This is a genomic window from Gordonia crocea (genome assembly GCF_009932435.1).
In the GTDB taxonomy this organism is placed as follows: Bacteria; Actinomycetota; Actinomycetes; order Mycobacteriales; family Mycobacteriaceae; genus Gordonia; species Gordonia crocea.
The window spans coordinates 1-113,764 of record NZ_BJOU01000001.1 but is presented as its reverse complement, the minus strand read 5'-3'; the positions used below and the strand labels follow the sequence as shown (position 1 = coordinate 113,764).

Annotated in this window: 106 protein-coding genes and 1 pseudogene (1 of these 107 cut by a window edge); 62 read left to right on the top strand and 45 right to left on the bottom strand. The window is 67.8% G+C overall.

Annotated features, from left to right (window positions below; translation table 11 throughout):
* Window positions 1–1,206, top strand: partial view of an acyl-CoA dehydrogenase family protein gene (locus nbrcactino_RS00525; protein ID WP_161925589.1) — the 3' portion only. Its footprint begins 6 nt before the window's first position; only the last 1,206 of its 1,212 coding nucleotides appear in the window; its start codon lies off the left edge, out of view; the stop codon is at window positions 1,204–1,206.
* 3 nt (window positions 1,207–1,209) lie between these two features.
* Window positions 1,210–2,226 carry a phosphotransferase family protein gene (locus nbrcactino_RS00520; protein WP_161925588.1) on the top strand — a complete coding sequence of 339 codons (1,017 nt, stop codon included), beginning with the start codon at window positions 1,210–1,212 and terminating at the stop codon, window positions 2,224–2,226.
* A gap of 13 nt (window positions 2,227–2,239) precedes the next feature.
* On the opposite strand, the gene nbrcactino_RS00515 is transcribed toward nbrcactino_RS00520, so the two are convergent.
* Entirely contained in the window at window positions 2,240–3,178 is a 939-nt protein-coding gene (locus nbrcactino_RS00515; protein ID WP_161925587.1) for a homocysteine S-methyltransferase family protein, read from the bottom strand.
* Window positions 3,179–3,263: 85 nt separating this feature from the next.
* Between nbrcactino_RS00515 and nbrcactino_RS00510 the strand changes: the two genes are divergently transcribed.
* The gene (locus nbrcactino_RS00510) at window positions 3,264–3,872 is read left to right on the top strand and encodes a TetR/AcrR family transcriptional regulator (protein ID WP_228460593.1); all 609 of its coding nucleotides are present in this window, start codon (window positions 3,264–3,266) and stop codon (window positions 3,870–3,872) included.
* Window positions 3,873–3,893: 21 nt separating this feature from the next.
* On the opposite strand, the gene nbrcactino_RS00505 is transcribed toward nbrcactino_RS00510, so the two are convergent.
* Window positions 3,894–4,568 (bottom strand): histidine phosphatase family protein, encoded by a 675-nt coding sequence (locus nbrcactino_RS00505; RefSeq protein WP_161925585.1) that lies wholly within the window; start codon window positions 4,566–4,568, stop codon window positions 3,894–3,896.
* A 294-nt stretch (window positions 4,569–4,862) separates the two neighbouring features.
* On the opposite strand from nbrcactino_RS00505, the gene nbrcactino_RS00500 reads away from it, so the two are divergent.
* Window positions 4,863–6,152: an ROK family transcriptional regulator gene (locus nbrcactino_RS00500; protein WP_161925584.1), complete on the top strand. Its 1,290-nt coding sequence runs from the start codon at window positions 4,863–4,865 to the stop codon at window positions 6,150–6,152.
* 7 nt (window positions 6,153–6,159) lie between these two features.
* Here the strand turns inward: nbrcactino_RS00500 and nbrcactino_RS00495 are convergent, their stop codons facing one another.
* From nbrcactino_RS00495 to nbrcactino_RS00480, 4 genes are all read right to left on the bottom strand, one after another.
* Complete coding sequence (locus nbrcactino_RS00495) at window positions 6,160–6,975, bottom strand: ABC transporter permease (protein ID WP_161925583.1); 816 nt, start codon at window positions 6,973–6,975, stop codon at window positions 6,160–6,162.
* Window positions 6,972–7,952: an ATP-binding cassette domain-containing protein gene (locus nbrcactino_RS00490; protein WP_161925582.1), complete on the bottom strand. Its 981-nt coding sequence runs from the start codon at window positions 7,950–7,952 to the stop codon at window positions 6,972–6,974. Before nbrcactino_RS00490 ends, nbrcactino_RS00495 begins: the two co-directional genes overlap by 4 nt.
* Before the next feature lie 116 nt (window positions 7,953–8,068).
* Window positions 8,069–9,007, bottom strand: a complete 939-nt coding sequence (locus nbrcactino_RS00485) for an adenylate/guanylate cyclase domain-containing protein (RefSeq protein WP_161925581.1) — start codon at window positions 9,005–9,007, stop codon at window positions 8,069–8,071.
* Entirely contained in the window at window positions 9,004–10,176 is a 1,173-nt protein-coding gene (locus nbrcactino_RS00480; RefSeq protein WP_228460592.1) for a TetR/AcrR family transcriptional regulator, read from the bottom strand. The genes nbrcactino_RS00485 and nbrcactino_RS00480 overlap by 4 nt, the downstream gene beginning before the upstream one ends.
* 146 nt (window positions 10,177–10,322) lie before the next feature.
* Here nbrcactino_RS00480 and nbrcactino_RS00475 point away from each other — a divergent pair, with 146 nt between their 5' ends.
* Window positions 10,323–11,534, top strand: coding sequence for an acetyl-CoA C-acetyltransferase (locus nbrcactino_RS00475; RefSeq protein ID WP_161925579.1), 1,212 nt, complete (start codon window positions 10,323–10,325; stop codon window positions 11,532–11,534).
* Between the two features lie 25 nt (window positions 11,535–11,559).
* Window positions 11,560–13,764, top strand: a complete 2,205-nt coding sequence (locus nbrcactino_RS00470; protein WP_161925578.1) for a 3-hydroxyacyl-CoA dehydrogenase NAD-binding domain-containing protein — start codon at window positions 11,560–11,562, stop codon at window positions 13,762–13,764.
* A gap of 105 nt (window positions 13,765–13,869) precedes the next feature.
* Here the strand turns inward: nbrcactino_RS00470 and nbrcactino_RS00465 are convergent, their stop codons facing one another.
* Both nbrcactino_RS00465 and nbrcactino_RS00460 read right to left on the bottom strand, forming a co-directional pair.
* Window positions 13,870–14,388, bottom strand: a complete 519-nt coding sequence (locus tag nbrcactino_RS00465; protein ID WP_161925577.1) for a hypothetical protein — start codon at window positions 14,386–14,388, stop codon at window positions 13,870–13,872.
* A gap of 626 nt (window positions 14,389–15,014) precedes the next feature.
* Window positions 15,015–15,359 carry a hypothetical protein gene (locus nbrcactino_RS00460; RefSeq protein WP_161925576.1) on the bottom strand — a complete coding sequence of 115 codons (345 nt, stop codon included), beginning with the start codon at window positions 15,357–15,359 and terminating at the stop codon, window positions 15,015–15,017.
* Window positions 15,360–15,730: 371 nt separating this feature from the next.
* Between nbrcactino_RS00460 and nbrcactino_RS00455 the strand changes: the two genes are divergently transcribed.
* Window positions 15,731–16,537, top strand: coding sequence for a polysaccharide deacetylase family protein (locus nbrcactino_RS00455; protein ID WP_161925575.1), 807 nt, complete (start codon window positions 15,731–15,733; stop codon window positions 16,535–16,537).
* On the opposite strand, the gene nbrcactino_RS00450 is transcribed toward nbrcactino_RS00455, so the two are convergent.
* Window positions 16,506–17,687 carry a polysaccharide biosynthesis protein gene (locus nbrcactino_RS00450; RefSeq protein ID WP_228460591.1) on the bottom strand — a complete coding sequence of 394 codons (1,182 nt, stop codon included), beginning with the start codon at window positions 17,685–17,687 and terminating at the stop codon, window positions 16,506–16,508. The genes nbrcactino_RS00455 and nbrcactino_RS00450 overlap by 32 nt on opposite strands.
* A 111-nt stretch (window positions 17,688–17,798) precedes the next feature.
* Here nbrcactino_RS00450 and nbrcactino_RS00445 point away from each other — a divergent pair, with 111 nt between their 5' ends.
* Together nbrcactino_RS00445 and nbrcactino_RS00440 are read left to right on the top strand one after the other, a co-directional pair.
* Entirely contained in the window at window positions 17,799–18,719 is a 921-nt protein-coding gene (locus nbrcactino_RS00445) for an HpcH/HpaI aldolase/citrate lyase family protein (protein WP_161925573.1), read from the top strand.
* Window positions 18,716–20,452: an MmpA family trehalose lipid delivery protein gene (locus nbrcactino_RS00440; protein ID WP_186343276.1), complete on the top strand. Its 1,737-nt coding sequence runs from the start codon at window positions 18,716–18,718 to the stop codon at window positions 20,450–20,452. Before nbrcactino_RS00445 ends, nbrcactino_RS00440 begins: the two co-directional genes overlap by 4 nt.
* Here nbrcactino_RS00440 and nbrcactino_RS00435 read toward each other — a convergent pair.
* Window positions 20,386–21,519 (bottom strand): glycosyltransferase family 4 protein, encoded by a 1,134-nt coding sequence (locus nbrcactino_RS00435; protein ID WP_161925572.1) that lies wholly within the window; start codon window positions 21,517–21,519, stop codon window positions 20,386–20,388. The genes nbrcactino_RS00440 and nbrcactino_RS00435 overlap by 67 nt on opposite strands.
* Window positions 21,520–21,577: 58 nt before the next feature.
* Here nbrcactino_RS00435 and nbrcactino_RS00430 point away from each other — a divergent pair, with 58 nt between their 5' ends.
* Window positions 21,578–22,306: a class I SAM-dependent methyltransferase gene (locus nbrcactino_RS00430; RefSeq protein ID WP_161925571.1), complete on the top strand. Its 729-nt coding sequence runs from the start codon at window positions 21,578–21,580 to the stop codon at window positions 22,304–22,306.
* A gap of 157 nt (window positions 22,307–22,463) precedes the next feature.
* Window positions 22,464–24,089 (top strand): acyl-CoA synthetase, encoded by a 1,626-nt coding sequence (locus nbrcactino_RS00425; protein ID WP_161925570.1) that lies wholly within the window; start codon window positions 22,464–22,466, stop codon window positions 24,087–24,089.
* A 71-nt stretch (window positions 24,090–24,160) separates the two neighbouring features.
* Here nbrcactino_RS00425 and nbrcactino_RS00420 read toward each other — a convergent pair whose 3' ends face one another.
* Window positions 24,161–24,316 (bottom strand): hypothetical protein, encoded by a 156-nt coding sequence (locus tag nbrcactino_RS00420; protein ID WP_161925569.1) that lies wholly within the window; start codon window positions 24,314–24,316, stop codon window positions 24,161–24,163.
* Window positions 24,317–24,513: 197 nt separating this feature from the next.
* On the opposite strand from nbrcactino_RS00420, the gene nbrcactino_RS00415 reads away from it, so the two are divergent.
* From nbrcactino_RS00415 to nbrcactino_RS00375, 10 genes are all read left to right on the top strand, one after another.
* On the top strand, window positions 24,514–27,921 hold the full coding sequence (locus tag nbrcactino_RS00415; RefSeq protein ID WP_161925568.1) for a DEAD/DEAH box helicase: 3,408 nt from the start codon (window positions 24,514–24,516) through the stop codon (window positions 27,919–27,921).
* Between the two features lie 123 nt (window positions 27,922–28,044).
* A complete protein-coding gene (locus nbrcactino_RS00410; RefSeq protein ID WP_161925567.1) occupies window positions 28,045–28,713 on the top strand; it encodes a DcrB/PsbP domain-containing protein in 669 nt (222 codons plus the stop codon).
* 4 nt (window positions 28,714–28,717) lie between these two features.
* On the top strand, window positions 28,718–29,110 hold the full coding sequence (locus nbrcactino_RS00405; RefSeq protein ID WP_161925566.1) for a PPOX class F420-dependent oxidoreductase: 393 nt from the start codon (window positions 28,718–28,720) through the stop codon (window positions 29,108–29,110).
* Between the two features lie 117 nt (window positions 29,111–29,227).
* Window positions 29,228–29,440: a hypothetical protein gene (locus tag nbrcactino_RS00400; RefSeq protein WP_161925565.1), complete on the top strand. Its 213-nt coding sequence runs from the start codon at window positions 29,228–29,230 to the stop codon at window positions 29,438–29,440.
* 276 nt (window positions 29,441–29,716) lie between these two features.
* Complete coding sequence (locus tag nbrcactino_RS18065; RefSeq protein WP_228460590.1) at window positions 29,717–30,055, top strand: TetR/AcrR family transcriptional regulator; 339 nt, start codon at window positions 29,717–29,719, stop codon at window positions 30,053–30,055.
* Entirely contained in the window at window positions 30,052–30,339 is a 288-nt protein-coding gene (locus nbrcactino_RS18060; protein WP_228460589.1) for a hypothetical protein, read from the top strand. The genes nbrcactino_RS18065 and nbrcactino_RS18060 overlap by 4 nt, the downstream gene beginning before the upstream one ends.
* 72 nt (window positions 30,340–30,411) lie before the next feature.
* Window positions 30,412–33,441, top strand: coding sequence for an MMPL/RND family transporter (locus nbrcactino_RS00390; protein WP_228460588.1), 3,030 nt, complete (start codon window positions 30,412–30,414; stop codon window positions 33,439–33,441).
* Between the two features lie 23 nt (window positions 33,442–33,464).
* On the top strand, window positions 33,465–33,911 hold the full coding sequence (locus nbrcactino_RS00385; RefSeq protein ID WP_228460587.1) for a nuclear transport factor 2 family protein: 447 nt from the start codon (window positions 33,465–33,467) through the stop codon (window positions 33,909–33,911).
* 94 nt (window positions 33,912–34,005) lie between these two features.
* Window positions 34,006–34,326, top strand: a complete 321-nt coding sequence (locus tag nbrcactino_RS00380) for a putative quinol monooxygenase (protein WP_161925564.1) — start codon at window positions 34,006–34,008, stop codon at window positions 34,324–34,326.
* Window positions 34,327–34,339: 13 nt separating this feature from the next.
* Window positions 34,340–35,011 carry a hypothetical protein gene (locus nbrcactino_RS00375; protein WP_228460586.1) on the top strand — a complete coding sequence of 224 codons (672 nt, stop codon included), beginning with the start codon at window positions 34,340–34,342 and terminating at the stop codon, window positions 35,009–35,011.
* Window positions 35,012–35,020: 9 nt separating this feature from the next.
* Here the strand turns inward: nbrcactino_RS00375 and nbrcactino_RS00370 are convergent, their stop codons facing one another.
* Window positions 35,021–36,292 (bottom strand): competence/damage-inducible protein A, encoded by a 1,272-nt coding sequence (locus tag nbrcactino_RS00370; RefSeq protein ID WP_161925563.1) that lies wholly within the window; start codon window positions 36,290–36,292, stop codon window positions 35,021–35,023.
* 53 nt (window positions 36,293–36,345) lie between these two features.
* Here nbrcactino_RS00370 and nbrcactino_RS00365 point away from each other — a divergent pair, with 53 nt between their 5' ends.
* Window positions 36,346–36,900 (top strand): dihydrofolate reductase family protein, encoded by a 555-nt coding sequence (locus tag nbrcactino_RS00365; RefSeq protein WP_161925562.1) that lies wholly within the window; start codon window positions 36,346–36,348, stop codon window positions 36,898–36,900.
* Window positions 36,901–37,106: 206 nt separating this feature from the next.
* Here nbrcactino_RS00365 and nbrcactino_RS00360 read toward each other — a convergent pair whose 3' ends face one another.
* The 6 genes from nbrcactino_RS00360 to nbrcactino_RS00335 form a co-directional block, all read right to left on the bottom strand.
* Window positions 37,107–37,484, bottom strand: coding sequence for a hypothetical protein (locus tag nbrcactino_RS00360; RefSeq protein WP_161925561.1), 378 nt, complete (start codon window positions 37,482–37,484; stop codon window positions 37,107–37,109).
* A gap of 85 nt (window positions 37,485–37,569) precedes the next feature.
* Complete coding sequence (locus nbrcactino_RS00355; RefSeq protein WP_161925560.1) at window positions 37,570–37,815, bottom strand: hypothetical protein; 246 nt, start codon at window positions 37,813–37,815, stop codon at window positions 37,570–37,572.
* A 50-nt stretch (window positions 37,816–37,865) separates the two neighbouring features.
* Window positions 37,866–38,726, bottom strand: a complete 861-nt coding sequence (locus nbrcactino_RS00350; RefSeq protein ID WP_161925559.1) for a hypothetical protein — start codon at window positions 38,724–38,726, stop codon at window positions 37,866–37,868.
* A 4-nt stretch (window positions 38,727–38,730) separates the two neighbouring features.
* A complete protein-coding gene (locus tag nbrcactino_RS00345) occupies window positions 38,731–41,244 on the bottom strand; it encodes a hypothetical protein (protein ID WP_161925558.1) in 2,514 nt (837 codons plus the stop codon).
* Window positions 41,245–41,669: 425 nt separating this feature from the next.
* Window positions 41,670–42,170 (bottom strand): DUF1942 domain-containing protein, encoded by a 501-nt coding sequence (locus tag nbrcactino_RS00340; protein ID WP_161925557.1) that lies wholly within the window; start codon window positions 42,168–42,170, stop codon window positions 41,670–41,672.
* A gap of 26 nt (window positions 42,171–42,196) precedes the next feature.
* Window positions 42,197–43,648: an ADP-ribosylglycohydrolase family protein gene (locus tag nbrcactino_RS00335; protein WP_161925556.1), complete on the bottom strand. Its 1,452-nt coding sequence runs from the start codon at window positions 43,646–43,648 to the stop codon at window positions 42,197–42,199.
* A gap of 150 nt (window positions 43,649–43,798) precedes the next feature.
* On the opposite strand from nbrcactino_RS00335, the gene nbrcactino_RS00330 reads away from it, so the two are divergent.
* Both nbrcactino_RS00330 and nbrcactino_RS00325 read left to right on the top strand, forming a co-directional pair.
* A complete protein-coding gene (locus nbrcactino_RS00330; RefSeq protein ID WP_161927502.1) occupies window positions 43,799–43,945 on the top strand; it encodes an antitoxin VbhA family protein in 147 nt (48 codons plus the stop codon).
* A 7-nt stretch (window positions 43,946–43,952) separates the two neighbouring features.
* Window positions 43,953–44,587, top strand: a pseudogene (locus nbrcactino_RS00325) (Fic/DOC family protein).
* 13 nt (window positions 44,588–44,600) lie between these two features.
* Here the strand turns inward: nbrcactino_RS00325 and nbrcactino_RS00320 are convergent.
* Window positions 44,601–45,101, bottom strand: coding sequence for a T3SS (YopN, CesT) and YbjN peptide-binding chaperone 1 (locus nbrcactino_RS00320; protein ID WP_161925555.1), 501 nt, complete (start codon window positions 45,099–45,101; stop codon window positions 44,601–44,603).
* 170 nt (window positions 45,102–45,271) lie between these two features.
* On the opposite strand from nbrcactino_RS00320, the gene nbrcactino_RS00315 reads away from it, so the two are divergent.
* The 5 genes from nbrcactino_RS00315 to nbrcactino_RS00295 all read left to right on the top strand — a co-directional run bounded on the left by nbrcactino_RS00315 (window position 45,272) and on the right by nbrcactino_RS00295 (window position 50,885).
* Window positions 45,272–45,880: an NrtR DNA-binding winged helix domain-containing protein gene (locus tag nbrcactino_RS00315; RefSeq protein WP_228460585.1), complete on the top strand. Its 609-nt coding sequence runs from the start codon at window positions 45,272–45,274 to the stop codon at window positions 45,878–45,880.
* Between the two features lie 2 nt (window positions 45,881–45,882).
* The gene (locus tag nbrcactino_RS00310; protein ID WP_161925553.1) at window positions 45,883–46,932 is read left to right on the top strand and encodes a PD-(D/E)XK nuclease family protein; all 1,050 of its coding nucleotides are present in this window, start codon (window positions 45,883–45,885) and stop codon (window positions 46,930–46,932) included.
* 161 nt (window positions 46,933–47,093) lie between these two features.
* Window positions 47,094–48,704, top strand: a complete 1,611-nt coding sequence (locus nbrcactino_RS00305; protein WP_161925552.1) for a GIY-YIG nuclease family protein — start codon at window positions 47,094–47,096, stop codon at window positions 48,702–48,704.
* A 501-nt stretch (window positions 48,705–49,205) separates the two neighbouring features.
* Entirely contained in the window at window positions 49,206–49,616 is a 411-nt protein-coding gene (locus tag nbrcactino_RS17970) for a hypothetical protein (protein WP_186343275.1), read from the top strand.
* Between the two features lie 450 nt (window positions 49,617–50,066).
* The gene (locus nbrcactino_RS00295; protein WP_006896694.1) at window positions 50,067–50,885 is read left to right on the top strand and encodes a hypothetical protein; all 819 of its coding nucleotides are present in this window, start codon (window positions 50,067–50,069) and stop codon (window positions 50,883–50,885) included.
* A 274-nt stretch (window positions 50,886–51,159) separates the two neighbouring features.
* Here the strand turns inward: nbrcactino_RS00295 and dnaB are convergent, their stop codons facing one another.
* Window positions 51,160–53,337, bottom strand: a complete 2,178-nt coding sequence (gene dnaB, locus nbrcactino_RS00290; RefSeq protein WP_186343274.1) for a replicative DNA helicase — start codon at window positions 53,335–53,337, stop codon at window positions 51,160–51,162.
* Between the two features lie 600 nt (window positions 53,338–53,937).
* Between dnaB and nbrcactino_RS00285 the strand changes: the two genes are divergently transcribed.
* Window positions 53,938–54,489 (top strand): hypothetical protein, encoded by a 552-nt coding sequence (locus nbrcactino_RS00285; protein ID WP_161925550.1) that lies wholly within the window; start codon window positions 53,938–53,940, stop codon window positions 54,487–54,489.
* A 61-nt stretch (window positions 54,490–54,550) separates the two neighbouring features.
* Here nbrcactino_RS00285 and nbrcactino_RS00280 read toward each other — a convergent pair whose 3' ends face one another.
* From nbrcactino_RS00280 to rpsF, 5 genes are all read right to left on the bottom strand, one after another.
* Window positions 54,551–54,976, bottom strand: coding sequence for a hypothetical protein (locus tag nbrcactino_RS00280; RefSeq protein WP_161925549.1), 426 nt, complete (start codon window positions 54,974–54,976; stop codon window positions 54,551–54,553).
* 128 nt (window positions 54,977–55,104) lie between these two features.
* Window positions 55,105–55,557: a 50S ribosomal protein L9 gene (gene rplI / locus nbrcactino_RS00275; protein WP_161925548.1), complete on the bottom strand. Its 453-nt coding sequence runs from the start codon at window positions 55,555–55,557 to the stop codon at window positions 55,105–55,107.
* Window positions 55,558–55,577: 20 nt separating this feature from the next.
* Complete coding sequence (gene rpsR / locus nbrcactino_RS00270; protein WP_161925547.1) at window positions 55,578–55,832, bottom strand: 30S ribosomal protein S18; 255 nt, start codon at window positions 55,830–55,832, stop codon at window positions 55,578–55,580.
* Window positions 55,833–55,851: 19 nt separating this feature from the next.
* A complete protein-coding gene (locus tag nbrcactino_RS00265; protein ID WP_161925546.1) occupies window positions 55,852–56,349 on the bottom strand; it encodes a single-stranded DNA-binding protein in 498 nt (165 codons plus the stop codon).
* Window positions 56,350–56,479: 130 nt separating this feature from the next.
* Window positions 56,480–56,761, bottom strand: a complete 282-nt coding sequence (gene rpsF / locus nbrcactino_RS00260; RefSeq protein WP_161925545.1) for a 30S ribosomal protein S6 — start codon at window positions 56,759–56,761, stop codon at window positions 56,480–56,482.
* Between the two features lie 144 nt (window positions 56,762–56,905).
* Here rpsF and nbrcactino_RS00255 point away from each other — a divergent pair, with 144 nt between their 5' ends.
* Genes nbrcactino_RS00255 through nbrcactino_RS00245 form a run of 3 tightly spaced genes read left to right on the top strand, consistent with a single transcriptional unit; the run spans window position 56,906 to window position 59,367 of the window.
* Window positions 56,906–58,375 (top strand): glycosyltransferase family protein, encoded by a 1,470-nt coding sequence (locus nbrcactino_RS00255; RefSeq protein WP_161925544.1) that lies wholly within the window; start codon window positions 56,906–56,908, stop codon window positions 58,373–58,375.
* Window positions 58,376–58,384: 9 nt separating this feature from the next.
* Window positions 58,385–58,792, top strand: coding sequence for a DUF1304 domain-containing protein (locus tag nbrcactino_RS00250; RefSeq protein ID WP_161925543.1), 408 nt, complete (start codon window positions 58,385–58,387; stop codon window positions 58,790–58,792).
* A complete protein-coding gene (locus nbrcactino_RS00245) occupies window positions 58,789–59,367 on the top strand; it encodes a GNAT family N-acetyltransferase (RefSeq protein WP_161925542.1) in 579 nt (192 codons plus the stop codon). The genes nbrcactino_RS00250 and nbrcactino_RS00245 overlap by 4 nt, the downstream gene beginning before the upstream one ends.
* Before the next feature lie 80 nt (window positions 59,368–59,447).
* On the opposite strand, the gene nbrcactino_RS00240 is transcribed toward nbrcactino_RS00245, so the two are convergent.
* From nbrcactino_RS00240 to nbrcactino_RS00225, 4 genes are all read right to left on the bottom strand, one after another.
* Window positions 59,448–60,260: a hypothetical protein gene (locus tag nbrcactino_RS00240; protein WP_228460584.1), complete on the bottom strand. Its 813-nt coding sequence runs from the start codon at window positions 60,258–60,260 to the stop codon at window positions 59,448–59,450.
* A gap of 48 nt (window positions 60,261–60,308) precedes the next feature.
* Window positions 60,309–61,820: a glycosyltransferase family 87 protein gene (locus nbrcactino_RS00235; RefSeq protein WP_161925540.1), complete on the bottom strand. Its 1,512-nt coding sequence runs from the start codon at window positions 61,818–61,820 to the stop codon at window positions 60,309–60,311.
* A gap of 18 nt (window positions 61,821–61,838) precedes the next feature.
* On the bottom strand, window positions 61,839–64,079 hold the full coding sequence (locus nbrcactino_RS00230) for a transglycosylase domain-containing protein (protein ID WP_161925539.1): 2,241 nt from the start codon (window positions 64,077–64,079) through the stop codon (window positions 61,839–61,841).
* 68 nt (window positions 64,080–64,147) lie between these two features.
* Window positions 64,148–64,579, bottom strand: coding sequence for a DUF5318 family protein (locus nbrcactino_RS00225; RefSeq protein WP_161925538.1), 432 nt, complete (start codon window positions 64,577–64,579; stop codon window positions 64,148–64,150).
* Between the two features lie 184 nt (window positions 64,580–64,763).
* On the opposite strand from nbrcactino_RS00225, the gene nbrcactino_RS00220 reads away from it, so the two are divergent.
* The 11 genes from nbrcactino_RS00220 to nbrcactino_RS00170 all read left to right on the top strand — a co-directional run bounded on the left by nbrcactino_RS00220 (window position 64,764) and on the right by nbrcactino_RS00170 (window position 79,821).
* Window positions 64,764–65,363 carry a PadR family transcriptional regulator gene (locus nbrcactino_RS00220; RefSeq protein ID WP_161925537.1) on the top strand — a complete coding sequence of 200 codons (600 nt, stop codon included), beginning with the start codon at window positions 64,764–64,766 and terminating at the stop codon, window positions 65,361–65,363.
* Entirely contained in the window at window positions 65,356–66,450 is a 1,095-nt protein-coding gene (locus nbrcactino_RS00215; protein ID WP_161925536.1) for an inositol-3-phosphate synthase, read from the top strand. Before nbrcactino_RS00220 ends, nbrcactino_RS00215 begins: the two co-directional genes overlap by 8 nt.
* A gap of 119 nt (window positions 66,451–66,569) precedes the next feature.
* Window positions 66,570–67,379, top strand: coding sequence for an SDR family NAD(P)-dependent oxidoreductase (locus tag nbrcactino_RS00210; protein WP_161925535.1), 810 nt, complete (start codon window positions 66,570–66,572; stop codon window positions 67,377–67,379).
* Window positions 67,376–68,203, top strand: a complete 828-nt coding sequence (locus nbrcactino_RS00205; protein ID WP_161925534.1) for a TIGR03619 family F420-dependent LLM class oxidoreductase — start codon at window positions 67,376–67,378, stop codon at window positions 68,201–68,203. The genes nbrcactino_RS00210 and nbrcactino_RS00205 overlap by 4 nt, the downstream gene beginning before the upstream one ends.
* Window positions 68,200–68,688 carry a nuclear transport factor 2 family protein gene (locus nbrcactino_RS00200; RefSeq protein ID WP_161925533.1) on the top strand — a complete coding sequence of 163 codons (489 nt, stop codon included), beginning with the start codon at window positions 68,200–68,202 and terminating at the stop codon, window positions 68,686–68,688. Before nbrcactino_RS00205 ends, nbrcactino_RS00200 begins: the two co-directional genes overlap by 4 nt.
* 50 nt (window positions 68,689–68,738) lie before the next feature.
* On the top strand, window positions 68,739–72,095 hold the full coding sequence (locus nbrcactino_RS00195; RefSeq protein ID WP_161925532.1) for a DUF4132 domain-containing protein: 3,357 nt from the start codon (window positions 68,739–68,741) through the stop codon (window positions 72,093–72,095).
* On the top strand, window positions 72,092–73,195 hold the full coding sequence (locus nbrcactino_RS00190; RefSeq protein ID WP_161925531.1) for an ATP-binding protein: 1,104 nt from the start codon (window positions 72,092–72,094) through the stop codon (window positions 73,193–73,195). Before nbrcactino_RS00195 ends, nbrcactino_RS00190 begins: the two co-directional genes overlap by 4 nt.
* A 26-nt stretch (window positions 73,196–73,221) precedes the next feature.
* On the top strand, window positions 73,222–75,618 hold the full coding sequence (locus nbrcactino_RS00185; RefSeq protein WP_161925530.1) for a DUF5682 family protein: 2,397 nt from the start codon (window positions 73,222–73,224) through the stop codon (window positions 75,616–75,618).
* Entirely contained in the window at window positions 75,615–76,778 is a 1,164-nt protein-coding gene (locus nbrcactino_RS00180; RefSeq protein ID WP_161925529.1) for a VWA domain-containing protein, read from the top strand. The genes nbrcactino_RS00185 and nbrcactino_RS00180 overlap by 4 nt, the downstream gene beginning before the upstream one ends.
* Entirely contained in the window at window positions 76,775–78,475 is a 1,701-nt protein-coding gene (locus nbrcactino_RS00175) for a YehQ C-terminal OB-fold domain-containing protein (protein ID WP_161925528.1), read from the top strand. Before nbrcactino_RS00180 ends, nbrcactino_RS00175 begins: the two co-directional genes overlap by 4 nt.
* Window positions 78,472–79,821, top strand: coding sequence for a hypothetical protein (locus tag nbrcactino_RS00170; RefSeq protein WP_161925527.1), 1,350 nt, complete (start codon window positions 78,472–78,474; stop codon window positions 79,819–79,821). Before nbrcactino_RS00175 ends, nbrcactino_RS00170 begins: the two co-directional genes overlap by 4 nt.
* Before the next feature lie 7 nt (window positions 79,822–79,828).
* Here nbrcactino_RS00170 and nbrcactino_RS00165 read toward each other — a convergent pair whose 3' ends face one another.
* Window positions 79,829–80,239, bottom strand: a complete 411-nt coding sequence (locus nbrcactino_RS00165) for a hypothetical protein (RefSeq protein ID WP_161925526.1) — start codon at window positions 80,237–80,239, stop codon at window positions 79,829–79,831.
* A gap of 127 nt (window positions 80,240–80,366) precedes the next feature.
* Window positions 80,367–80,813, bottom strand: coding sequence for a hypothetical protein (locus nbrcactino_RS00160; RefSeq protein WP_161925525.1), 447 nt, complete (start codon window positions 80,811–80,813; stop codon window positions 80,367–80,369).
* Between the two features lie 194 nt (window positions 80,814–81,007).
* Between nbrcactino_RS00160 and nbrcactino_RS00155 the strand changes: the two genes are divergently transcribed.
* Both nbrcactino_RS00155 and nbrcactino_RS00150 read left to right on the top strand, forming a co-directional pair.
* Complete coding sequence (locus tag nbrcactino_RS00155; protein ID WP_161925524.1) at window positions 81,008–81,394, top strand: DUF8820 family protein; 387 nt, start codon at window positions 81,008–81,010, stop codon at window positions 81,392–81,394.
* A 4-nt stretch (window positions 81,395–81,398) separates the two neighbouring features.
* The gene (locus tag nbrcactino_RS00150; RefSeq protein ID WP_161925523.1) at window positions 81,399–82,553 is read left to right on the top strand and encodes a DUF6745 domain-containing protein; all 1,155 of its coding nucleotides are present in this window, start codon (window positions 81,399–81,401) and stop codon (window positions 82,551–82,553) included.
* Between the two features lie 40 nt (window positions 82,554–82,593).
* Here the strand turns inward: nbrcactino_RS00150 and nbrcactino_RS00145 are convergent, their stop codons facing one another.
* Window positions 82,594–82,902: a hypothetical protein gene (locus tag nbrcactino_RS00145; RefSeq protein WP_007320637.1), complete on the bottom strand. Its 309-nt coding sequence runs from the start codon at window positions 82,900–82,902 to the stop codon at window positions 82,594–82,596.
* 393 nt (window positions 82,903–83,295) lie between these two features.
* Between nbrcactino_RS00145 and nbrcactino_RS00140 the strand changes: the two genes are divergently transcribed.
* Window positions 83,296–83,916, top strand: coding sequence for a helix-turn-helix transcriptional regulator (locus tag nbrcactino_RS00140; RefSeq protein WP_161925522.1), 621 nt, complete (start codon window positions 83,296–83,298; stop codon window positions 83,914–83,916).
* Between the two features lie 142 nt (window positions 83,917–84,058).
* On the opposite strand, the gene nbrcactino_RS00135 is transcribed toward nbrcactino_RS00140, so the two are convergent.
* Genes nbrcactino_RS00135 through nbrcactino_RS00130 form a run of 3 tightly spaced genes read right to left on the bottom strand, consistent with a single transcriptional unit; the run spans window position 84,059 to window position 86,376 of the window.
* Window positions 84,059–85,198: an SLC13 family permease gene (locus tag nbrcactino_RS00135; protein WP_161925521.1), complete on the bottom strand. Its 1,140-nt coding sequence runs from the start codon at window positions 85,196–85,198 to the stop codon at window positions 84,059–84,061.
* On the bottom strand, window positions 85,188–85,316 hold the full coding sequence (locus nbrcactino_RS18310) for a hypothetical protein (RefSeq protein ID WP_267130390.1): 129 nt from the start codon (window positions 85,314–85,316) through the stop codon (window positions 85,188–85,190). The genes nbrcactino_RS00135 and nbrcactino_RS18310 overlap by 11 nt, the downstream gene beginning before the upstream one ends.
* Before the next feature lie 40 nt (window positions 85,317–85,356).
* Window positions 85,357–86,376 (bottom strand): hypothetical protein, encoded by a 1,020-nt coding sequence (locus tag nbrcactino_RS00130; RefSeq protein ID WP_161925520.1) that lies wholly within the window; start codon window positions 86,374–86,376, stop codon window positions 85,357–85,359.
* A gap of 214 nt (window positions 86,377–86,590) precedes the next feature.
* On the opposite strand from nbrcactino_RS00130, the gene nbrcactino_RS00125 reads away from it, so the two are divergent.
* The 6 genes from nbrcactino_RS00125 to nbrcactino_RS00100 are packed head-to-tail and all read left to right on the top strand — an operon-like array spanning window position 86,591 to window position 93,416.
* A complete protein-coding gene (locus nbrcactino_RS00125; RefSeq protein WP_161925519.1) occupies window positions 86,591–87,778 on the top strand; it encodes a hypothetical protein in 1,188 nt (395 codons plus the stop codon).
* Window positions 87,775–89,652: an AAA family ATPase gene (locus tag nbrcactino_RS00120; protein WP_007320646.1), complete on the top strand. Its 1,878-nt coding sequence runs from the start codon at window positions 87,775–87,777 to the stop codon at window positions 89,650–89,652. The genes nbrcactino_RS00125 and nbrcactino_RS00120 overlap by 4 nt, the downstream gene beginning before the upstream one ends.
* Window positions 89,649–90,302, top strand: a complete 654-nt coding sequence (locus tag nbrcactino_RS00115; protein ID WP_161925518.1) for a 4Fe-4S single cluster domain-containing protein — start codon at window positions 89,649–89,651, stop codon at window positions 90,300–90,302. The genes nbrcactino_RS00120 and nbrcactino_RS00115 overlap by 4 nt, the downstream gene beginning before the upstream one ends.
* Window positions 90,299–90,844 carry an FHA domain-containing protein gene (locus tag nbrcactino_RS00110; protein ID WP_228460583.1) on the top strand — a complete coding sequence of 182 codons (546 nt, stop codon included), beginning with the start codon at window positions 90,299–90,301 and terminating at the stop codon, window positions 90,842–90,844. The genes nbrcactino_RS00115 and nbrcactino_RS00110 overlap by 4 nt, the downstream gene beginning before the upstream one ends.
* Entirely contained in the window at window positions 90,841–91,620 is a 780-nt protein-coding gene (locus nbrcactino_RS00105) for a PP2C family protein-serine/threonine phosphatase (RefSeq protein ID WP_161925517.1), read from the top strand. Before nbrcactino_RS00110 ends, nbrcactino_RS00105 begins: the two co-directional genes overlap by 4 nt.
* Window positions 91,617–93,416, top strand: coding sequence for a protein kinase domain-containing protein (locus tag nbrcactino_RS00100; RefSeq protein WP_161925516.1), 1,800 nt, complete (start codon window positions 91,617–91,619; stop codon window positions 93,414–93,416). Before nbrcactino_RS00105 ends, nbrcactino_RS00100 begins: the two co-directional genes overlap by 4 nt.
* On the opposite strand, the gene nbrcactino_RS00095 is transcribed toward nbrcactino_RS00100, so the two are convergent.
* Both nbrcactino_RS00095 and nbrcactino_RS00090 read right to left on the bottom strand, forming a co-directional pair.
* On the bottom strand, window positions 93,413–94,417 hold the full coding sequence (locus nbrcactino_RS00095; RefSeq protein ID WP_161925515.1) for an IS481 family transposase: 1,005 nt from the start codon (window positions 94,415–94,417) through the stop codon (window positions 93,413–93,415). The two genes, nbrcactino_RS00100 and nbrcactino_RS00095, sit on opposite strands and share 4 nt — an antisense overlap.
* Before the next feature lie 256 nt (window positions 94,418–94,673).
* Entirely contained in the window at window positions 94,674–95,795 is a 1,122-nt protein-coding gene (locus nbrcactino_RS00090) for a hypothetical protein (protein WP_161925514.1), read from the bottom strand.
* Between the two features lie 143 nt (window positions 95,796–95,938).
* Between nbrcactino_RS00090 and nbrcactino_RS00085 the strand changes: the two genes are divergently transcribed.
* The 5 genes from nbrcactino_RS00085 (at window position 95,939) to yidC (ending at window position 101,082) form a co-directional block, all read left to right on the top strand.
* On the top strand, window positions 95,939–96,706 hold the full coding sequence (locus nbrcactino_RS00085; RefSeq protein ID WP_161925513.1) for a vWA domain-containing protein: 768 nt from the start codon (window positions 95,939–95,941) through the stop codon (window positions 96,704–96,706).
* Window positions 96,707–96,873: 167 nt separating this feature from the next.
* Window positions 96,874–97,920 carry a protein phosphatase 2C domain-containing protein gene (locus tag nbrcactino_RS00080; protein WP_161925512.1) on the top strand — a complete coding sequence of 349 codons (1,047 nt, stop codon included), beginning with the start codon at window positions 96,874–96,876 and terminating at the stop codon, window positions 97,918–97,920.
* Between the two features lie 29 nt (window positions 97,921–97,949).
* Complete coding sequence (locus nbrcactino_RS00075; RefSeq protein WP_161925511.1) at window positions 97,950–98,858, top strand: protein kinase family protein; 909 nt, start codon at window positions 97,950–97,952, stop codon at window positions 98,856–98,858.
* A complete protein-coding gene (locus tag nbrcactino_RS00070; RefSeq protein WP_040521459.1) occupies window positions 98,855–99,427 on the top strand; it encodes a protein DA1 in 573 nt (190 codons plus the stop codon). The genes nbrcactino_RS00075 and nbrcactino_RS00070 overlap by 4 nt, the downstream gene beginning before the upstream one ends.
* Entirely contained in the window at window positions 99,424–101,082 is a 1,659-nt protein-coding gene (yidC, locus tag nbrcactino_RS00065; protein ID WP_161925510.1) for a membrane protein insertase YidC, read from the top strand. Before nbrcactino_RS00070 ends, yidC begins: the two co-directional genes overlap by 4 nt.
* 28 nt (window positions 101,083–101,110) lie before the next feature.
* Here yidC and nbrcactino_RS00060 read toward each other — a convergent pair whose 3' ends face one another.
* The 6 genes from nbrcactino_RS00060 to nbrcactino_RS00035 form a co-directional block, all read right to left on the bottom strand.
* Entirely contained in the window at window positions 101,111–102,598 is a 1,488-nt protein-coding gene (locus nbrcactino_RS00060; protein ID WP_161925509.1) for a hypothetical protein, read from the bottom strand.
* Window positions 102,598–103,890 (bottom strand): hypothetical protein, encoded by a 1,293-nt coding sequence (locus tag nbrcactino_RS00055; protein WP_228460582.1) that lies wholly within the window; start codon window positions 103,888–103,890, stop codon window positions 102,598–102,600. The genes nbrcactino_RS00060 and nbrcactino_RS00055 overlap by 1 nt, the downstream gene beginning before the upstream one ends.
* 5 nt (window positions 103,891–103,895) lie before the next feature.
* A complete protein-coding gene (locus nbrcactino_RS00050; protein WP_161925507.1) occupies window positions 103,896–105,227 on the bottom strand; it encodes a hypothetical protein in 1,332 nt (443 codons plus the stop codon).
* The gene (locus tag nbrcactino_RS00045; protein WP_161925506.1) at window positions 105,224–106,537 is read right to left on the bottom strand and encodes a hypothetical protein; all 1,314 of its coding nucleotides are present in this window, start codon (window positions 106,535–106,537) and stop codon (window positions 105,224–105,226) included. Before nbrcactino_RS00045 ends, nbrcactino_RS00050 begins: the two co-directional genes overlap by 4 nt.
* Window positions 106,538–106,728: 191 nt before the next feature.
* The gene (locus tag nbrcactino_RS00040; RefSeq protein ID WP_228460790.1) at window positions 106,729–106,980 is read right to left on the bottom strand and encodes a LuxR C-terminal-related transcriptional regulator; all 252 of its coding nucleotides are present in this window, start codon (window positions 106,978–106,980) and stop codon (window positions 106,729–106,731) included.
* A 15-nt stretch (window positions 106,981–106,995) separates the two neighbouring features.
* Window positions 106,996–107,334, bottom strand: coding sequence for a hypothetical protein (locus nbrcactino_RS00035; protein ID WP_161925504.1), 339 nt, complete (start codon window positions 107,332–107,334; stop codon window positions 106,996–106,998).
* 180 nt (window positions 107,335–107,514) lie between these two features.
* Between nbrcactino_RS00035 and nbrcactino_RS00030 the strand changes: the two genes are divergently transcribed.
* Window positions 107,515–108,252, top strand: a complete 738-nt coding sequence (locus nbrcactino_RS00030) for an MSMEG_1198 family transcriptional regulator (protein WP_161925503.1) — start codon at window positions 107,515–107,517, stop codon at window positions 108,250–108,252.
* Here nbrcactino_RS00030 and nbrcactino_RS00025 read toward each other — a convergent pair.
* Together nbrcactino_RS00025 and nbrcactino_RS00020 are read right to left on the bottom strand one after the other, a co-directional pair.
* On the bottom strand, window positions 108,241–109,260 hold the full coding sequence (locus nbrcactino_RS00025) for a ThiF family adenylyltransferase (protein ID WP_161925502.1): 1,020 nt from the start codon (window positions 109,258–109,260) through the stop codon (window positions 108,241–108,243). The genes nbrcactino_RS00030 and nbrcactino_RS00025 overlap by 12 nt on opposite strands.
* The gene (locus nbrcactino_RS00020; RefSeq protein WP_228460581.1) at window positions 109,260–110,648 is read right to left on the bottom strand and encodes a phenylacetate--CoA ligase family protein; all 1,389 of its coding nucleotides are present in this window, start codon (window positions 110,646–110,648) and stop codon (window positions 109,260–109,262) included. The genes nbrcactino_RS00025 and nbrcactino_RS00020 overlap by 1 nt, the downstream gene beginning before the upstream one ends.
* 187 nt (window positions 110,649–110,835) lie before the next feature.
* Here nbrcactino_RS00020 and nbrcactino_RS00015 point away from each other — a divergent pair, with 187 nt between their 5' ends.
* The 3 genes from nbrcactino_RS00015 to nbrcactino_RS00005 form a co-directional block, all read left to right on the top strand.
* Window positions 110,836–111,273, top strand: a complete 438-nt coding sequence (locus nbrcactino_RS00015) for a T3SS (YopN, CesT) and YbjN peptide-binding chaperone 1 (RefSeq protein WP_007320665.1) — start codon at window positions 110,836–110,838, stop codon at window positions 111,271–111,273.
* A 5-nt stretch (window positions 111,274–111,278) separates the two neighbouring features.
* The gene (locus tag nbrcactino_RS00010; RefSeq protein WP_161925501.1) at window positions 111,279–113,345 is read left to right on the top strand and encodes an AAA family ATPase; all 2,067 of its coding nucleotides are present in this window, start codon (window positions 111,279–111,281) and stop codon (window positions 113,343–113,345) included.
* A gap of 4 nt (window positions 113,346–113,349) precedes the next feature.
* On the top strand, window positions 113,350–113,764 hold a 415-nt coding region (locus tag nbrcactino_RS00005), incomplete at its 3' end, for a hypothetical protein (RefSeq protein ID WP_371864442.1).

The following is a 113,764-nucleotide window of genomic DNA, read 5'->3' as shown; positions in this document are numbered from 1 at the left end:
GTCGACCTGTCCTATTCAGCCGAGGTGCTCGACCTCGTTGCCCGCACCGAGGCCTTCATCGCGGCGCACGTCCTGCCCGTCGAGGAGGAATTCGCCGGTGACATCACCGCCGCCGGCGGCGACGATCTGCGGCGCGAGCTCAACGCCAAGGCCAAGGCGGCCGGGGTCTTCGCCCCGCACGCCCCGGTCGAGTACGGCGGGCTCGGGTTGAGCATGTCGGACCGCTCGCCGGTCTTCTCCGCCGCCGGCCTGTCGACCTTTGGGCCGGCCGCCCTGCACATCGGTGCCCCCGACGAGGGCAATGTCCACATGCTCGCCCACATCGCGAGCGACGCCCAGCGCGACAAGTACCTCGGGCCGCTTGCGACCGGCGAGGTCCGCAGCGCCTTCGCGATGACCGAGCCCGCGCCTAGCGGCGCCGGTGCCGATCCAAATCAGCTCTCCACGACGGCGACCCGCGTCGGCGGCGGGTGGCGCATCAACGGGCGCAAACGCTTCATCACCGGCGCCGAGGGGGCCGGGTTCTTCATCATCATGGCCCGGACGGCGGGAGGGGTCGGCGACCGCGGTGGCGCCACCATGTTCCTTGCGCCCGGCGGCACTGCCGGGATCTCGGTGGACCGACACGTGGAAACCATCGACAAGGCGATGATCGGCGGGCACTGCGAGATGACCTTCACCGACGTCTTCGTCCCCGACGAAGACGTCCTCGGCGAGGTCGACGAGGGATACCGCTACGCCCAGGTCCGCCTCGGCCCGGCGCGGATGACCCATGTCATGCGCTGGCTGGGATCGGCACAACGTGCGCATCGCGTCGCTGTCGACTACGTGCGCGAGCGCGACGGCTTCGGCGGCAAGCTCGCCGACCTCGGCATGATCCAACAGCTGATCGCCGACAACGAGATCGACTTGGCGGCAACCCAAGCGCTACTCGCCCGCGCTTGCTACGAGCTCGACCAGGGCGAGCATGCGTCCGATTCCACGTCGATCGCCAAGACCTATGGCGCCGAGGCCTTCTCGCGAATCGTCGACCGGTCGATCCAGATGTGTGGTGGCCTGGGCGTCTCCGCCGATCTGCCGCTGGCACGGCTGGCCAATGAGCTCCGCCCGTTCCGGATCTACGACGGGCCCTCCGAGGTGCACCGGTGGGCGATCGCCAAGCGCGCGGTCGGCCGGGCCCGCAAAGCCGCTGAGCGGAAAGGCTGACCGATGGCCGATCATCCCGGTCTCAACGGGCAGGACCTGCGAAACCTCTTGTCTGCCAACGGCGTCGACGTCGTCGGCGAATTGCAGATTGACCTCATCAGTGGCGGCCGATCCAATCTGACCTTCGATGTCCGCGACGATGAGCACCATTGGGTCGCGCGCCGTCCTCCGATGGGGGGACTCACCCCGTCCGCGCACGACATGGAGCGCGAATGGGCGGTGACCTCGGCGCTGGCAGGTACTGCAGTCCCGGTCGCGCCGACCGTGGCCATCGACCGCGACGGCACCCATATCGGTGCGCCGTGCACCGTCGTAGAGTTCGTCGACGGTCTGGTGATCCGATCGGTCGAGGACCTGGCGGTCTGGACCGACGACCAGGTCGGCGCCAACTTCGGTGCGCTGGTGAAGACTTTGGCTGACCTACACGCCGTCGACTACAACGCCATCGGCCTCGGGGACTTCGGCCGCCCGGAGGGATTCGCCGGCCGCCAGGTCAAATTGTGGGCGCGCCAGTGGGGTTTGGTGAAGACCCGCGAACTGCCCGACGTGGACCGCCTCGTCGCCAAGCTCACCGACCGCGTCCCCGCTGACGCGCGCAGCACGATCGTCCACGGCGACTTCCGCGTCGACAACACCATCATCGACCGAGAGGACCCGGCACGGGTCAAGGCCGTGGTCGACTGGGAGATGGCCGCCCTGGGCGACCCGCTCACCGACGCGGCGCTGATGTGCATCTACCGGCAGCCGGTGTTTGCGACCGTGTTGGGTTTCGAAGCTGCCTGGACCAGCGATCGCTATCCGAGCGCCGACGAGATGGCCCAGGCTTATGCGACGGCGACCGGTGCCGACCTCGGCGACTGGGACTTCTACCTGGGTCTGGCAAATCTGAAACTCGGGGTGATTGCCGAGGGCATCACCCACCGGGCGCTGCTCGGTGGATCGTCGGGTGCCGAGGGCGCCGAGCGCGCCGCCGAGGCCACCGCTTCCTTCATCGCCACCGGACTCAGCCGGGTCTCCTAGGGGGCTTGCCGGGTCAGTGGACTGGAGACCACTTGTCCCACATCGCCGCGACGTGGCGCACGTCGGTACCGCAGCACCCGCCGACGATCCGGAGCGCCGGTAGTGCTGCGGCCAGCGACCGGAGGTCCGCGGCCAGACCGTCGATCTCGCCCTCGTCCAAGCTCGACGCCTCGTCTAGTTCGGCGTGGCTCATGTGCGAGGCGTTGACGCGCAGCCCGGCGATCCGCCGGGTCCAGCCCGCATCGGCGTCAATACCCGGGGCAATGTGATCGGGGTGGGCGCAGTTGACCAAAACGTGTGCGGCGGCGGATCCGGTCGCGTTGTCGAGAGAGTTGATCACCTCGCTGAGTGTGGAGCCGTCAGGGAGGTGCCCGTTGGTTTCCACCGTGAAGGACACCGCGACGGGGATGTTGACGTCGGCCGCTGCCCGAACGATGCCGACTGCCTCGGCGAGCGTCGACAAAGTGTACGCCGTCACGAAGTCTGCGCCGGCTTCGGCGAACGAGGCTAGTTGCACCCGGTGGTATTCGGTCGCTTCATCGACCGCCTGATCGCTCGGCCGGTAGCCGTCGCCGCGTGGTCCGATCACTCCTGCGACAAGGACGTCGGCGACGTCGGTCAGATCGCGGGCAACGGATCGCATCCACGTGATCGCCTCGCTGTTGACGCGCCGCAACTCGTCGGCGCCGTAGCCCAGACGGGCGCCCCAGTCGGCGTTCGCACGCCATGTCGGTGTCTCCAGGATCAGGCCGGCATCGGCCTTTGCTGCCACCCGCGCGTAGTCACGGTAGTACGACTCGAGCTCGCTGCGACCGGACCGATCCTCAAGTAGGGGGAAGGCCGCGAAGTCGGGCAGGTCGATTCCTCGATGGAAGATCAGATCGGTCTCTAGGCCGCCGTCGGTGACCCAGCCGTGGGAGATTTCGGGTAGTTGCCAGGCAGTTGTGTCCATGATCGCCCTTCGATCTAATCAGACTAAGTGGTCTAGACTGATCAGTCTGTTATAGCAGACCAGTAAGTCTGGTACAAGTGGTGGTATGCCCCGCGATGGGTCTGCGACCCGAATCCGCATTCTCGACGCCGCCGAGCGACTCGTGATCGACAGCGGTTACGCCGCGACTTCGATCGACCAAGTCATCGCCGCGGCGGGGTCTTCCAAGGGTTCGTTCTTCCACCACTTTTCCTCCAAGGCCGACCTAGCCGAACAGCTGGTACGGCGCTACGCCGAAGCCGATGTCGGGGTACTGCAAGAGGGGCTAGACGTGGTCGCCGGAATCGACGACCCGAGGGCACGGCTCCTGGCATTCATGGCGCACTTCGAGGACCATGCCGACGAGGTGATGGGCTCCCAGTCGAGTTGTCTGTACGTCGCCGTGCTCACCGAGCGACAGTTAGTCGGCTCCGATACCGCAGTTCCGATCCTCGGCGCCGTACGGGCTTGGCGACAGGCTGTCGCCGATTTGCTGCGGGGCGCGTTGGGGGATTCCGACCACGACGTCGACGCGCTGGCCGACCATCTGTTCGTCACGTTCGAGGGCGCCTTCATTCTGTGCCGCGCAACCGGGGACCCGGGTCATATGCGGCGGCAGCTTTCGGCGGTGCGCGTCCTTTACGAGGCGCTGACGAGTCAATCCAGATCTGAGTAGCGATTGCGAGGATCGGCTTGGCTAGCGGAACGTCGCGATCCCGCCGTCGCGGTCGGTCAAATGGAGGTGCTCGTTGATCGAGAGGATCGTGACGCCTTGGCGCCCGACGAGGGTCTTGGTGATGGACGCGTTCATCATCGAGCGGGCCAGTGCGGGCCACTGGTCTACGCCGATGCCCAGGTGCTGGGCCAGCCATAGTGTGATCGACCCGGCCGAGGACACGACGAGGACGTTCTTGCCCGAACCCGCCTGCGCGACGGCGCGTCGACCGGCGTCGGCGACGCGCGCCGCGTACGCGGCGAAGGGTACGGCCGCGTCGAGTTCGCCGCGCACCCAGGCCGCCAGTGCTCCGTCGAGGGACTGCTGGAATGTGCGGCCGTCGGCAAGCTGGTCCGCGGTCGGGGCACCCAGCAGCCCGGCCAGGTCGTATTCGTCCCATCCGTCGTCGACCGTCGCGGCGGGCGCGTCGTCGAAGGCCTGCAGGATCCCGCCCAGGGTTTGGCGCTGACGGGTCAAACTTCCACTGATCGTGGAGGTGAACCCCGCGACCACCCCGGCGAGGGTCTGCCCGGTCAAGAGGGCCTGCTGGTCGCCGATCGGGGTTAGGCTGCCGGGCTCACTGCCCCCCTGTTCGTCGGTCGCGCCGTATGCCGACGCTTGCGCCTGGCCGTGCCGTACGAGGTAAAGGGAGCCCATGGGGCCAGGGTAGTGGTGAGTTGCACCACGTTGGGCCCCGGAGGTGGGCTCTTGATCTTGCACCCCCACGTCGACGCTGCTAGCTTGGCGAACATGTCGTCGCCTGCGCACCGCGCCCCGGAGGTCACCTACGTGACCACCGCTTTGGGCTGCCGTCTGCCGCTCGCGCGAATGCTGTGTTGTTGCCGAATGCGCTGATCGTTCTATCCCAGTGCCCCCTAGCCCGGGCCTTCCCGCATTCCCCGCCGACTGTCGATGAGCGTTGTCGTGTCGGCCAACACACCAGGACCCACCATGACCAGCATTCTGGATCGACCCGCCACAACCACCCCCACCCGTCTCGTTCCCAGCCCCCGGGTACCGCACACCCGGTCGCCGCGCCCGGTGGGCGTACCGTTGCCCGCCCGGCATCACCTCGACCACACCCACATCAGCACTCCCAACCTGGCACTGTCGGATAAGCCCGCCGCCCAGGTGCTGCGGGTGATCCGGCAGGCCGCCCCGGTCTTCCGCGACGAGATCGCCGATGCCACCGGACTATCCACGTCGACGGTTAACCGCCAGGTCGGTGCGCTGGTGAAGGCCGGGCTCGTCCGCGAACGCGGCGATCTCGCCCCGGCGGGTGCGGTAGGCCGGCCGCGACTGCCGGTGGAGATAGCGGTCGCCGAGCATCTGACCATCGGTGTGCACATCGGCTATAAGGTCACCTCGATCACCGCGCACGACCTGTTGCACCGCGTCGTCGGATCCATCACAGTCCCGACACCGGCTGAGGCGGGGGCGGAGAATGCGCTGACCTCGCTGGCCCACACCGTCGCGGGCTTCACCTCGCGGTGGCGCAACCGCGACATCCGCTGGGTGGGTATCGCCCTCGGCGGCCGGGTATACGAGGGTGGCAATGTCGACCATCCGCGGTTGGGATGGTCGCAGGCGCCCGTCGGCCAGGTCTTTGCCGAGATTCTCGGCTACCCGGTCTCGGTGGCGTCGCATGTCGAGGCCATGGCAGACGCCGAACTCGTCGCCAACCCGACTCAGCGGGGCAGTTTCCTCTACTTCTATGCGCGCGAGATGGTTGGTATTGCCTTCAGCGTCGACGGTTCGGTGCACACCCCGAGCGCCGGGCCGCCGGTCATCGGACATTTCCCAATCGGTGCCACGACCCTGCTGGACCCGCACCGCACCGGCCAACTCGAGGCCGCGACCAGCGATACCGGTATCGTCGCGGCGGCGCGGGCGGCAGGCCTGGGCATCACCGACATCGCCGACGTACACGAGGCGGCCCGCGACGGCAACGAGGTAGCCCGCGACATCCTGGTCGAACGCGCCGAGGTGCTCGGCCGCGCGGTGGCCCTTATCGCAGACATCTTCAACCCCGACCACGTGGTGCTCGGCGGTCAGGCCTTCACCGATGCGCCGCAGACACTGCCGGTCGTCGCCAAGGTCATCCGTGACACCAGCGTCACCGCCAAGCGCGACGTCCGGGTCTCGCGGGCCGGGGTGAGCGTGCAGCAGCAGGCCGCCGGCGCGGTCTCCCTTGATGCGCTCTACAGCGACCCCCTCGGCGCCATCGCGATTACCGCGTAGCCGGGGGTCAGTCAGTCGTGCGGCGGTAGTACATCACGATCGCGATCGGCGCGAAGATCACGGTGAGGCTCACCGACCAGATGATGGTGGCAAGCACCGGGTGTTGCAACGGCCATGGTGCGTCCACAGGAGCCGCCGGACCGTTGCCCCACAACACGCGCATCGCCTGAACCAGGGCGGAAATCGGATTCCACTCGGCAATCGCGCGCAACCACGACGGCATCGGTGCAGTCGGCACGAAGGCGTTGGATAGGAAAGTCACCGGGAACAATGTGGTGAACATGAAGCCATTCACCGCTTCGGTGGTCTTGAGCCACGACCCGACAATCAGTCCGAACCAGATCATGGCGAATCCGAACAGCAGGATGAGCGCAAAGGCGAGGAGGGTTTCGCCGATGGAGTTGCGCATCCGCCACCCGATTGCCAAGCCGGTCACCGCCATGACCACGATGCCGATTGAGGAGTGGAGGACCGCGGCGATGGAGCGGCCGATGATCACTGAGGACTGGTGAATGGGTAGGGCCCGGAATCGATCGATGATGCCCTTGTCTAGATCTGCGGTGATCCCGTTGGCGACGATGAAGGCGGTGAACGCGATTGTCTGGCCCATGATCCCCGGCAGGAGGAACTCCTTGTAGTTACTGCCCGGCACCGCGATCGAAGAGCCGAAAACGAAGGCGAACAACAGCACGAACATGATCGGCTGGAAGGTCACATCCGCCAGCATCTCGGGCATGCGTTTGGTGTGGATCAGATTGCGCTTCACCATGATCCAGGACTGGCGCCACAGGCTGGTGGGTGAGGTTTCTACCAGGGTGGTCATTGGGCAGGCTCCTGTTGGGCGGTGTCGGATTCAGTGCGGTGACCGGTAAGGGAGAGGAAGACGTCGTCGAGGCTGGGCCGGGCCAGGCCCAAGTCGTCGACGGCGATGCCGGATTCGTCGAGCAATGTGGCTGCGGCCGTCAAATCACCCAGGCCGGTGGCCGGGGCGGTCACCCGGCGGGCGTTCTCCTCGACGAAGACCTCGCCACCGGCGCGCCGCAGGACCTCCGCGGCGGCGGTGAGATCTGCGGCGTCGGACACGGTGAGGACTAGGCTTGCGGCCCCAGCCCGCTGTTTGAGCTGCATCGCGGTGCCGTGCTCGATGATCCGCCCGCGGTCGACAACGACGATGTCGTCGGCCAGTTGGTCGGCTTCCTCCAGGTACTGGGTGGTGAGCAACAGGGTCGTGCCGTCGTTGACGAGTCCCCGGAGCACATCCCACAACTCATTTCGGCTGCGCGGGTCGAGTCCGGTCGTCGGCTCGTCGAGGAAGAGTACCGGTGGTGCGGCCAAGAGGCTGACCGCAAGGTCGAGGCGTCGGCGCATTCCGCCCGAGTAGTCTTTGACCGGCTTGTTGGCGGCCTCGGTTAGGGAGAATTGTTCGAGCAGTTGATCACTCCGGGCGGCCAACGCGCGGCGGCCAATCCCGTAGAGGCCACCGATCATTGCGAGATTCTCGCGTCCGGTGAGAATCTCGTCGACCGTGGCGGCCTGCCCGGTCAGCCCCATGCTGCGGCGCACCTCGTCGGGGTGTGTGCGGACGTCGTATCCGGCGACGTAGGCGGTACCGCTGGTCGGTTTCGACAGCGTTGTCATCATCCGGACCGTCGTGGTCTTGCCGGCGCCGTTGGGGCCCAGCAGACCCAGCACGGTGCCGCGGGGTACGTGAAAGCTGATGCCGTCGACGGCGGTGAAATCGCCGAATCGTTTGACGAGATCGACGGCCTCGATCGCATACTCGGGGTTGGGCGTGGTCATGGGATCCGACGATAGGCGATCGGTCGGACAACCGCCTATCAGTTTTTGCCGTCGGCAACCAGAACTTCACCCGCCGCTGGGACCAAGGCCCCAGCCGCCGGGCTCGTCAGTGCTGCTCAGTCCCGTGCCGGTCGCGCTTGGGTCAGCGTCGACGCCTTCAACCGACGGTATCCGCGGACCGACAGGGTCGGGATCGGGCGGATCCGCAAGCCTTGCCCTTCGTCGCGGCCGATGGCCTCGGCCAGTGCCGCGTCGATCAGGGTCGTGCCCGGTCGCGCTGAGCCGCACAGGCGCGAGGCGATGTTGACCGGCTCGCCGAATACGTCACCGTGCCGGTTGAGGATCTCACCGTAGGCGAGTCCGATGCGCAACGGGGGCACGGGGTCGACGTCGGCGACTTCCTCTTGGATCTGCACGGCGGTCGAGGCGGCCGACGCGACGTCGGTGTTGGTGAACAACACGGCATCGCCCAGCGTTTTGACGACTTGCCCGCCGTGGGCGGTGATGACCGCGTGGACGCGGTTCTCGAAGGCCTCGAGGAGTACTTCGAGGTCGGGAAGGTCGATGCGACGCGACAGGCTGGTGAACCCGACGATGTCGGCGAACCCGACGACCTCGGTGGTGCGGACCCCGGCGAGCCGCTGCGACTCGGCCGCCGTCGGATCCACCTGGGCGACGTCGCGTTCGAGGGCTGCTTCCAGGTGCCGCCGCCACACCATCGTTTGGATGGTGCTCATCGCGCGGGCCATGTCGTCGATCGACCAGGTGATGGCGGGGTTGCGGTCGAGGTCGAGCAACATGTCGGCTTGCCAATCGGCCAACCGGGCGGCGCTCTGCCCGATTGCGCGGGCGGTTGCGACCTGCTCGTCGTCGGGGATCACCCGTGAGGCGACGACGAACAACCGCAGGGCGTCCAGGTCGTGCTGGCTGAAGATCTTGGCGTCGGTCTGCCGACGGGCGAAGCCGAACGCATTCCACAGCCGGTCAACCTGTTCGGGCGAAACTCCCAGTACCGCAGTCAGTTCGGCTCGGCTATAGCGCTGCTCGTCGGTCATGGGTCCACGCTCGCGACTTCGCCCAGCAGCACGCCGCGCATCAGATAGGCCATCTGGGAACCGAACTCGGGACGGGAGGTGCCGCGGCGCAGCCGCACGGCGTCATTGACGATCGAGAGCGCCGCGTGCACGCCCACGCCGGCCTCGGCGGCTGGGACGGCCTCGGCGGCGGCGAGCAGCTCGATCCACCGCGCCACGTAGCGGCGCTGGCTGTCAAGCAGTGCGACCGCGGCCGGGTCGGTGGCCAAGGCGGGCGAGTTGTTGAACGACACCGACAGGTCGGGGGTCGCGGTGATGGCGGTGACGTAGGAGTCGACCAAGCCCGTCAGCAGTGCCGCCGGGTCGTCGGGCTGGGTGCCCGCCGCGCCGTAGACGGCGATCACCCCGGCCTCCAATCGGGCGGCGCTGCGCTGGCCGATCCCGACGAGGATCGCCGCCTTCGACGAGAAGTGGTTGTAGACGCTCGGCCCGCTGATTCCGACGGCGGCACCGATCTCGTCGACTCCGACGTCGGCGTAGCCGCGCTCGGCGAAGAGCTGTGAGGCCGCGTCGAGGATCTCGTCGCGGCGGGTCGTCGACGGTGAGCTCGGGACCGCGAACGGCCGGGGTGGTGCCTGCGCGGGGCGCAGACTGAGCAGTCGTAGGGCGCGGTCGGTGAGTTCGTCGAGTTCTCGGGCTGCCGAAAGCCGCCTGCTGTGCACGGTGCCCGAACCGGCGACGCTGAGCAGGGCCCAGGTCAATTGGGACCGCTCCCAATCGGCCAGGTCGGCGTCACCGAAGAGGGCATCGGACCACCGGCGCAGGACCGCGCGGGTGCGCAGCGCGACCTCCCGGTTCTGGGCGTCGCTGAGGTAGGCGCCGGTCCACCGCCACAGCGACGCGGAGTCGGGCCGCTTGGTGATCGCCTCAATCAGCTTTCGGGTGGTTTGTGCCCGTGTGCCGGGAGTGGCCAGGGCGCGATCGGTGCAGATCTCCAGGTCGTCCACGCCGGAGAGGACGGCCGCGCCGAGCAGGTCACGTTTGTCGGTGAAGTGTCGGTACAGCGATGGCGCTGTCACGCCTGCGGCCCGGGCGATGTCGGCCATCGCGACATGCGGATAGCCACGCTCGACGAAGAGCGCGGCGGCATGTTCGATGAGCTGGCGACGACGATCGGCCGGTCGGCTCATGCGGGCGGATTGGACAGACATGGTGAACTGACCATAGCCCAAGATTGCATTCCGGTGAACCTATTGACCACCTGCTATAGCCAAATAAGTTATTGGGCGTTAGTCTGGCGTCGTAACCAACGATGGTTCGTGTGAAAGGAACATCCGTGCCTGAACAAGCATTCATCTACGAGGCGGTCCGCACGCCTCGTGGCAAGCAGCGCGGTGGCGCGCTGCACAGCGTCAAGCCGATCGACCTCGTGTCGGGACTGATCAACCAGCTGTTGGCCCGTCACGGCGGCCTCGACCCGGCCGACGTTAATGACGTCGTTTTGGGCGTCGTCTCCCCGGTCGGCGAGCAGGGCGCTGTGATCGCCCGTACTGCCGCACTGGTCTCGGGTCTGCCCGAGACGGTCCCCGGTACCCAGATCAACCGCTTCTGCGCCTCGGGCCTGGAGGCCTGCAACCTGGCCGCGGCCAAGGTCGCCTCCGGCTTCGACGACCTGGTCCTCGCCGGTGGCGTCGAGTCGATGTCGCGCGTGCCGATGGGCAGCGACGGTGGTGCGTTGTTCATGGACCCGGCCACCGCCTACGACAACTACATCGCCCCGCAGGGCATCGGCGCCGACCTGATCGCCACCATCGAAGGCTTCTCCCGCGACGACGTCGACGCGTTTGCCGCCGAGTCGCAGGCCCGCGCCGCAAAGGCATGGGAATCGGGCTACTTCGCCAAGTCGGTGCTTCCGGTGACTGACATCAACGGTGTTGTGGTGCTCGACCGGGACGAGCACATGCGCCCGGGCACCACCGCTGAACAGCTGGGCAAGCTCAAGCCCGCCTTCCAGGGGCTGGCCGACATGGCCGGCTTCGATGACGTGATCATGCAGAAGTACCCGAATGTCGAGAAGGTCAACCACGTCCACACCGGTGGCAACAGCTCCGGCATCGTCGACGGATCCGGCCTGGTGCTGATCGGTTCCGAGGAAGCCGGCAAGCGCAACGGACTCGCGCCTCGGGGCCGCATCGTCTCCTACGCCGAGATCGGTTCGGAGCCGGCGATCATGCTCACCGGTCCGACCCCGGCCACCGAGTTGGCCCTGAAGAAGGCTGGGTTGACCACCGAGGACATTGATGTCTACGAGCTCAACGAGGCCTTCGCGTCGGTCGTCATGAAGTGGATGAAGGACCTCAACATCCCGCACGAGAAGGTCAACGTCAACGGTGGCGCGATCGCGATGGGCCACCCGCTTGGTGCGACCGGCGCCATGATCCTGGGCACCTGCCTCGACGAGTTGGAGCGCACCGGCGGCCGCTACGGCCTGGTGACCCTGTGCATCGGCGGCGGCATGGGCGTCGCGACCGTCATCGAGCGCCTCTAAGCGCAGAAAGAGACTTGGAAATTCAATGAGCGAGAACATGTTCAACTGGGAGCAGGACGCCGATGGCGTCGTCATCCTGACGATGGACGACCCCAACCAGGGCGCCAACACGATGAACGACCTGTTCGTCAGTTCCATCGCGGCCACCGTGGACCGCCTTGAGGCCGAGAAGGACGACATCACCGGTGTCATCCTGACCTCGGCGAAGAAGACCTTCTTCGCCGGCGGCGACCTCAAGGACATGAGCGCCGACCGCCCCAAGGATGTCACCAAGGCGGAGATCGCCACCGCGATCACCGAGCGGGCCAACGGCATGAAGGCCGTCATGCGCCGGCTGGAGACGTTGGGCAAGCCGGTAGTCGCCGCCATCAACGGTGCCGCCCTCGGCGGTGGCCTGGAGATCGCGCTGCACTGCCATTACCGCATCGCTGCTGACGTCAAGGGCAACAAGATCGGCCTGCCCGAGGTCACCCTCGGCCTGCTCCCCGGCGGCGGCGGCGTGGTCCGCACCGTGCGTCTGCTCGGCATGCAGAACGCGCTGATGGGCGTGTTGCTGCAGGGCACCCAGTTCACTCCGGCCAAGGCCAAGGACACCGGCCTGGTCAACGAGGTCGTCGGTTCGGTGGAGGAGCTGATCCCGGCCGCGAAGAAGTGGATTGCTGCCAACCCGGAGGCCCAGCAGCCCTTCGACGTGAAGGGTTACAAGATCCCGGGCGGTGCGCCCACCAACCCGGCGGTCGCCGCCAATCTGCCAGCTTTCCCGGCGCTGCTGCGCAAGCAGATCAAGGGTGCCAACATGCCGGCCCCGCGCGCGATCCTCGCCGCGGCTATCGAGGGTGCCTACGTCGACGTGGACACCGCCGACCTCATCGAGACGCGCTACTTCGTCTCGCTGGTCACCGGCCAGGTTGCGCAGAACATGATCAAGTCGTTCTTCTTCGACCTGCAGCACATCAACGGCGGCGGGTCGCGGCCGAAGGGCTTCGACAAGCACACCGTCAAGAAGGTTGGCGTCATCGGCGCGGGCATGATGGGTGCGGCGATCGCCTACGTCTCGGCCAAGGCCGGCATGGAGGTCGTGCTCAAGGACATCGACATCGATGCTGCCAACAAGGGCAAGGACTACTCGGTCAAGCTGGAGGAGAAGGCGCTCTCGCGTGGGAAGACCACCGAGGAGAAGTCCAAGGCACTGCTGGATCGGATTCATCCGACGGTGGACGCGGCTGACTTCGCCGGTGTCGACTTCGTCATCGAGGCGGCCTTCGAGTCGGTCGAGGTGAAGAACAAGGTGTTCCAGGAGATCGAGGACATCGTCGAGCCGGATGCCGTGCTTGGCTCCAACACCTCGACCCTGCCGATCACCATCCTCGCCGAGGGTGTGAAGCGGTCCGAGGACTTCATCGGGATCCACTTCTTCTCCCCGGTCGACAAGATGCCGCTGGTCGAGATCATTAAGGGTGAGAAGACCTCCGACGCCGTGCTGGCCAAGGTCATCGACTACACCCTGGCGATCCGCAAGACCCCGATCGTCGTCAACGACAGCCGCGGGTTCTTCACCAGCCGAGTCATCGGCACCTTCATCAACGAGGCTGTCGCGGCCGTCGGCGAGGGCATCGAACCGGCATTCATCGAGCAAGCGGGCACCCAGGCCGGCTACCCGGCCGCACCGCTGCAGCTGATGGACGAGCTGACCCTGACCCTGCCGCAGAAGATCCGCAAGGAGACCGAGGCGGCAGCCAAGGCGGCCGGTGTTGAGTTCCCGCACCACGGGTCCTACGACGTCATCGACTGGATGGTGGAGCAGGGACGCACCGCCAAGAAGGACGGCAAGGGGTTCTACGACTACACCGACGGCAAGCGCGGCCTGCTGTGGCCGGGGCTGCGTGAGCACTTCAAGTCCGGTTCCAAGGTGATCCCGCTGGAGGACATGAAGGAGCGGATGCTCTTCGCCGAGGCGTTGGAGACGGTGAAGTGCTTCGACGAGGGTGTGCTCACCTCGGTGGAGGACGCCAACATCGGCTCGATCTTCGGTATCGGTTTCCCGGCCTGGACCGGTGGTGTGGTCCAGTACGTCAACCAGTACGAGGGTGGCGTTGCGGGCTTCGTGGAGCGGGCCAAGGAGCTGGCCGCGAAGTACGGTTCGCATTTCGAGCCGCCGGCCTCGCTGGTCGAGAAGGCGCAGAAGGGTGAGAAGCTCACCAACGAGACGCTGACCAAGGTCAACGCCTAGTCGGTCGGCATACCCGGTAGTACGAGACAAGCCCCACACCGAAATGGTGTGGGGCTTGTCTCGTCTAGCGGGTTCGCCGCAGCAGCGGCCTTTGATTCGTGGGGGTCAGCCGCTCGCGGTGACAGTTGGGCCCCCTTCGCCGCCTCCGTTACCGCCCCCGCCGCCGCGGGGCCTACGGGGTGCGCTAGGGCCGTTCATGCGCACTGTGCGCGAGCAGTCGAAGGTGTCTTGGCGGAGGTTCCACCACTTGGGCTTCTGCCGGCAGAGGCGGAAGTCCGCGAAGCGGGCTCCCCAGCCCATGCTCCAGACGTTGCGTCGACTGCCGAAGCGTTCTTTCTCGCCGAATGCCGCGATCGTCTTCCAGCTCTGGAGCTTGTCGGCGCTGTAGCGATTCTCGTCGCGCTGTTGCAGGACGACGCGGTAGATCCCGCCGTAGCGGGTGGTGTAATACCAGCCGCTGTTGGCTGTAGTGCCCACTAGCCAGAACTCGGCTTGTCCGGAGCGTTCTTGCACAGGGCCATACCACTGCATCGGTGCGGCGTGCGTGACGGCCGTGGTCACGGATCCGCCGGTGGCCACCGCAGTACCGATGGCCGTGGCAGCCAGGAGTTGTTTGATTCTCATCGGGGAGGTTCCTTTCTGCTGGTAATGCGTTCCGACCCGCCTATAGTGCGCCTATTTGAGGATTCAAGGATTAAAGTTGGCGAATTTCGGTCCGCGACGGCGTGAAACTCCGATTGTCCGATTCGCCGCTCGTGTCGGCGCTGGATGGGCGAACCGTCTTGGCGGTGCTGGCCACCGGTCCCGCTGGCGCCGATCGCCGACACACCGGTCCTTCCTGCAGGCTTACAACCACGATCGCGGCCACGCCCCCTCACCTCGGCGACCGTGTATCCAGCCTGGCGGTCAGTACACCTAGTCGGTCGCGCAGCCCGGTAGTACGAGACAAGCCCCACACCGAAATGGTGTGGGGCTTGTCGCGGCTAGTGGGGTTCGCGCAACCTACTCGCCGCCGCCGTTTCCGCCTCCGCCGCGGCGACGGCGCTTCCGGCGGGCGGGGATGGGGGTGGCCCAAGCGATTCTGCTGGTCTTGGTTCTGGCTTTCATGTCGAGCCTTGCTGTGCGGTGCCAATGCTCGCCGCTGAGTCCGATCCTAGAACTATTTGCACAATCATACACCGAATTGGTCAATATCGGATTCCTGATCCTGAACATCGTTCGGCTGGGTGTTCGGGCCAGCTCGGAGCGTCCTAACCCGCTTGATGGGCGTAGGCCGTGCAGGTGGCGTACTCGCCGATCTTCCTATCCGGCGCGGGACTGGGCTTTCGGGTATCGACGACCTTTCCGCCGATCTTGGTCTGACAGCCCGGGTACCACAGGTTCGATGTACCGCCACCGGTGCGGTAGGTCACGCCGCGCTGGACGTAGACGCGCAAGTAGAAGGTCGCGTTGTTGGTGGGGGCCAACGCGGTCTTGCGCAGCGGAGAGGCTCCGGTGACGGTGGTTATCGCACCGTCGTCCCAGCCGTACCCCACCTTGACCGGGCCGCCGTAGCCGGATCCATATTCGGTCGCCTGGTCGAATGCGGCCGGCATCCAGGCTGTGAAACTTACTGCCGGGCGAAGGTACGGTGGCTTGATCTTGGGGCAATGTGGGCACGGAGCCCGCTTGAGATTTCCATAGTCGGGTCGAGCCTGGCTTGGGGCGGGAGTCGCAACCCCGAGCAGTCCGAGAATGGCGGCGAAGAGCGCCGCGAGCAACAACCGTGTTCTTAGATACATGACCATGGCCTTTCAACTCCGGGGAACGTCCGCCTGCCTGGGGGCGGCGTGCTCAAAACGCTACGGCTGGTTCCGTGTCCGGGGATGAGTAGCGGACTACCCGACTTGGCCCCTGTCGGATGAACCCACCCCCGCCGCCCCGATGGGTGTCGGATTTGTCGGAATAGCCCGATACAGTGCTTTGGGTGGACCGACGGCACTTTCTTGCGACGTTGGCGGCGGGGACCGCTGGCCTGTTGACCGGTTGTGCGGACAGAACCACCGGCATCGGGGTGTCCAGCGGGACGGCCGTACCGCCGTCGGACACACCACCGTCAACCACTCCGCCGCCGCGGCTGCCGCTGGCAGGCCCGCTGCCGTCGACCCGTGTTCGCCTGCCGGCGGAAACGATCACCGCGCTGCCGGGAACCGGCCGGGCGTTGGCGCTCACCATCGATGACGGCGCGAGTTCGGAAGTCGTCGGCGCCTACTGCCAATTCGCCAAGGACACCGGGGCGCGGTTCACGTTCTTTGTCACCGGTCAGTTCGACGCATGGCGGGACAACCGCGCCGCGCTCGTCCCGCTCGTGGAATCAGGCCAGGTGCAACTGGGCAACCACAGTTGGAGCCATCCCGACCTCACATCACTGACTGCACGGGGATGCGCCGACGAGTTGACCCGGACCAAGCGCTTCCTGCGCAATACCTACGGTGTTGATGGCACTCCTTACTACCGCCCGCCTTTCGGCTACCGGAACGCGCAGGTCGACGCGGTCGCCGCCAGCCTGGGCTATACGATGCCCACGCTATGGGATGGCTCCCTGTCCGATTCGGGACTGGTCACCGAGAAGTTTCTGATCGGCGCCGCCCGCAGGTACTTTCGGCCACAGCGAATCGTGATCGGCCACGCCAACGATGATCCGGTCACGCGCGTGTACGACCATTTCACGACGATCATCCGGCAGCGCCGACTGCAGATGGTCACGCTCGACGACTACTTCGCTCCGCGCTGATCACGGCGACCAGACAGAGGGCCGTCATCACGGTCGCCGCGGTCGCCGCGATGGCGACCAGCGACGTCACCGAGTCGGCCCACCCGAGAATGGCCACGGCCTCGAGAGCGGTGCAGGCCCAGACCGCCAGCCCGATGGTCGTCCGCCGGACTGCGATCACGGCCAGGAGGAGCAGCGCGAGCAGGGACAGCACCGCGCCGGTGGCGGCGAACAGCCACAGGATCCCGGTCAGCGGCCGGTACTCCTCGCCGACGATTCGGGGGACGAGGGGGGACAGCACCCAGGTCCCGACGACGGTGACGGCGCCGATGCCAGCCACCACGCCTAGTGCCATCCGCAGCGAACGGGAGTCGCGTTCGGGCGCGGCGAGGCGCGGATAGACGACCGTGCCAATCGCCTGGGGCAACCAGAAGGCGGCCTTCGTCGCCACCGCGCCGAGGGCGTAGACGCCAGCGTCGGTGGCCGAGAGCACCACGCGGGCCAGCAGCAGGTCCAGCGATACCGCCACCAGCAGCGCCAACTGGACCTGGGAGGCGGCCAGCACGCTCCCTACCCCGGCACCGCTGCTGAAAGTGTTCCCCTGGTGGGCATCGGGGGGAACACTTCCCTTGGCGGTATCGGAGGGGGAGATTCTCAGCAGACTCCAGGCCACACCCGCCGCGGCGAGAGTCCCCAACGCCCCGGCCCAGAGTGCGCCGGTCGCCGCCGCCCCTAGTCCCAGCGCCACGATGATCGGTCCCGACCGCAGTAGGCCGACCAGGCCCAACAACCATCCGAGGCGGTGGAACTGGCCGCGCCCTTGCAGGAAACCCTGGGCGGCGGCGGTCACCGTGATCAGCGGAGCCATCACCAGGCCAGCAGCCGCTGCGGACATCGGTATCCGGGTGAGCGGCACCAGCACGACGCCGGCCACCAGGGAAAACATCGCCACCAGGGCTGCCGCCCGCAGCCCCAAGGTGGTCAGCCCCGGCCGGCCCCGCACCACCTCGCGTGCGATCACCGCCTGCACCGCCATCGACGGCGCGGCCGCGATGACCATCGCCGCCATGACCACGCCGAAGACCCCATAGTCGACCGCGCCCAGGGCGCGACTGGCCGGCAGCGCCACCAGGTAGGCCGCGATATTGGCGACCATCGCCCCGACAGTCACCGCTCCAACTGAGCGCACGAGCCCGCCGCCGACAACCCTCACGGCATTAAGTCTGCCCGTTGTGCCCGGCCGCTTTGGCATCGCCGGGAGGGATAGGCGACGATAGAGGGCGTGTACGACCAAGAATTCGTGACCAACCCCGACGCCGAGGATGTTGGGTCGCGCATTGATCCGGTACTGGCGCGCAGCTGGCTGCTCGTCAATGGTGCCCAGTTTGAGCGGTTCGAACCGGCTTCGCGGTCGCGTGCCGACATCGTCATCATCGACATCGAAGACGCGGTAGCGCCGAAGGATAAGGTGGCCGCCCGCGACAATGCGGTGCGATGGATGACCGAGGGCCACGACGACTGGGTCCGCATTAACGGTTTTGGTACTCCCTGGTGGGCTGACGACCTCGCGGCACTGTCGAAGACCTCGGTTGGCGGCGTCATGCTGGCCATGGTCGAGTCGATGGACCATGTGACCGAGACGGCGAACCGGCTGCCCAATGTGCCGATCGTCGCGCTGGTGGAGACCGCCCGCGGCCTGGAGCGGATCGGCGAGATCGCGTCGGCCAAGGGCACGTTCCGGCTGGCCTTCGGCATCGGCGACTTCCGCCGCGACACCGGCTTCGGCGAGAACCCAATGACGCTCGCTTATGCGCGGTCGCGCTTCACCATCGCGGCGAAGGCCGCGCACCTGCCCAGTGCGATCGACGGCCCCACAGTCGGTTCGAGCGCGCTGAAGCTCTCGGAAGCCACCTCGGTCAGCGTCGAGTTCGGCATGACCGGCAAGATCTGTCTGACCCCCGACCAGTGTGCGCCGGTCAACGAGGGCCTCTCGCCCTCGCAGGACGACATCAAGTGGGCGCGCGAATTCTTCGCGGAGTTCGACGCCGACGGGGGCGAGATCCGCAATGGTTCGGACCTGCCCCGGATCGCCCGGGCCACGAAGATCCTCGACCTGGCTCGGGCGTACGGGATCACCACCAGCACCTATGCCACCGACGAGGCCGGGCATTCCACCGCACCTTCGGATACGTACCACTATTGAGTCGACGCGGGTCGGGTGCACTGCTCGCGGTCAGCGCGGGCAGCAGCGCACTCGTCCTCGGCGCGGGGATGCGCGGCGGTTCGCTGCTCATGCGCGATGCGGTGTCGACGCCGCGGTCCTACCTGACTGACGCCGCACTAGGCCTGGGCGAGAGCCCCGCGCGGGCGGTGCCCCAGGACGCGCTGTTGGCGATGGTCGGCGCCGTCCTTCCGGGGACGGGCGTCGTCATCGCCCTGACCTGGATCGCGTTGATGCTCAGCGGAATCGGCGCCGGGATCCTTGCCGGACGAGTCGTGTCCGACGCTGGCTGGGCGCCTCGGTGCGCTGCGGCGCTTGTCGCGGTGTGGAATCCGTGGGTCGTCGAGAGAATGATGCAGGGCCACTGGAGCTTGTTCGCCGGGTACGCCGCCATCCCGTGGATTCTTGTTGCCGCCGAACGTATTTGGCGTTCGGAGGCAGCGGGCTGGCCGCTGTTGTGGGCTGCGGTTCTCGGTGCGGGGCTCACCCCGACCGGTTCCGTGCTGGCCGCAGCCGCGGTGCTGGCGGCGGTGATCCTCCCGGCCCCGACCAACCCGCGACGACTCTTCGCGGCATTGGCCGCCGTGGTGATCGGCGCTGCACCGTGGCTCGTTGCGACCGCGCTGGGATCCGCGTCGACGGTCGGGGATCCGGCCGGGGCGCAAGTGTTCTCGTTGCGGGCCGAGCCGGGCCTGGGGCGCGTGCTGACTGCATTCGGCATGGCCGGAATCTGGAATGCCGACGCCGTGCCCGCGAGCCGCACCACGTGGTGGGCCGCGGTCGCGACGGTCCTGTTCCTCGCCGTGGTGGCGGCCGGGTGGTGGCACCTGCGCCGTCGGGAGGGTCGAGAATCCCGGGGGCTGGCGATCATCGCCGCGGCGTTGGCACTCACCACCGTCGCCTTCGTCGTCCTCGCGTCGACGAGTTGGGGAGTCTCGACGATGGGGTGGGCGGTCGAGCACATCGCCGGGGCCGGGCTGTTCCGGGACACCCAGAAGTTCCTTGCGTTGTGCCTGCCCGCCGTCGCCATCGGGGTGGCGGGGGCGGTTGCGGGTCTGGGCCGGTTCGTCCCGGCCGGGTTCGCGCTCACCGGTGTGGCGGTGCTCATCGTCGCACCGCTTCCCGATGGTGCGGCGCGCCTCCATCCGGTGGACCTGCCCGCCGACTGGCAGACGGTGGCCCAGATGATCCCGAAAGATCAAGGGGCGGTGGCACTCTGGCCCACCGGAATGATCCGGGACTACTCGTTCACCTCGACGCCCAGCCTCGACCCGGCGCGGCGACTGCTACGCGCACCGGTCCTCGAATCCGGTGCCCTCGACATCGACGGCACGACCGTCGACGCCAACCCGACGCGCCGCGCGGCCGCGTTGGAGCGCGCGCTGACCGAGGGGGCCGGGCCGTCGGTGTTGGCGTCTCACGGGGTTGGCTGGGTGCTCGTCGAAGAACCGGAGCGCACGGGCACTCCATCTGGGCTGTCCACGGCGACACCGGTTTTCGACGGCGACTATCTGCGGCTGTACCGGATCGAGAACCCGGCGGTCATTCCCGGGGCGTCGGCGTTATCCCGCGCGGTGGTCATCGGGGCCCACCTGGTGTGGCTGCTCGGGTTGTTTTCCGCGCTGGTACTGGTGGCGGGCCGGATCGGTCAGCGCGGCGCCAGGACCTGCTCGAAGACCGCGGTGAATCCGTCGGCGGTGGCCGACCAGGAGTAGCCGGCGGCGGCCTCGCGGGCCGCCGTACCCAGGCTACGGGCCTCGTCGGGGTTCTCCAGCAGTTCGCGGGTGGCGGCAGCGAGCTCAGCCGGGCCGTCGACGAGCAGCCCAGTCACCCCGTCCTCGATCGAATCGGTCAACCCGGCCGAGCAGCGGTACCCGATTGTTGGCACGCCGTGCTGTGCTGCCTCGATCACCGCGATGCCCCACCCCTCCTTGCGTGACGGCATGAGGTGCACGTGCGCGCTGGCGAGCAGCTCGTGTTTGCGTGCCTCGGATACGTGGCCGTGGAAGTGGACGCGGTCGGCGATGTCCAGCGCCTCGGCATGGGCGCGCAGCCGGTCGCCCCACCAGCCGCCGCCGACGACGTCGAGGGTCAGGTCGGGGATATCGGTGCGCAGGGCGGCGACGACTCCGAGGGCATGCTCGACCTGCTTGTGCGGCACCAGGCGGGACAGGGCAACGATCCGGTACTCGTCCGCGGCCACATCGACCGCGTGCGGCGGGTCGATCCCGGCGCGCACCACCGAGATCCGCGTCGGGTCGACGCCGAGGCCGACGAGCTCGTCTCGTGACGGTGCCGAGACGGTGACATAGCGTCGGTGGCGATGCGCCCACGGCGACAGTCGCGACTCGATCCACCAGCCGATTCGCGACAGCACCGGACCCGCGACCGGCCACTGCTCGCGGTGACAGTGGTGCACCAGCACGACGACGCGCCGGGTCAGCAGCGACGCGAAGAACGGCACCCCGTTCTGGGTGTCGACCACCACGTCGGGAAAGATGCCGCGTAGCGGTCCGATGCCCAGCCGTGCGCCGGCCAGGATGAGCAGCGCGCGCGGATACACCGACAGCCGTCCGCCGCGGCGGATGATCCGCACGCCGTCGACGACGGTCTCAGCGTCGCAGCCGGGGAATGCCGCCGTCAGCAAGGTCACTCGGGCGCCGCGCCTCGCCAGTTCGGCGCCGACCCGTTGGATGTAGCGCTCACTGCCGCCGCCTTGGGGGTGTTCAAGATCGCGCCAGCACAGCAGGGTGATGACGGGGGCGGACGCGGGGGCGGACATAACTCCGACCAGGATACGCACCCGGGTGGCGACTACTGTTCCTGCTGTGTTCGACCGCATGAAACGCCAAGCGACGTGGCGCCGGGCCTGGGGCCTGCTCCGCGACTTCCGCTACGAGCAGTCTGATCCGGCGCGCTTCTACGGCGCATTGGCCGTCGATACCGCGGAGATGGTCGATGCGCTGGCAGGCACGGGAGGGGCGGTGGTGCTCGACGTCGGGGGTGGGCCGGGCTACTTCGCCGATGCCTTTGCCCGACGCGGGGTCCGCTATCTGGCCGTCGACCCCGATGCCGGCGAACTGCGCGCCGCTGGGCTGGCCCACCGCACGACGGTGCGCGCGGCAGGGGAGGCGCTGCCGTTCGCCGACGGCTCGGTGGACGTGTGCTTGTCGTCGAACGTGGTGGAGCACACGCCGCGGCCGTGGGAGATGGCTGACGAGATGATCCGGGTGACCCGCCCCGGTGGGGTGATCATCATCAGCTACACGCTGTGGTGGGGGCCATTCGGCGGGCATGAGATGGGGCTGACCCACTATCTGGGCGGTCACCGCGCCGCGGCCCGCTACACCCGGCGCCACGGGCACCCGCCGAAGAATTTCTACGGCGAGTCGCTGTTCAAAGTCACTGCGGCACAGGGGCTGGCGTGGGCAAGAAGTGCGCGCGGCGCCTCGTTACTCGGCGCCTTCCCTCGGTACTTACCCCGGTGGATGTGGTGGGTTCTCAAGGTTCCGGGCGTGCGCGAGGTCGCCGCCACGAATCTGGTACTGGTGCTGCGTCGGGACGGGTGATGCGGCACCCGGCCGGTTTGTGTCAGCGGTTTGCCCGTCACACGGCGAGTCACTGGCTAGTGTGGTGCCAGTCATAGCGGTCCGCTAACCTGATCGTCGGACAACGCCCGTAGTCAGAAACCCGTTAGGGCTGGTGGGCACGAGGGGAAAGGTGCACATGGCACTGCGCAACGTTATCGAGCAGATCTCGGACACTATCGGCGCCATCAAGGTGCTCCAGAATTCCGGAGCGATCAATCTCAAGCAGCCCAGGAAGGCGGCCGAGGCGGCCAAGCTGGCCAAACTGGTGGGGCCGGTCGCCACGGTGGTCGGACATGTTGCGAGCGAGTATCCAGGCCAACCGGCGGTGGTCGATGAAGCAGGCACCCTGACGTACGCAGAGTTGGATGCGCGGGCCAACGCCGTCGCCAACCAATTGCATGCCGATGGTCTGCGCCAAGGCGATGTGGTGGGCGTGATTGCCCGCGACCACCGCGGCCTGTTGACGATGATCGCCGCAACCGGCCGAGCCGGGATCCGGCTGGCCATGATGAACACCGGCTTCGGCAAGCCGCAGTTCAACGAGGTGGCTGAGCGTGAGGGCATCAAAGCCATGTTCTACGACGAGGAGTTCAGCGACCTCGTTGCCGACTTCCCGGCCGACAAGCGAACCCTTACCTGGGTCGATACCAAGGCGCCCAAAGGAATTCGCGTCCTGGAGGACATCGCTGCCACCGGCAACACCGCGAAGCCGCCGGTTCCCTCGGAGTTCGCCGGATTCGTCATCCTGACCAGCGGAACGACCGGGCTGCCCAAGGGGGCCCAGCGCGCGAAGCTCTCACCGTTCGCCAGTGCGCTCATCCTCGACCGGATCCCGCTGCCGCAGCGCAAGGCTGCGGTGATCGTGTCACCCATCTTCCACTCCACCGGGTGGGCGATGTGGGGGGTGTCCACGGCACTGGGCAACACCGCCGTGCTCATGCGCCGCTTCGATCCGGAGAAGACGCTGCAGGCCATTGCCGAGCACAAGGCCGAGGTGCTCGTCGCGGTCCCGACCATGCTGTACCGGATCCTCGCGTTGGGTGACGAGGTCATCGCCAAGTACGACACCTCGTCGCTCAAGACCGTCGTGGTCGCCGGGTCGGCGTTGCCGCCTGCCCTGTGTGAGCGGTGGCAGGACACCTTCGGCGACACGCTGTACAACCTGTACGGCTCGACTGAGGTCGCGGTCGCGGCCGTCGCCCAGCCGAAAGACCTGCGTCTGGCGCCCGGGTCTATCGGGAAACCGCCCATCTCAAGCTATCTGCGGCTTTACGACGACAACGACAAACAGGTCACCGCGCGCAACGTGCCCGGCCGGCTGTTCGTGCGCAACGGTGCGCCGTTCGAGGGGTACACCGACGGTCGCAGCAAGCAGGTCATCGACGGTTACATGTCGACCGGCGACATGGCGCTGCGCGACGAACACGGCCTGTGGCACATCGCCGGGCGTGACGACGACATGATCGTTTCCGGTGGGGAGAACCTCTACCCGCAAGAGGTGGAGAACCTGCTGGCGGCGCATCCCGATGTTGCCGATGTCGCCGTGATCGGGGTGGACGACGAGGAGTTCGGCAAGCGGCTGCGGGCCTTCATCGTCGCGGCCGAGGGTAAGCAGCCCACCGAGGACGAGATCCGCGCCTACGTCAAGGCAAATCTGGCGCGCTACAAGGTGCCGCGTGATGTCGTTATTGTCGACGATCTCCCGCGTAACCCGACCGGCAAACTCGTGCGCCGGGAATTGCCAACTGGGCCGCTGACCTAGCCGACCTGCCCCAGCGCAAGAGCCCGACTGCTGCAGCAGTCGGGCCCTTTTGCGTCGCGGATCGCGGGTGCTCAGTACCAGCCGTAATAGTGGCGACGGCGGTGCGCATCCCACATGCGGCGGCGGTAGCGGCGGCGGTGGCGCCAGCCCGGGCCGTAGCCATCGTTCCCGTATCCACCGTGGTGGCGCGGGCGGTCGTAGTCGTAATCGTGGTGGTGACGAGGCATCGTCTTGTCCTTTCGTGCCGGGGTCGAACTCTTCAACCACCAAGAACGTATCCAGCGCACCTCCGCAGCAACGTGTCACAGCCTGGACGGTTCCTGGGAATCCGTCCGCCAGGGTTCAGACAATGTCGGCGCGGTGTTCGTCGGGGACTCCGCGCCCGTCCCGGACAACGGTCGGGGCTACCGCCTACCCTGGTCCCATGCCGTCGTTCGATCCGTTGGAGTTCTTCACCGCCGCGGATCTTTACGACGACTTCGATCCCGGCAGTATTCAACGGGGGATCGGCTACGCTGACCGCGGCCGCATCATGAACCGAACCTGGTCCGACGACGGGCTGTCGTTGCGCGCCAAGTGTGTCGGCTCTGGGCGTGTCTACGACGTCGTTGTGCAGTTCGCGGCCCAGGGGGCCGGTGGCCGCAGTCTGACTGTCGCAACGTGCACCTGTCCGGTCGGTGCTGAGTGCAAGCACGCCGTCGCGCTTCTGGTCACCGAGTCGCGGGACCCGGCAGCAGGGGCAGGGGGCCCGGCGGGCTCCCCCTGGCGCACGGTCCTGGGCGGGCTTACCGCGCAGACGGCACCGGGGCCTTCGGCGGTGGCGCTCGGCCGTTCGTTGGGTATCCAGTTTCATCTGCCCAAGGCCACGCAGTACGCGCAACACCCGGCGCCCACCATCGCGTTGGTGACCACGGGCAAGACCGGAAGTTGGATCAAGACCGGGATCAACTGGACGGCCACGGTCGCGGGGTCGGGCTATGTGCCGGGGATGTCGGGGCGGTTCGACCCAGAACAGTACGACGACGAGCAGTTGCGCGCGATCCGCGGGATCGCCCGTGCCTTCGCGACGAACTATCAGGCACACAGCGGTGGTTCACTCGCGCTCGGCTCGGCCCCCGCCGACATTTGGGATCTGCTGGAGCGGGCTCGTGACGCGGGGGTGGCCCTGTTGCCATCGCCGACGCTGGGCGTGGCGTCGGTGGAGTTGATTAAGACCTCCGGAGTAGGGCTGGAGGTGTCTCGTGCCACCGGCGACCGCGGTGGGATCACCGTGCGGACCTTCGTGCACGTCAACCACGAGGCGTACGACGGTGGACCGGTGGGGTTGATCGGTGTCCCCCGCCCGCATGGGATGTTCTCGATCAGCGGGACGGCAATGCTGATCGGTCCGTTCACTTCGCCCGGTGATGACCGTGGGCTGGAGCGTCTGCTCGCCGCCCCGGCGATGCACATCCCCGAGGAGGAAGTGGCGGAGTTCGCCACCGAAGTGGTGCCGACGCTGCCGGCGTCGTTGCCGGTGCTCGTCGACGACGAGGCCATCGTCAAGCCGAGGATCGACGGGCCGTTTGAACTGCTGCGGATCGACCTCAACGAGCAGGGTGCGCGGGTCCGCTGGGGTGCCGCTTACGAGATCAATGGTCGCCTCAAGCCCGTCGCCGCGGGGTCGGGCGCACTGGCGTACCGCGACGTCGAGGCGGAGTCACGTGCGCTGGCGCAGGTGCGCGACGCGATGCAGACGGTCGCCGCGGTGTGCGGCCGGTGGCGCAACCAGGCCATCCACCACCTCCAGCAGGACATGCGCAACGCAGGTCCACCGGCCCGGGTCGAGTTGCAGAACCGGATCGACGATCTTGCCGAAGCGCCGTCGGTGCCCGACGCCGCCCGGATCGCCGATGTGGACCTGTTGCGTCGCGTCTATACCTATTCGCCCGTCGACGCCGCAGTGCTCTGCCACGAGGTGTTGCCGCTGCTGCGCGAACACGGGATCCACGTCGAGGTCGACGGTGACGCGGACCGATTCCGCGCCGCGCAGGGCGATCCGGATATCACGCTGACCGCCGACGACGGCGGCAACGACTGGTTCAACCTGCACGTGCGGGTCGAGGTTGACGGCGCGGTGGTGCCGCTGGACCGGCTGATCGTCGAGTTGAACAGCAGCGCGACGCACATGCTCCTCGACGACGGGACCTACTTCCCGCTCGACCATCCGGCGCTGGCGCGGCTGGCCGAGTTGCTCGACGAAGCACGGGCGCTGGGGGAGATCGAGGGATCGCGGGTGCGCCGCGAGTCCTACAACGCGACGTTGTGGGAGGAACTGCTCTCCCTCGGCGTCGTCGACGGCGATCTGGTCCGGTGGCAACAACGGATGGTCCACCTCGCGACGGCGTCGCTGCCCGAGCCCGGCACCCCGCCACCCACGCTGCAGGCGCAGCTGCGCGACTATCAGCTCGACGGCTACAACTGGCTGAAGTTCTTGTGGGACAACCGGATCGGCGGAGTCCTCGCCGATGACATGGGGTTGGGCAAGACGGTGCAGGGATTGTCGTTGATCGCCAGCGCCCTGCAGGACGATCCCGACGCGCGGTTCTTGGTGATCGCACCCACCAGCGTCGTCGGGAACTGGGTGCGCGAAGCAGCCAAGTTCTTACCGTCGGCGCCAGCGGTATCGGTGTCGTCGGTGCGGACCGACGGGCCGGTCGACGAGCAGATCGGTGACGCGCGGATCGTCGTCACGTCGTACACCCTGTTCCGGCTGCAATTCGACGCCTTCGAGTCCTTCGATTGGGCGGCAGTGTTCTTCGACGAAGCGCAGTTCATCAAGAACCACAACGGCAAGACCCACCAGTGCGCCCGCCGGCTCACCGCGCAGATGAAGGTCGCGATGACCGGCACGCCGATGGAGAACAGCCTGATGGAACTGTGGGCGTTGCTGTCGGTGAGTGCGCCGGGACTCTTCCCCTCGCCCAAGGCGTTCACCGACTACTTCCGCAAGCCGATCGAATCCGGTGCCGAGCCGCAGCGCCTCGCCCTGCTGCGCCGCCGGATCCGCCCGATCATGCTCCGGCGCACCAAAGACCAAGTGGTGAAGGATCTGCCGCCAAAGCAGGAACAGATCCTCGCCCTGGACCTGCACCCCAAGCACGAAAAGATCTACCAGACCCGGCTCAACCGTGAACGGCAGAAAGTCCTTGGGCTGCTGGGGGATTGGGAACGCAACCGGTTCGAGATCTTCCGATCGCTCACCATGCTGCGACAGCTGAGCTTGCATGCCGGACTGGTCGACGAGAAGGATGCCGGTGTCGCGTCGGCGAAGATCGATCATCTCGCCGAGCAGTTGCCCGAGCTGATTGCCGAGGGGCATTCGGCGCTGGTGTTCAGCCAGTTCACCGGATTCCTCGCGCTGGTGCGCGAGCGTCTCGATGAGCTGGGCATCGGCTACGCCTACCTCGACGGGTCGATGACGGCGAAGGCGCGCTCGGCCGAGATCGCCCGGTTCACCGGTGGGCAGGTGCAGGTCTTCCTGATCAGCCTCAAGGCTGGCGGATTCGGGTTGAACCTGACCGAGGCCGACTACTGCTTTGTGTGCGATCCGTGGTGGAACCCGGCCGCCGAAGCCCAAGCTGTCGACCGAGCCCACCGCATCGGCCAGACTCGGCCGGTGACCGTGTACCGCTTGGTGTCGGCGGGGACCATCGAGGAGAAGGTCATCGCGCTGCAGGACCGCAAGCGCGAGTTATTCACTGCGGTGGTCGACGAGGGCGACTTGTTCGGCGCCGGGATCAGCGAGAGCGACATCCGCGAGTTGCTCGGCGAGGGAACATTGCCGACCTGAGGACCTGCCAGAAGTGGTCGAATTGAGGGGCCTGGAGGGCATATTTCCCTCGACCCCCCGGATTTTGGCCACTTCTGGCAGCAATGACGGTGCAGGCGCACGCCGGTCGGGCATGGTGGAGTCATGCGCAAACTGATCGTGCTGTTGGGTGCCGGGGTGCTGGCACTCGGGCTGTCCGCGTGTGATGTCCGCCCCGGTGCGGGTCCGGAGAAGTCAACGAAGGTTGTGACGATCGTCGCGGTCGTTGACGGCAAACCCGCCAACGGGTTTCACATGGAACCGATGACTGGCGACAACACCATCGACTGCCAGTACGCGACGATCAGTCGGGCGGCGACCACGATGGGGGTGTTTGGCGGGTGCGGTGCGTCGGCGCAATCGGCCGATGTGTGTTGGCCGGGGAAGGACAACACGTTGCTGTGCGGGGTGACACCGTGGGACAAGGTGCTTATCGGCTGGACGATCACCGCGGGGCAGTTGCCGCTGGGTGCTGAGCCGAAGGCCGAGCCCGAGCCGTGGGGGATGGAACTGGCTGACGGCCGCAAGTGCCGCGCTCGGGTGGGTGGCGCGTGGGGCGGGAGATCCGATGGGATGGTCGGCGCCTACTCGTGCACCGGCTCGCAGCAGGAGGTTGTGCTGCAGGGCGGCGACGCTGCTACCGCCGTCGACCGTTCGACTCCGATCTGGACGGTCCAGGTCGGCAAACTCGGTGCCGGGGCGCCTGACTTTGGCCCACCGAGCCGGGTCGGGGTTCGGGTCGCCTACTTCGCCGGGGCGCAGGTAGGAGGATGACACCATGGCATTCACCGATAGCGAACTGGCCTATTTGAAGAGTCAACGGTTGGGTCGTTTGGCGACGCAGAAGCCGAACGGCACGCTGCAGAACAGCCCGGTCGGCTTCTCGGTCAACGACGACGGGACGGTCGATGTCGGGGGATACAACATGGATCAGAGTCGCAAGTATCGCAACGTCGCTGAGAACGGCCGGGTAGCACTCGTCGTCGACGATCTCGCCTCGGTCAAGCCGTGGCGGGTCCGCTGCGTGGAGATTCGGGGCCGCGGCGAGGCCGTACCCGGTACCGGGGAATCGGGCGCGATTGTCCGGATCCATCCCGAACGGGTGATCAGCTTCGGCCTCGACGAGGAGCGCGAAGCGCACAGACTCACGGTCAACTCCCGCGATGTGTAGGCCTTCCTCGGCGATCCGCGGTGCGTACGGAGCATCGTCGGGACCGTTCGTGGGTTGTTACCTTCGGCGGATCGACCTATCGTCGATGGTGGTAGACGAGCATGTTGGGAGTCGACGATGAAGACAGCGATCGTTGCTGGAGCAATCGCCCTGGCCTTTGGGGTGGCCGGCGCGGCCCATGCCGAACCGGATCAGCAGTCCGAGCGCAGCGTCCTGATGGGTACCGCCTGCCAGTCCGTCGGCGACACCGCCCAGGAGCCGAGCGATGGATCGCTGGTGGTGTGCGACATGAACCCGCAGGTCGGCTACCCGACCTGGCTGGCACCGTGATTCGCTGCTGAGAAAAGCCCCCAGACGAGGCGCCGAGGGAAGACTTCCCTCGGCGCCTCGTCTGTGTCGCATTCTCAGCAGCTAACCGGTTCACCGGCGGTGTGGACGTGGTAGGCGACGCCGAGGAAGGTGCGCCGCGACAACGCCGGGGTGGGGTTCGGGTCGGGCATGGTGCAATCATCGCGCCGGCCAGAGCGGGTCGTCTGGCGCATCGGGTGATCGGGCCCCGGATCTATAGTGGTCGGACATTCGTCGCGGCCGGGTTGGGAGATTGATGTGACAGCGCAACCGGAACCGGAGATCGACGCGCGCAAGGTGCGTTCGCGCAAGCGACTGTTGGACGCGGCTGCTTCGCTGTTGAACCGGGGTGGCGTGCAGGCGGTCACGGTCGATGCCGTCACCCGGGTGTCGCGGGTGGCTCGCACCACGCTGTACCGGCATTTCGACAGCACCACCGAGCTGATTGCGGCGGCGCTGGAACGGATGCTTCCTGACGTCGTGGCGCCGCCGAGGACCGGTGTGGTGCGCGACGATCTGGTCGCTGCGCTGGACTGGTTGGTCGAACAACTCGATCAGGCACCGGTGCCGGTGACCACGATCGCTGGCTCGCGGTGAGTCTTGATGAGGGGGACCATGTTGGGGCGGCCGCCGTCGTCGATCTGCGGGATCGGCTGATCCGGCAGTATCGGGAACCGTTCGACGCCGTGTTACGCAGCGAGTCCACGGTGCACGAGATCGGGGAGGTCGACGGCGATGTGGCGTTTGCACAGGTGGTCGGCCCGGTGCTGCTTGCCCGGCTGACCGGGGACGGTGTGGTGGCTATCGACCGTGCGGGTCGGCGGCGTGTCGTCGACGATTTCTTGGCGGCCCGAACCGTGCCCGTTGACCCAGATTCCTGATTCTCCCGCCAGAAAACGCTACTCTCGGTATCGTTTCGCTACCGGAAGTAGCGTTGTGGAGGGGAGTCGGCGGTGGGAGTACACAACATCGTGGTCAACCGGCTACGCCGGGGCGGCAACCATGCTGCCGACAGCCAGGTTCTGCGCCGGCTCGCGGCCTACTCGATCGACCACAAGGCCATCGTCATCGGCGCTTGGCTCCTCGCCGCGATCGCGCTGAATGCGGTTGTGCCGCAATTGGAAGCGGTGGTGAGAAAGCAGGCCGTCGATCCGATACCGGCCAGCGTCGCATCCCTGCAGGCGTTGACCGCCATGGGCGAAGCCTTCCATGAGCCGGGCGCCGCGGCGACCGCCTTCGTGGTGATGGGCAACCCGAAGGGGATCGACGGTGCCGCACGCACCGGTTATGACCGGTTGGTCGCTCGGCTGCGGGCCCAGCCCGAGCATGTGCAGTCGGTCCGGGATCTGCTGTCGGATCCGATTGCCGCAAAACAGGTGGTCAGTGCCGACGGAAAGGCCTGGTGGCTGCCGCTGGGGTTGACCGGACACTTCGGCGGCCCCGACGCAGCTGAGGCGATAGACGCCGTCCGAGTAACGGCGGAAGAGGTCTTCGACGGGTCTGGAACCGTTGTGCACGTCACTGGACCGGCGGCGACCTTCGCCGACCAGACCGAGACGGCTGAGGCCGACCTGTTGGTCATCTCGATCGCGACGCTGATCCTGATCGGCCTCATCCTGCTGGTGGTGTACCGCTCGGTGGTGACCGCCCTGTTGCCCTTGCTGGTGATCGGCGCGAGTCTGGCCGTCGCCCGCGGGATGTTGGCGGCGCTGGGCACGGCGGGACTGCCGATCTCGCAGTACTCAACGGCCTTTCTCACCGCGATCCTGCTCGGCGCGGGCACCGACTATTCGGTGTTCGTCATCGGGCGCTACCACGAGCGGATCCGGGCCGGCGAGTCGCCCGCGGACGCGGTGGTCGCTGCGACGGCCAGTATCGGCCGGGTCGTCCTGGCGTCTGCGCTGACCGTGGCATTGGCCTTGATGGCCATGGTGTTCGCGGACCTGAGCGCCTTCAAGACCGTCGGGCCGGCCTGCGCGATCGCCATCATGGTGACCTGTGCGGCGTCGTTGACACTGCTGCAACCGGCGTTGATGATCGCGGCCCGCCGCGGCCACGGTCTGCCGCGCACCGATCTCACCGCGACCCACTGGCGCCGGGTGGGTGCGCTGGTGGTGCGCCGCCCGCAGGCGATGCTGGCCAGCAGTGTCGTCGTGTTGGTGGCACTCAGTCTCATCGCGTTGGGGATGGTGACCAGCTACGACGACCGTGCCGGGCAGCCCGCCGACACCGACAGCAACCAGGGGTATGCGCTGTTGGATGCGCATTTCCCGAAGGACATCGCGGTTTCCCAGTTCGTTCTGGTGAGTGCTCCGCAGGATCTGCGGACCGCGACCGGGCTAGCCGATCTGGACCAGATGGCGGCACGGATCGCGCAGCTGCCCGGTGTCACCCGGGTGGTCGGGGTGACTCGGCCGACCGGGGAGCGACTGACGCAGGCCCGACTGTCCTGGCAGAACGGGGAGATCGGCAAACGGTTGGGAACTGCTGTTGCCGAAGGCGAGGCGCGCAAGTCGGACCTGGAGCTGCTGCGGTCGGGATCGCGGCAGCTCGCCGCGGCGTTGAGTGAACTGCGTCGTCGGGTGGACACCGAGTTGGCGCCCTTGATCGGTGCCGTCGACGGGGCGGCGGACACCGCGCAGGCCTTGCGGACCTACCGGCCTTGGGTAAGGCAGTTGGCGCAGGTGGCGCCGCAGCTCGATGACGCGGCACAGATCGCCCCGGCGGCCGCAACCGCCCGGGACGCCGGGCGGGCGGTGGCGGCACTCGAACCGGCGTTGCGCGCGCTGGAGGGGGCTGGATGCGCCGGTGTGCCGGTGTGCGCGCCGGTCCGGACCCACCTGCGCCAGTTGGTGGAACTGCGGCGTGCCGGGTTCTTCAACCAGGTGGCGGCGCTGGCCGACGGGGCGCGGCGCGGGGAGCGTCCGATTGGCGCGATGGCCACCGACCTGGACCGGGCATTGGCGAGTATGGACACGCAGTTGGCTGCGGTGGCGGGAATGAATGTGGCGCAACGGTTCGCCGAGCTGCGCGTCGGGATTGGGCAGCTGGCCGATGGTTCGGCGCAGCTGGCCGCCGGGGTGAGTGCGTTGGTGGATTCGACGATGGAGACGCTTACCGGGATGGGGCAGGTGGCTGCGACGCTGCGGTTGGCCGCGACGCAGACGGCCGGCTCGGAGGCGGCGAGCGGCTTCTACCTGCCAGCCGCGGCCTACGAGAATCGGGATTTCGCCACCGTCGCACGACAGTTCATCTCGCCCGATGGGCGCACAGTCCGGTACGCGGTCCAGGCCGACGTTGATCCCTATTCGCCTGCGGCCGTGGAACTGTCGAACCGGATCGCCGAGGTGGCCGAGGCAGCACGGCCGAATACGCGGTTGGCCGGCGCGACGGTACGGGTCGCCGGATTCCCGGCGATCAATGCTGATCTGCAAGAACTGGTGCGACGAGATTTCCGGCTGCTGGCGATCCTCACGCTGCTGATCGTCGGGGTGATTCTGATGGTGCTGCTGCGGTCGGTGGTGGCGCCGATCTACCTGGTGGCAACGGTGATCCTTAACTACACCGCGGCGCTGGGGCTGGGGGTGTTGCTGTTCCAGCACATCCTGGGGCAGGCGATCTTTTGGCCGGTACCGGTGTTGGCGTTCATCATCCTGGTGGCGGTGGGGGCCGACTACAACATGTTGCTGGTGTCGCGGTTGCGGGAGGAGTCGGCGGCCGGGTTGCGGGTGGGGGTGATGCGGACCGTTGCCAGTACCGGGGCGGTGATCACCTCGGCCGGGCTGATCTTTGCGGCCAGCATGTTTGGCCTGATGGCCGGTTCGGTGGGGCTGATGGTGCAGACCGGATTCATCATCGGGATGGGGTTGCTGCTGGACACGTTCGTGGTGCGGACGCTGACCGTGCCCGCGATTGCGACGATGCTCGGCGAGGTCAGTTGGTGGCCTGGCGGTCGTCCAACGCGAGCCGTCGCCGGGGGCTAGGGTGACGGGAGAATGGAGGTCCGGTGAGTGCTGAGACGGCTGCCCTGCAGCGACTGCTCGACGAGGCGGAGATCGCCCGCTTGTTGACCCGGTACGCCACGGCGGTGGATTCTCGCGACTGGGACAGGTACCGCAGCGTGTTCACCCCCGATGCGTGGATCGACTACACCTCGGCGCCGCACGGTGAGGCCGGCACCCTCGACGAGACGGTCGACTGGCTGTCGAAGAACCTGACGATCCTGCCGCTGACCATGCACTACATCACCAACATCGACGCCCAGATCGACGGGGACACCGCGACGGTGCGGGCGATGTTCTACAACCAGCTGCAGATCCCCGGCGTCGACGGGTCGTCGTTTTGCGGGGGCTACTACAACCACACGTTGGTGCGGACCGCCGACGGCTGGCGCAGTACCCGGCTGATCGAGGACAACGAATGGTTCGAAAACAATCCCTTCGTCGCGGACTGATTGAGCGTGGATGGATCCTGCTGGCGCTGCCGGTGGTGGCGGGGTGTGGCACCTTTGCCGTCGAGCGCGCCGGATAGCCGGTAGCGTGGCGGCTATGCAGATTGTGAACCTTCGGTTTTATGTGAAACCCGAACTCGCCGACGAGTTCCCGGCCGCCATCGCCGACTTGGTGCAGGCGACGCGGGCCGAGCCGGGAAACCTGTGGTACCTGTGGTCGCGCAGCATCGACGACCCTAACGAGTTCATCGTCGTGGAGGGTTACACCGACGAGGGATTCGCGGCGCATGCGCAGAGTGCGCATTTCCAGGCCGGCGGGGCGACGATCGCCCCGTTCCTGGCGAAGACTCCCGACATCATCGTGCGCCAGGTCGAGGGTGACGGTTGGGAGCCGTTGAGCGTTCTCGCCGTGGACTGATTCAGGTTCGGCGATGTCGACGAAGCTGATGCTCACCGTCGGCGGCGATGGGGTCACCGCGGCGGTGCTCGACCCCGCGCTGCGGGCGGCGTTGGCGGCGGCAGGGGCCAGCGCGCTGCAGGTCAACGTCGACGACGAGGCGGTAGCCCCGGCGATGCGGCTGCACGCGGCACGACCGGTGACCGCGGTGCTGTCGGTGTGGACCGAGGGTGAGGCCCGGCCGGTGATCGATGCGGTGGCCGAGGCGACGGGGGTGCGCCCGGATGCGTATCGGGTGACCGAGATCGTCCGGCTCGACCCGCGTCCGGTGCCCGATGGGCGGCGCGCCGACGTGTTGGCGAATATGGCGCTGCTGCGAAGGCCGCCGACGATGGCGCAGCAGGACTACCTCGACTACTGGATGCTGGAGCACACGGCGGTGGCGATTCGCACCCAGAACACTGCGGCCTATGTGCAGAACATCGTCGACGAGGTGGTGACCGACGGGTCGCCCGCGCTCGCCGGGATCGTCGAGGAGCATTTCCCGATGGCCGCCATGGCAGATCCGCACGAGTTCTATGGCAGTCGGGGCGACGATGCCGAACTGGCCCGGCGCATCAATGAACTGATGGCCAGCGTCGCGAAATTCGGGGCCGGGGACGGGCTTGACCTGGTGCCGAGCAGTCGGTACCACTGGCGGCTCTAGGCGAGCCGACTACGCTGCGGCGAGCGCCTGCCGGACCAGGTGCAGCGCGAAGGTGGTGGACAGGGTGCGGACCAGGGCCCGGTCGCCGGGGAAGCGTCGGGTCACCGTCGTCGTCTCGCGTCCGGCCATCGCGAGCCCGAAACACACCGTGCCGACCGGTTTGCCGGCCACCGCGCCGCCGGGTCCGGCGATACCGCTGGTGGAGACGGCGATGTCGGCGCCGGTGACGCGGCGGGCCCCGTCGGCCATCGCGGCGGCCACCGGCTCGCTGACCGCACCAAGCTCGTCGATCAAGGCGGCGGGAACCCCGAGCACACCGGTCTTCACCGAGTTCGCGTAGGAGACGATGCCGCCCAGGACATATGACGAGGAACCGGGTCGGTTGGTGAGGCGGGCGGCCACCATTCCGCCGGTGCATGATTCGGCCGTGGCGATGGTCGTGCCGGCGAGGGCTTCGGCCAGCAGGTCGTCGAGGGTGGTGCCGTCGGGGGAGAAGACTTCTCGTGGATGTGCTTGTTGCAGAAGCTGTTTCAGTTCGAGATAAGTGTGTTCCTCGGCGCGGGGGAACCGGGTGCTGATGTCGAGTTCGCCGCCGCGAATGCAGGTGGTCACCTCGAGCGTGCTGAACCGGGCCAGTGTGAGTTCGGCGCGCTGCAGGGTGTGGGCGAGGTCGGCCTCGGACAGGCCGAAGGCCCGCATCCTTTGGTGTTCCAGGTCGTCGGCACGGGCGAGGACGGCGGCGATCGGTGCGGCGGTGAGGGCGTCGGGCCACATGCCCTGAAGTTCGCGCGGGGGTCCGGGCAGGATGAGGATTGCCGGCCGGCCGTCGGCGGCGGGGATGGCGAGGCCGGGCGCGGTGCCCGTGGGGGAGATGGGTTGGGCGCCGTCGGGCACGAGGGCCTGCTTGGCGATGGATGCGGTGACCGATGCGGGCAGCTCGTCGGGGTAGCGCCCCCAGCCGCGGATGATCGCGGCGATCTCGTCGAGCAAGGCGGCATCGGTGTGCAGGGGGCGGTCGCAGAAGTCGGCGACGGTCGCGACGGTGAGGTCGTCGGCGGTGGGGCCCAGGCCGCCGGTGGTGACGATCAGGTCGACGCCGTGGTCGGCGAGGAAGCGTAGCTGTGCGGTCATGTCGGCGGGTCGGTCGCCGCAGATCGTCGTGTGTGCGACGTCGACGCTGCGCTCCAGCAGTCGGGCGGCGACCCACGGCCCGTTTTGGTCGGCGATCTCCCCGTTGAGCACCTCGGTGCCGGTGACGACTATTCCCGCGCGTGCGCTCACCGTATCGAGTCTAAGGACAACCGTGGGGGCCGGAAAGTCCGTAGTCTTCCCGCATGGGCCTGTTGACATTCAGCCTCAACCTCACCCTCGACGGGTGCGTTGACCATACCCAGGGAATCGCCGACGACGAGACCCACGCCTACTTCACCGAAGTGATGGAGGCCGGCGGGGCGATGCTGTGGGGGCGGGTCACCTACGAGTTGATGGAGGGCACCTGGCCGGCCGTGGCCCGTGGCGATATCGAGGTGCCGCCGGCGATGCAGCAGTGGGCGGCCAAGCTGGAGAGCAAGCCGAAGTATGTGGTGTCGACGACGCGCCAGGACTTCCCGTGGACCAACAGCCACCGCATCGACGGCGATCTGCGCGCGGGGATCCAGAAACTGAAGGACGAGACGCCCGACGGGGTGCTCTTGGGCAGTGGACTGCTGGCGACCGCGCTGGACCGGTGGAATCTGATCGACGAGTACCGCTTCCTCATCCATCCCCGGATCGTCGGGCACGGGCCGACGTTGTTCCAGAGCGGGCTGCCCAGTACGCGGCGGTTGGAGTTGGTGTCGTCGACGCCGTTGAGCAACGGTGTGATCGCGGCGCACTATCGGCGGGGTTAGTCGGGTCGGGGTGAACGCGCCAGGGCTTCGACGAACCCCGGATTCGGACTAGCCACGGGCAGCACATCGCGCACGGCATCGACGGCGGCGTCGAGAGTTGCTCCTCGGCTGAGCGCATAGGCGATCGTGGCCGCCGGGGTGCGGCTTTGGGTGTCGACGAAGTGGATGAGGACCTCACCAGCCGGTGTTTCTGGGAGCTGTAGCGCTCAGCAGTGCGACGTTCCGGTGCCGTTGTTGCGGTGTGTCGCGACCTGGGTGCCGTTGACCTTGATCGTGCACGAGGAGAAGGCCCCCGAGGACGTGGCGCGGGATCCGATCGCCTGCTTCTTCGGCACCTGGATTCTTACGCCGTAGCCGAACTTCTCGGGGCCGAATCCCACCGGCAGGTAGCGGAATCGGACCTGGCGCTTCACCAGCTTGCCGTCGCGACCGTAGAAACTGATCTCGTTCTGCACCTCGTCGCTTGTCCAGCCGTACTCGACCGTCGCGCCGGCCGGTGCGGTGCGGGCGTCGGCAATGCCGGCCGCGGCGATGCTCGCCGCGACGGCGGCACCGATGACGAGAGCGGGGGCAACTGTGCGCATGGGGTTTCCTGTTCTGTGGCCGAAAACCGCAGCGTACCGCGGATCCGCCGGGTGAACGGGGAGGACGGCCGGCGCTGAGGCTGGCTTAGAGGGGTAGCCATCCCGGCCACCATGACGGTGAGCCGAATGGGCAGAGGTTGTTCGGTGCGGGTTCCTGGTGGGTCAGGAGGACCGCGACGTAGACGACGGCGATCGCAACCGCGAGGCTTGCGGCTATCGGCGGCCACGCGCGCTTCTCGCGGAAGGCGAATGCGAGTCCGCCGTACGTCAGGGTGATGACGACGAAACCGATGGTTGTGATGAGCGGACCCAGGAACAGCAGGACGTACATGGCTTCGCCCGGGGTAGATCGATCCGAACGTTGACGAGCTCGATGCGGCGTCAGCCTCGAACGGTGACGCGGGTCGATGCTTCGCCGACGCGTCCGCGTGACCCGGCACGCAACGTAATGACGTGTCGGCCCGGGGAGAGGTCGACGACGACGTAGGTGCCCGACCCCAGGGGCCCGTCGCGGTCGGAGGTCCACTCCAGCGCCTCTTCCTCGACCTCGGCCGCTTCCCGCCACCACCCGTTGCCGATCAAGTCGACTCTGCCGGTGCGGATGATGGTCCCGTCGCCAGGCGACGTGATGAGGGCGACACACGGTTTGAGGGCAACCGAGAACAACGGCGAAACAGCTGTCGCAGTCCGGATACCACTCGTCACCGACACTCCGAAGCAGCAGGACGATCCGCCGGGCAGGTCGTTGAGGTCGACGATCGTTGATGTCGTTGTGGTTCGGGGTTGCAGGGGCATCCACGTCCGACCGCGGTCACAGCTGTAGCGCAGCCATGATTCGACGACGTCGGGGGATACCTCCCACGCCACACGAGCGCGGCCCTCGACGCGGCTGCCCGCTGCGGGGGCCCGGGTGAGGCGGACGGTCGGGGATGACGGTGTCAGGATCTGTTCAACTGTGGTCACGTCATCGCCGCTGAACCGCAGCCGTGCTGCGTCGTCAGGCAGCACAATGCTGCCTCGGACGTCGAACGAGCGGCTGTCGGCGATGGGGTCGCGGGTCAAGCTTCCGGTACCGATGACGTGGCTGGCGGCATTGAGGATGTCCACGGTCAACGGTGCCGGGCCCGCCGTGGCGTCGGGAGGTCGGTAGGTGGCGGTGGCCGGGCGCAGGGTGAGTTCACCGTCGACGAGGCGGCCGACGATCCTGGTGTACTCTGGGAGTGACGGGTTGCGAGTGGCCATGGTGCTATCCAATCTCGTTGATCAAGATGTTCCACAAAGCTGCCGATGGCCAGCGGTCTTGGTGGTCTCCCGACGGCGGCGTCTGGTAGGACATCAACTCCGACCAGGGGTGCGTGAAGATCGCACCGTCGGACGGGCGCCATCCCACGGTCCCTGACTCGATCTGGCCGTCGGCGGGGAGGTGGGCGTCAATGTTGTCGGGCATAGAGGCCGTTGGGTTCGTCGCCTTCGCATGGCCAACACCCAAGGTGTGTGCGAACTCGTGCGCTAAAGTTGCCGCCAAGCCTTGTTGTACGGCGATACACCTCCGTGGCGGGTACGTTGCAATGCCCTTTGTTGCTGCCCCGTTGTTGGGAGCCATAGCGAGCCAAATCCAGGTTTCCGCGCCGCTGGCCCAGAAGTAGTCGTCAGCGACGTCGCAAACGTCGGACAGGATGTCGGACCAACCTTGATCAATGGTGAGGTCGCGATCCGGCTTGAGGCGGCGGTCCTGCGACTTGGTGAATATGGTTGCACTGAACGGGGGCGAAGTCTGAAGTATTCCGCCCTGAGAAATCGGAAATCGATCGGGCAGAGTGTCTATGCCGTTCACCCAGTCCGCAGTTGAGGGGGCTGGCGTTCCCACTAGGTCATCGGCGATGAACACCGGGAAGAATATTAGTGAGCCAGTCGGCCGGAAGGTCGTGGTTGCCGATGAGGAGACCGACCAGTCCCCGGTTTCGGGTGGCAGGGCCGTCGGCCAGACCTTCACGTCGGCGGTGACCGTGCCGACTAGTCGGTCGGCGGGCAGGTCGAAGTCGAGGGCGGCGTCAACCGACGTCGAGGATTGGGCGGCGAACGGCGCATTTGCCTTCAGGGTGATCTGACCGGTGCTCGTGGTCAGATGGACACGACCGTCGACGGCCAGTTCGCCCGGGTTGGAGCCGTAGGCGAGTCCGGCGGTGAACGGCGATCGGACGTAGACCCGGAGGAGGGTGCGTCGCTTCTCGACCACGGTGAGCGCCGTCTGCGGCGGGTCGGTCGGTAGCGAGGGGTACTGGATTGCCTGGACGAAGGCGATCCGCTCGATTGTCGGCAGCGGCTTCTTCCCGACGCTGAGGAAGAACTGCCGATGCACCGAGCCGCAGGCGCTGGCTGCCGTCGCCTCGACCCGCAGGAGCATGTTGACCGCGTTGGTGGGGGTCTTGTAGGTCAGCGTGTGGAAACCGCCGACGAGGCCGTCGAAGTGGGCGAGTTGGACCGCGCCGTTCCAGATCTTAACGTCGACGTCGATGTCGTCGCCGGTGGTGGTGGCCAGGTCGATGGTGATGGTGGTGCCGAAATCGACGTGCGGAGGTGTCGACCAATGGAGGCCGAACACGATGATTTCGGGCTTGCCGCCACGGAAGTCGACCAGGGACGACCCCGCCCGCATCACCGGGAAGTCGTCGCCACCGCACATGCGCACCATGCCGGCGAGAGCCTCCACCTGGATGTCGCCCGGAATCGCGTCGGCGGCGATCCGGACGGCGATCTTGGTGTCCGCCCATGAGGTCACGGTGCCGGCGGTGCGGTCGTTGTCGGCGGCGGCGAATGTGACGCGGCCCTTCTTGGTGCCGAAGCCCGTGCCGGTCAGGGTGATCAGTGAGCCGGGGCAGGCACGCGGGTTGCTGATCGCAGCGACCTGCCAGTGCGTGGCCTCTGAGCGCAGCCGGGACATCTCCGCGATGGCGCGGATGATGCAGTGCTCGACGTAGACTGGCACTCGGAATCGTAGACCGCCCGGTGTCTCGGGGTCCCGGGTGATGTCGTGCCACCACTTGCCGGGGATCAGCGACTCGATGCCGCCCGGTGGCGTCGGGATGACGATGATCCCGCCGGGGATCCTCGGAACCTGCAACCGTGCGCCGCCCAGCGGATCGAGCCCGCCGTCTTCGAAGCCCTGCGGGTGGAACCCGCCGAATCCGTCGGGCCCCATGGTCATCGAGCGAACCGATGCGCCGCCGGGCGGCCCCGCGTCGACGGCTCGAAGCAGCTCATGGACCCAGTGCGACGCGGCGAGGGCTGTGGCGAGGCCGTCGAGCATCAGCTGGGCTTCAGCCTCGTCGTCGGCCGCCCAGATCGCGGCGGAGACGAGGCGTGCGATGGCCTGCGCGTCCGCCGGGGTCCGCCGGGGGGGCAGCGAGGGCCAGGTGTCGCCCGATGATGCGTCAGGTGGTGGAGGCTCGGCGGACCGCGCGGCGGCATGGGCGGCTTCCCCTAGCGAGGTGAGATTGAGACGCAGGCGGGCAGCCGCGTCGAGGTCTCCGGCGAGTACGCGGTGCGCATCGGGTAGGAGGTCGTTGAGCCAGGTCAGAGGAGCAAGGCCGACGGCCAGCTTTGCCAGTGCGGCGGGTGCGAGTGGGTAGGCGGGCAGACGGTGGGCGACTAGTTGCTCAAGGCGCCTGATGTCTCGGGGGGCGAAGGCGTGGACATCGGTCGACGGCGACGGCGGGGTGCCGGGTTGGGTGGCTGTGGCGCGGTGCTTCTTCGTGGGCATGGCGACTCCGATGTCGGGGAGTGGGTCCCCTCCAGAATCGGATTGCCAGCACGGGGTAGCGCGAGTAGTCGCCTACTCGACTTCGACCCGCCGCGACGGCGACTACTCGGATTGTCCGGTGTGCCCAGTGGACGGACCACCGCGAGTTGTGGACTGGCTGACCGCGGAGGCGCAGGCCCGGCACGGTCACCGTGCGGCGGGAGGCCGTGGTGGGCGGAGAACGCGGTGGTCCTCGTTCTCGACGACGGTTCGCCGACTCCCTCACCGTCCGTGAGCTCACCGAGGAGCACTTGGCGACGTGGCTCGCCAAGCGATCTGAGAACCGCCACGCCAGCGGCGTCGACGAATCTAGCGAGGCGGTGCAGACCCTGATGGGCCAGTGTGGGCTCGGATCCGTCAGGTGCGAGATGTCCACGGCTCCGGGGCTACGAGCCGAAAGGTGAGCGCGGTCGAGGGGCCGGCTTGGGTGTGCGCCATTTGATGGTCCATGTTGCGAGCCGGTCGCCGAAGACTCCTTCATAGGAGACCAGTGTTGGTCGCGGACCGGTGATCTCGAACGCCACGACTCCGCGGGCCCGTTCTCCGGCTGGAAGGCTCCCAGTCCCCAGGGTGGTGTTCGAGAAGTTGGGCGAGGTGTACATCGTTCCGTCGGCGGCCTTCGCCGACCAGTACAACGGATTCACCGGAAGCGACCCGCGCGACGTGGTGATCGTCGCCACGAAGCTGAAGATCGAGCCGCTCATTCCGATATCCGAGATGTCGACATGGCCGGCGTCCTCGTAATTCGAGATGAACCGTCCAGGTGCCGCGTCTGCGCGCCCGGTAGGTGCGAGGAGTGCGATGAGGCTGAGTCCGACGACGGCGATCAGGCTTGCTGCGCGCGATTGTGATTTCAATGGGGAACTCCACTCAAGGCTGCCGACCACCGATTGGTCGAACCGTGCGTCGAAGGCTAGGTCGCCGGTCGGACATCGTGCAGCGAGCGCAGCGCCGCGCGAAAGCCTGCGTTCGGATTCGCCTCGGGCAGCACCTGGCGCACGGCATCGACTGCGGCGTCGAGAGTCGCTCCTCGGCTGAGCGCATACGCGATGGCGACGGCCGGGGTGCGGCTGTGGGCGTGGACGCAGTGGATGAGGACCTCGCGTCCTTCGTCGCGCAGTGCGGTGACGATGGCCGCGGCGTCGGCGAGGAGAAAGTCCAGGTTCGGATTGACTGCCGGGTCGGGTTCGTCGATTAACCGGAACGGGATGTGTTCGACGCCGACGGGCACCTGCTCGGTGCCCACCAGGCACAGGCTGACCACCGCCGACACCGACGACGGGAGTCGGTCGAGGGCGGCGACGTCGCCGAGCCACACCCCGTCGTCGTGCGGGTGGCGCACGAGAATGCCTGCCGCACCGGGATATTCGATCCGGGTGGTGGTCGGCCAGCCGTGCTTCTCCGCTCCGCCGGTGGCGGCGAGATGGGCCAGTGCGACGAGTTGCTCGCCGGTCAAGCCCGGGTAGCCGTGCAGGATTCGGCGCCAGCGGGCGGGTACCGCCGAAGCGCCCCAGCGCGCGCCGAGCAGTGCGCCGGCGATCGCTGCGACGGTGTCGGTGTCGTTGCCGATCCGGATCGCGGTGTTGAGGGCCGCGGCGAACTGGCGGCACGGCTGGTCGTGCGGGATAGGGGTGTGCACGATCGCCGACCACGCTGCCTGCAACGCCGACACCACCCACCCGTTGGGGTTGAAGCGGCGCGGTGACGACGATTCCGCCTCGTCGATCCGCTCGGTCCAGTACGCGACGGCCTCGTCGTCGAGATGGGCCACACCTGCGCGCAGATCGAGCTCCCCGTCGACGATGGCGCGGCGAATCGCCAGCGACCAGAGCACGCACGCCTGTTGGGCGCGCGGGTCGTAGTGGGTCAGCGCGCTGATGGTGCGGGCGGCGTCGACGACGGCGATCTCGTCGTGCAGGTAGGGCAGTGCGACGGCGGCGGTGCGCATGAGCGACCCGTTGCCGGCGGTGCGGCCGGTGCTGGCGTGGAAGTCGTAGGCGGTGGCGGTGAGCGACTCACCGGTCGGCGCGGGTCCGGCGATCCTGAGCACGCCACTGGTCTGGATGCCGATGTCGGCCGGGCCGGACTCGTACCAGTCGCGGAAGCGGCGGGCGACGGCGGTGCGGCCGGCGGGCGAGCGCAGGTCCAGACCCGACGCGGCGACGTCGAGGATGCACCAAGCCATTGTCGTATCGTCGGTCCACTCGCCGGGTGCGAAGTGGCCCAGGCCGCCGCCGATCATCTGCGGGCCGTCGGGGCCAAGGGGAGCGGATTCGAACTCATACCCGGCACCCAAGGCGTCGCCGACGGCGGAGCCGAGGACTGCGCCGCAGGCGCGGTCGAGCTGAGCGGGGGTCAGGGTCATGTCAGGCCACCTTTGCGCCGGTGCGGGGAAGCGGGAGAGGCGAGTGTTTGAGAACGTACGCGGATTGCTGGGCGGGTAGGCTAGAACAATCACGGGAGGGTGGTGTTACCGCAGGTGGATGGACGAAACTCAGCCGAGCGTCGTACGAAAATGGTGCGGCGGATCCGTCGTAGCTCTGAGCTTGAAGGAGCACGCAGCACAAACGCCACCCGGAAGGATCAAGACGCCTACACTCGCGGCGCAATGACGGCCGCGGAACTGGGCGCACGAGTCCGACAGCGCTACGGCATCCAGTAGGGGCTCGGTGAAGCCCTGGGACACCGGCGATTCCGAGCGTGACTGGCAGGGCTATTTCGTCCCGGGCACCGACGTGTTGCGCAACCTGCTGGGCGTTACCGACCCGGAGGATCTTGCCGATGCGGAGAACGACCTTGTTGAAGCGAGAACCATCGAACTTCGGGAGGCGGTTTGGCCGCTGGGGCCACGGACCTATTCGCTCGGCTTTCTGCAGGCGATACATCGGTACCTCTTTCAAGACATTTACGAGGGGCGGGCGAGCTGCGCACGGTCGGACTGACGAAGGAAGGGGAACCGTTCAGTCCGCCCGACATGATCGGCCTGGCGATGAACCATGCGACTGAAACGATCGCCGAGCTCGACCGGTTGCGCGCCGTCCCCGAGGACAACCTGCCGCGGCGAGTGGCGTATCTCTACGACTACGTGAACTTCGCGCATCCGTTCCGCGAGGGGAACGGACGAAGCACCCGAGAGTTCTTCGATCTCCTCCTTTCTGAAAGTGGGCGGGGTCTGGCTTGGGAGCTAACCGAATCTGCGGAGCTCCACGCAGCGTGCCACGAGGCCCGCGCGGACCAGAGCTTGCTCGGGTTGGAGGCCCTGTTCGAGAAGATCCTCGACGACGAGCCGGCATACGAGTTGTGATGGTCGGGACGCGTCAGGCCACCTTTGCGCCGGTGCGGTAAGCCAGGTCGTCGCGGGTGGACGACATGGTGTCGAAAAACTGGTCGAGCAGCAGGATCAAGTGGGCCGGGGCGAAGGGCAGGGCGATCAGGGTGGAGCGCTGCCAGATGCTGCGGTCACCGAGGACCCATCGGGTCAGCGGGTGCTGGCGGTTGAGGATGCCGAGCTCCACCTCGGTCGAGCGCCGCGAGTACACACCGTGGGCGACGCGGGCCAGGATCGTGATGGCCGGAAACTCCGCGTCGACATGCACCCATACCTGCTGGCCCAGGTGGTGCAGCACGTAGTCGCGATCCTCATCCAGGGGCGGCAGCTCGTCGAACTTCTCCCGCAGCGCCTCGCCGACCAGGCGGATCAGGTCGTCGCTGTCGTCGGGGATGTGCGCCAGCGCCGCGTCACCGCCGGGGGCAGTGGCGGTGCGCTCGAAGTCGCGCCATAGGTCGTCGCTGTCACGGAATCGGTCGTCGTGGGTCATGATGACCTCCTTTAGCTTGTCATGCTCGCTAAATATTAGCACGCTAAACGCGCTAATGTGAAGGGGTGAGCGACGATGACCTGGAAACCTATCCGCGACCTGGGGTGACCGTGGATCTGGCGATCCTCACCTTGGTCGGAGCGACGACGTCCGACCCGCAGTTGTGCGTCTTGGTCCAGGACCGCACCGACCCGGATGGGCAGGCTTTGCCGGGAGCGTTCCTGCGCGAACGGGCCACCGTGGCCGCCAGCGTCGCGGATGTGTTCCGGCGCAAGGTCGGCGTCGAACCGAGCCGCGACGTGCATCCCCGGCTGTTGCGGTTGTTCGACGATCCCGACCGCGACAGTCGTACCTGGGCGATCTCCGCGGCCCATGCGGTGTCGATGAGGGAGGGCGACTTGGAATCAGCGACGGGGACATTGGTGCCGGTGGACGTCGACGGTCGGCTCGCCGACGGCGGGCCGCTGCTGTTCGACCACGACGCGATCGTGTCGGCCGCAGTGCGCAATCTGCGGGAGCGCTACGAGTTTCGCCACCGCTATGCCGATACGTTGCCCGATCCCGACGGCTTCCTCGCCGAACCGTTTACGCTATATCAACTGCGGAAAGTGCACGAGGCCGTGATCGGTGGAGCGCTACACAAAGACAACTTCAACCGACGGATGAAGCCGTTTGTGGAGCCGGTGCTGCGGGACGGGGAACCGGTGTTTGCTGAAGGGGTTCGCGGCAGACCGGCGGGGTTGTACCATAGGTTATCGAACGTCGATAGATGGGAATAGGCGTGGCAGAAGACTTTGTCGAGATTGCCAGACGGATAGGGACGAACCCGCTCGGGCGCCTCATGTATGGACAGCGCGAGCTCTTTCACAGCAATCTCCTGGCCTGGGTCTTCGACGTGCTACCCGCTGTCGCCGATGCGGCATTCCAGACGTTTACTCAACCTGGTGCTGGCAACGAGCGGCGTGTTGATCGTGAGCGTGGGCACCTCGATCTCGTCATGAATTGGCCAGGTCATGCGCCCCTAGCGATTGAGAACAAAGTCTTCTCAATTCCAAGCAGAGAACAGCTGACGGCATACGAAAAGGCGACAGCTAAGTGGCCTGAGAAGCCGATTCTGTTGCTGCTCTCCATGAGTCAGGCAGGATTCAATACTGGTCGCTGGAAGGAACTCAACTACGCGACGCTGGCGACCAGTTTCGAAGGCGCGCTTCCGGATTGTTCGTCCTACGAGGTTGAGACGGTTAGGAAATACATCGATCTGATCCGAGACCTCGATATCCTGGTTAACGGCACAGATATCAAGTCGGATGGTGAACCAGTTTGGATCGACGAAGCTCGTTTGCGTGAGCTTGGCAGTTCGCAAATGGGCGCTGCACTCCAGAAGGCGCGGGCTCAACGTGTGGCGATAAAGATTGATCGCCGATTGAATGATCGCGCGTATCCTGTGGACTGCGGCATGTCCAGAGCGACTCCGATGGTGCAACAGCTGGTGCCGGTACGAGTCGATGGGAGGCGCGTTTCCCTTGGGTGGCAGCTCCAGGGAAATCAGTTCCGGCGCGCGGTTGTTTTCCGAGACAGCGGCTTACAGGGTGGCAGCGCCATCAAACGAACGAAGCGTGAGGATCTGAGCCGCCAGTTTTCTAACCTCTTCGAATTCCCGCCAGGCTTGCCACAAGAGCATGCAGGGAAGAAGGTCTTTAATCACTTCGCCCCAGATTTCGTCTATCAGTACGTCAAGGTGCCGGGACTAACGGTGTCGGAGCTCGGCGCCGCGGCTGACTGGGTGCGCAACCAGATCGAAGCGGTCCGTGACAGTGAATCACCGAGCTAAAGCCAATCCTCGGTGTACTGCCCTTAGCGGTCAAGCCTCGGTGGCAGTGCCGCCACAGGCGGGCGGGACGCTCGTTGACGACCCAATGACGCCGTGTCCGTTGGGGACTCGCAACGTGGGATGTGACTAGCCACCATGGGATTCGTCGGAGTCTGCTCGGCATGTCCGACATACGCGATACCTTCTACGCCATGGGTTCAGATGTAGACAAGTGGGCGACGCGGTACGGGTTCGCCAAGAGCATCCCGTTTGACGGGCGCAGGACCAAGGTTGGTGACCCCAAGGCTCGATATGCGGGGTTCTACCTGCTCGAGTTCAGCAACAACGAGTGGTATCTCGGCGAGTCGATCAACGTTCGAAACCGACTGGGGCAGCACAAACTGACGTATGGCGACGAGGTCGCGTCGGTGCGCCTTCTCCTTCAAAACCTCTCGAAGCCCGCACTCCGGAAACGGGAGAAGGGGTTCATCCATGAGCTCGATGGCATGGTGCGAGGGCAGTTGCGAAACAAGGCCGGAGCGGGGATCTCTGCGGGCAGTAACGAGCTGGTCGACTTCCTCGACGAGGCTGAGCAGGAACTCTGGCTCGAGGACCCGAAGAAGTTCAACGCCTCAGACGATGCGTCCCTGAAAGCCTTACTCGAGGGGCAGGAGGTCAAGTATCGGACTGCAGCCACAAAGTTTCGGGCCTTGCCGAACTCTCGAGCGTTGACAAACGTCCTCCGGTCTTTCCTCGAGAGTTGTGTGCCCGCTCCGCGCAGAACGGAGTTCCAGAGTTGGAACGTAAGTTGTGGCACATTCGACTGGCGCAGGGCGTTTTGCGTAAGCGTCGGAAAGATGGAGGTGTTGGCCGTCGGCCCGGACGGCCGAGGATTCATCGTGGTCCGCAAATCGCTTGTACTCCCCGATCAGCAAGCCCAGCGGGCATTTCGCAAGCGACACCCGGGTGTTCAGGTCGATACCAAGACACTGTATGAAGACTCGGGGCCCGACGTGGCCAGGTTGCGTGCGACGACGATCGGGGACCTGGAGTCGCTGCTTGATGATCCAGCTGTCCAGCGAGCTGCTGCGCGACTCGTCCTCGACGTCATGCGTAAACATCCGAGTGTGTACTCGAGGTATCACTGCACACAGCTCGTGGAAGACGTCTATTCCGGCTACCAGCGACCCGAAGCCGAAGCGCCGCTGGATACTGCGGAAGCTAAGAAGTTGGTTACCGAGCTGGCGGATGAGGCGAGGACCTTGGAAGGCGAGAACGGCGACGACGAGGTCGAAGCCCCGCAGAACATCGCCATGCAGCCAGACGACATCCCGCTGTTCTGGTTCGTGAACGCTGGACCGAAGGAGAGCACGCGTAACACCATTGCTGACTTCCGCCAGGCTGATGAGTGGCGAATGGACCCGGACGAGCGGTATGAAACCAAGGTGATGGACATGCTCCCTGGCGAGCGGATCGCGGTTCGCAAACGGTACAACACGAAAACGAACATTCCCTTCGATCACCGCGATCACCGGGTCTCCTGCATGGACATCTTGCTCACCGGCACAATCGTTGAGAACCCCGGCGACGGGGTATCGGTCAAAGTGGAATGGGACCCGCCGACGGCACCCCGGACGTGGTACCTATTCACCAGTCAGGACACCGTCTGGCCGCTCAGCCCGGTGCACCCGTGGAGCCGGCACTTGATCGACTTCACATTCCATGACGCTCGCCAAGACCTCGACTACTGGCGGAACGTCAGCTACTGGCGTGCCCGCTTCGGAGACAACTAAGCCGAGGGGAGACGCTCGGGCGTTAAGGGGCGGTGTTGGCACTTTGTGGCCGCCGTTCCCTTCCGGCCAGCCATTCCGATCACGGTGCTGTCCTGCCGCCCGCCGGGGGCGGGCTCAGTGCCGCGCGGACCGATCTGCGGGAGGACATGTCAAGAACGCATCCGCCGGTGTTAGCTTTCAAGGTTGCGGAACTTGCAGGCGAGCGCTCCGTCTGCTTGATGAGCCAGTTGTAGCCTCGGGTGCGCGCGTTGATGATCCCGGTGGCTATGGGCGCGGCGGTCGAATGGCTAGCGGGTTTCAACTTTGCTGGCGAGCATGCTGACAGCGGACACGTTCACCGAGGTGCACAGCGGATCTCGTGCATGCGTTGGACAGAGTTCCGGAAGTCCAGTGACATGTTTGGGGGAACTCGTCCAGTGATTGGAACGCCGCGCGACGAGGTCCGGGTAGGTGTCGGTGTCTTGTGTAAAGGTAAGAGGTCCTGACGCGAAAGGAGGCAGCGTGGACCAGCCGACGCGCCATCGAGTGTTGGACATAGAACACCGTCTTCGGGACCGGTTTCGCCATGCCCGCTTCGTCATCGAAACGAATCCCACAAGTGAGGAGATCGCCGAAGCGATCGAGCTGTTCGGCGTGGTGATGCTCGCGCGTCGGCGCGACTTGGAGCAAGCAGTGCTCGAGTGCGCTGGGATCACGGCGATGGCCCTCGTGGGCCACGCCTTGACCTCGTACGAGCGTGGGGCCTTCTGGGAGAGCTTCTGTCGCAGGCGAACCTTCCGGGAAAAGGCTCTACCCGCTCGTGAAAGAGCTCGCCGCCGACGGAATCCCCGTCACGGTGACGTGCCGGGTACTCAAAGGCTGAGTAAGTCGGGCGTGTTTTTCGCCGAGGACGATCCGCCCCGCTTCAGCTGACACGGTTGCGGTATCAGCGCGACGATATCGTTGAGCCGGTCCAGGCGTCGCAAGAGGTCATGCTCGAGGCCCGACTCGAGTTCTAGGTGGTCGCGCATGGTCAGTGAATACGCAGTGACAGGTATGTGCCGGTGACGTTCCGAGGATCGAGGCTTGCGAATCGGAACTACACGTGCGAGATCCGGCGGACCGTCGGACCGCCAGTTCAACACGCGGGACACCTTGTCGCCAGCGAATCGGAACCGCCACGTCACCGCCGCGCGGGAACTCTCGGTCAAGTGACACCTCCGCTTCCGCAGGAATTAGCACCAAATCTAGCAAGAAATCGAGGTCGAAGGGCTACTAAGGGAGCAAGTCGACAATCGGTCAGCGAGGCATTTCGGGTGATAGGCCGACGTCTCCTTCGCCCCATCAGCGGTCCGTGTCGGAAGGCTGCGATAGGTTGCTCCCATGGCCAAAGGCAATCAGGTCGCTCCGTCGACGAAGTTCGAGCAGACGCTGCAGGCATCGGCTCAGCTGCCGGGTGTGCAGATCAACCGGGAGGCCTTCCTCCGCAGAGAGCTGAAGCGATACTGCACCGACGAGCAGATCAAACTCGCTATCGCCACAACACCGGCCGAAGCAGGCGTAACACCTCAAGTGATCGACAAGATCGCCAACAGCGTGATCAAGTTCGAGACCGGCAAGGTGACGACACTTTCCACGGCAGCCGGCATCCCTGGAGGCCTCGCAGCGATCGGCACGGTCCCGGCTGATATCGCGCAGTACTATGGGCACCTTCTTCGCGTCGTCCAGAAGCTCGCCTACATCTACAGCTGGCCGGAGCTCTTCGACGACAGCGCCGACGGAATGGACTCCGCGACCGAAAGCATGCTCACGCTGTTCATCGGCGTGATGTTTGGCGTGAACGCGGCCCAGGCCGGCGTGGCGCAAGTCTCGAAGTTGATCGCAAGTGAAGTGGCCAGGAAGCTGCCGCAGAAGGCTCTCACCAAGGGTGCGATATATCCGGTGGTCAAGAAGGTTGCAGGGCTCCTGGGCATTCAGATGACCAAGCAGGTCTTCGCCAAGAGCGCAGCCAAGGTCGTGCCGCTGGTAGGCGCGGTTGTCTCGGGAAGCCTGACCTTCGTCACGTTCATGCCGATGTCGAAGCGGCTCCAGAAGCACCTCGCAACCCTTCCGCTGACCAAGCCCGGTCACGGAGTCACCGAGCAAGCGTCGAATCCGCCGAGCACATCCCCAAAACCAGCACCAACGTCATCTGCGAATTAGACGAGCTCATCCCACAAGCCAATCGCCGATAGCCTGCCGCCAGCCGCCGGTCACTTCAGCCCCTTCGTCGCCCGGTTTCACCCGCGCACTCGGCGATTTCCAGGAATAGATTCCCCGGCAAAATTAGCAGGAAATCATACCGAAACGCGGGCTACGGGCAACGCTCGCCTGACCATGTTTGCCCTAGTCAGGGCGATTCTTACGCCGTGATCAGGCTTGTTAAACAAGCGGGACCACCTTGCTAATCTTCGCTGCATCTCGACATACACCTAGATCAGCCGCGGGCCATGTCGACGAAGCGGCTCAAATGCAGCTGGTGGGCAACGGTGATCGTCGCGGTCGGGCCGTTGCGGTGTTTGCCCACGATGATGTCGGCCTCGCCGGCTCGGGGGTCGTCGCGCTCGATGGAGTCGGGGCGGTGTAGCAGGATGACCATGTCGGCATCTTGCTCTAGCGATCCCGATTCACGCAGGTCGGAGACCTGGGGGCGTTTGTCGGTGCGCTGCTCGGGACCGCGGTTCAGCTGGGAGATCGCGATGACCGGGACCTCGAGCTCCTTGGCCAGTAGCTTGAGCGACCGCGAGAACTCCGAGACTTCCTGCTGACGGGACTCGACCTTCTTGCCCGACGTCATCAGCTGCATGTAGTCCACGACGACCATCTTCAGATCGTGGCGCTGCTTGAGCCGGCGGGCCTTCGCGCGGATCTCCATCATCGTCAGGTTCGGCGAATCGTCGATGAACAGCGGCGCCTCGGAGATCTCGCCCATCCGGCGGGCCAGGCGGGTCCAGTCGTCGTCGCTCATCGAACCGGAGCGCATGTCGGCGAGCTTCACCTTGGCCTCGGCGGAGAGCAGGCGCATCACGATCTCGCTCTTGCTCATTTCCAGCGAGAACATGGCGCTGGTCAACCCGTGGTGGATCGAGCACGACCGCAGGAAGTCCATGGCCAGCGTCGAGTTGTGCGTCGGCACCATGGCCTCGCCGGCCAGGTACATGTGGTCGGCGTTGTCCACCTGCACGCAGCGCACCGGCACGCTGGGCACCGGGTTGATCGCGATGATCCGGCGCGACCGGGCCGGCCGGCGCAGCTCCTTGTGCCGGATCGCCTTATGGTGGACGGTGAAGACGTCGTCGTCGGCCTCAAAGCTCAACCAGCCCGACGACAGCCGCCGATACGAGTAGCCGAGCCCGGCGACCAGGTCGGCGACGATGAAGGTCATGTGCCGGGTGGCGGCGGCGACGGTGATCCGGCCGTCGTCTTCGACGACGGCGCGCGCGTCGAGGATGCCGGCCAGCAGGGCGCGGCGCTGGGCGATGGAGCCGCGCAGGTATTCGACAGGCACCTGCCCGCCCAGGTCGGCCATCAGGGTCAGCACGTCGACCGGGCCCTCGGCGTCGATGCGCATCCCGATCTCCGGGTCGTTGAACGCCATCCCGGCCAGGGCGCCCACCGTGTACGGACCATAGGCGAAGCGCCGGTTGGGCAGTTCCATCGGCGCGGCGTTGCGCACGACCACGCACCCGACATGCGGGCGCAGTTCCTCGGTGGTGGCGATGATCGTCCGGTCGTCGACCTGCGCCTCCCACTGGTGGTGGGCGTCGGCGACGAGGACGGCGCCGTCGTTGAACCGCACCGCGTAGCACGGCCGCTCGGTGAGGACCTCGGTGCTGGCGACGACGCGGGTCGGCTTGCCGTCGGCGTCGAGCAGTTCGTCGCCGACGGCCACGTTGCCCATCGTCGTCCACCCGGTGGGGGTGGGCAGCGGGGTGTCCAGGGCGAGTGCCTTGCCGACACCGGGGCGCGCCGCGACGATGATCATCTGCCCGGCGTGCAGCCCGTTGGTCAGCTTGTCCAAGTCGGCGAAGCCGGTGGGAACGCCCAGCGAGATCCCGCCGCGCGAGGCGATCGAGTCCAGCTCGTCCATCGTCGGCTGCAGCAGCTGCTCGAGCGGGAGGTAGTCCTCGGTGGTGCGCCGCTCGGTGACGTCGTACACCTCGGCCTGGGCGCGGTCCACGACCTCGGCCACGTCCTGGCCCTCACCGCCGGCATAGCCGTACTGGACGATGCGGGTGCCCGCCTCGACGAGGCGGCGCAGGATCGCCTTCTCGGCCACGATCTCCGCGTAATACCCGGCGTTGGCCGCCGTCGGCACCGTCGAGATCAGCGTGTGGAGGTACGGGGCGCCGCCGATGCGCTTGAGGTCGCCGCGGCGGTCCAACTCGGCGGCGACGGTGACGGCGTCGGCGGGTTCGCCCTTGCCGTACAGCTCGAGGATTGCGTCATAGACGGCCTGGTGCGACGGGAGGTAGAAGTCGCCGGGGCGGATCTTCTCCAGGACGTCGGCGATGGCGTCCTTGGAGAGCATCATCCCGCCGAGCACCGACTGCTCTGCGGCCTGATCCTGGGGGGGCTGCCTGCCGAAGTCTTCGTTCGGCAAATCCTCAGGCATCGGTTCGTGACCCTGATCTTCGGTCACCGACACTCGCCCACCCCCTTTCGGAACCTGGTATCCAGCCCCGGTAGTCGTCCTGAGCCGCGACGGCTCGCCTCTGCGTCTCTTGATACGCCACCACCCTGACAAGCGGAGCCGGCGGCGATGACCCTATCCGTCCGGCACCCGCCCGCGCGGGCGTGGCGATCCAACAACGGGGGAGATTATTTGGGATGGCAATCTCACTCAAACGCAGTTGTGGAAAGCGGTGTGGACAACCTGTGGATTGTCGGCACTTTGTCGAGACGGGTTGTGGGAAACGTCGGGGAAAACTCACGAGTAAGATTCATCCGGACGGGATAAACCCAGGTAGACGCCTATATTTCTTGTCCACACCGGGTGAGTTGCGTGATCCCCGGAGTGTCGCGCGCAACGCGCCGAAACAACCCTCAAGCAAACCTTCAACTCCGAGTGGGCGACGATTATGTGAACGGGCTCACAACAATCCGTGTATCCGATCCACGTCGCTGCGCATCGGCTGGGAATTATCCCCAGCCAGCCCGCGGTCCGAGATCTCGTGATGAAATGGCATGCAGCAAACCAAGGGGAGAACCAAGCATGAAACACGTACTCCAGTTCGCGCTGATTGCGATCGCCGTCGCCGGGTCGGCGCTCGCACCCGCATCGGCCTCGGCGACCGCCCCCGAACTCGACTTCGCGAAGTACCCGGCCGTCAACGCCAAGCGCTACGTCTCCTACAACTACGACAACAACGGCCGCGCCTTCTTCCGCGCCGGCGGCTACTACTGCTCCATCGGCCAGTACCCCGGCCGGGTCGCCTGCAAGGGCTTCGTCGCCACCGCCCCGGCCGGGACCCAGGGCGTGCTGCTGAACAACTCGCAGGGACCGTGGTGGATCACCCCGGGTGGTCTTGCCGCCCCGAATATCGACCTGGTGCCCAACGCGCACTTCCGCGCCCCGGTGCTGCCGGTGAAGCGCAGCATCAACATCTACGACGTCACGTGCGCCCGCCCGCGGACCCACGTGGTGTCGTGCACCTCGCGGGGTCGCGCCTTCGTCATCAGTCCCAAGTGGCACAAGTTCGTCGGGCCCGCCGACGTCCGCAATCCGAACCCGCCCGCGGACAAGCTGCCGAAGTCGTTGCGGTAGAACGCGAAACCCCCCGTCGGCGCGCCGCGCCGTCGAGGGGTTCCGCTGGATCGTCGGTGGGTTAGCGGACGGGCACGCGCTGGCTGCTCGACGTGACCAGTTGGGGTGCGCCAAACGGGAGATTGGGTGCCTTGAAATCGCAGCGGCCGAAGACGTTGTACGCACCGGGCGCCAACTTCTCGGTGCTGACCGTCAGCACCGGGCCCTTGCCGCTCGTGCGATAGACCTTACCGCCGGGCCCGCCCGGAGCAGCGTTGGAATTCTTCGCCTGGCGCGTCAGCGCGCAGGTGTAGGTCCAGCCCTTCCGCACCGGCAACGGCTTGGCAGTCATCACGATCGTTTGCTGGCTCGACCGGAACTTGATGGTGGTCAGTTCCGTCGGACGATAGTTCGGAGCGGCGTCGGCGGTGCCGACTGCCACGAGGGTGGCGGCGACACCCACGCCGGCGGCGAATAGGGCGGGAAAGGCGAATTTCATCTTCGTCATGCCGGAAGATTAGCAACGCGGACCGGCGGTGTTGGCCGGACGGTGGTAACGATTGCCCACTTCGGGCCTTTAAACGAAAGCCGCCGCCCGGGAAAACCCCGGCGGCGGCTGTTCGTGATGGGTGCGGCTTACTCCGCGACGACGGCAACCTCGAGGTTGGCGGCGACGTTCGAGTGCAGCTTCACGGTCACCGGGTAGGTGCCGATGGCCTTGATGTGGCCCTTGGGCAGTTCCACGCTGCGCTTGTCGACCGACGGGCCGCCAGCAGCCTTGATGGCGCTGACGACGTCACCGACGGTGATCGAGCCGAACAGCTTGCCCGAGTCGTGGGTCTTCACACCCAGCGACACCGACGACAGGCCCTCGAGGGCCTGCTTCAGCTCGTTGGCGTGCTCGACGTCGCGGACCTCGCGGGCGTCCTGCGCGCGCTTGATGCCTTCGACCTGCTTCTGCGCGCCCTTGGTGGCGACAATCGCCAGGCCGCGGGGCAGCAGGTAGTTGCGGCCGTAGCCGTCCTTGACCTCGACGGTGTCGCCGGCGACACCGAGGTTCTCGACGGGGGCAGTCAGGATGAGCTTCATCAGTCTGTCTCCCTTCCTGCTCAGCGACCCGTCGAGGTGAACGGCAACAGCGCCACCTCGCGCGAGTTCTTGACGGCGATCGCGATATCGCGCTGGTGCTGCACGCAGTTACCAGTCACGCGACGCGACCGAATCTTGCCGCGGTCCGACAGGAACCGGCGCAGCAGCGCGGTGTCCTTGTAGTCGATGACCTGGCCCTTGTCCTTGCAGAAGCTGCACGCCTTGGCCTTGACGACCTTTTCGACGCGGGGCTTCCGTCCCTTTTGCTTTGCCATGTATTACTCCAGATAGATCTCAGAAAGGTGGTTCGTCGCCGGCACCGGAGGCCGGGGGCGCGCTGCCCCACGGGTCCTCGTTCGCCGCGGGCTGGCTCGGCGCCGGACGGCCACCGCCGCCAGACGCGCCGAAGCCGCCACCGCCGCCACCGCGCGAGGCGCGCGTGACCTTGGCCGTGGCATACCGCAGCGAGGGGCCGATCTCGTCGACGTCGAGCTCGTACACCGTCCGCTTCTCACCCTCGCGAGTCTCGAAGGAGCGCTGCTTGAGACGACCGGAAACGATGACGCGGGTGCCCTTGGTCAGGGACTCCGTCACGTTCTCGGCGGCCTCGCGCCAGATGTTGCACCGCAGGAACAGCGCCTCGCCGTCTTTCCACTCATTGGTCTGACGGTCGAAGGTGCGCGGCGTCGACGCCACCGTGAAATTGGCGACCGCGGCACCGGACGGCGTGAAACGCAGTTCCGGGTCGGCCGTCAGGTTTCCGATGACGGTGATAACCGTTTCTCCAGCCATGTGCTTCCCCTCGAGGTTCGTGGTGTCGGTTGGTGCGACTCGTGCTCGACGTGCCGGTCCAGCCTGGGTTTAGCGCCCAGCCTAAGGAGCGGCACCGACATGTGCGAGCGTTACGCGCAGACGCGCACGCTCACTTGCGCAGGACCTTGGTCCGCAGAACCGACTCGTTCAGCTTCAGCTGACGGTCGAGCTCGTTGACCGTGTCCGGCTTGGCGTTCAGATCGATGACGGCGTAAATGCCCTCGGCGTGCTTTTCGATCTCGTAGGCAAGACGGCGCTTGCCCCAGATGTCGACACCATCCACCGAACCGCCATCAGAGCGGACAACATTGAGGAAGGTATCCAGGGAGGGGGCGACGGTGCGCTCGTCCAGGTTCGGATCGAGAATGACCATCAATTCGTAGTGACGCATAAGACCACATCACCTCCTATGGGCTAATCGGCCACGGACGGTCCGCGGCAGGAGGGTCGCCTGCGTCGGCAACCGCTCCAAGATACATGAAGACGGGTTGACCTGCGAAATCGTGGGGTGGGGTGCTCCGCTAACCTGTACCGCATGTCAAACGACGTGACCTTCGGGCCGCTGGACCGCACCCGGCGCGGCGAGGCGGTGCTGGCCGCCGTCGTCTCGGTGCTGTTCACCTGCCTGGCGATGGCTTGGAGCTTCCACGCCAAGGTGAAGTGCGCCGGTGCGCCGTTCAACGCGGAGGGGCGCTCGCGTCGCTGGCCCGTCGGCGATCCGCACGCCATCATCCCCTGCTACAACGACCAGATGAACCTGTGGTTGGGGCGCGACATCAACAACCACGTCTTCCCCTACATCCACGGCGCCATCACCGAGCACGGCCACCTCGTCGGCGGCTCCGTCGAATACCCGGTGCTCTCCGGGATGTTGATGTGGCTGGGGGCGATCGGCGCGCACACCGACCTGGACTTCTTCATCCATTCGGCGCTGATCCTGGCCCCGTTCGGCATCGTCGTCACGCTGCTGCTGGTGTACCTGGTCCGCTGGTGGGCGCTGCTGTGGGCCGCGACCCCGCCGCTGGTGCTCTACGCGTTCCACAATTGGGAGCTGCCCGTCGTCGCCACGTGCGTCGGCGGCATCGCCGTCGTCGCGTGGGGGGCCTCGCTCGACGCCGACGGGAACCCCCGACTGTCGGTGCGGACCGCCGCGGTATGGGCGGCGGTGCTGTTCGGCATCGGGTTCAGCCTCAAGCTCTATCCCGGGTTCTTCGTGCTGCCACTGGCCATTTACGTCCTCACCCGCGGTGGCGGATTCGTCAGCCGATTCCGGTCGCCCAAGGATGTGCCGGCCGACCTGGATTGGCGCGGCTTCTTCTACACCGCCGGTGCCGCGACCGCGACGGTCACACTCACCCAGGCGCCGTTCATGATCCTGGGTTGGGCGGGGTGGCGCGGGTCGCTGTCCTTCCAGGGCAAGCGCAAGTCCGACATCGACACCAACTCCATTTGGTACTGGGGCCTGCGCCATCTGACGGGCGGGCAGACCGATCTCTACAACACGATCGTCGGGATCGCGTCGCCGCTGCTGATCGTCGCGTCGTTCATCCTCGCCGTGTGGCTGGGCTGGCGGGTGTACCGCCCGGGCATGACGACGATCGGGGTCTACCCGTGGATCGGTGTCTGCGGTGCGATGCTCGCCGGGTTCATGGTGTTCCACAAGGTGCACTCGCCCCAGTACACGCTGTGGATCCTCCCGTTCTTCGTGCTGCTGAACGTGCGGTGGCCGGTGATCGTGGCCTACCTCGTCGCCGACCTGTCGCTGGACCTGACGATCTTCCGCCTGTTCGGGATCCTCAACAACCCGACCCACCCGCCGATGAAGTGGTGGGTGATCGGCGGGGTCAACTTCGGCGTGTGGGTGCACGCGGCGCTGTTGGTCTACCTGATCTTCGCCTTCGTCAAGGCGACACCGCGAGAGCCGTTGGCGTCGTTCGGCTTCCGGGTGCCGCAGCGCCGGGCGCTCCTGTCGGATCGCGGCGCGGTAGCGGTGCCCGCGACGTAGGCTCGACCCATGACGCTCTCGGATGTCGCCCTTGTCATCGCGTTGGTCGCCGCCGTGCTGGCGGCGCTGCTGCACGTCTTCATCTTCTACCTGGAGGCGCTGGCCTGGACCTCGCCGCGCGCCCGGGCAGTCTTCGGCACCAGCGCCGACGAGGCGCAGGCCACCAAGGAGATGGCCTACAACCAGGGCTTCTACAACCTCTTCCTCGCGGTGGTCACCATCGTCGGCGTGCTGTTCCGGCTCATCGGCGACCACGCTGCGATCGGTGACGCGCTGATCTTCGCGGGTGCCGGTTCCATGCTGGCGGCCGCGTTGGTGCTGGGCCTGTCCTCGCCGGCGCACCGGGGAGCCGCACTCAAGCAGGGGCTGTTGCCGGGGATCGCCGTCGTCGCGCTGCTCGTCGCCGTCCTGGCGTGAGCGACTGGCTCGGGGATGATGTCCTCGAATACGGGCCGGTGAGCCTGCGACTGCTGTCGTCCGACGATGCCGAGGCCTTGAGTGGACTCGTCGGCGATCCCGAGGTGTTCCGGTGGTCGCCGGGGGTGCCCACCAATGTCGTCGAGGCGCGGGACTTTGTGGACGCGGCGCTGCGGGCGCGCGCGGCCGGGACGCGGCAGGCGTACGCGGTGCTGCGCGACGGTCTGGTGGTCGGGTCGACGAGTTACTACGAGATCGATCCGGAATCGCTGTCGGTCTCGGTGGGCTACACCTTCTACACCGAGTCCGCCCAGGGGACGGTGGTCAACCCGATCAGCAAGTTCCTGTTGCTGCGCAACGCTTTTGATGACCACGGCGCGGTGCGGGTGGTGTGGCACACGCACGAGAACAATGCCCGCTCCCGCGCGGCGATCGCCAAGCTCGGCGCCCGCTTCGAAGGTTTGCTGCGCAAGCACCGCCGATTCGGGGACGGGTGGCGCACGACCGCCCAGTACGCGATGACCGATGAGGACTGGCCCGACGCAAAGGCGCGACTGCTCGAACGCATCGGATAGCTGACAGAAACGGCCGAGAATAGGGCCCTCGAGGGCAATATGCCCTCGACCCCCTCGGATTCGGCCGTTTCTGGCAGCAGTCAGCGGGGACGACGGTCGCCGCGGAGGCGATGGCGGTCGGCCCGGGTGAATTCGCGGATGTCGTTGAGGACTTCGCCCCAGCCGTAGACCACGTCGTCGTAGGTCAGCCGCATGGTGAACCAGCGCCCGACGAGAGACTTCCGGTCGCGATAGCGGTCGTACCGGTAGGCGTCTCGGTCCGCGGCGTGGAATTCGAAGCTGTCGCATTCGACGAGCAGCCGGCCGATCCGCAGATCGGCATGGCCGTGGAAGGAGGCGACTTCCGGTTGTACGACGACCTTGAACCCTTCGCCGCGCAACCGGACCCGGGCAATTGATTCGGTTCCGGATTGGGACCTGCCGTCGCATTTGCGCAGCATGCGCTCCACCGCCGGTGGGACGCAGGGCATGCAGCCGCGGAGTTCCTCGACGGAGACCGCCCGTCGCCGCAGCACCGAATCAGCAATCGCGACCCAGTAGTCCTCGGGGACACAACGGGCGGCACACAGCAGCGCGTGCGGGATGTCGTCGACCGCTTGGTCGACGGGACAGGGCCCGCCGTATCCGCGGCAAGACGCGCGCGCCGGTCCGTGGTGTCTGCTCAGGCGGATGTGGAGGCGTGTCTTCCCCGGCGGTACCCAGAGTCCGTGCTTGTCCAGGGCGGAGACGCAGGTCAGCGCGCCGCCCTTGCGGACCGCGGTCACCGCGTCGGGATCGGCACGGTCCCGGGCATACCAACCCCGCCGCACGGGGGTCAGCCTTCCCTCCCGGACCGCCCGCTTGATCTGGACGTCGGAGAAGCCGCGCCCGATCAGGGTTCTTCGTGTGTACACCCCGAAATCCATGTCCCTTGGACGCACGGAACCGGCTGGATGGTTCCCTCAGCTTGCCGAGGCGACCTGGGAGGGGGAGCGGCCCATATGAGGCGGCAGCGGCTCGTCGAGCTCCGCCGGCTCGTCATAGTGCTCCCACACAATGTGCAGGCACACGCCGACCACTGCGATGATCCGGATGACCACCGCCAACGGGTAGAACTGCGGCGGGAGCCAATGGTGGTCGGCGGCGAGGAACACCCCGGCGCGCGGCACCCAGGTCAACGCCTCGACGAGCATCCAGGCCATCAGGACGCGGCTCGACCGCACCGCCAACACGGCCAGCGGGACCAGCCACAGCGCGCTCTGCGGGCTCCACGCCTTGGCGACGATCAGCACCCCGGCAAGCAGCAGGAATGCCACCTCGTACACGGTGAACGGGCGGGGGGCGCGGATCACCAGCGCGGTGATCGTCGCGACGACCGCAAGGACCAACACCAAGGAAATGATGTTGACCACGGTCACGTTCAGGTTGATCTTCGTCAGGATGGCCAGCGCGCCGTAAACGCTGTCGGGTTCGGGGGCGCGCGCGGTCCAGAACCGCCAGTAGAGCGCCCAGCCGTCAGTCGCCCCGAACATCGGGACCAGGTTGACCACCAGCCAGGTCGCGAAGGTGGCGACGAAGGTCCGCAGCAGGCCGTCGCGGGACACCGCGCTCCCGGCGATCCAGGTCAACACGATGGCGAACAAGACCAGCAGCGGCCACATCGCCGTTGTGCACGCCAGGCCGAACAGGATGCCCGCCGGCCACCACCGCCGCCGGTCCCAGGCGAGCAGGCCGGTCATCACCAGCATCACGGTCAACAGGTCGAACGAGGTGAATGCGTGCACGACGATCACCGGGGACAGCGCGGCAACCCAGACGAACCAGCGCCGCTCGTCGGAAATCTTGACCAGCGCCCAGATCGTCACCAGCCAACACAGGGCCAGCACGATCGCGACGATGGTGAAGAAGACGACGGGGCTGATCGCCGACGGCACGCCCCAGCGCTCGTGCAGCCCCTGCCACTCACCGGTCAACCAGGCCGCGCCGTACGCGAAGAAGCCGATCCCCACCGGGTCCTCGAGGCGGTGGGTGCTGGTCTTGCCGTCGGCATGCTCCTGCCACGACGTCCAGTACGGCAGCCCGTCGGCGAGATGTTTGCGGGTATAGGTCGGCGGGATTCGGGTGAAACACAGCGAATACCACTCGCGCTGGTTGTCCCAGTTGAGGCGCTTGCCGTCGTCGGCGGACCGGTACTTGGGGTCGGTGGCCGACGTGGAGCCGCCCGCGGCGGACGGCTTTGCCGGGGTCTCCTGAAGGCAGGCGGTCTTACCCGACCATCCGAGCGCCAGCCCGAGTAGGGCGAGGGCGAACAGCACCCGCAGCGCCGACATCCGCGACCGGCCGATGGCGGCATGGCGCCCCACGGGCCCGCCGATCCGGGCCGAGCCGGGGGCGACGAGTGGGTCGTCGATCGACGGTGACCACCGTCGTACCGACTTGTCGTGGTCGGGTGCCAACGGCACGGGTGAGTTCACGTGACCCCCGAGCCCGTGTCAGTAGTCGTCGCGGTAACTGCGAGGACGCCGCTGCGGTTGCTGCTGGCGTCGCTGCTGCTGGCGCTGGCGCGGGGGACGACCACCGGGCGCCGGCAGGGTGATGCCCGGGGCGATGGTGATCCGACCGTCATCGCCCTCGCCGGGCAGGCGCGGCCGCTCATTGTCGTCATCGTCGCGCGACCGGGGCGTGTACTTCGGTGCCGGGGGCGCCTCGTACGGAACGCCGGCTTGACCGCCGACGGCCTCGGGCGTCGGGAGATTCTTGATCTCCTTGCCCTCCAGCGCACCGTCCATCGCGGCCTTCCAGATCTGCGCCGGCAGACCCGAGCCGTACACCGGGCCGCCCCACGGGGTCTTCAGCGCGGTGCCCTTGTCGGTGCCGACCCAGACCGCGGTCGAGAGCTGCGGGGTGTACCCGACCATCCACGCGTCCTTGTTCTGGCCGGTGTCGCCGAGCTGCGCGGTGCCGGTCTTGGCGGCCGACGGGCGCGAGCCCAGCGTCGGGTCGCTCAGGCTGTTGCCGTTGGAGTAGGCGGGGATCGGCGCGAGGGCGGCGGTCACGTTGTCGGCGACCTTGGCCTCGAAAACGCGCTTGCCGGCGTCGGGCTTGCGGTTGAACAGCACCACGCCGTCGTTGTTCTCCACCTTCGTGACGAAGTGCGGCTTGCGGTAGATGCCCGACGCGGCGAGCGTGGCATAGGCCGACGCCATGTCGAAGACGCGGGAGGCGTACTGGCCGAGGACGACGCCGCCCTCGGTGCCGCCGTTTTTCTCCTGCAGCGTGTGGGGGATGTCGCCGAAGCTCTCCGCGACACCGGCCTTGTGCGCCGCGTCCGCGACGGCCTGGGCCTGCCCGTTGAGGTCCATCATCAGCCGGTAGTAGACGGTGTTGAGCGACATCTTCATCGCCGTCGCCAGGTTGCACGAGCCGCAGGACTCGCCGTCGGAGTTGGTGACCTTCAGTCCGCCGGTGCCCTCATACGGCGCCGAGCTGTAGATCTTCGACAGCGGGATGCCCTGCTCGAGCGCGGCGACCAGCGCGAACACCTTGAACGACGACCCGGTCTGCAGGCCGGCGTTCGCGTAGTCCCAGCCCTGGCCGTCCTTGCCGCCGTAGTAACCGCGAACGCCGCCGGTCGCGGGATCGATCGAGACGATCCCGGTGCGCGTCGTCTTCGGGTAGTCGGCGAGCTTGGAGTTGGCCGCGTCGACCAGCGACTTCTGGGTCTGCTTGTCGATCGTCGTGGTGATCTTCAGACCCTCGGTGCGGACCTGCTGCTCGGTGATGTTGAGCTCGCCGAGCTCGTTGAGCACCTGGCGGCGCACCAGGCCCATCGGACCGTCGTCCTGCGTCGCGCCGCCCTCGTTGTACTTCACGACCTTCGGGTAGACCATTTTGGCCCGGTCGGCGGCGGTCAGCACACCAATGGCCTCCATGCCGTTGAGGACGTAGTGCCAGCGCGCCTCGGCGGCTTCTCGGTTGGTCTCGGGGTCGTAGTTGGAGGGCGACCGGATCGACGCGGCCAGCACCGCCGACTCCGCCGTCGTCAGCTTGGACACCGGCTTGCGGAAGTAGGCCTGCGCCGCCGCAGACACACCGTAGGCGCCGCGGCCGAAGTAGATGGTGTTCAGGTACGCGGCCATGATGTCGTCTTTGGTCCACTCGTTGCTCATCTTGGTGGCGATGGCCAACTCGGTGAACTTGCGTTTGTACGAGTGCTCGTCGCCGACGAGGGCGTTCTTCACGTACTGCTGGGTGATGGTCGAGCCACCGCCGGCGTCCTCGCGATTGGTGAGGCGCCCGACGACGGCACGGCCCAGGCCGCGCACGGAGAAGCCGGAGTTGCTACGGAACTCGCGGTCCTCGGCGGCGATCACGGCGTCCTGCAACGACTTGGGGATCTCGCTGATCTTGACGTCGGTGCGGTTGCCCTCCGGTGGGATGACCTTGGTCATCACCTGGCCGTTGGAGTAGAGAATGTTGGCGACCTGGTTGTGCTTGATCTCACCCGAAGCCGGCACGTGGGCGAAGATGTAGGTGATCAGAAACGCCAAAATTCCGACGACGGCGATGATCGGCAGCGCGGCTCCGACGAGGCCCACGCCCCAGGCGATGCGCTTCTGCTTGGTCTCGGTCGCATGCTGGCGGGCAGTCGCCAACGACTTGCTGGCCGCCGAGCCCGATTTGCCGCTTGAGCTGGGGGTTCCGCCCTTCGGTGAACCGGTGGAGCTGGTCATCTAGTCGCCTTTCGGTGTGCCGCGCGGCGCACTGTCGAATCTATGACAGGCCGCGGTCGGCGCAAGGATCACTTAGCCATTTTACGCGTTCGCGTCGGCTGCGATTTCAGGCCGGAAACGTAGGAGCGGACCAAATGGTTCCAATGGCAGCTGCGGCACACCTCGACGACGTGCACCGAGAAATCGGTGTGTTTGCGGGCGAGCTGCTCCAGTTCGGCGGCCGAGCGCGCCGACCCCGACGCCTGTCCGAGCCGGTCCCCGAAAACCCAGGACACCAGCGTCAGGTTCTCCTTGCGGCAAATCGGACAGGAGATGTCCGACGGGGCGCCGTGGAACTCGGCGGCGGTGAGGAGATAGGGATTGGCGTCGCACACCTCGCCGATGCCGATCCGGCCCGAGTTGACCTCGGCCAGCCGCGCGCGGCGGCGCAGGGAGTAGTCGACGACCTGTCGGGCCGCCGCCTCCCCCCACGTGGCCGGGTCCGGGCTGGGTGCTGCCATGGGGACGAGACTACCCGCGTGCCTCTCGGCTGCGGGGAGGTCGGTGAGGGTCGGGGTGATCCTCCCCACCGGAGTGGCATCCGAATATATCGGTGCGATACATTTGAATGCAGCATCGATCTGATGGCTCATCGTGATAGGCGCGACCGCACGGTTTCGTGCGGCCTAGAGGAAGGGAGAGGGTGTGCTCGAACTGGCAATCCTCGGACTCTTGCTCGAATCGCCGATGCACGGGTACGAGCTGCGCAAGCGGCTCACCGGCCTGCTGGGTGCGTTCCGGGCGTTTTCGTACGGTTCGCTCTACCCCACGCTGCGCCGGATGCAGGCCGATGGATTGATCGTCGAAGACACGACTCCCGACGGCACGAAGGTGCGTCGCGGTCGTCGGGTCTACGAGTTGACCGAGGCCGGCAAGGTTCGTTTCAACGAACTGGTCGCCGACACCGGTCCGCAGAATTACACCGACGACGGCTTCGGTGTGCATCTGGCGTTCTTCAGCCGCACCCCGGCTGTGGCGCGGATGCGCATTCTCGAGGGCCGCCGGCGGCAGGTCGAGGAACGGCGGGAAGGGCTGCGCGACATGCTCGGCCGGTCCAACCGGGCCGACGACCGCTACACCCGGCAGCTCCACGAGCTGAGCCTGGAGTCCAGCGAACGCGAAGTCCGCTGGCTCAACGAACTCATCGCGGCAGAAGCCTCTGACGCCGATGAATCCACAAGTAAGACAACGACGGCGAAGAAAGCTGCGTCGTCGAGAAGAAAAGGAGAGCCCGACCATGGGTGAGCCCAATAAGGTGCGTGTGGCCATTGTTGGCGTGGGAAACTGCGCTTCATCCCTGGTCCAGGGAGTCCACTACTACCGCGACGCCGACGAGAACGCGACCGTCCCCGGTCTGATGCACGTCAAGTTCGGTCAGTACCACGTGCGTGACGTGGAATTCGTCGCCGCGTTCGACGTCGACGCGAAGAAGGTCGGCTTCGACCTCTCCGAGGCGATCAACGCGTCGGAGAACAACACCATCAAGATCTCTGACGTTCCGCCGCTGAACGTCCCGGTCCAGCGCGGCCACACCCTCGACGGTCTGGGCAAGTACTACAAGGAGACCATCACCGAGGCCGACGGCACCGGCGTCGACGTGGTCCAGGCGCTGAAGGACGCGCAGGTCGACGTCCTCGTCTCCTACCTGCCGGTCGGCTCGGAAGAGGCCGACAAGTTCTACGCCCAGTGCGCCATCGACGCGAACGTCGCGTTCGTCAACGCCCTGCCGGTGTTCATCGCCTCCGACCCCGAGTGGGCCAAGAAGTTCGCCGATGCCGGCGTTCCGATCGTCGGCGACGACATCAAGAGCCAGGTCGGCGCGACCATCACCCACCGCGTGATGGCCAAGCTGTTCGAGGACCGCGGCGTCGAGCTCGACCGCACCTACCAGCTGAACGTCGGCGGCAACATGGACTTCAAGAACATGCTCGAGCGTGAGCGCCTGGAGTCTAAGAAGGTGTCCAAGACCCAGGCCGTGACGTCGATCCTCGACGGCCCGCTGGCCGGCAAGGTCTACGACAAGAACGTGCACATCGGCCCGTCGGACTACGTCCAGTGGCTCGACGACCGCAAGTGGGCCTACGTCCGCCTCGAGGGCCGCGCCTTCGGTGACGCCCCGCTGAACCTGGAGTACAAGCTCGAGGTCTGGGACTCGCCGAACTCGGCCGGCATCATCATCGACGCCGTGCGCGCCGCGAAGATCGCCAAGGACCGTGGCCTGGGCGGCCCGATCCTGCCGGCCTCGGCCTACCTGATGAAGAGCCCGCCGGAGCAGATCGCCGACGACATCGCGCGTCAGCAGCTCGAGGCCTTCATCATCGGCGCCGAGTAAGAACGCCGAGTACGAACCCCGGGCTTCACGCCCACCCGAGACTCCCGGCCAGTGCGGCCGGGGGTCTCGTCGTTTCCAGTCCCGGCCAGGGGTGCGGGCGACTGTGTTAGAACCGAACAGTGCCTTTCGACGCAGCGAAGTACGGGCCGTGGGCCGTGATCACCGGCGGTTCGGAAGGGGTCGGGCGCTGCTTCGCGCTGCGGCTGGCGCAGGCCGGGATCAACCTGGCGCTGGTGGCGCGCAAACCCGAACCGCTCGAGGAGGCCGCGCAACTGTGCCGGGAGTACGGCGTGGGGGTCCGCGTGCTGGCCACCGACTTGGCCGACCCGTCGGCCGCCGACCAGGTCGCGGCGCTCGTCGACGACGTCGAGGTGGGCCTGCTCATCCACAACGCCGGCGCCAACTCGCACAGTGCGGAATTCCTCGACGGTGATCTCGAAGCCTTCGGCGCGGTCGTCGACCTCAACATCACGACGCCGATGGCGCTGGTGCACCACTTCGGCGCGGGTATGCGCGAACGCCGCCGCGGCGGCATCCTCCTCGTCGGGTCGTTGTCGGGATACCTCGGCTCGACCCGCCATACCGTCTACTCGGGGGTGAAGGCCTTCGGCCGGATGTTCGCCGAGAGCCTCTGGTTGGAGCTGCGCGACTACGACGTCGACGTCGTCGAACTGGTCCTCGGCGTCACCCGCACCCCGGCGATGGCCCGCGTCGGACTGAGCTTCGACGTGCCGGGGATGACGGTCTCCGAACCCGACGACGTGGCGCGCGAGGGCCTCGACGCGCTGGGTTCCGGGCCGATCCACGTCATCGAGGCCCACCGGCGGCTCGCGGAGGCGCACAGCAACCCCGACCGGGCCGTGACGGCCCTGCGCAACGACCAGGCGATGCGCAAGCTGATGGCCCAGACTGAAGCGCACCGCCGATGAGACTGGGACTGTCGACGCCGATCGTCACCGCCCAACCCGGGCTGGTCAACGAGTGGGAGTTGACGGCCGGACCCGACGAGCTGGTCCGCGTCGCGCAGGCCGCCGACGACCTGGGCTACGACCACCTCACCTGCTCCGAGCACGTCGGGGTGCCCGCCGCCGATGCCGCCGAGCGCGGCGGGGTCTATTGGGACCCGCTCGCGACGCTGTCCTTCCTTGCCGCCCACACCCGCCGGATCCGGCTGGCGACCTCGGTGTTGGTCCTGGGCTATCACCAGCCGCTGGCGATCGCCAAGCGCTACGGGACGCTCGACGTGCTCAGCGGCGGACGTCTGGTGCTGGGTGTCGGCGTGGGCTCGTTGGCGCCGGAGTTCGACCTGCTCGGCGCGGACTGGGCGGGGCGCGGCGCCGTCGCCGACGAGCGGCTGGCGCAGCTGCGCGCCTGGTGGGGACGCGGATCGGTGGACGGGTTCACCGTCGAACCGCATGCGACGTCCACGACTCCCACGATCTGGGTCGGCGGCCGGACCCGGCGGTCGCTGCGGCGTGCGGTCGAGTTCGGCGCGGGCTGGGTGCCGTTCGGGTTGGGCGGGGCGCAGCTGCGCGAGTTCCTTGCCGCCGCCGAAGCGCCGTCGGGATTCGAGGTGCTGTTGTCGCCGGGGCCGCTGCTGGACCCGGCCGGCGACGCCGACGGGGTGCGCTCCCGGTTGGCCCGCCTGCGCGACCTGGGTGCCACCGTCGCGGTGTGCAAGGTCGCCGGCGACGACGTGGCACACTATTGCGACCAGTTGGCCGCGCTGCACGAGATTGCGGAGGCACTGTGACCGATCCGGTGACCGAACGGCTCGACCGGCTGGAACGCACGGTCGCGGCCTTGCGCGACCAGGTCGAGATCGGGCAGCTGATCGCGGGCTACGGGCCGCTCGTCGACGCGGGTGACGCCGACGCCATCGCCGCGATGTGGACCGTCGACGGCGGGTACGACGTCGAGGACTGGTCGATGGGCAGCCGCGAGGAGGTCCGGGACATGGTCGCCTCCGAGGCCCAACAAGGTTTGATCGCGCGGGGGTCCTCGCACTTCCTGGGCCCGGCGCGCATCCGCGTCGACGGCGACACCGCGGTCGCGGTGTGCGAATCGCTCCTCGTCGTCCACCGCGACGCCCGGTTCCTCGTCGCCCGGGCCAGCGCGAACCGATTCGACCTGGCCCGCGTCGACGGGCGGTGGCAGATCGCCCAACGCACCACCCGCACGCTCACCGGCGACGAACGCGCCCGGCTGCTGCTGGGGGCCGCCGCACCGGAGGCGTAGTCGTCGTCGGCCGTCATTCGCCTGTCGGCGCGGTGGCCTAGGTTTGAGCCATGGGGTTGTTCAACCGCAAGCGCGGTGGGTCGTTCGCGCAGGCCGCGGCGGCGGTGATCAAGCAGAACGTGGGGCACAACGGTGACCGATCGCTGCCGGACCGGGTGGCCGAATACATCGAGACCGGCGCGGGGGAATCGTCGGTGTTGGCGGAGATCGCCGCGGCCCAACCGGGCTACTGGACGTCGCAGTGGATGGATGACGAGCGCCGGGCGCGCCAGCGGTTGTATGCCCAACTCGACCAGGCCCCGGCCGAGCAGGGCTGGCGCTGGGCCCGGGTCACCGGCGCGACGACCCGGCACTTCACGCCGTCGCTCGAGCCGATGGCCGGCGGCGACCGGGTCGAGTGCCTCGTCGACGACCTGACCCGCTCGTATCACTTCGCAGTGGTGGACGCGAAGCGACGAGAGTCGGTACCCGTGCACTTGGCGACGCTGGAGGCCATCGTCGAGGCCGGCGGCGGGCAGCGCGGCGATGTGGTGACCGCGGTGTTCCGTCCCGGGCGCGGCGCCACCACCTACTCGACCACGCGCACCCTGGTGCGCACGCTGCCCGACTATCCGGCGGCGGTCGCCGATCGCGGCGCGGCGCTGGGGTCGCTCGCCCTCGACGCCCCGGGCGGGTTGCGCGCAGACATCCTGGACAACCTCGCCCCCGTTGCCGACGCGGCGCTCGCCGATTTCGCGCCCGCCGTGGCCCGCTACCTCGTCGACGGGTCGTCGACGATCCTCACCGCGGCGACGGCGACAGCCCGCCGCTGCCCGGTCGGGCCCCTGTCGGCGGCGCTGCGCGAGATCGCCGCCACGGCCAAACGCGGCCGCCAACTTCGCGCCCTCGATGCGCTGTGGCAGCTCGATGCGGCCGACGGCGATCGGGACTGGGCGGCCGACATCGTCGCCGGGATCGACTCGGATCCGGCCCGCGACCTCACCGCGTCGTGGGCGGCCACCGCGTCGATCCCCGACCCGACACCGCCGCCCCCACCGAGCGCACCGGTTGTGATCGACTGGTCGTTCCCGGTGACGCCGGAAGTCACGGCGGCGCTGCAGACCCTGCAGCGCGGCGTGAACAAGGCGACCAGTTATCTGAAGCATCCCTACTTCGACGATGCCGCCTTGGCTGACATCGTGCGGGAGTCGCGGACGCCGCAACCGCCTCGGCGGTTCCGGGGCGAATCGCGGTACATCGATTCCGGCGACCTCGTCGAGGCCTACGCGGCGACGCCGGGGGTGACCGCCGCGAACATGATCACCGTGCTGAACCGGCTCGGCCAACTGGTCACGTGGCGCGGGGAGGAACTCCACCGCCTGGCCGCAACGACTCTCGCCGATCTTCGGGACCGCACCGGGGAGCCCACCATCGCGCAGACCATCGCCATGCTCGACGGCCTCGGATTCAACGGGGCCGCCGTCGTCGCCGCCTCCGGGTGGGAAGGGTGCCTGTCCGGGTGGCCCGACGACGAGGTCGCCGCACTGGTCGCCGCCCACGTCGACAAGTACGTCGCCGTCGCCGAGAACGGCGGGCAGGACTGGTGGAGCGACAGCAGCACGACGGCGCTGACCCTGCTCGCGCTGGCGGCGCCGTTGCCGACCGGGGCCGCCGACGCGGTGTACCGGTTGGCCTTCGCCGGTCCGCGGGACCGGCGGGTCAATGCCCGTCGGGCGTTGGCCAACGATCCGCGGCGGCATCAACGGGTGGTCGCGGCACTGCGCTCGTCGGCGATCGACACCCGCGTGATCGCCGCGGAGTGGCTCGCCGAGTTCGGCACCGCCGACGACATCGAGGTCCTCGACGCCCGCTATCACGCCGAGCGCACCGACCGCGGCAAGGATGCGGTGCTCACCGCGCTCGCGGCGCTGGGGCGTTCGCCGAACCACTACCTCAACCGCGAAACCCTGTCGGCCCAGGTCGCGAAGTCGACAGCGCCCGGGCCCGCCTGGCTCGACTGGGAAGCCGCCCCCACGGTGCGGTGGTCGGGTGGCGGCGAGCCCGTCGACGAGGCAACGCTGCGCTGGCTCGTCGCGTCGACGGTGAAGGCGAAGAATCCCGAACCGTCGGTGTCGCTGCGCTACTACCTGGGCCTGCTGGACGCGGCCGATGCCGAGCGCTTCGCCGACTGGCTCCTCGACGCGTGGTGCGCACAGGAGAACAGCGTCGCCGACAAGGGGATGCTCGCGATCTGCGCGGCCGCATGCCGCGCCCACGCGGCACCCGTCGCCGAGCACTACATCCGCACCTACTACGGCTGGCGCGCCGCGCAGTGCAAAGCGCTGTTGGCCATGCTCGGCTGGGTTGACGACCCGTCCGCCGCGCAGCTGCTGCTGTCCATCGCCACCCGGTTCCGGACCGCGGGAATCCAGAAGACGGCCGGGGGACGGGTCGACGAACTCGCCGAACGCCGCGGATGGTCGTCGGCCGAACTCGCCGACCGCACCGTGCCCGATGCGGGATTCGTCGGCGGTGAGCTACTCCTCGACTTCGGCCCGCGCCGCTTCCACGCCCGCATCGCCACCAACGGGACGGTCGCCCTTTTCGACGACAACGGGGCGCGGCTGAAATCCCTTCCCGCACCGCGCATTTCAGATGACGAGACGGCGGCCGCCGAGGCCAAGAAGGCGCTGTCGGCGGCGCGTCGAACCGTGAAAACCGCGGTGAAGCAGGCCACCGAGCGGCTCTACGAAGCGATGTGTGCCGAACGGGCGTGGTCGGCCGACGACTGGAACCGCTACCTGCGCGGCCACCCTATCGTCGGGATCCTGGCACAACGCCTGGTCTGGATCGCCGACGACGGCACGGCATTCCGACCCCTCGACGACGGCACGCTGACCGACGTCCACGACGACGAGGTCACCCTGTCGGCGGGCGCGACGGTCCAGATCGCGTCGGCCGCCGTCCTCGACGGCGACACCGTGGCGCGGTGGGCGACCCACTTCGACGACTATGACGTCGAGCCGTTGTTCGGACAGTTCGCGCCGGTCTACCGCCCACCCAATCCGCAAGCGCGATCCGTCGACGACTTCACCGGCCACCTGCTGGGGATGTTCGCCCTGCGGTCCGCGGCCACCAAGCGCGGGTACGAGCGCGGGGAAACCGGCGACGGCGGGGTCGTCTTCGACTTCCAGCGCACCTTCCCGATCCTGGGGATCACCGTGACCATCGGATTCTCCGGCGCCCAACAGCAGTTGAACGACGTCACCGTCGCGCTCAAACAGGTGACTTTCCGCGACTCACGCGGCTCGATGCGCCTGGGCGCGGTACCGTCGGCACTCCTGTCGGCCGCGGTGGCCGACGCCGCGGCCATCGCCGCACTGGGCGCCTACGAGCCGGACTGGGAGGACAAGGTGGACTACGCATGACCGATCCGCAAGGCGTGCTGCGCGCCCCGGCCGAACAGACCTACGCCGGTGAACTGAAGCGATTGGCCGAGGCCGACGCGGGGTCTGCCCGCCCGTCGGGCTGGCGGCTGAGCCCGCGCAGCGTGCGCAGCTTCATCGTCGGCGATCCCGCACTGGGGATCAGCCGCAAGTTCTACGGCGACGACCCGCTCGTCGAGCGCGCCATCGTCACGCTGATGAGCCAACGCGGCCTGCTCCTCGTCGGGGAGCCGGGAACCGCGAAATCGATGCTGTCCGAACTGCTTTCGGCGGCCATCTCCGGTTCGTCGCAGCGGGTGGTGCAGGGCAGCGTCGGAACCACCGAGGACAAGATCGCCTACACCTGGAACTATGCGCTGCTCATCGCCGAGGGGCCGAGCGAGCGCGCCCTGGTGCAGGGCCCGCTGTACCAGGCGATGGCGGCCGGGAGCATTTGCCGTATCGAGGAGATCACGCGCATCCAGCCGGAGATCTCCGATTCACTTATCGGCGTGCTGTCGGACAAATCCCTGCACATCCCCGAACTCGGCGACGATGCCGATGCGGTGCTCGGCGCGCGGCCGGGGTTCAACGTCATCGCCACCGCCAACCTGCGCGACCGCGGGGTGAACGAGTTGTCCAGCGCGCTCAAGCGGCGGTTCAACTTCGAGACGGTGGCCCCGCTGGTCGATCGCACACTGCAGGCCCGGCTCATTGCCGACCAGACCGCGGGCCTGCTCGACGAGGCCGGCGTGCAGGCGCGCCTCGCGCCCGACGTCGTCGAACTGCTCGTCGACGTGTTCAGCGACCTGCGGTCGGGGGCGACGGTCGAGGGCACCGCGGTGGCCGCGCCGGCGGCGGTCATGTCCGCCGCCGAGGCCGTCGCGGTCGGGTATGCCGCCGTGCTCGATGCGCACTACTTCGACGGCGGGGTCGCGACCGGGGCACATGTGGCGCGCCAGCTCCTCGGCACCGTCCTCAAGGACAACGCCGAGGACGGGCCCAAGCTCGACCAATACTTCGACATCGTGGTCCGCGGACGGGCGAAGAAGTCGAAGACGTGGGCGGCCGCACTCGACGGCCACCGCTCCTCACGGGGGTGAGGGGGACGTCGGTCCGGGCAGAGCCGTTGAACGCCAATGACATCCGCGCATTGGCGGCGCGGCTGGTCACTGCCGAACGGGTCATCATCGGGGTGCGCCACCATTCCCCGGCCTGCGCTCGCGCCGTGCATCTCGCGATCGAGAAGTACCGTCCCGCAGCGGTTCTCGTCGAAGGGCCGCGCTCGTTCAACCCGCTGATCGACGCGCTCACCGACAGCCGCACCCGCGCGCCGCTCGCCGTGTATGCCTATACCGAGTCCGCCGGCCGGGGCGCCGCGCGGTTTCGAGGGCTGGGTGCGTACTACCCCTTCTGCGATTTCTCACCCGAACTCGTGGCCTTGCGGGAGGCGCGCGCGGCCGGGATCCCGGCGTCGTTCATCGACCTCGACATCGCCGAACAGCATGCCGTGGTCAAGCGCGACGACGTGTCGGACATGCAGTGGGACGAGCGGCGGCTGCTGTTCAGCGAAACTCTGGTCGGGATGGCGCAGCGGTTGGGGTGCCGAGACACCGAAGAGCTGTGGGACCACCTCTTCGAGACCGACGTCGTCGATGCCGCCGAGCATTCCGCGCGCATGACCGCCTACTGTGCGCTGGCGCGGGCCGACAGCAATCCCGGCGAGCACAAGCGCGACGGCACCGACGCCCGCGAAGCGGAGATGGCGTGGCATATCCGGGAGGCCGTCGCCGAGGCTAATGGTCGGGGACCGGTGCTGGTCGTCGTCGGCGGGTACCACGCCGTCGCCCTGCCCGACCTGCTCGAGGACCCGCCGCCCCGACCGGTGATCAAGGCACCGTCGAGCCGGGCCGCGCTGATCCGCTTCACCTTCGAGCAAGTCGATTCGGTGAACGGTTATGCGTCGGGAATCCGGTCGCCCGGCTGGCGCCAACGGGCCTGGGAGGAGGGGAGGCGCAAGCGCACCGACCACCGGTCCCGTGCGGCGCGCGAGGTCCTGCTCGACGTCGCGCAGCGGTTGCGGGCGCGCGGCGTGCCGGCCTCGATGCCGACCGTCGTCGACGCCGCCGAACACGTGGAACGCCTCGCGGCGCTGCGCGGGCGCCCCGGGCCGACCCGGTGGGATGTGCGCGATGCGGTCGCGTCGACCTTTGTGAAAGGCGACATCGCCGTCGAGGGCATGGTGCCGCTCGCCGTTGCCGAAGCCGTCCTCACCGGGGACAAGGTGGGTCGGGTACCACCGGGCACCGCGACCCCACCCCTCGTCGCCGACGCACTGGCGCGGCTGACGGCGGCGCGCCTCGTCGTCGACGATCCGGCGCCGCGGGAACTGTCGCTCGCCGTCTACCGCCGCCCGGCCCACCGGCAGACGAGTCGGCTGCTCCACGGGTTGGCCCTGTTGGAGGTGCCGTTCGCCTCGCTGGTCGCCGGGCCGGATTTCGTCGTCGGGACCGGGTTGCACCTGATCAACGAGCGCTGGACGTATCGGTGGTCGCCGGGTACCGAGGCGGGTCTGGTCGAGGCGTCCCGGTACGGGAGCACGCTGCCCGAAGCGGTGGCCGCGTGTTTTTCCGAAGCGGTCGACGACTTCACCGGACACGCGGGCCGGGGTGCGGCCATGGCGGTGTCGTTGATCGCCCGCAGCTGCGTCATCGGGGTGCGCGACCTCGACGAGGAGCTGGCCGCCGCGGCGACGACCGCCATCGCCGACGAACCGTCGTTCTGCGCTGCGGCCGCCGCCTGCCACCAGTTGGCGATGCTGCACCGTGCGCGGGAACCGTTGGACGCCCGCGACTTTCCCGGGCTCGACGACTTGGCACGGATCGCGTTCCGGCGCGCGGACTACCTGGCCCGACTCCTGCCGTCGGAATCGCCGACCGAGATGGTGACCGCACTGCTGGCGATGCGGGATGCGCTGAGCGCAGAAAGCGGGGGCGAGTCGGGGGTTCTCGACCAACAGACCGACCGGGACGACTTCGGCGCCGTGGTCCGGTTGTTCGCGCAGACGCACGAGTCCGCGGAGGTCCGCGGCGCGGCAGCCGGTATCCGCTATACCGCCGGGGAGTCGACGGCCGAGGAGGTCGCCGACGCGCTGCGCGGCTCGTTGTCGGGAACGGTGCCGGTCGTCGAGGCGCTGCCGTTCCTCTCCGGGTTGATGCGCACGGCGCGCGAATTCGCCTGGCAGGAGCCACATCTCGTCGAAGTGGTCGGTGCACTGCTGGACGGGTGGACCGAGACGCAGTTCCTCGAGGCGCTTCCCGCCCTGCGATTGGCGCTGGCCGAGCTCACCCCGGCGGAGACCGATCGCGTCGCGGCCGTCGTGGCGGGGCGGTCGGGCCCAGTCGGCGGGAATGAGGGCCCAGTCGGCGGGAAAGAGGGCCCAGTCGGCGGGAATCGGAAGGTAGCCGATCGTGCGGCGGAACTCCTTGCCGCGCAAGGACTCTCCGGATGGTTGGGGGTGCCGTGAGCGAACTCGAACGGTGGCGTCTCGTACTGGGCGGCTTCGCCCGCGACCAACTCGGGCAGGCGCCCGGCGGCTCGGTCGAAGGGCGTCGCGGGGAAGCCTTGGACTACCTGTACCGGCACGCCTACGTCGGGCGCGACGTCGCACCGGGCGAGGACGAAAGCAACGCCGATCCCGACGAACTCGGCGACGAACCGACGAGCGGACTCGGCGCCTCGGCACCGCACGCCGTCGTCTGGCTGGGCGAGGTGCGCGACCTGTTCCCGCAGTCGGTCTGCGACGTCGTCACCGGGCACGCGCTGGATCGCTTCGGCCTCACCGACCTGCTCACCGATCCCGCACTCCTCGACCGGCTTTCGCCGAGCACCGAACTCCTCGCGCTGCTCCTGGGGCTGCGCCATTCGATGCCGCCGGAACTCGAGTCGAGCCTGCGGCGGCTCATCGCCGCCGTCGTCGACGACCTGCGCGCACGGCTCGAACCGGAGGTGCGCCGCGCCATGAGTGGGCCCAAGCGCAGCTTCGCCCATTCCCCGATCCCGGTCGCCGCGAACTTCGACGTCGCCGGCACGATCGCGGCCAACCTGAAGAACTATGACCCGCAGACCGGTCGGATCGTCGTCGAACGGTTGCGCTTCTTCGAACGCCACCGCCGTCACATCGCATGGGACGTCATCCTGTGCGTCGACCAGAGTGGCAGCATGGCCGACTCGGTCATCCACAGTGCGGTGATGGCGGGGATCTTCGCCGGGCTAGGGACGGTGCGGGTCAAGCTGGTGGTCTTCGACACCGCGGTCGTCGACCTCACTCCGATCGCCGACGACCCCGTCGACGTCTTGATGTCGACGCAGCTCGGTGGCGGCACTGACATCGGCGGCGCACTGCACTACTGCTCGACCCTGGTCACCAACCCCCGCAACACGGTGCTGGTGCTGCTGTCGGACTTCTGCGAGGGCGGCTCGCCGCACCGCCTGCTGCAGGTGACCGGCGAACTCGCCGACGCCGGCGTCCACCTGCTGGGCCTGGCGTCGTTGACATTGAAATCCGGCCAGGCCCAACCGTACTACGACCGCCAGACCGCCCAGCAGATGGCCGCAGCCGGGATGCAGATCGCCGCTCTCGACCCGCGGGGTCTGGCCGACTGGCTCGTCGGGGTCATGTCATGAGCAACCGAGCCGCGATTGCGGCCAGGTGTGCCCGATTCGACGACGAGGCGTGGGCGGCGCGCGCCAGTGCCGGACTGGTGCGGCGGGCCCGCAAGGATCTGGCGGCCGCCGTTCCGGTGGTGGTCGCCGACGACGCCGAGCTGGTCGTCGCGGTGGCCGGCGCGCACGTCCGGTTCGACGAAGCTGGCCCGGAGACGGCCCGGTGCGACTGCCCCGCCGTCGGGGTCTGCCGCCACCTCATCGCCGCCTGCCTCTGGTTGGGGACCGGGGTCCAGCCGGCGCCCGAGGCGGTGCCGGCGGCGGATGACGACACCGGGCCGACCCGCGCCGAACTGGCCCGCCACGAGGCGAGGGCACAGATGCGCACCGCTGTCGCAGCCTTGTTGAGCGAGATCGTCGCCGTCGGCATCGCGCACGCATCGGCGGCGACCGTGGAGCGCTGCTCGGCGGCGGCCATCTCGGCGCAGGTCGCCGAGCACTACCGGTTGGCGGCCGCGTTGCGCCGCATCGCCGATCATCTGCGCCGCATCGTCGCACGCACAGCCGGTGCCGGCGAGGCGCACGTCGCCGCCGACCTCGCGTCGACCCTGGCGCTGATCGGCGCGCTGGACGCGGTGCCGGTGGGGACGCCGCCGCCGGTCGACCTCATCGGGTTGGGGCGCACCGGCTACGAGAAGATCGCCCGGCTGTCGCTGGTCGGGCTGGGCAGCTATCCGTGGCAGACGGCGTCGGGATACCGGGGCCTGACGACCCTGTTCTGGTCGCGCGAGGACGGCCGGTTCCTCTCGTCGACGCTGACCCGCCCGGTCGCGACCGCACCGGGGTTCGACCCGGTGGCCGCGTATTCGTCGGCGCCGGTGTGGCCGGGGTTGGCGTCAGCGAGCCGGGCGGCCGGGGCCGAGATCGACCTCGCGCGGGCGCGGCGCAATCCGAACGGGCGTCTCTCCGGCGGCGATGACACCCTCGCCCAGCACGAGCCGGCCAGCTCGGCGGAACTGTTCGCGGCGCTGTCCCCGATCCGGCGGTGGGCCGACCTTTCCCATGCCGGGGAGCCGGTCGGATTGCTCGAACCCCGAGACGAACTGGGGGACTGGGTGGTGCTCGCCCCGACCGCGGCGCGCGAACCCCGCTTCGACGAGGTGCGCCAGCGGGTCGAGTGGCCGTTGATCGACTCCGTCGGCGCCGACGTCGTCGTTCGCCTGCGGTATTCGGAGTACACCGCGAACGCGGTGGCCCGGCTGCGGGCGGTGGCGTGGCAGCCGGAGCTGCTGGTCGTCGGACGGGTCGACCGCTCCGAGGAGGGACTGGCGCTGATGCCGCTCAGCCTGATCCGGCCGCACCTGTCGTGCGCCGACTCGCCGGTGGACTGCCTCTATTTCGACAAGCCGCACTCGAGGACGAGGAGCACGGCCGCGGCCACGCCTCGCGTCGGCGCGGTTGCCCCCGCGCCAACCCCGATCGAGGGCTTCCTCGCGTGGCTGCAGCGGATCGTCGAACGCGGAATCGCCCCGTCGCGCGCGCCGGGCGTCGCCGAGGAGCTGCGCCGGCGCCACCGGGAGTTGCGCGTGGCCGGGTTCACCGTGTTCCCGGCCGACGTCGACGTCGAGCCCGCGGTCCAGGTGTTGCGCAGTTACGCTATTGCCGAGCAGGTGCGGCGACTCAGGGATTCGTGGCTCGAACCTCGGGAGGGTGATTGACCGAGTCAGAGTTGTCGCCCGAGGCCGAGGCAGCAATCGCCCGCTTCGGGACGCAGGTCCCCGTCGTGTACAAGAGGTGGGCCCGCGGGGCCTATCTGCCCGCAGAGCTGGATTCGGCGCTGACCGAGTTGTGGATCAGTGAGTCGGTCAAGCTGTCGACCGACGACCCCGCGCGGCATGCCGTCGCCAAGAGCTTCGTCGGGGCGCTCTTCGCCGGGGCGGGCCGGGTGGGCGAGCTGATGGGGGCTCCGCCTACCGAGGTCCTCGCACGGTGCGCGGTACAGGCCTACGGGGATGCGGTGCACGACGCGCACGACAGCAAGACGCAAGACAGCAAGACCGATGACGGCAAGACGGGGGCGCCGGAGAACAGCCGACAGACAATGTGGGAATGGCTCGACGCGGACTTCCCGCAAGTCGGGCAAACGGTGATCGCGGACGTGCGCGCCAACGGGTTGGCAGCAACCTGCCTCCAGTCGTTGCCGGCAAGCGCCGAGGTCCGGCAGATAGTGACCGATCTCCGATCCGGCGAGCTGGACCTCGATGACGAGCTCGCCCTGCTGTGTGTATCGACCTGGGTGGCGCCCGACGAAGCCGGGCCGGAACAGTTCCTCGACCTCATGCGCCGCGCCCTGGACGCGGTGAACATCGAGGTGGCAAGTGCCTGCATTCGTCCCGGTTCGTCGCCCACCGAGTCCGAAGCGGCGATGGTGCGCGCGATCGCCGAAGAGCAACTCGCCGCCGGGGATCGGTGTGGCCGCCGATTACTGACCGCCGTACTCCTGGCTGCCGCCTATGAGGACGACGACACCGTGCGCACGTTGTTGGCCGGCGTCGATCGGGTGCGGCCGGTCGGGAACGACGTGCCGCCCGAAGAGCAGCTGCTCCTCCGGCGCGGCCATGTGCTGGCGTTGGCCGCGGCGGCGGCGCAGGTGGTCGGAGAGTTCGATGCGGCGGTGCGCCTGGCGGAGCTGCATCTGGACGAGGTGTCCGACGTGGTGGGTTGGGCGACTGCCGGCGATGACGTGCTGGCCCTGTATCTGGTGGGCATCCATGAATCCGAACCGCAGCGCCGGGCGAAGCTCTTCGCCGCGGCCACCGAGATCGCGCGACACGGCAACGTCCGGCCGCTGTTCCCCCTGGTCTACTTTCATGCCGCCGAAGCACTCCTCGATACCGGTGGAGACGCAGCGGAGGTGGTCAGGAATATTGGATACGGCCGGTACCTCGAGCTCGTCGCTGGCCATCCTGAGGGTCACTTTTGGTGGGCTCCGCCCATAGCTGAAGCCGTGCGCCGCTTCCCGTCGGGTCCGCTTCCCTGGGACAGATTGGTGGAGCGGTACTGACGGGAAATCAGATCGAGAAGCAGAATCCGGCGGCGGTGATCCCGCGGGAGACGGTGACGGTGATCGGGTGGCTGTAGACCAGACGGCCCCGGGTCGGTTGCACCGCCTGCAGGGTCCGGCGACCAGGGGTCGTCGGGGTCCACACGAAAACGGCGGTGTCGGCGGCGGGGATGGTGCGGGCCACGACGGTCTTCAGACCGCTGCCCTCGCGGCTCTCGACCAGCCGCACGACGGTAGCGGCGTCGTTGACCTTGACCCGGGCCTCATAGCGGCACCCGATGGTGAAGTTCGAGAACGAACCGGGGGAGGGCAGACCCACCCGCGACACGACCGTCGCCGATGCGGTCGGGGCGGTCAGCATGGTCGCGGCAACGCAGCCGGCGGCAACTCCGCACGCTGCGGCAGTCGTCCTTCTCACATCGATCTCCTCGGTGGTCAAAAGTGTCAACCACCTACAGGATGCGACATTTCGATGAGTCGAACCCGCGAAATCGCTGGGAGAACGCTGTGGGTCGGCAAATCTCCCCCAAACGGACTAACCGGCGCTAGATGCCGAAGCAGAACGGGCCGAGGTGGAACGACGGGCCAGCGCGCAGGATCGGCGTCGTCGCGACGCGGGTCGAGCCCTGTTGGACCGCGGTAACGCGGCGCAAACCGGGCTTCTTGGGCGTCCACTCGATGGCGGCAATGTGGTCGGTGTGGCGGGGTCGGACCTTGCCCAGAACGATCTTGTCGCCGCCGGAGGCCGATTCCTCGGTGAAGGTGACCCAGCCGGCGTTGGCCCCCACCGTCGCGAACGCGCCGTATTCGCATCCCATGCCGTACACGCCCGTCCCCGAGGTTGTCCCGACCTCGAGGGCCTTCACCCCGGGAGGCTGGGGTGCGGCCACGGCGTCGGGTGCCGGCGCGGTGATGGTCAGGGCGGTGATGATCAGGGCAGGGGCGATCAGGGTGGGGAAGCTGACGACGGTCAGGGGCGTTGCGGTCTTCATCGGGGATCTCCTCTCCAGGGGTGGATCGAGCGTCACACCGCTGGGCGCCCCCGGCTCGAGTAGGCGACTACCCGAATCGGGTGAGGGCGGCGGTTGGTCCGATCGGGCGGCGCGCAATGTCGGAGCGGATCGCTAGCCTCGTCGCACACGGGAACAGGAAGGACCCTGACATGACGGTGTGGACGATTGGCCAAATGGTCGAAACGACCGGCAAGCGCGTGCTCGACCACCTCGACCACGACGCCACGATCCCGATCATCACCACGGCCGGGGCGCAAGGAGACGTGCTGGTGGTCCGCGCCGACGACGAGGAGCCCGCGACCGAGGAGATGCCGCGCACCGTTGTCGTCGTCGAATCGGAGGCGTCGGCCAACACCCACACCCTGCATCCGTGCGGGCCCGCCTACTGGCGCGCGCTGCGCCTGGGGGAGCACTACGACGTGAAGGTCGTGGGTGTGCTGACCGTGCCCGCCGGTTCCGAGGTGTTCCTGAGCCACGAGGAACACGGCGGACTCCTCGTCGGCGAGGGGACCTATCAGATCCGCCGTCAGGCCGAAATCGGACGGCCCGTCCTCGACTGAGCCGATGACGGAGCTGAGGGGTATCGGGCCCCGCGGGGCGTTGAGCGCGGAGCAACTGGAGTACGCCGCCCGGATCGGCGAGTTCTGGGAGCGGCGCGTGCTCTCCACCGAGCGGTGTGACCGCCATGACGTGCGGTATCTCGTGGACCGGGTCTACCAGGCATTCGGATTTTCCCCGCCGAGCACGGTCACCCGGGTGGACTCGCCGGTCGCCGGGATCGCACACGTCATGCGGTTGGCGGCCGATCACCGTCACCTCGGACCACACATGGGCAAGGACCTCCGCGACGACCTCGACGACCAGTTGGAGCGGATGCTGCTCGACGAGGGTTCGCGCACGCTCGACGAGCGGATCTGGCGGGCGTTGGGCGCGCGTGCGCGGTTGGGCCAGGGAACCGAACTCGATCAGCCGATGTGGCGCCAGATCGTCCGACAACTCGATGCCGCCGCCGTCGTCCACAAGGAAGACCGGCTGGCCGACCCCTTGGCCTCCTGGTACTGCTCCGAGCTGAGCGCCTGGTGGGATGGGGTGTGGCTCGCCCGGCTGATCTGCGAGACGACGTTCGCCGGGATCAGTGACACCAGCCGGTTGACGGCAGTCGCCGCGCTGACCGCCGCGGTCGGGTGCTGGTGGCCGATGGACGGTGCGGTGGTTGTGGTGGAGCGTCCGACGGTGATCCGCTGCGACGCCATGGGATGCCTGCACGGTGAGGACGGGCCCGCCCTGATCTTCGCCGACGGGTACGCGGTGTACGCGTGGCACGGCACCGCGGTGCCGGCGGACATGATCCACGGGGAGTCGTGGTCGGTCGCCCGGATCCTGGCGGAGCGCAACCTCGAGGTGCGCCGGTGCGCGGCCGAGCACATGGGCTGGGGCGAGTTCCTCACCCGGGCCGGCGCCCAACTGGTCGCCGAGGCACCAGACCCGGGCAACGCGCCGCATCGGCTGGAGTTGTACGACCTCCCCGACGAGATTCTGGAGGCCTACCCCCGTGACGTCCGAGTTTGCTTGTGCACCAACGGGTCACTGGAGCGGGATGGCAGTGCGCGGCGGTACGGCATCGTGGTGCGCGCCGATCTCGACGATCCGGTGGAGGCGATCGCCGATTCATACGGGGTATCGGCGGAGGTCTATCGGGGTCTGCAGGCGCGGCGCTGAGCCGGCCCCGCACACCGTGGCGGTGTGCGGGGCGGGCCGGTCACTCCCATTCGAACGGGGAGTGCAGCATCCGGATCAACGGCTCGGTGAACAGGTCCTCGCCGGGGATCCCCGCGTACTTGCCGAGCGAGCGGATGAGCAGTTCGACCTCGACGATCGCGATCCGTTGCGACTCCGTCTCGGTGGGGAACTCGGCGTCGTCGTCGGCGGCCCACTCGCGCAGCCGGCGGCGGTGCACCCCCGATGCGGCCCGGAGTAGTTCCGAGCGGATCCGGTGGATCATCTCCGGGTCGCGCACCTTGCGGCGCTCGATCGCGTCCTCGACGACGTCGGGGTTGTGGCTGTTCATTTCTCCTCCTTGTGTGGACACGGCTCAGGGCAGAGCTCACCCCGGATGGGGCGTCGGTGAAGGAGCGAATGCTCGCGATTCGCGCTGGGCGCGAATCCACCAAACTAGCCGTTTCCCCACCGACGGGCAAGAGGTCGGCCGGGCAAGGGGGTGGCCGGCGGGGGAGTCGTTGGGGTTGGGCGTCGTCGCGGTAGGGGTGCCGGTCGCGTACCCGACCATCCCGGTGCGAGAGGGAGGGTCTCCTATGGCAGTAGATGTTCTTGCCGCGGCAATCTACTCCGAGCGCCTCGCATGACCGATCACCTTACGCGCGTCGCGCGCGCTGGCGACTCGTGTGGGGAAACGGCTTCCGGGTACCGGTATGCCCGCCGCTGAAACCACAGGAGGAACCCCATGAGTGAAGCGCTCGATTGGACCGCGACCCCGGCAGCACCCGTGGTCGTCGTCACGGATGGATCGGCATTCGATTGCGCCGCCGCCGCACTGGTCGAGAAATGCGGCTACCGCGCCGATCTCGTCCCGCTGAACGGCGTTGCCGACCAGCGTCCGCGAGTGGTCATCGTGCGCGACGAACTCATGGCGGCGCGGGTCGCGCGGGACCTGCCCGGTCGGCCGGTCCCACTCGTCGTCCTCATCCCGTCCGGACAGTCGTCGCGGCGGGTGGGGCGCACCCACCTGTTGCGCGGATCCTCGGCGGCCAGCGAACTCGGCCGGATCCTGCACAATGCCGTCGGGCCCGCAGCCGGCACCCGGCGCGACCTCGTCCACCTGTCCCACCGCGAGCGCGAAGTCGTCACCGAGTACGTGCTGGGCGCGACGATCGCCGAAACCGCTCAGCGGTTCACGCTCGCGGAGGCGACCGTGAAGTCGCACAAGCGGCGGGTAGCGGCCAAATACGAGGCGGCCGGACGGCCGGCGCAGAACAAGGCGCAGCTGCTGTTGCAGATGGTCGCCGACGGTTGGATCACGTTGCCGGGGGCGCAGACCGGTCCGGTCCGCCCCTCCGGTGCGTGATCACCGGACGGGCGGAAGGTCCTCCGGCGGGCTCGACTCGTACGGGTCGATGACGACCCCGGTACGCCGATACGCCTCGCCGAGACGTGCTCGTAGGTGCGCCAGGATTGGTGCTCGAGCCCGGCGAACCGGCCGGGCTTGGTCAGAATGCCCCCGATGTGAACAGGGCTTGCATCGATACCAACAGCACCGCCAGAAACCCGAAGTTGACAATCGAGAATATCCGCATGAAGCGGCGGGACTCGCCGGGTTGGTACTGGTTGTAGTGGCGCAGTGCGATCAGGCTTGCCAGGGAGGCGATGACGGTGCCGACGCCGCCGATGTTCACCCCGACCAAGAGCTCCTGGTAGTTGTCGGTGAAGGGGGCGAACAGGAAAGCGGTCGGGACGTTCGAGATGAACTGGCTGGCCAAGGCGCTCAAGACGAGGACGCGCCCATCGAGCACGTCCGACAGGACGGTATCCACCGCATGGATCTGCTTGATGTTGCCGGTGAGCAGGAAGAATGCGACGAATGTCAGCATCAGCCCGTAATCGACGGAGCGGAGGGCGGCCCGGTCGACGAGGAGGAGTGCACCGATCACGATGGCCCCGCTCCACACCGGGACGACGCGCAGCACGATCGCGACGACGATGCCGAAGAGTAAGGCGTACAGCACGGCCCGACGGACGTCAACGGTTCCGACCGAGTCAAACGGGGTCACCGGCTTCGACCGCACCGCCGCGGAGACGGCGAGGATCAGCACCACCGAGATGAGGAACGGTGGTGACATCACCCGGAGGAACTCGAGGAACGGAATATGGAACTGCTGGTACAGGTAGAGGTTTTGGGGGCTGCCGAACGGGGTGATCATTCCGCCGAGGTTGGCGGCAACGGCCATCATCACAAACGTGAATGCCAGATAGCGCAGGTTGCCGGTGTTCTTCAGCGCCGTGTAGGCCAGGGGCAGGAAAGCGATCAGCGCCATGTCGTTGGTGATCAGCATCGAAGCGACGAGCGCCAGGAAGACCAACCCGATGATGAGTGCGCGCCGGGATCGCAGCCACCGCACCGTGACCTCGGCCAACTCGTTGATCACGTGGGCGCTTTCCAGCGCCCGGACGACGGCGAGGAAGCAGAAGAGGCTCACGAGCGTGCGGGGCTCGAAATAGTGGAGGTACTCCCGCGACGGACGGACGACGAAGCACGAGGCCAGCGCCAGCGCCGACGCGACGATCGGAAACAGGTGGCTCTTGACGAAACCGCCGAGTCCCGGCGCAGTCGCCGGTGACTCAGCCGACATGGTGGATGCCGTTGGCCTCGCAGTACCGGTGGGCGAAGGATCCGGGTGAGCACTCGACCACCAGGTGCGGGCAGTCCAGGAACGCGCCCCAGCCGATGTGCCCAACCCGGTCGGTCATGGAGATCTCCCACCCTTCTATTGTGTGGATCGGTCACGGGTCAGCCCGTGAACCAGCCGATCACGATGGCCAGAGCGATTCCGATACATGCCACCCAGACGACGACGTAGCCAACGATCAGCATGACGTAGGTCCACTGGTGCAGGATGCCCAACACGGATCCGACCGCCGCGACGGCGATGATGACGGCCTCTGCGGTGGAATAGCGGTTCTCCGAATCCGGGTCGCCCGATGGCGCCCGGCCCGACTTCCACACGTTCATCACGATGATCAGCACCGTGCACGGGATGACCCACCAGGCCAGGTCGTCGGTGCGCGATACCCCGCCGAACCAGGACACCACCGCCTGCCAGAAACCCCAGACACTCCCCGCCTCGCGTCGGGCCCACTTGTCGGCGCTGCGCGCCAGGGTGGGGGAGGCGCTGGCCATGAGTTGATAGCCGCCGAGGAGGACACCCGCCCAGGACGCGCGGCTCGCGATGCGCAGCTTCGCGCTGGCGGAGGCGGACAACACCCCGGCGGTGGCCACCGCCGGGGTGTTGTTCGACAGCCAGGCGGCACCGGCGTAGGCCAGCGTCGTGGTCAGGATCGGCAGGAAGAACAACTGTGAGCCGCCGGCGACGCCGAGCCACCAGCCGAGGGAGAAGCCGAGCGAGGTACAGACCGCCAGAATCCAGCGCAGCGGCCGCCCCAGGACCCGGTCGGAGAAATAGCAGGCCGCGGTGGCCAGGATCGCGCTGATCGCGACACTGATGACCAGGTACCAGACGAGAGACGGGGACGGGTGTTCCAAGTCGAATCCGGCGAGGATCACCAGGCAATAGGGCACCGCGAACAGCACTTTGGTCAGGCCGCGCAGCGATTCGGCGCGGCGATGGGCACGCTCTTCGGCCGCCCGGGCCTGGGCCTGCGCAGCCGCCTCCCGGCGCTGCGCCTCGAGGCGTGCGCGTTCGGATTGCTCGGCGCGCTCGCGGCGCACCCGCTCGTCGGTGGCGTCGGCATCCGCGGAGGCGGCGAGGGCAGACGCCGCGATCAAACGGCTCAGTTCCTCGTCGTCCACGGTCAACCCCTTTCGAATCTCGTTCTATACCAACCCGGGGCCCGACAAGCGCCAACGACGGGGATTATCACCCGATCGGGCCAGGGAAGGCGGGCCTGGCGCGGTCGCCAAGCGGTTACTCACCTCTTTGGGTCCTTTACCGGTTTGTCCCCGAATCCCGGCCGCCTCCTCGCCTAGGGTGGACGCTGCAGGCCGGGGCAGGAGGAGGGTGGCAGTGAGCGGTCCGAAAGGGATCGAGTACGAACTCGCCCAAGCCCGGCGGCGCCTGGAGGAGGCACGCGCGCGCTGGCAGGGACTGCGGGTGCGGTGCGACCACCTCGCCCGCCGCGCCGCGGCCCACGGGGTAGCGGTCCCGGCGGTGGCGGTGCCCGAGGCGCCCGGTGACACCGCCGACGACGTCGAGGCCGTGTGCGCCCGGTTCGAGGAGCAGATCGTCGGTGCCGAGGAGGTGTTGAACGCCGCCCTCGTGGAGCGCGCGGGGCGGGCCGTGGCCATCGACATCTCGGCCGGTCTCGACCAGATCGCGGCCCAAGACGACGCGGCGCGCCGGGCCGCCGGCAGTCAAGCATCACCGGCCAGTCAAGCCGAACCGGGCGATGCCGCACCGGCTTTCGATGTCGGCGCGCATCGCCGTGAGGTGGTTGATCGCCTGCGGGCGGCCGCGTTCGTCGACGCCGCGGTCGAGCGCGCCGCCCGCAGCGCCGCGACCGCCAGCACCGCCGCCGAGGCGGCGATGAGCCTGTCGGAACTGTCGTCGACGATCGCCCGGGCGGCCCGCACGCGGGAACACCGCCAGGCACAGCTGTCGCAACTAGGTGCCGTGCGGGCCGCCGTGGGCGCATTGCTGCGCCCGGCGGCACTGCGCCAGCGCCTCGACCGGGTGGAGGCGTCGATCGACGGTGGCGCCGACGAATCCGCCGCCCTCGACCAGATCGCTGTGCTCGCCCGGACGCAGGCGGCCGACGAACAACGCGAGCGCGACCGTCGCGCCGTCCTGGATTCGCTGCGCGCCTCCCTGGGCGAACTCGGCTACGCCACCGTCGACGTCGGGCTCGACACGCCCGATTCGCTGGTCGCCCGACGTGCCGGTGACGGCCACGCGGTGCAGGTGAGCGTCGGCGACGAGGTCGACATCCGGTCCGTCGTCGCCGACGGACAGGCGACGACCCCGGCCCAGGACAAGGCTGCCGACGATGCCCTGTGCGAGGCCCTGCCGGAGCTGCTGGAGGCGATGACCGCCGACGGCATCACCCCCGGCCGGGTCCGCAAGCAACCCGCCGGACTGGTGCCGGCGAAACGGATCCCGGGTCTGGCGACGGTTCCGTCGACCGGCGGAACCGCTGAGAAGGCGGGTCGGCCCGCCCGCAAGCGTCGGCCGCGCCAACAGGGGGCGGGCCGATGACCTCCGGGCAGGCCGACGTCGCGGGGTGGGCCGCGCAGACGCCGACGTGGCTGCGCGAGGCCGACGTCGCGCTGGCGGCCAGCCCACAGATCGCGGTGTGCGGCAACATCCGCGACCTCGTCCCAGTCCCCAACCCCGACTTTCCGCAGGGACCGCCGCTCACCCCGGTGACCGTGGCCCAGGCCGTCGAGCAGATGCTCGTCACCGCCGGGCACACCAACCTCGTCGTCTTCGACCGGTCCGGCGGCGGACGGGCCGTCCTCGACGGCGGCGGGGTCGCGACCGGCCTGATCGGCCAGGCCCAATCCGCGGCCGGCGACGACGCCGGGCCGCTGGCGGTCCTGCGCGAGTTGGTCCGGGCCGTCGCGCAATCGCCGTCGCCGTGCTGCCTGATCATCGAAGGCGCGTCGCGGCTGCGCGTCGACCCCGAGGCGGTCGAGGAACCGATGCACGACCTGCTCGTCACCGCCGAGGCGATGATGCTCGGCGCACCGCGGAACTCGGTCGACGGCCCGCACCGGAGCCCGCTGTACAACTCGGTCTTCTGGCTCCTCGACCGCGAGGGCGACCTGCCGCATTGGCTCGTCGGCAGCGACCTCATGCGCGTGGTCTCGGTGCCCATGCCGTCGCACGGTGACCGGCGCCGGCGCATCCGGGCGCTGATCAACTCGCTGCCGGGGATTGAGCCGATCCCGTTCACCGCACCGCTGGACGAGGCGACCGAGGAGGTCGTCGACCGTTACGCGAGCCAGACCACGGGACTCTCGCTGCGGTCGATCGACGAGGTCAACCGCCTGGCGATCGACCGCGGGATCACCGCCCAGGACATCGACGACGCGATCCGCACCTACCGCGTCGGCATCCCGGACAACCCGTGGCACGAGGGCGATCTCAAATCGAAGCTCAAGGAGGCCACCGAACGGTTGTCGGCCAGCGTGTTCGGCCAGCCCGCCGCGATCCGCAAAGCCGCCGACATCCTCATCCGGTCGTCGATGGGGCTGACCGGCGCCCAGACCACCAGTTCGAGCAACCGTCCGCAGGGCGTGCTGTTCTTCGCCGGGCCGACCGGCGTGGGCAAGACCGAACTCGCCAAGGCGATGGCCGAACTCGTTTTTGGACTCAAGGACGCGTTCCTGCGCTTCGACATGAGCGAGTTCTCCTCCGAGCACGCCGAGGCCCGACTGATCGGCGCGCCGCCCGGATACATCGGACACAACGCCGGCGGCGAGCTCACCAACGCCATCCGCCAACAACCGTTCCGGCTCATCTTGTTCGACGAGGTGGAGAAGGCCCACCCGCGGATTTTGGACAAGTTCCTGCAGATCCTCGAGGACGGGCGGCTCACCGACGGCAACGGGTCGACCGTGCACTTCTCCGAGGCGCTGATCGTGTTCACGTCCAACCTCGGCGTGTACGTGACCGGTCCGGACGGGGTGCGTCGACCCGTCGTGCAGCGGGGTGCGCCCTACGAGACGGTCGAGTCCACCATCCGCGCGGCCGTGCAGGAGCACTTCACCAAGGAGATCGGGCGGCCCGAACTGCTCAACCGGATCGGCGACAACATCGTCGTCTTCGACTTCATCGCCGACGAGATCGGCGCGCGCCTGGTGGCGAAGTTCGTCGCCAACATCGTCGACCGCGTCCGGGAGTCCCCGGGCACCGAGTTGACCGTCTCGGATGCGGCCCTGGCGACGTTGACGCAGGCGGCGTGCGCCAACCTCGACTTCGGCGGCCGCGGCGTCGGCAACGTCGTCGAGTCGATGTTGATCAACCCGCTCGCACGGGCGTTGTTCGCCTACGACCAGGTGCCGCCGGCAGTCGTGCTCGAGGAGTTCGTGAACTCCGACGAGGGGTGGAGCGTGGTGCTCCGATGACCCGGATCGACTTGTCGCGCATCCACTTCCCGGTGACCAACCTCGGTCACGGGACGCGGATCGGTGTCTGGGTGCAGGGCTGCACCGTGCACTGCCGCGGGTGCGTCTCCCGCGACACCTGGCCCGCCCGGCCCGACGACGCGGTGGAGGTGGACGCCGTCCTCGACCGGATTGCGGCCGACCTGCCGTCGGCGCACGGCGTCACGATCTCCGGTGGCGAGCCCACCGATCAGCCGGCGGCCCTGCACGAGCTGCTCGCCGGGATCGACCGGTTGCGCGGACGGCGCGACGACCTCGACGTCCTCGTCTACACGGGCCGATCGCTGGCCGAAGCGGTCGAACTCGTCCCGGGGTTGGCGGGCCTGGCCGACGTCGTCATCAGCGAGCCGTTCCTCGCCGACCGCGTCGACGCGACGCTGGCGCTGCGCGGCTCGTCGAACCAGGTGGTCACGCCGATGACGGCGCTGGGCCGGCGGCGGTACGGCCGCGTCGACGCCGACCTGGCGCACCAGCGCGACACGATCGGCCTGCACGTCGACGACGACAGTATCTGGATGGTCGGCATCCCGCGGCCGGGAGACTTGGCCGAACTCGAGACCGCCCTGGCGGCCGACGGGATCACCCTGGGTCGGAGGTCGTGGCTGACATGAGTAGCGCCCAGTGCAAACGCGGCCACACCGGCGACCCGCAGCTGACCCCGCAGTGCCGCGAATGCGGTTCGGACTGGATTGTCGACGCCGGGCCGGCGCCCGACCCGGCCCCGGCGGCCCCGGCGGCCCCGGGTGGCCGGGTCTCGCTCCGCAAGGGCGAACCGGTCACCGAGGTCGTGTCGCCGACCCCCGCACCCGCACCCGTGCCCGAGCCGGCGGCGGTGGTGGCTCCGCTGCGATTGACCGTCGGGTCCCGGACGATCACGATCGCCGACGGGGAGACCGTCGGCCTGGGCCGCAGCCCCGACTATCCGCATGCGGATCTGTTCGCCCCCGAGAGTGGGTTCGACAACGTCTCGCGCATCCATGCGGCGCTGCGCTACGCGGGCGGGCGCGTGTATGTCACCGACCTCGGGTCGTCCAACGGCACGTTCGTCAACGGCACCCGGATCGAGTCGGGGGCGGAGTACGAGGTCCACCCCGGGCAGGCGCTGCGCCTGGCCGCCGACGTACCCCTCGGATTGGATTGGGGGACACCGTGATCCGATCGCTGTGGGTGGCCGTCGCCTCGCACACCGGGCTGGTGCGCGAATACAACGAGGATGCCGTCGGCATCAACGGATTCGCCCTGCAGGGCGACAAGGCGCGAACCCTCTACCTGACGCTGCCGCTCGACCGCCCGCAGGCGATCGCGGTCTGCGACGGGATGGGCGGACACGCCGGCGGCGAGCGGGCCAGTGTGCTGGCGGCCCAACGGTGCACCACCGTCGACGACGCGACCGCCCTCGACCGGGCCTCGGCCGCCGCGCTGCTGCAACAGGCCTCCGACGAGATCAACACGATCTCCGAAACGTCGGCCGAGTACCGCGGGCTGGGGACGACGGTCGTCGGCGCGTACATCGCGCCCGGCGGCGAGGTGCTGATCGTCAACGTCGGCGACGCCCGGGCCTACCGCATGGAGTCGGGGTTCTTGGCGCAACTGACCATCGACCACCGATCCGCCCAGACCGGCAATCTGACGCAGACGCTGGGCGGCGGTCAACGCTGCGTCCTCGAGCCGGCGGCCTACGACACCGTCGTCGACGAGGCGGGCATCGTGCTGTGCTCCGACGGCATCGCCGACTACGTCGACGACGCCGCCGTCAAAGCGGAGCTGACCCGGACCGACTCGCCGCGCTCGGTGCCCGACCGGCTGGTCGAGTTGGCGTTGGCCGGGGGCGGCGGCGACAACGCGACCGCCGTCCACCTGCGCCTCGCCCCGCCCCGACGCACTCCGCAACCGCCCGCCGGGCCGCTGACAGAAGGGTTCTCGCGATGACCGATCCGACGCGACTGGACAACACCGGCGACGAGCCCCGGTCGACCCGGCTCGACGGTGCCGCGCAACCGGCGCCCACCAGCCTCGACGGAGCGCCGGCCGGCACCCGGTTGGACGCGTTCGCCGATTCGGCGCCCGGGACCCGGCTCGACAACGCCTTCGGCGCCACCGCCGGTGGCGCGCCGAACACCCGGGTCACCGTGCTGCCGTCGGCCCTCGACCCACACCTGACCCCGATCCGCACGCTGGGACAGGGCGGGGAGGGGACGGTGTATCTCTGCGTAGACAACACCGGGCTGATCGAGCAGGGCGAGCACTTTGCGGTCAAGGTGTACTCGCACGGCTACGAGCCCGAGTTCGCCATTCCGTTCGCCACCCACGAGTTCGCCGCCCAGTTCCCCTATGAGCACGCCGTCGTCGTCTACCGGCGCGCCAAGGATCCCGACGGCCGCCACTACGACGTCATGGAGTACTGCGCGCCGGGCACCCTGGTCGACTTCCTCGACAGCCGCCCGGACGGGCGCGTCGCCAACCACACCCAGGGGTTGTCGGTGCTGCACGAGATCGCCACCGCGCTCCACGCGATCCAGGAACCGGACCGCGGGGTACGGCTGGTGCACGGCGACATCAAACCGGAGAACGTGCTCGTCCGCACCGTCGCCCCGTTCGACATCGTCCTCACCGACTTCGGGATCAGCGTCGCGATGACCAACCGCTCGCGGGTCACCAACAACGGCAAGGGGACGCTGGCCTATAGTGCACCCGGCGCGTTGGTGCAGTCCTCGTTGGAGGCCGACTGGTGGAGCGTGGGCATGATCATGTTCCGCGTGTTGGTGGGCCGCGACTACTTCACCACCCCCGACGGCCGGCGGTTCAGCGACACGACCATCGAATACAACCTGCAAACCGAGAGCATCTCGCTGGACGCACTCGACGGCGTCGACTGGATGAGCGAGTCGGAGCGCGTCCGGTGGAAGCTGCTGTTGACCGGGCTGTTGACCCGCGCCCCCGCCCGGCGCTGGGGGTTCGGCGAGGTCATGACATGGATCGACGGCGGTTCGCCGACGGTGGACGGCGAAGCGCTGCAACCGGATTCCGGCGGGGCCGACGGCCAGCCGAAGACCCGGGCCCGCGACCCGTACGCCTTTCCCGGATCGGGCAGCCTCTACACCCTCGACGAGATCGGCGTGGCCGCGACGGCGGACCCCGTCGGATTCGCCGGCAGCCTCAGCGGCCAGGGCGCCGAACAGTTCATCCGATGGGTGCAGGCGGAGTTCGGCGCCGAAGCATGGCCGTTCTCGCGGTACCAGAACTCGTGGCCGCCGCATTTGCGGGCCGTGTATTTCTTGGCGCAGATCGCGCCGGAGCAACAGCTCGTCTACCGCGGGTTCGCGTTGAACGGCCGCGCCGATCTGGCGCGTCTCGGCGTTGCCGCGACCACCGACGACGTCGCGGCCGAGGTCGTCGCCGAGTTGCACGGCACCGGGTTGATCGGCGCGTTGGAGAGTCCGCAGCGGCCGGGGTTCGCCGCGGTGGATGCCGATGCGCACGGGGTCGCGGCGGCCAGCGAGAAGATGATCCGAGACAACGGCCAGCTCCAGCGGCTCACCGGCGGCGGTGGTTTTGACGCCGACCGTGGCACCACGGAGAAGCGGGTCCTCGCACGTCTGGTCTACGGCCCGGCACTCGCGGCGAAGGCCGGTGCGGCCGAGCAGGTGGTCACCGCGCTGCGCGGCAACATCGACGCCCATCCGGGGGCGGCCGAGGTCGACTGGTTCCGGGAAATCCGTGGCTAGCTGTACTTCCCCGTGAGGTTGTGTACGCGGTCTGAGGGGACTTGGCCGCCGATCCCGGTGTGGGGTCGGTGGTGATTGTAGTGGTGGAGCCATGCGGTGTAGGCGGCTTCTCGTTCGGCTTCGCTGGCATAGGGTTTCGCGTAGGCCCATTCGGCGGCCAGGGTCCGGTTGAAGCGTTCGACCTTCCCGTTCGTCTGTGGCCGGTAGGGCTTGGTCTTCTTGTGTTTGATCCCGGCGTCGGCCAGTGCTTCGGCGAACATCGTTGAGCGGTAGCAGGAGCCGTTGTCGGTCATCACTGCGGTCACCCTCACGCCGTGCTCGGCGAAGAACGCGTTCGCCCGCCGCCAGAAGCCGGCCGCGGTCTCCTTGCGTTCGTCATCAAGGATCTCCGAGTACGCCACCCGGGAGTGGTCATCGACGGCGTGGTGTAGGTAGCGGTAGCCACGCGAGCCCGGTGCTCCCGAGCGTGCTGCCCGGTCGCGGGCCACACCGGCGGTACGGTCGGCGGCCGATCCGCGACCATGCACACGCCAGCCGCCGCCGTCGGGGATTCGGCCTTGTTTCTTGATGTCGACGTGCACGAGCTGGCCGGGCCGGCCGACCTCGTACCGTTTCGGTTTCGGTCTGCGTACCGGCAGTCCGGTGGCCTGGTCGATATTGGCCAGCAGCGGCATCTGATAGCGGTCGAGGACCCGGCCGACCGTCGAACGCGGGATACCCAGGTGATAGGCGATCCGATGCGGGCCCCACCGGCGCGTGTACCGCAGGCAGATGATCCGCCGTTCGGTGCGGCGGGGCAGCCGGGCCGGTGAACGGGCGGGTCGGGAACTGCGGTCGGTCAGCACCTGGCCGGCGCGGTAGCGGTCGGCCCACCGCTTGGCTGTGGCCGGTGAACACTGGAACCGTTCGGCAGCGCGCCGCAGTGACCAGCCCTGGTCCACCACGAGTGAAGCAAGACGTCGACGCCCCTCCGGCGTCAAAGGTGCGTTAGCGTGAGTCACGAAGACCTCCGTGGCTAGATGGTGAGTGTGGTAACCCACATCCTGCCCGGAGGTCTTCGTCTTACCTCAGATGTTCACAACGTGTCGGGGAAGTACAGCTAGCGCAGGAGGTCGGTGGCCCAGGGATGGTTCAACGACAGTCGCCGCCGAAGTCTCACACGATGGGTGATCGCTGCTCTCCGGTGGTCTGGTCGGGACCAGGGGGGCATCAGCAGCCCATCTGAAGCCACCGACCTCAGAATGAGAAACCAGCGGCCTACGCATCATCCTCTACGGTGTAGAGGCTGACCGTCCAGAAGGCCAGCAGGCAGATCACGTAGATGATCCAGAACAGCCAGCTCGGCGCGGTTGACGCCAGCCATTGGCCCGGGGCGGCGAACCAACCGAAGGGTGCGGTGAACGCTGACGGCAACCCGGCTCCCCATCCCGGGTCGTGGTTGGCCATCCATTGGGTGATGAACCCTATTGGGGCGAGGAGGGCCGCGAGGCCGCCGACGAATAATGAGTACACGGAGAGTTTGCGGTAGAGCCCGAAGATGTCGTCAATGAGGCGAACCAGCATCGGGATCAGGAGGATCGCGGCGACGAAGAAGGCTGCTGAGGCGACTCCGTGCGGTGCGTCGGCGCCGAACATACCAACGAACGGACAGATCGTGATTGCCCGGACGATTCCGGAGAACAGTGCGAGTCCGCCACTGAGCGGCAGCACCATCGAGAAGCCGGGTGGGAGAAGACCAGTCGATGATGACGCACTCGCCTGGGCCTTCGCTGTGGAGCTTGATGTGGTGCGTCGCTTCTTCCCGCTCGTGCGTTTGGCGCCGCTCTTCGCTGCGGCGCCCTTGTTGGGGCCGACGGTAGTGCGATAGTTGGTGTTGCTCTTGACCGTGACCGGCGTCGACGGTCGGGTGGATTTGGGTCGGGCACCAGGCCTGGGTGTGTTCGGACGATCCGCATTCGATCCGCTCGTCGACACCGCCTTGTTCGCGGTCGGTTTGCTCGCGGCCGGCGCCACACTGCCCGATCCGTTGATGAAGGACACCGTCGTGTCGGGAAGCGACTTCAGGTCGTTCAGATGGTCGCGGGTTGTGGCGGTGCCGTAAACACTGATGGCCGTCGCGGACGCACTCGTCGCGCCGATCATGTGCAGCAAGTCGCGGCGCAGACCCACCCCGTCGTCGAGGCCGCCGGGTTGCATGGGCGGCAGTGTCAGGTTCACCGGCGCCTGCGCGGCCCGCATACCGGAGAGGATCGCCCTTGCCGACTTGCCGTCGATGACCACGACCCCGGTGAATCCGTCTCCGCACCGATCGCGGAATGCCGGCCAATCGAAGTCGTCGACCCCGGCCGGATCGACTACTGCGATGTGGAGGGCACTCACCGCGTCCACCCTTCCAGACATTGGTAGAGAAACTCTCTCTCGGTGCGATGAATTACCCCGTTCAGGTGACGTCGATGTTCGTCGTTGTTGGCTAGGGTTTGGGAATCGGGTCTCGCCGAGGACCTGCGAAGGAGTGAAACACAATGGTGGTGAGTCTCGACAAGGCCAACGCCGACGCGCGCAAGCGCCTGCCGGTGTACATGGTGCTCGACACCTCGCAAAGCATGCGCGCCGGCGATCCGCCGCGCATCGATGCGGTGCGCGACATTATCCCCAACGTCCAGACCGCGGCGCTTGAAGAACCGGCGCTGCGCGCGAAGGTGCGCATCAGCTACATCGCGATGGCTGATGATGCGCGGGTGGTCGCCCCGCTCGGCTTCGCTGACGCGAATGTCGCCGTCGATTTTGAACCGCGCGGTCGGACGAACTACACCGCGGTGTTCAATCTTCTGCGCACTACCTTTGCCGCTGACTTCGCCCGGCTGCAGGCCGACGGTGACGCCGTGTTGCGACCGGTCGTGTTTTTTCTGACCGATGGTGATCCGAACTGCAAGGCCGACGACCGTCAGGCCGCGTTCGACGCATTGATGGCAGATCCGAGTTGGGCGCCGCGGATCCTGATGTTCGGCGTCGGCAACGACGTCACCCTCGCCGACCTCACCCCGTTTACCGGCCCCAAGGGCTTCGCCGTCGTGTGTCGCGACAACCCGGAGAAGACTTCAGCCGACGCGATCGCCGCTGCGATGAGCAACTTCCTCGGAACCATCATCAAGATGGTCGGCAACGGCGCGCTGGCCGGGACCAGCGCCAGCGACGACGACGACGACATCGACGACTTCATGCGGCAACTCGCCGACGCCTTCCGTGACGACGACGCGATCGCCGCCGGCCTCAACGAGGCGACCGGATAGACATGTGGCGTCGCGCGCAACCGACACCGGCGCCAGGCGCTGAAACGGGTCCGGCCGAGGCCGATCCGACCGGTGACCCGGCGGTCCCACCACCTGTGGCACCACCGGCAAGTGGGATTGATCCACTGTCCCCGGTTGACGCGGGTGTCGTCGACGTGCCGCCCGTCGTGAAACCGCCCGATGATGTCGGGCCGTACCCGGCGATCGCCCCGGAACCTCCTGTCGCGGAACGGGAGTGGGTGCTGCGCGAGTTGGCCGAGGAGCACGTCCTCGCCACTCTGGAGGGCGGCTTCTATGCAGGTCGCCCGATTGCTTCGAGTGGTCCCGACCTCGAGGGTTTGGACCAGACACGCCCCACCGCCGTCGGTCATGCCCGTGGCGGGCATCGTTCCGACGTCGCCGCCGATATGGGCTGGATCAACGACTCTCTGGCTGTCGGAGCGGTGTCGTTGCGCGGAATCGGTCACCATGCGAAGGCGCGGCTCGCGGTGCGCCAAGACGCCTATTCGCTCGGGCACACCGATGACTGGGTCATCATCGCCGTGGCCGACGGGGTGTCGGCGGCACCGTGGTCGCACCTTGCTGCGCAGCACGCGGTGATCCGCGCGTCAACGTTGGTCCGGGCGCTACTCGACGACGTCGGTGACCTGCCGACGCCGGGGCAGTGGGCGACCGTTGCCGAAGAGGTGCGGGCCTCGGTCGAGGCTTTTGCTCGCCGATCGGTGCCAGCACCGGCACCCGGTAAGGATGCGCCGAGCGTGGAGACGTTGGCGTTGGCGCTCTCGACGACACTCGACATCGCCCTCGTGGCTACCGCACCCGACGCCGACGGTCGGTATCGCTATGTGCACGCGTCGATGGCCGGTGACGGGACGTCGTATCTGCTCGATCCGGTACTCGGCTGGTCGACGATTCGCGACGGCCAGCCCGACCAGAAGGACGCGCCGGCCGATTTCGGCGTGGTGCCGCTGCCGCGCGACCCGGGTCGGCCGCCGGTCATCAACGCCGGGCAGCTCGAACCCGGTCAGGCTTTCATGTTGGTCACGGATGGCTTCAGCGGGATGATTGCCGGCGGCGCCGGTGTCGCGGGGGTCTATCTGCACGACGAGTGGGGACATGGCCCGGTCGACGTAGTCCGGCTGATCCAGGCCGCGTCGCTGATGAATCCCTCCGGCGACGACGACCGTACCGCTGTGATTGTGTGGACCTGCTGATGGTGGTGGAGAAGTCGAGCCTCGGCTCGATGGTCAGACTCAATGCCGGCAACCAGGCCACCCTCTATTCCGTGCCGTCGTACCGGCATCCGAAGATCGGGACCGAGGTCGTCTTCAAGGAGTACAAGCGATCACTGCTGGCCGACCACGGGGCCGCGTTGGCGAACGGGCTGCCTCTCATCGTCGACTATCCCGATGGGTTGTCGGAGGCTCGTCGCAAGGATTTGTTGAGTGTGACGGTGTGGCCGCGCGACGTCGTCGTCGACGACGGGCGTCTGGTCGGCATCTTGATGGGGCGGATCCAGGATCCGTTCTGGTTCGAGATGCGCGGGAAGCAGCTGCCGTTCTCGTTGAAGATGCTGTGCGATGCACCGACCCAGATCCGCAAGCGCGGCTTGGCCGTGCCGTCGCGGTCGGATCTCGTGGGCCTGACGATTCGGTTGATCTATGCATTGCACCTGATTCACGACAATGATCTGGTGGTCGGCGATCTCAGCGGCAACAACGTCGTCTTGACCAATCCGGCGTTGTTTTCCGGCGGCTTCCGGGTGAAGTTCCTCGACGTCGACTCCTTCCGTCTCGCCGACTCCGCGCCACCGATCCCGCAGGGTGACGCGGGGCAGTGGCGGACGCCCGAGACGATGGCGGTCGAGGAAGAGGCGGCCAAGATTGGGGGCTTCCGGGCCGAGATGCTGCTTGCACAGGGACAGGTGCGCACCCGTAGCACCGACATCTTCAAACTGGGGTTGGCCATCATCCGACTGTTCGATGAGACCGAGGATGCGGCGCTGACCTATTCGATCGATGACGCTGCGCCCCGGATCCGGCAGGCATTCCCCGCCGACGCCGCGACCCTGCTGTTGCGAATGGTTACCGCAGCTCCCGATGGCCGGCCGACGACGCGCATGCTCCTGCAGGCGCTCATGCCGAAGCGGTGACGTTCTGCACGTTTTGCCATCGGCCGGCGTCGGTGCACGAGTTCAACTTCCACTACTGTCCGCGATGTGCCGACGAGCGGGTCAGCGCGAAGGAAGCCGGCCGGCTTGGGCTGAAGGCGTTACGGGACTTGCAACGTTTGGGGATGGAATTCTCCATCCAGCCGAGCTTTCGGATGTCGGAGGGCGAAGACAGGTCGCCTGAGCGTCGGCACCTGGTTACCGGTTGGTGTTCGCATTGGACGATCAACGGCAAAGTCACTCGCGTCGAAGTGGTCCTCCGTCGCGGTTTGCCACGCGTCGACGCGATCTCCACCTTCGTCCACGAGTTGGGTCATGCCTACGCGCGAGGTGAGGGCTTCAACGCGAGCGATTCGTTGGAAGAAGGATTCTGTAATGCGATCTCCTACTTCTATCTGAACCGTTTTGTCCCCGGCTCGGAGCGGCACCGAAACGTAATCGTCAACCGGTCCGACAACTATGGCGCGGGGTTCCGTGAAGCAATGACAATTCTCCGCGATGAAGGGATGCCGGCCCTGCTGTGCCGGTTGAAAGAAGGTAAGGCGCAATGAGCCAAATGACGACGGCGATGGGATACGAAATCGCCAGCCTAGATTTTCTCTACTATCCGGTATCGGCATTGTTGTGGTTCTGGCATAAAGTATTCGGACTCGTATTCGGCCCAGACAGCGGCTGGTCCTGGATGCTTGCCGTCTTCGGGTTGGTGGCCACCGTTCGCCTGCTGTTCATTCCGATGCAAATCAGGATGAAGCGCACGATTATGCGGATGAAGGAGCTTCAGCCGCAAATGCAGGATATTCGGCGTCGGTACAGAGGGGACCAGGCCAGAATGTCCGAGGAGATGCAGAAGCTCCAGCGTCAGGCGGAGTTCAACCCATTGATGGGATGTGTTCCAATATTTCTGCAAATTCCGGTGTTTATCGCCCTTTTTCATGTCATCAAGTCTTTCGGTGATTCCGTTGGGGACGCAGCCAACTACGTCTTCAGTGCTACCGACGTCGATTCCTTCATGGCGGCGCGGGTCGCTGGAGTTCCCTTGGCGGTGGCGATGCGGTCGCCGGATTCAATGCTTGAAGTATTCGGTGCCCATGGCGAAATACCCAGCCGCGCTCGGATCATCGTTGTGATCGGACTGTTGGCAATAATCGGGGCCATCGCTTCGCATGTGAATGCGCGCTATGTGGCCTCCCGTCGGGTCGCTACCTTCACCGAACAAGAACGGCTGATGAACGTGCTGGCGTTGTACGTATTCCCGCTGGGAGTCCTGGTTTCGGCTCCGTTCTTTCCGCTGGCGGTCGTCGGCTACTGGGTGAGCAACAACCTGCTGGTCATCGCACAGGGCAGGTATCTCTATGAGTCGGTCCGCAGCTCGGCGGGGCCATGGGACGTACTCGACCCCGAACCGCGGGTGGCGGCGTCTATCACGGGCAGGTCTCGAGCCGTGCGACATCGCGAAATGGGAGATGCGGATTCCAGGAAGTCGTTCCACCGCAGTGCGTACTACCACTACATGGCTGCTGGGAACGGCTTCGCGCGCAGCGCTGAGCCCGTCGCCACCGTGCTCTCCTACACGGCCGCCGCCGAATCGGCTCGGGTGCATGACCAAGAGCGACACTTCGCGTCGGCCATGGCGAAGGCCAGCCCCCATATCGTCAACCTCGCGAAGACTGGCGGCACGGATGCCAACGTGAAGCGCACCGTCGTCTACGCGGCCCTCATCAAAGTGTTGGGTGAGCGGCAGTTCGGGACCAAGGGTAACGCGGCTCGCGAAGCCACACGCATCCAGAAGTCGGTCAAAGGGGTGGTGGGAGCAACCAAGCCGATATCGACTGCGGCAGTGTCTGCCAATCCGAGTGAATACCTGTGGCTGGGACACATTATCTCGGTCTCACTGCCCGACCCCGGCCTAGAAGGGAGCCAACGCAAATCCCAAGCGAAGATGGTCGCTGATATTGGCACCGCACTCATCGCTGCGGGGTACAACAAAGAAGGCGTCAGTCTACTCAGCTTTGTCGCGCAGATCGCGAAGGAATCATCGATCACCAAGTCGTTGGTGGTGATTGTCAAGGCTGAGGCCGTGGACTACTTGAAAGATCAGGTCTCCGACGCAGTCAAAGAGCAACTCGAACCCCTCGTGGTGGATGCTTTGAACGGCATCGGACACAGCATTGAGACTGGTGTCGACGCCATTGGGTCGCTTTATTGACGGGGTCAACGCTGCGGGTAGAAGGTCGTCACCAAGCCGAGACGCGTGGAACCGAGGACAGCACGTCGCCCAGTTCCGGGTCGAGGGCGGCGGCCATCGCGCGCTGATGGGCCAGGAGGACCCGGCCGGTGTCGTCGACGAGCGCGGGGGGCGGTCCCAGCGGCAGTGCATCGGTCGCCAGCAGGGCGGCGGCCCCGAGGGTCAAGGCCAGCCCGTCGTCGGGAATCGGCGACCGCGACGAGGTCGACCCGTCCACGTGCGGCAGGTGGTCGTCGCGGATGTCGGCGCCGTAGACGCCGGCGCTGAGCCGGGTCTCGATGAGGTCGGCGAGCAAGCCGGGCGACCCGAGCTGCTCGACCAGCCAGAACGTCGTCGTGGTGCGGTGCTCGAGCATCGTCGTCCACGCGGCCCGACGTCGGGCATCGGTGAACTGGAAGCGCTCGTAGTCCGCGGCGATCAACGCCGACACCGCGGTGTCGACGGCTTCCGCGACGAGTCGCTCCTGGTTGGCGGGGACCGCATCGGCCTCGCGGAGCAGGCGGGTGACCCGGTTCCACTGCAGTTTGGCGAGTTGGTGGTGCATGTCGGCGGCCATCAGGCCGGCCGCGGCGGTGTCGAAAGCCGCATCGGCGCCGGCGAAGTCTCCGCTGGTCAGCAGGTGCGCGGCGCGGACGTAGTCGCAGATCGCGACCTTGTCGGGCCGGTCCATGGACTCGAACTCGTGGCGCACCTGCGCCAACAGCTCGGCGCCGCGCTCGCCGTCACCGGTCGCGACGAGCACCCAGGCCAAACCGAGCTGGGCGTCGAGCGCCTCCTCGACCACCCCCATGGCGCCCAGCGTTGCCGCGGCCCGCTCGTACAGGGGCCGCGCCGTCCACGGCTCGCCGTCGTCGACGTGGAGTTCGGCCAGCGACGCCTCGCACAGGGCGTGCTCCACCGAGCCGTCGGCGAAGATCGACAGCAGCGACCCGAACTCCTGCACGGCCAACGCCCGACGCCCGGAGAGTCGGTAGACGTTGGCCAGCGTGATCCGTGCCTGGGCTGCTCCGAACGTGTGGTGGCGGCGGTGATAGATCCGGATGGCGTCGCGGACGGCGCGTTCGGCGTCGTCGAACTCGCCGCATTCCAGCGCCATGGCACCGGCATCGGTCAGGCAGTCGGCCCGCAGTTCGGCAGCGTCGGGGCCGGTGAACTCCCCGGCGGCCTGGCGGTAGGCGCGGTAGGCGTAGTCGTGATCCCCGTCGGCGGCCATGAGCGCCGCAATGTCGACGAGGCACCGGGCCGCCTGGCGCGGGTCGAATCGACGGTAGGCCCGTCGGGCGTCGCGGAGCACGCCGACGACGACCGTGGGGTCGGCGTGGCCGGCGAGGTGGTCGGCGAGCGCGACCTGGGCCGCGGCGAGCTCGCGGGGCTCATCGGCCTGCTGGGCATCCCGGACGCGCAGGGACCGCCGCTCGAACTCGCGCGACCAGGCGGCGAATTCCGGGTCGATGAACTGGGCGTCGGGCACGGCCATCAGGGTAGTCTCGGCGTCGGGTGGACCGCGCGGGGCGGGCACACGTGGCAGGTCACCGACGCCCAGGTCAGCGGGGAGTTGGCCGGACCCGGATCGGCCCGCCAGGCGTGCAGCCGCTGGCGCTGCCAGCGGGCCAGCGCGGCGACCGGATCGGCGGCCCGATGCGTGTCGTCGACGGCGAGGGCCAGCGCGGTCGTGGGGCCGGGCACCGCGTCCACCCCGGCCAACCGGCGGAACGCCTCGTCGGACGGCAAGGCCCACTGGGTCGTGGTCACCACCTCGGCGCCAGCGCTGAAGATGGCCATCACCAGGCCGAACGTCTCCAAGCTGCGGTAGTCGGCACCGCCCTCGCACGCGATCAACGCGACGCGCGGCGGCATCGGCCACAGTTCGTGCCCGGGCCGGTGGGGCGCGGGTGGGCCGTCCCCGTCGGGGCCGTACTCGGGCGCGGACGTCCCGACGAGCAGGTCGAGCGCCGACAGCGGTACATGGGCCTCGTTGAGGGGGCGGGCCAGCCCCCACGTGTCGGCGTCGTCGGAAAGGTGGACCGACGCCGATCCGGGGATGGCCAGCGTCGAGGAGACGTGGCCGAGGTAGAACAGGCGGCCCGGGCGGGTGCGCAGGTCGTCGCTCAACTCCCAGCGCCCGACAATCCGCCCGACCCCCGACGACGGGGTGTGCGGGCCGGCCGCGACCCGGTCGGCGAGCAGCCGGGCATTGGCGGACCGGGCGACCGGGCCGAGGATGCGCGAGAGCCCCGATCCCGGGGGAAGTTTCGGGTCGATCACCGACAAGACCGGGCGGGCCGCGACCTCGTCGGTCCACGGCTCGGGCATGCGCCCCCGTCCGGAGTGGATCGCGGCGGGCGGCTCGTAGCAGATTTCGGCGACCTCCAAGAGCCGCCGATCCTCCCCGACGACCAAGAGGCCGAACGGGACGCGGGCCAGCGACGGGCTCGGGGTGACCCGGATGCGGACCGTCCCGCGCCGGGCCCGTCGATCGATCTCGGCGGTGAGCTGGCCCGGCAGGACGGCGGCGGTGACCGCGCGGCTCAGATCGTGCTCGGCGTCGGCCCGCGACAGCGGTCCCAGCAGCGCCCGCTGTACCTGGTGGACCGGGTCGTCGATGGCGCGCGGATCGACGAGGGCGGCGTCCAGCCGGGCCCCGAGTTCGGTGAGCAGCTGCCGGTCGATCGAGTGGACCGTCGGATTGGACGGGTCGTCGAGCCACCGGTAGGACACGTAGGTCGGGCCGGCGTCGACGGCGCGGACGAGCAGGACCGAGTCGCCCACGGCACTCACCCCAGGGCGACCGAGCACAGCTCGGCCAGCGTCGGTCCGGTGGGACCGGCCACGGCGGGCGGGGCAGCACACACGTCGCGGAAACGGTTCAACGCCGCCGCGCGGTGGGCCAGATCGGTGGTGTCGCGCCGTTTGCGACGCAACTGCCGGACCAGTCCGAGTGCGGTGTCGGCGGCATCGACGGCGATCGACAGTGCCGTGTCGGCGGCTGCCTGGGCCCGGTCGATCTCGGCGGCGGTGTTTCCCGCGCCGAGTGCGGCGCGCAGGGCGCCGGCGAGGCGGTGCTGGCTCCAGGCATAGCGGCAGTAGCGGTCGATGCGGGTCAGCGCGATGCCCGTCGGATCCAACCGCAGCGCGTCCAGGTTGGCCGTCGAATCGAGGAACGCGCATCGGATCGAGTGAGGGTCGGCGCCGTTGAGTGCGACCCGGGCACGGATCTGTCCGTCCGCCAGCACGGCCGGCGCATGGGCCACCGGTTCGCCGCTGCGCGCGTCCGCCACCACCGCGAAGATCCCGGCCGCCTGCTCGGTCGTTTCGTCGACGCCGTTGCGCAGTGCCGCCGCGAGGACGACGGTGCCGTCGCCGAGGTGGCGCACCGAGATCTCGGGCTCGTCGGGGCCGTCAAAACGCAGGAGCCGCGGTCGCAGCGGCGCAAGGTCGGCGAGGCCGGCGTCGACGGTGACCGCCCGGTTCAACGACAGGGCCAGCGTCGGCGACGGATCGGCCACATCGGCGGACAACGACCGCCAGGCCCGATCGGTGACGTCGTCGGCATCGGCCAGTGCGCGCAGCAGTGCCGCGCGGCGGCCCGGCCGGAAGACCGCCGCCGAGGCGGCTTCGACGGCTTCGGCGGTGCGCGCGACGACCGGACCGTGGGCCCGCGCCGCACGCAGTTCGTCGACGAGGCGGTCGACGACGGCGGCGCCGAAGGCGTAGTACCGGTCGGCATCGGGATCCCCGGCCAACGCCCGGGCGTGGGCGGTGTCGAGGTGCACGACCGCGTCGTCGAGGGGGCCGAGGTGAACGGCGTCGACCGCGGCGACCGTCGCGATCCGGGCCCAGGCATCGGCCAGCACCGGCGCGTCGACGACCTCGCCGTCGGCGGCCGCGGCAATCCGGCGGACCGAATCCCCGTCGCGGAACCGCGCGGCCCGGGTGCGTAGCGCCTCCGGCGACGCCGCGGCGAGGTCGACGACCCGGTCGGGGAAGGCGGCGTCGACCGTGACCCGAACCGCATCGTCGCCGACGGTGACCGGCACGACGGCGATCCCGGTATCGGCTCGCACGGAGATGCTGCCGTCGGCGTGGTGATGAACGATGCCACTCATGCGCGTTGCCCCTCGTCGATGCCGTCGGCCTCAAGGGTGGCGCGGGCGACTGCGGTGCGCATGATCAGCAGCACGTCCATCGCGGCGGCCGGCGCGGAGGCCGATCGCGCGTGAGGAGGCACGCCCGACGACCACGCGTCCAGGACGAACCGTTGGGGCGAGTCGGCAGCGAGGTGGGGTTGGGTGAGCAGGGTGTGCGCGGTGTGCGCCTCCCAACACGGCCGCCCGTCGAGGAGGAGGGCCGGATCGCGTTCGATGAGGGCCGCGGCGATGGCGACGATGTCGGCGGCGCGTTCGGCCCCCTCCGGCAGGGCGTCGAACCGGTCGTGCGCACCGCCGGCGGTGGGGTCGTCGCCCGCGATGAACGCGGTCTCGCGCTGCCGGTGCCGTTTCCGGGCGTCGTCGGCGGCCACTGCCCGGATCCGCGGGCGGATGGCGCGTTCGAGTCCGTCGAGCGGGCGGTCGATGATCTGCCGGTTGACGGCGGAGACCACCAGGCGGCGGAAGGCCTCGTTGACGTCGTCGTGGGTGAAACCGTCGATATCGGCCTCGGCGAAGGCGCGTTCGAGGAAGGCGACCGCGACACGGTGGTACCGGTCGAGCTCCTCCTCGGTGGGGACGCGGGTGGGTGCGGCGTCGAAGTCGTCGACGAGGCGCTCCTCCCACTCGATGAGCAGGTCGCGTTCCTCGTCGGTGAGCCGCATCGTCCGGGTACCGCCGAGGTCGACCAGCTCGGCGATCTTGGTCGCGAAGCCGTTCAGGGCGATCTGTTCGTCGCGGGCGTGGCGGACGCTCGGGTCGCGCAGAAAGGCGCGCAGGGATTCCTCGGACTCCTGCACCGCGGGTTGGTCAGTCATCGCACGTTCCCGCGCCGCCATGTCGTCGTGCACGCGGCGGGCGCCGTAGCGTCGGGCCTCGTGGACCGCGTCGGACAGCGGGCGCTGGAAGGTGTTCCACCGCAGCGGTTTCAGGCTGTCGCACCAGCCGGCGGAATAGCGGCTCAGTGGATCGACGAACGCCGTCACCGCTGCGAGGGCTTCGCGGAAGGTCGGTTCGTCCGATCGCACCACCGGGCTGCGCAACGCCAGTGCCGTGGTCGGCTGGGCCGCGCGGAACCAGGGCGCCGCCCCGAGGATCCCGGACCAGGCCTTGAGTGCGTGGTCGAGCGACTTGCCGTCGGGGACCGGACGCACCATCGCGTCCTTGTAGGCGCGCAGGAGGGCGTTGCGCCCGATTCCCTCGTTCGGGATCTCGACGACCACCGACTGCGGCGGTTCCGCGTCGACGACGGGCGGCACGAGTCGTTCCATCTGGCGCACTCCTCCCGTCGTGGATCGGCCTTGCGGCGCTGCTCGTCGATCCAGTCTCGCAGCCGACCGTCGAGCGCCGCGGTCGACGTCTGGTTTCTAGCCGTTTCCCCACATTGGCAGGGGACTGCCAGGGTTCTCCGAGCCGGGTACCAGCCCGACCGGCTAAAGGCGGGGGCGAAGCCGGCGGCGGGTCACTTGAGCTGGTCGGGGGCGACCCAGCCGTCGGCGATCAGTTGGATCAAGAGTTGGGACTTGTTGGTCACCGGTCGGCCGGCATCGCGGTAGCGCCGCATCACCCGGCGAAAGTGGGAGCGCACGGTGTTCTCGGTGATGAAGTGCTGACGGGCGGTGTCGCGGACGGTGGTCCCCAGCGTGTAGGTCACGATGACCTCGCGCTCGCGGTCGCTGAGGTGGACTGGGGCGTGGGTGGGTTCGTCGCGCAGGTCCTCGAGCAGGATCTAACGCAGGCGCCGCGCCCCGTGCGGGGAGTCGGGCAGGACCACCACGCCGTGCTGCGGGTCGTGGGCGCCGATCGCGATGATCGTGGCGCCGGAGAATTCGCGGATCCACTGCACGCGCATCACCTTGCCCGCGGTGCGGACCACGACGGCGCGGACCGTGGGGTAGGGCCGCTCGTCGTGGTCGAGGTCGACCAGTCGGGTGCTGAGGCCGGAGCCCTCGATGAAGGAATCGAGGACGGTGTCGGTCAGATCGCCCTCGCAGATGATGGCGACTTCGGCGTCAAACCGGGGGCCCAGGTTCAAGGCGGACAGCGTGTCGACGGGGGAGGCGGTCACGAAAACTCCAGTGGATCGGGGGAGGGGTGCGGCGTTCTGTACCTAGATTCACTGGTTTGGATGACCCATACACTTCCGCTATCGGCATTTCTGATCCGAATGGGTGAACGGGGACGCACAAATGAGATAGCGCGATACCCGATCGCGCATCGAATATGGGGTTCGCGCATAATCGCGTACATGGATTCGGGTTTGCGGATACTCATCGCGTCACCATTGGGCGACGTCGTGGCGGCGCCGTTGCGGACCGCGTTCGCGGGGGCGCACGTCGTGGTGGCCCATGATCGCGACGCCGTCGCCGACGCCATCGCCGCGCGCGTCCGGTTCGACGTGGTTTCCGCGGACCTGGTGTTCAACCACCCGGCGCACGAGTGGACCTTCGACGGGCTCGACGTGATCGAGATGCTGATCCGGACCAAGCGGACCGCCCCGGTCCTGCTGGCCCGGCAGGGGACCTCCATCGAGGCCGACCTCCTCGCCGAGGCGGTGGCGCGCACCGACATCGCCGGTGTGGTGTCCAAATCCGACGGTTTGCAGACGTTGATCGAGGCGCTGCGGGCGGTGGCCTTCGGCCAGGGCGTGCGCTACACCGGGCAACTCGACAATCGGCCGTCGCTCTACGAGCACTTCAGCAGCCGGCGGGGGACGACAGCCGGGCGGTTGGCCGGGGCGATCGCCTCGGGGGCGGCGGTGGACAACGCCTCCCTGGCGACGGCGGCAAAGGTCTCGGCGAACACCGCCAGCAAAGTGGCCCCCAACTATCTGGGGCCGATCATGCTGGCCCGCCGCGAGCACGACGACCGGCTGCCGCTCACCCAGGCCGCGGTGTACCGCTGGTGCGGACTGCATGCCCGCTACATCGTCAGCTGGTGCCGGCGTAACGGCCACGAGGACGTGCTGGCGCCGCTACCCGCCTAACGACGCGGCCGACAGGTCATCGAGGCGGATCGACCGCCGCCCGGACGGGACGGGCACACCGCAGACGACGGCCCGGGCCACCGCGGCCCCCGCGGCGCCCGCCAGCGTCGACGCGGTGCCCAACTGCGGCCACGTGGGGATCGTGCGGCCCACCTGACCCAGCGCGGCCCGGGTCCGTTCCCCGATGTCGTCGCCGACGATCGCCGTCACCAGGGCGATCCGCCGTTGCGGGTCGCGCAGCTCGTCGGCGCCCAGGCGCTCGATGCCGTCGGCGCGCCCGTGGAACAACGGGTAGTCCGGTTCGAGGTCGTAGCGCTCGACGTCGACGATCACCCCGTCGCCGTCGTCGGTGACCATCACGACGGGGATTCCGCGTTCCCGCGCCCGGCGTCGGATCTCGACCTTGGCCGCCAGATCGTCGACTTCTTCGAGGACGACGCCGACCGGTTCGGGCGCCCCGAGAAACCCCGACGCCGCGTCGGCGGTGAATCCGTCGGGGAACGGGGTGACGTCGCTGTAGGGGTCGGTCTCGAGTATGCGGCGCTGCGCGAGAACGGCTTTGGACACACCCAGGTCGCAGACCGATCCGGCCAACCGGTTGAGGTTGGTCAGGCCGAGGACGTCGGGGTCGGCGACGTGGAACCGGCGCGCCCCGGTCATCGAGCAGGTGTGCAGCAGGGCGGCCCCGACGCTGAGGCCGGCGACGGCGATGAGCGACGACGACCAGACCGCCTGCTCGTCGTCGGTGATCAGAAGCCGGTTGCGGGCGGTGCGCATCCGCAGGAACGTCGGCGAATCCGGCAGCCGGACGAGCACGCCGCGCCACGGGTAGTGGACATAGCGGCTGATCTCGTCGAGGTCCGGCGGAATCGGCGGCGCCTGATGGTCGAAACGGTTGAGGGCGCCCAACTCGTCGAGGGCGTCGTCCCAGGCGTCGACGGTGGTCAGGGTCGACGCCAGCTGATCGATGCGTGCGCGGTCGTCGACGGGGTGCAGGATCTCGATCATCAGGACCTCCCGGTGTAGCGGTGTTTGGTGGCGGGGGCGAACGGTCCGGAACCCCTGGGGCACAGCCTGACCCGGGGAGTGGCGCGATCGCCGATGCTGGCCCGCAGCGCGCGGTACTCGCGGTTGTTGCGGCTCAACGCCTCGGTGCAGGCGGTGGTCAGGGCATGGACGATCGCGTCGCCGAGGCCGGCCGCGGTGGAGAGTTCCGCGGTGATCGTCAGCTGTTGGTCGTGCTGGTCGTCGTGCCGGGCCTCGACCACGAACTTCCCGGTGACGTCGTCGGCGAAGCGCGGGTCGTCGAAGGTCTCGCGCAGATCCGCGGGATAGATGTTGAGCGAGTAGAAGGTCTCGGCGACGTCGGGGCGCCCGGCGAGGGTGAGGAATCCGCCCGACGGGGGAACCTGCGCGGCGAGGCCGTGGTGACCCGTCTCGTGGAGGAGGTCGCGGAGCGCGGGCCCGTCGACGACGGTGCCGACGTCGTTGATGCGGTAGCGGATCAACGGCATCGCCGAGGAGTCGCAGGTGAACAGGAGGAACCCGTCGACGGATTCGGTGAAGCGTGCCTGCGGGTCGAACTCGACGAAAGTCGATGTGCGCGAACCCGCTTCGCCGAACAGGAGGCGGTCCAGTGCCGGATCGGCGACGGCGGCGCGCCGGATGTCCGTCGTGAGTGGGGTCTCGTGGCCCATGACGCCGGCCTCGGCGGTGCCGTAGATGAGACAGATGCGGTCGGTCTGGCCCGGCGCCCCGATGCGCCGCAGGAGATGGTCGCGCCACGGCTCGGTGATCGCTTCGCCGGCCAGCAAGATGCGGATCTGTTGGGCGAGCGCTTCGGGCGCCGCTTGGTCGAGGACGTCCTTGACGAAGGGCGGATAACCGGTCAGGACGACCTGGTCGTAGTGCGGCCCGAGTGTGGTGAGGACGTCGACGGCCGCGTCGGCGTCGATCCCGGGCGTCGCCACCGAGATCCGGAGGCCGCGCCGCTTGAGCTCGAGGGCGGCCAGGTAGGTGTAGGTGCCGCCGATCCAGGAGCCCATCGCGAAGCACACCACCACCAGGGTGCTGCGGTGGTGCGCGCCGAAAGCCCGGAAGATCCGGTCGTACGCCGAGGCCGCATCGGCTCCGGCGAGGGCATCGCGGGGGAAGTAGGTCGGCGCGCCGGTCGACCCCGAGGTGGCCGACCAGGTGCCGGCCGTGCTCGGGTCGCCGTGCCACACCAGGTCGGCGACGCGGTAGCGCTGCAAGTAGTCGACCTTGCCGGTCGGCGGCAGCGAACCAAACCCCGCGGCGGTGACCGGGCCCCGGCCACCGGTGAAGTCCCGGTACGCGGGCACGTGGCGCAGTGCCCGGTTGGCGATGTCGACGGCTCGTTCGAGTCCTGGTTTCACGGTGCCTCCTTCAATCGGCGTGGAGGACAGGCCGTTTCCCCGGCCCGGTGCTCGAGGTGGGTCTCCGGTGGGCGAATGGGGCGATTAGCCCGTTCGAGGGAAGATCCCGTGCATCAGGCGCGAGTGTCGGCGGGCACCGATAGATTGGCAATCGACACCCGTTTCACCCCAATGCTGAGGAGAACCAATGGCCAACGTGGACGCCGTCAAGAGCAAGGTGCAGGAGTTCCTCGTCTCGAACCTGAACAACGTCGGCCTGACGAAAGACGGGTTCACCATCCGCAACGGGTCGGCACAGATATTCGTCAGCGTGCGCCAGTGGGGCGACAAGGACACCCTGGTCAAGTTCGAGGTCCCCGTGCTGTTCGACGTCCCCCGCTCGCCGGAGTTGTACGAGTACATCGCTTTTCATGCCAGCGACTGGGTTTTCGGCACCATCGGGCTCAACGCCAGCGACGAGGACCCGGGCAAGGTTGTGATTACGCTCGAGCACAGCCTGCAGGGCGACTACCTCGACGAGCCGGAGCTGATGGAAGCCGTGCGGTTGTTGGCCCAAATCGGCGACAAGATCGACGACGAACTGAAGTCGCAGTTCGGCGGGACGCGATTCCACGAAGACGACTGATCGGCATGGACAGTGGTGAAGTCGAGTCACTAGTCGAAGCCAGCCGCTCCGAGGTCAAGCGCTGGGGCGGCGACGCACCCGGATACCTGCACCTGGCCGCGGTCCTGGACCGCCGGTGGTCGGTGGAGTTTCGGGAAGCATTCGGCGAGGACGGCATCGCTGCGGTGGAGGAACGGCTGGGCAATGCCGTCTACGTCGGTGACGAATCCGATGTGCGGGAACTGCTGTCGAGCGGATCGCGTGCGGAGATCCTGGCGAAGCTGCGCGAACTCGTCGATGCGGCGCCGGTGACCGACGACCCGGTCGTGCTCACGAAGAACCGGCCCGCCGAGGCGACGCCGGCGGACGGCGGCGAGGTAGCGGCTGCCGCGGGCGGCCCGACGCCAACTGCGGCGGACGGCTCGATACCGGAGAGCGAGAAACCGGCGCAGGACCGGGAACAGATCCTCGGTCTGGCCACCCGGGTGGCGGGTGAGCGGATCCAGGGCCGCGAGGCCGAGCACCGCGAGGTTGCCGCGCTGCTGTTGGCCGAATCCGCCGGGCCGATCATCGTCACCGGTGAACGCGGATCGGGCCGCACCAGCTTTATCCACGGGCTGCCCCCGGTGCTGGCCGATGCCGGGGTCGGACTCACCGTGTTCGGGGTCCCCCGCGGCCAGGAAGTCAGTCCGGAGGACCTCTACCGGTTGCTGCGCCAGGCACCCGACGACTCGGTCATCGTCGTCGACGACCTCGACCAGCGCGCCATGCTGCGCGACCAACTGCCGATGGTGGAGATGCTGCGCGCGCTGCGCGGGGCCAGCGAGAGCACCAAGGCGAGGGTCATCGTCGTCCTCGAACAGGCGAGCCTCGGGCGGTTCGAGTCCTATGTGACCGACTTCGGGCACATCGTCGCCCTGCCGACGATGACCGACGACGCCGGCGAGGCGGCGATCAAGCGGGCCGTCGACAAGATCGCCGCGCGCTACGAAAAGGTGCGACCCGACGACGAGTTGATGTCGGCGGTGTCGGCGCCACCGGCGCGGACCGAGAAATTCGCCCACCCGGGCCTGGCCGCCCGGCGACTCGACATCGCCCTGGCCAGGGCCGCTATCGAGGGACGCGACACCGCGACGATCGTCGACCTGCACCGCGACGGCTCGGTGCCGGCGCTGCGCCGCAAGGTCGAAGAGATGTCGACGGCGATGAAGTCGCGGGTCAAGGGACAGGACACGGCGATCGAGGCGGTCACCCGACGGCTGGCGCTGACCCGGTCGAACCTGGACCTGCGCCCCGAGCGCCCCAACGGGGTGTTCCTCTTCGTCGGGCCGACCGGTGTCGGCAAGACCGAACTCGCCCGCGAAATCGCACGGGTCGAATACGGCGGCGAGGACGCGCTGATCCGCCTGGACATGTCGGAGTACTCCGACAGCTGGGGGGTCAGCCGCCTGACCGGGCCGATGCCCGGATACGTCGGTTCGGACAGCCCGGACGACTGGCTCACCACCAAGGTCGCCAACCGGCCGCGGTGCGTCGTGCTGCTCGACGAGATCGAGAAGGCGCACCCGGTGGTGTGGAACGTCTTCCTCCAGGTCTTCGACGCCGGGCGGCTCAGCGACAGCCGCGGGGTGACGGCGGACTTCCGTGACGCCGTGGTCGTGATGACGAGCAATATCGGTGTGCGCGAAGCCAATTCGAAACCGTTGGGATTCGGCGCCGCAGCCGGGGTGGAGCGGTCCCGCGAACTGGCCCTGGGTGCGCTGAAGGACACGATGCCGCCGGAGTTGCTCAACCGGATCGACGAAGTCGCCCAGTTCGAGGAGCTCTCGTTGGCGGCGATCACCGAGATCGCGCGGGACGAGGTGGACCGGGCGATCGACATGCTGGCCAGCCGCGGGTGGACCGTCGGCGTCGACGACGAGGTCATCGACTGGCTCGCGACAACGGGCTACGACCCGGCGTACGGGGCGCGGCACCTGCAGCGCAACATCGAACGCCGGTTGCTCTCGGATCTGGTGACGTTCTCCGAAAAGGGGGTGTCCACCGTCCGGGTGCAGGTCCGCGACTCCGATATCGTGATCAGCGAGGCGTGATCGGGTGGACGACGAGGAACTGAGCAAGCTGATCACCGCGTCGGCGTTGGCCGGGGCGGCGGAGGCACAAGCACGCGACGACCAGCTGGAACAGGAGCGCCGCGAGCGGGAACAGCGCGAGCGCGACGAGCGGGACCGCCAAGCGCAGCGCGAGCGCGAGGCCGTCGACCGGGCCGCGGCCAAGCGCCGGCGGCGCACCGAGGCGACGGCCGGTTCGATCGCCAAGCTCTGGCTCGGCGTGCCCTATCTGATCGTGGTGTTCGGCAGTTTCCTGATGTCGCTGCCCGACGAGCCGACGCTGACCTCGGGAATGTTTCTCGGGCTGCTCAAAACCGTGGCGATCGCCGTCATCGCCGCCGCGGTGGTGTGTTGGCTCAGCGACTACGTCCTCGGCCGCCCGCGCCGGTGGATCCTGGCGG

What these genes read in the sequence shown, in the direction of transcription:
- nbrcactino_RS00520 (WP_161925588.1), top strand. Translation starts at nt 1,210, where the DNA reads ATGGCCGATCATCCCGGTCTCAACGGGCAGGACCTGCGAAACCTCTTG.
- nbrcactino_RS00515 (WP_161925587.1), bottom strand. Translation starts at nt 3,178, where the DNA reads ATGGACACAACTGCCTGGCAACTACCCGAAATCTCCCACGGCTGGGTC.
- nbrcactino_RS00510 (WP_228460593.1), top strand. Translation starts at nt 3,264, where the DNA reads ATGCCCCGCGATGGGTCTGCGACCCGAATCCGCATTCTCGACGCCGCC.
- nbrcactino_RS00505 (WP_161925585.1), bottom strand. Translation starts at nt 4,568, where the DNA reads ATGGGCTCCCTTTACCTCGTACGGCACGGCCAGGCGCAAGCGTCGGCA.
- nbrcactino_RS00500 (WP_161925584.1), top strand. Translation starts at nt 4,863, where the DNA reads ATGACCAGCATTCTGGATCGACCCGCCACAACCACCCCCACCCGTCTC.
- nbrcactino_RS00495 (WP_161925583.1), bottom strand. Translation starts at nt 6,975, where the DNA reads ATGACCACCCTGGTAGAAACCTCACCCACCAGCCTGTGGCGCCAGTCC.
- nbrcactino_RS00490 (WP_161925582.1), bottom strand. Translation starts at nt 7,952, where the DNA reads ATGACCACGCCCAACCCCGAGTATGCGATCGAGGCCGTCGATCTCGTC.
- nbrcactino_RS00485 (WP_161925581.1), bottom strand. Translation starts at nt 9,007, where the DNA reads ATGACCGACGAGCAGCGCTATAGCCGAGCCGAACTGACTGCGGTACTG.
- nbrcactino_RS00480 (WP_228460592.1), bottom strand. Translation starts at nt 10,176, where the DNA reads ATGAGCCGACCGGCCGATCGTCGTCGCCAGCTCATCGAACATGCCGCC.
- nbrcactino_RS00470 (WP_161925578.1), top strand. Translation starts at nt 11,560, where the DNA reads ATGAGCGAGAACATGTTCAACTGGGAGCAGGACGCCGATGGCGTCGTC.
- nbrcactino_RS00465 (WP_161925577.1), bottom strand. Translation starts at nt 14,388, where the DNA reads ATGAGAATCAAACAACTCCTGGCTGCCACGGCCATCGGTACTGCGGTG.
- nbrcactino_RS00460 (WP_161925576.1), bottom strand. Translation starts at nt 15,359, where the DNA reads ATGCCGGCCGCATTCGACCAGGCGACCGAATATGGATCCGGCTACGGC.
- nbrcactino_RS00435 (WP_161925572.1), bottom strand. Translation starts at nt 21,519, where the DNA reads ATGTCCGCCCCCGCGTCCGCCCCCGTCATCACCCTGCTGTGCTGGCGC.
- nbrcactino_RS00430 (WP_161925571.1), top strand. Translation starts at nt 21,578, where the DNA reads ATGAAACGCCAAGCGACGTGGCGCCGGGCCTGGGGCCTGCTCCGCGAC.
- nbrcactino_RS00425 (WP_161925570.1), top strand. Translation starts at nt 22,464, where the DNA reads ATGGCACTGCGCAACGTTATCGAGCAGATCTCGGACACTATCGGCGCC.
- nbrcactino_RS00420 (WP_161925569.1), bottom strand. Translation starts at nt 24,316, where the DNA reads ATGCCTCGTCACCACCACGATTACGACTACGACCGCCCGCGCCACCAC.
- nbrcactino_RS00415 (WP_161925568.1), top strand. Translation starts at nt 24,514, where the DNA reads ATGCCGTCGTTCGATCCGTTGGAGTTCTTCACCGCCGCGGATCTTTAC.
- nbrcactino_RS00410 (WP_161925567.1), top strand. Translation starts at nt 28,045, where the DNA reads ATGCGCAAACTGATCGTGCTGTTGGGTGCCGGGGTGCTGGCACTCGGG.
- nbrcactino_RS00405 (WP_161925566.1), top strand. Translation starts at nt 28,718, where the DNA reads ATGGCATTCACCGATAGCGAACTGGCCTATTTGAAGAGTCAACGGTTG.
- nbrcactino_RS00400 (WP_161925565.1), top strand. Translation starts at nt 29,228, where the DNA reads ATGAAGACAGCGATCGTTGCTGGAGCAATCGCCCTGGCCTTTGGGGTG.
- nbrcactino_RS00380 (WP_161925564.1), top strand. Translation starts at nt 34,006, where the DNA reads ATGCAGATTGTGAACCTTCGGTTTTATGTGAAACCCGAACTCGCCGAC.
- nbrcactino_RS00375 (WP_228460586.1), top strand. Translation starts at nt 34,340, where the DNA reads ATGTCGACGAAGCTGATGCTCACCGTCGGCGGCGATGGGGTCACCGCG.
- nbrcactino_RS00365 (WP_161925562.1), top strand. Translation starts at nt 36,346, where the DNA reads ATGGGCCTGTTGACATTCAGCCTCAACCTCACCCTCGACGGGTGCGTT.
- nbrcactino_RS00360 (WP_161925561.1), bottom strand. Translation starts at nt 37,484, where the DNA reads ATGCGCACAGTTGCCCCCGCTCTCGTCATCGGTGCCGCCGTCGCGGCG.
- nbrcactino_RS00355 (WP_161925560.1), bottom strand. Translation starts at nt 37,815, where the DNA reads ATGTACGTCCTGCTGTTCCTGGGTCCGCTCATCACAACCATCGGTTTC.
- nbrcactino_RS00350 (WP_161925559.1), bottom strand. Translation starts at nt 38,726, where the DNA reads ATGGCCACTCGCAACCCGTCACTCCCAGAGTACACCAGGATCGTCGGC.
- nbrcactino_RS00345 (WP_161925558.1), bottom strand. Translation starts at nt 41,244, where the DNA reads ATGCCCACGAAGAAGCACCGCGCCACAGCCACCCAACCCGGCACCCCG.
- nbrcactino_RS00335 (WP_161925556.1), bottom strand. Translation starts at nt 43,648, where the DNA reads ATGACCCTGACCCCCGCTCAGCTCGACCGCGCCTGCGGCGCAGTCCTC.
- nbrcactino_RS00330 (WP_161927502.1), top strand. Translation starts at nt 43,799, where the DNA reads ATGGTGCGGCGGATCCGTCGTAGCTCTGAGCTTGAAGGAGCACGCAGC.
- nbrcactino_RS00320 (WP_161925555.1), bottom strand. Translation starts at nt 45,101, where the DNA reads ATGACCCACGACGACCGATTCCGTGACAGCGACGACCTATGGCGCGAC.
- nbrcactino_RS00305 (WP_161925552.1), top strand. Translation starts at nt 47,094, where the DNA reads ATGTCCGACATACGCGATACCTTCTACGCCATGGGTTCAGATGTAGAC.
- nbrcactino_RS00295 (WP_006896694.1), top strand. Translation starts at nt 50,067, where the DNA reads ATGGCCAAAGGCAATCAGGTCGCTCCGTCGACGAAGTTCGAGCAGACG.
- dnaB (WP_186343274.1), bottom strand. Translation starts at nt 53,337, where the DNA reads ATGCCTGAGGATTTGCCGAACGAAGACTTCGGCAGGCAGCCCCCCCAG.
- nbrcactino_RS00285 (WP_161925550.1), top strand. Translation starts at nt 53,938, where the DNA reads ATGAAACACGTACTCCAGTTCGCGCTGATTGCGATCGCCGTCGCCGGG.
- nbrcactino_RS00280 (WP_161925549.1), bottom strand. Translation starts at nt 54,976, where the DNA reads ATGACGAAGATGAAATTCGCCTTTCCCGCCCTATTCGCCGCCGGCGTG.
- rplI (WP_161925548.1), bottom strand. Translation starts at nt 55,557, where the DNA reads ATGAAGCTCATCCTGACTGCCCCCGTCGAGAACCTCGGTGTCGCCGGC.
- rpsR (WP_161925547.1), bottom strand. Translation starts at nt 55,832, where the DNA reads ATGGCAAAGCAAAAGGGACGGAAGCCCCGCGTCGAAAAGGTCGTCAAG.
- nbrcactino_RS00265 (WP_161925546.1), bottom strand. Translation starts at nt 56,349, where the DNA reads ATGGCTGGAGAAACGGTTATCACCGTCATCGGAAACCTGACGGCCGAC.
- rpsF (WP_161925545.1), bottom strand. Translation starts at nt 56,761, where the DNA reads ATGCGTCACTACGAATTGATGGTCATTCTCGATCCGAACCTGGACGAG.
- nbrcactino_RS00255 (WP_161925544.1), top strand. Translation starts at nt 56,906, where the DNA reads ATGTCAAACGACGTGACCTTCGGGCCGCTGGACCGCACCCGGCGCGGC.
- nbrcactino_RS00250 (WP_161925543.1), top strand. Translation starts at nt 58,385, where the DNA reads ATGACGCTCTCGGATGTCGCCCTTGTCATCGCGTTGGTCGCCGCCGTG.
- nbrcactino_RS00230 (WP_161925539.1), bottom strand. Translation starts at nt 64,079, where the DNA reads ATGACCAGCTCCACCGGTTCACCGAAGGGCGGAACCCCCAGCTCAAGC.
- nbrcactino_RS00225 (WP_161925538.1), bottom strand. Translation starts at nt 64,579, where the DNA reads ATGGCAGCACCCAGCCCGGACCCGGCCACGTGGGGGGAGGCGGCGGCC.
- nbrcactino_RS00215 (WP_161925536.1), top strand. Translation starts at nt 65,356, where the DNA reads ATGGGTGAGCCCAATAAGGTGCGTGTGGCCATTGTTGGCGTGGGAAAC.
- nbrcactino_RS00205 (WP_161925534.1), top strand. Translation starts at nt 67,376, where the DNA reads ATGAGACTGGGACTGTCGACGCCGATCGTCACCGCCCAACCCGGGCTG.
- nbrcactino_RS00195 (WP_161925532.1), top strand. Translation starts at nt 68,739, where the DNA reads ATGGGGTTGTTCAACCGCAAGCGCGGTGGGTCGTTCGCGCAGGCCGCG.
- nbrcactino_RS00190 (WP_161925531.1), top strand. Translation starts at nt 72,092, where the DNA reads ATGACCGATCCGCAAGGCGTGCTGCGCGCCCCGGCCGAACAGACCTAC.
- nbrcactino_RS00175 (WP_161925528.1), top strand. Translation starts at nt 76,775, where the DNA reads ATGAGCAACCGAGCCGCGATTGCGGCCAGGTGTGCCCGATTCGACGAC.
- nbrcactino_RS00160 (WP_161925525.1), bottom strand. Translation starts at nt 80,813, where the DNA reads ATGAAGACCGCAACGCCCCTGACCGTCGTCAGCTTCCCCACCCTGATC.
- nbrcactino_RS00155 (WP_161925524.1), top strand. Translation starts at nt 81,008, where the DNA reads ATGGTCGAAACGACCGGCAAGCGCGTGCTCGACCACCTCGACCACGAC.
- nbrcactino_RS00150 (WP_161925523.1), top strand. Translation starts at nt 81,399, where the DNA reads ATGACGGAGCTGAGGGGTATCGGGCCCCGCGGGGCGTTGAGCGCGGAG.
- nbrcactino_RS00145 (WP_007320637.1), bottom strand. Translation starts at nt 82,902, where the DNA reads ATGAACAGCCACAACCCCGACGTCGTCGAGGACGCGATCGAGCGCCGC.
- nbrcactino_RS00140 (WP_161925522.1), top strand. Translation starts at nt 83,296, where the DNA reads ATGAGTGAAGCGCTCGATTGGACCGCGACCCCGGCAGCACCCGTGGTC.
- nbrcactino_RS00135 (WP_161925521.1), bottom strand. Translation starts at nt 85,198, where the DNA reads ATGTCGGCTGAGTCACCGGCGACTGCGCCGGGACTCGGCGGTTTCGTC.
- nbrcactino_RS18310 (WP_267130390.1), bottom strand. Translation starts at nt 85,316, where the DNA reads ATGACCGACCGGGTTGGGCACATCGGCTGGGGCGCGTTCCTGGACTGC.
- nbrcactino_RS00120 (WP_007320646.1), top strand. Translation starts at nt 87,775, where the DNA reads ATGACCTCCGGGCAGGCCGACGTCGCGGGGTGGGCCGCGCAGACGCCG.
- nbrcactino_RS00115 (WP_161925518.1), top strand. Translation starts at nt 89,649, where the DNA reads ATGACCCGGATCGACTTGTCGCGCATCCACTTCCCGGTGACCAACCTC.
- nbrcactino_RS00110 (WP_228460583.1), top strand. Translation starts at nt 90,299, where the DNA reads ATGAGTAGCGCCCAGTGCAAACGCGGCCACACCGGCGACCCGCAGCTG.
- nbrcactino_RS00100 (WP_161925516.1), top strand. Translation starts at nt 91,617, where the DNA reads ATGACCGATCCGACGCGACTGGACAACACCGGCGACGAGCCCCGGTCG.
- nbrcactino_RS00085 (WP_161925513.1), top strand. Translation starts at nt 95,939, where the DNA reads ATGGTGGTGAGTCTCGACAAGGCCAACGCCGACGCGCGCAAGCGCCTG.
- nbrcactino_RS00075 (WP_161925511.1), top strand. Translation starts at nt 97,950, where the DNA reads ATGGTCAGACTCAATGCCGGCAACCAGGCCACCCTCTATTCCGTGCCG.
- yidC (WP_161925510.1), top strand. Translation starts at nt 99,424, where the DNA reads ATGAGCCAAATGACGACGGCGATGGGATACGAAATCGCCAGCCTAGAT.
- nbrcactino_RS00060 (WP_161925509.1), bottom strand. Translation starts at nt 102,598, where the DNA reads ATGGCCGTGCCCGACGCCCAGTTCATCGACCCGGAATTCGCCGCCTGG.
- nbrcactino_RS00050 (WP_161925507.1), bottom strand. Translation starts at nt 105,227, where the DNA reads ATGAGTGGCATCGTTCATCACCACGCCGACGGCAGCATCTCCGTGCGA.
- nbrcactino_RS00045 (WP_161925506.1), bottom strand. Translation starts at nt 106,537, where the DNA reads ATGGAACGACTCGTGCCGCCCGTCGTCGACGCGGAACCGCCGCAGTCG.
- nbrcactino_RS00030 (WP_161925503.1), top strand. Translation starts at nt 107,515, where the DNA reads ATGGATTCGGGTTTGCGGATACTCATCGCGTCACCATTGGGCGACGTC.
- nbrcactino_RS00025 (WP_161925502.1), bottom strand. Translation starts at nt 109,260, where the DNA reads ATGATCGAGATCCTGCACCCCGTCGACGACCGCGCACGCATCGATCAG.
- nbrcactino_RS00015 (WP_007320665.1), top strand. Translation starts at nt 110,836, where the DNA reads ATGGCCAACGTGGACGCCGTCAAGAGCAAGGTGCAGGAGTTCCTCGTC.
- nbrcactino_RS00010 (WP_161925501.1), top strand. Translation starts at nt 111,279, where the DNA reads ATGGACAGTGGTGAAGTCGAGTCACTAGTCGAAGCCAGCCGCTCCGAG.